This is a genomic window from Actinotalea lenta, assembly GCF_030586465.1.
Taxonomy (GTDB): domain Bacteria; phylum Actinomycetota; class Actinomycetes; order Actinomycetales; family Cellulomonadaceae; genus Actinotalea; species Actinotalea lenta.
The window spans coordinates 1,413,705-1,524,464 of sequence record NZ_JAUQYP010000001.1; the positions used below are offsets into that span (position 1 = coordinate 1,413,705).

Annotated in this window: 112 protein-coding genes and 1 pseudogene (2 of these 113 running past the window's edge); 73 read left to right on the top strand and 40 right to left on the bottom strand. The window is 73.4% G+C overall.

All coding sequences use genetic code 11. The features are described 5' to 3' along the window. Window positions 1-503: the 3' portion of a 4-hydroxy-3-methylbut-2-enyl diphosphate reductase gene (locus tag Q6348_RS06595; protein ID WP_304600502.1), read on the top strand. It extends 490 nt beyond the left edge of the window; 503 of the gene's 993 nt are visible here — the last part of the coding sequence; its start codon lies beyond the left edge, outside the window; it ends in the stop codon at window positions 501-503. A gap of 31 nt (window positions 504-534) precedes the next feature. Here the strand turns inward: Q6348_RS06595 and Q6348_RS06600 are convergent, their stop codons facing one another. Next, on the bottom strand, window positions 535-1,842 hold the full coding sequence (locus Q6348_RS06600) for a DNA recombination protein RmuC (protein ID WP_304600503.1): 1,308 nt from the start codon (window positions 1,840-1,842) through the stop codon (window positions 535-537). Window positions 1,843-1,961: 119 nt separating this feature from the next. Between Q6348_RS06600 and Q6348_RS06605 the strand changes: the two genes are divergently transcribed. The 3 genes from Q6348_RS06605 to ychF are packed head-to-tail and all read left to right on the top strand — an operon-like array spanning window position 1,962 to window position 5,511. Beyond that, window positions 1,962-2,816: an ABC transporter ATP-binding protein gene (locus tag Q6348_RS06605; RefSeq protein ID WP_304600504.1), complete on the top strand. Its 855-nt coding sequence runs from the start codon at window positions 1,962-1,964 to the stop codon at window positions 2,814-2,816. Further along, window positions 2,792-4,363 (top strand): hypothetical protein, encoded by a 1,572-nt coding sequence (locus tag Q6348_RS06610; RefSeq protein ID WP_304600505.1) that lies wholly within the window; start codon window positions 2,792-2,794, stop codon window positions 4,361-4,363. Before Q6348_RS06605 ends, Q6348_RS06610 begins: the two co-directional genes overlap by 25 nt. Before the next feature lie 53 nt (window positions 4,364-4,416). Beyond that, the gene (gene ychF / locus Q6348_RS06615) at window positions 4,417-5,511 is read left to right on the top strand and encodes a redox-regulated ATPase YchF (RefSeq protein WP_304600506.1); all 1,095 of its coding nucleotides are present in this window, start codon (window positions 4,417-4,419) and stop codon (window positions 5,509-5,511) included. A 15-nt stretch (window positions 5,512-5,526) separates the two neighbouring features. On the opposite strand, the gene Q6348_RS06620 is transcribed toward ychF, so the two are convergent. Beyond that, window positions 5,527-5,937, bottom strand: a complete 411-nt coding sequence (locus Q6348_RS06620) for a DUF7715 family protein (protein WP_304600507.1) — start codon at window positions 5,935-5,937, stop codon at window positions 5,527-5,529. A 481-nt stretch (window positions 5,938-6,418) separates the two neighbouring features. Between Q6348_RS06620 and Q6348_RS06625 the strand changes: the two genes are divergently transcribed. The 3 genes from Q6348_RS06625 to Q6348_RS06635 all read left to right on the top strand — a co-directional run bounded on the left by Q6348_RS06625 (window position 6,419) and on the right by Q6348_RS06635 (window position 11,015). Then, complete coding sequence (locus tag Q6348_RS06625) at window positions 6,419-8,212, top strand: ABC transporter family substrate-binding protein (protein ID WP_304600508.1); 1,794 nt, start codon at window positions 6,419-6,421, stop codon at window positions 8,210-8,212. 200 nt (window positions 8,213-8,412) lie between these two features. Beyond that, window positions 8,413-9,951, top strand: coding sequence for an ABC transporter permease (locus tag Q6348_RS06630; protein ID WP_304600509.1), 1,539 nt, complete (start codon window positions 8,413-8,415; stop codon window positions 9,949-9,951). Then, window positions 9,948-11,015 (top strand): ABC transporter permease, encoded by a 1,068-nt coding sequence (locus tag Q6348_RS06635; RefSeq protein WP_304600510.1) that lies wholly within the window; start codon window positions 9,948-9,950, stop codon window positions 11,013-11,015. The genes Q6348_RS06630 and Q6348_RS06635 overlap by 4 nt, the downstream gene beginning before the upstream one ends. A 2-nt stretch (window positions 11,016-11,017) precedes the next feature. On the opposite strand, the gene Q6348_RS06640 is transcribed toward Q6348_RS06635, so the two are convergent. Then, on the bottom strand, window positions 11,018-11,662 hold the full coding sequence (locus tag Q6348_RS06640) for a PH domain-containing protein (RefSeq protein WP_304600511.1): 645 nt from the start codon (window positions 11,660-11,662) through the stop codon (window positions 11,018-11,020). 26 nt (window positions 11,663-11,688) lie between these two features. Here Q6348_RS06640 and Q6348_RS06645 point away from each other — a divergent pair, with 26 nt between their 5' ends. The 5 genes from Q6348_RS06645 to Q6348_RS06665 all read left to right on the top strand — a co-directional run bounded on the left by Q6348_RS06645 (window position 11,689) and on the right by Q6348_RS06665 (window position 18,642). Further along, window positions 11,689-13,386 carry an ABC transporter ATP-binding protein gene (locus tag Q6348_RS06645; RefSeq protein WP_304600512.1) on the top strand — a complete coding sequence of 566 codons (1,698 nt, stop codon included), beginning with the start codon at window positions 11,689-11,691 and terminating at the stop codon, window positions 13,384-13,386. 154 nt (window positions 13,387-13,540) lie between these two features. Continuing rightward, window positions 13,541-15,451, top strand: a complete 1,911-nt coding sequence (typA, locus tag Q6348_RS06650) for a translational GTPase TypA (RefSeq protein ID WP_304600513.1) — start codon at window positions 13,541-13,543, stop codon at window positions 15,449-15,451. Further along, window positions 15,448-16,356, top strand: coding sequence for a PIG-L family deacetylase (locus tag Q6348_RS06655; protein ID WP_304600514.1), 909 nt, complete (start codon window positions 15,448-15,450; stop codon window positions 16,354-16,356). The genes typA and Q6348_RS06655 overlap by 4 nt, the downstream gene beginning before the upstream one ends. Window positions 16,357-16,361: 5 nt before the next feature. Next, window positions 16,362-16,736: a hypothetical protein gene (locus Q6348_RS06660; RefSeq protein WP_304600515.1), complete on the top strand. Its 375-nt coding sequence runs from the start codon at window positions 16,362-16,364 to the stop codon at window positions 16,734-16,736. A 58-nt stretch (window positions 16,737-16,794) separates the two neighbouring features. Next, window positions 16,795-18,642 carry a VanW family protein gene (locus tag Q6348_RS06665; protein ID WP_304600516.1) on the top strand — a complete coding sequence of 616 codons (1,848 nt, stop codon included), beginning with the start codon at window positions 16,795-16,797 and terminating at the stop codon, window positions 18,640-18,642. Window positions 18,643-18,648: 6 nt separating this feature from the next. Here the strand turns inward: Q6348_RS06665 and Q6348_RS06670 are convergent, their stop codons facing one another. Then, entirely contained in the window at window positions 18,649-18,885 is a 237-nt protein-coding gene (locus Q6348_RS06670) for a hypothetical protein (protein WP_304600517.1), read from the bottom strand. Between the two features lie 61 nt (window positions 18,886-18,946). Between Q6348_RS06670 and fdxA the strand changes: the two genes are divergently transcribed. The 3 genes from fdxA to Q6348_RS06685 all read left to right on the top strand — a co-directional run bounded on the left by fdxA (window position 18,947) and on the right by Q6348_RS06685 (window position 21,882). Continuing rightward, window positions 18,947-19,273: a ferredoxin gene (gene fdxA / locus Q6348_RS06675; protein ID WP_304600518.1), complete on the top strand. Its 327-nt coding sequence runs from the start codon at window positions 18,947-18,949 to the stop codon at window positions 19,271-19,273. A 9-nt stretch (window positions 19,274-19,282) separates the two neighbouring features. Further along, window positions 19,283-20,398: a succinyldiaminopimelate transaminase gene (gene dapC / locus Q6348_RS06680; protein ID WP_304600519.1), complete on the top strand. Its 1,116-nt coding sequence runs from the start codon at window positions 19,283-19,285 to the stop codon at window positions 20,396-20,398. A 188-nt stretch (window positions 20,399-20,586) separates the two neighbouring features. Continuing rightward, window positions 20,587-21,882 (top strand): citrate synthase, encoded by a 1,296-nt coding sequence (locus tag Q6348_RS06685; protein ID WP_304600520.1) that lies wholly within the window; start codon window positions 20,587-20,589, stop codon window positions 21,880-21,882. Between the two features lie 2 nt (window positions 21,883-21,884). Here the strand turns inward: Q6348_RS06685 and Q6348_RS06690 are convergent, their stop codons facing one another. After that, window positions 21,885-22,736: a hypothetical protein gene (locus tag Q6348_RS06690; protein ID WP_304600521.1), complete on the bottom strand. Its 852-nt coding sequence runs from the start codon at window positions 22,734-22,736 to the stop codon at window positions 21,885-21,887. A gap of 1 nt (window position 22,737) precedes the next feature. Then, window positions 22,738-23,658, bottom strand: a complete 921-nt coding sequence (gene dapD, locus Q6348_RS06695; protein ID WP_304600522.1) for a 2,3,4,5-tetrahydropyridine-2,6-dicarboxylate N-succinyltransferase — start codon at window positions 23,656-23,658, stop codon at window positions 22,738-22,740. Between the two features lie 70 nt (window positions 23,659-23,728). On the opposite strand from dapD, the gene dapE reads away from it, so the two are divergent. The 6 genes from dapE to Q6348_RS06725 all read left to right on the top strand — a co-directional run bounded on the left by dapE (window position 23,729) and on the right by Q6348_RS06725 (window position 29,676). Next, the gene (gene dapE / locus Q6348_RS06700; RefSeq protein ID WP_304600523.1) at window positions 23,729-24,811 is read left to right on the top strand and encodes a succinyl-diaminopimelate desuccinylase; all 1,083 of its coding nucleotides are present in this window, start codon (window positions 23,729-23,731) and stop codon (window positions 24,809-24,811) included. Window positions 24,812-24,875: 64 nt separating this feature from the next. Beyond that, window positions 24,876-25,661, top strand: coding sequence for an LOG family protein (locus tag Q6348_RS06705; RefSeq protein WP_304600524.1), 786 nt, complete (start codon window positions 24,876-24,878; stop codon window positions 25,659-25,661). A gap of 1 nt (window position 25,662) precedes the next feature. Beyond that, entirely contained in the window at window positions 25,663-26,595 is a 933-nt protein-coding gene (gene folP, locus Q6348_RS06710; RefSeq protein WP_304600525.1) for a dihydropteroate synthase, read from the top strand. Between the two features lie 83 nt (window positions 26,596-26,678). Continuing rightward, window positions 26,679-27,845 (top strand): hypothetical protein, encoded by a 1,167-nt coding sequence (locus Q6348_RS06715; RefSeq protein WP_304600526.1) that lies wholly within the window; start codon window positions 26,679-26,681, stop codon window positions 27,843-27,845. 118 nt (window positions 27,846-27,963) lie between these two features. Next, on the top strand, window positions 27,964-28,131 hold the full coding sequence (locus tag Q6348_RS06720; protein WP_304600527.1) for a DUF3117 domain-containing protein: 168 nt from the start codon (window positions 27,964-27,966) through the stop codon (window positions 28,129-28,131). A gap of 72 nt (window positions 28,132-28,203) precedes the next feature. After that, window positions 28,204-29,676: a leucyl aminopeptidase family protein gene (locus Q6348_RS06725; RefSeq protein ID WP_304600528.1), complete on the top strand. Its 1,473-nt coding sequence runs from the start codon at window positions 28,204-28,206 to the stop codon at window positions 29,674-29,676. A 7-nt stretch (window positions 29,677-29,683) separates the two neighbouring features. On the opposite strand, the gene Q6348_RS06730 is transcribed toward Q6348_RS06725, so the two are convergent. Next, on the bottom strand, window positions 29,684-30,256 hold the full coding sequence (locus Q6348_RS06730) for an O-methyltransferase (protein ID WP_304600529.1): 573 nt from the start codon (window positions 30,254-30,256) through the stop codon (window positions 29,684-29,686). Window positions 30,257-30,491: 235 nt separating this feature from the next. Here Q6348_RS06730 and sigE point away from each other — a divergent pair, with 235 nt between their 5' ends. From sigE to Q6348_RS06765, 7 genes are all read left to right on the top strand, one after another. Next, window positions 30,492-31,061 carry an RNA polymerase sigma factor SigE gene (gene sigE / locus Q6348_RS06735; RefSeq protein ID WP_304600530.1) on the top strand — a complete coding sequence of 190 codons (570 nt, stop codon included), beginning with the start codon at window positions 30,492-30,494 and terminating at the stop codon, window positions 31,059-31,061. Beyond that, window positions 31,058-31,954 (top strand): zf-HC2 domain-containing protein, encoded by an 897-nt coding sequence (locus Q6348_RS06740; RefSeq protein WP_304600531.1) that lies wholly within the window; start codon window positions 31,058-31,060, stop codon window positions 31,952-31,954. The genes sigE and Q6348_RS06740 overlap by 4 nt, the downstream gene beginning before the upstream one ends. 341 nt (window positions 31,955-32,295) lie before the next feature. Beyond that, window positions 32,296-33,357, top strand: a complete 1,062-nt coding sequence (locus Q6348_RS06745; protein ID WP_304600532.1) for a S1C family serine protease — start codon at window positions 32,296-32,298, stop codon at window positions 33,355-33,357. Between the two features lie 18 nt (window positions 33,358-33,375). Then, window positions 33,376-33,672: a twin-arginine translocase TatA/TatE family subunit gene (locus Q6348_RS06750; protein WP_304600533.1), complete on the top strand. Its 297-nt coding sequence runs from the start codon at window positions 33,376-33,378 to the stop codon at window positions 33,670-33,672. A 69-nt stretch (window positions 33,673-33,741) separates the two neighbouring features. After that, the gene (trpS, locus tag Q6348_RS06755; RefSeq protein WP_304600534.1) at window positions 33,742-34,764 is read left to right on the top strand and encodes a tryptophan--tRNA ligase; all 1,023 of its coding nucleotides are present in this window, start codon (window positions 33,742-33,744) and stop codon (window positions 34,762-34,764) included. Beyond that, a complete protein-coding gene (locus Q6348_RS06760) occupies window positions 34,761-35,291 on the top strand; it encodes a 2'-5' RNA ligase family protein (protein ID WP_304600535.1) in 531 nt (176 codons plus the stop codon). The genes trpS and Q6348_RS06760 overlap by 4 nt, the downstream gene beginning before the upstream one ends. Before the next feature lie 51 nt (window positions 35,292-35,342). Continuing rightward, window positions 35,343-36,326 carry a YihY/virulence factor BrkB family protein gene (locus Q6348_RS06765; protein WP_304600536.1) on the top strand — a complete coding sequence of 328 codons (984 nt, stop codon included), beginning with the start codon at window positions 35,343-35,345 and terminating at the stop codon, window positions 36,324-36,326. A gap of 40 nt (window positions 36,327-36,366) precedes the next feature. On the opposite strand, the gene Q6348_RS06770 is transcribed toward Q6348_RS06765, so the two are convergent. Genes Q6348_RS06770 through sdhC form a run of 4 tightly spaced genes read right to left on the bottom strand, consistent with a single transcriptional unit; the run spans window position 36,367 to window position 39,756 of the window. Further along, window positions 36,367-37,125 (bottom strand): succinate dehydrogenase iron-sulfur subunit, encoded by a 759-nt coding sequence (locus Q6348_RS06770; protein WP_304600537.1) that lies wholly within the window; start codon window positions 37,123-37,125, stop codon window positions 36,367-36,369. After that, window positions 37,125-38,906 (bottom strand): succinate dehydrogenase flavoprotein subunit, encoded by a 1,782-nt coding sequence (sdhA, locus tag Q6348_RS06775; RefSeq protein ID WP_304600538.1) that lies wholly within the window; start codon window positions 38,904-38,906, stop codon window positions 37,125-37,127. Before sdhA ends, Q6348_RS06770 begins: the two co-directional genes overlap by 1 nt. Before the next feature lie 20 nt (window positions 38,907-38,926). Further along, on the bottom strand, window positions 38,927-39,376 hold the full coding sequence (locus Q6348_RS06780) for a succinate dehydrogenase hydrophobic membrane anchor subunit (RefSeq protein ID WP_304600539.1): 450 nt from the start codon (window positions 39,374-39,376) through the stop codon (window positions 38,927-38,929). Then, window positions 39,376-39,756, bottom strand: a complete 381-nt coding sequence (sdhC, locus tag Q6348_RS06785; RefSeq protein ID WP_304600540.1) for a succinate dehydrogenase, cytochrome b556 subunit — start codon at window positions 39,754-39,756, stop codon at window positions 39,376-39,378. The genes Q6348_RS06780 and sdhC overlap by 1 nt, the downstream gene beginning before the upstream one ends. Window positions 39,757-39,953: 197 nt before the next feature. On the opposite strand from sdhC, the gene Q6348_RS06790 reads away from it, so the two are divergent. The 13 genes from Q6348_RS06790 to Q6348_RS06850 all read left to right on the top strand — a co-directional run bounded on the left by Q6348_RS06790 (window position 39,954) and on the right by Q6348_RS06850 (window position 53,527). Then, window positions 39,954-41,048, top strand: coding sequence for a mannose-1-phosphate guanylyltransferase (locus Q6348_RS06790; protein ID WP_304600541.1), 1,095 nt, complete (start codon window positions 39,954-39,956; stop codon window positions 41,046-41,048). A 60-nt stretch (window positions 41,049-41,108) separates the two neighbouring features. Continuing rightward, the gene (locus tag Q6348_RS06795; protein ID WP_434062060.1) at window positions 41,109-42,341 is read left to right on the top strand and encodes an amidohydrolase; all 1,233 of its coding nucleotides are present in this window, start codon (window positions 41,109-41,111) and stop codon (window positions 42,339-42,341) included. A gap of 160 nt (window positions 42,342-42,501) precedes the next feature. After that, window positions 42,502-43,617, top strand: a complete 1,116-nt coding sequence (locus tag Q6348_RS06800; protein WP_304600543.1) for a BMP family lipoprotein — start codon at window positions 42,502-42,504, stop codon at window positions 43,615-43,617. 113 nt (window positions 43,618-43,730) lie between these two features. Beyond that, on the top strand, window positions 43,731-45,248 hold the full coding sequence (locus Q6348_RS06805; protein WP_304600544.1) for an ABC transporter ATP-binding protein: 1,518 nt from the start codon (window positions 43,731-43,733) through the stop codon (window positions 45,246-45,248). Then, complete coding sequence (locus tag Q6348_RS06810) at window positions 45,245-46,501, top strand: ABC transporter permease (protein WP_304600545.1); 1,257 nt, start codon at window positions 45,245-45,247, stop codon at window positions 46,499-46,501. The genes Q6348_RS06805 and Q6348_RS06810 overlap by 4 nt, the downstream gene beginning before the upstream one ends. Then, a complete protein-coding gene (locus Q6348_RS06815; protein ID WP_304600546.1) occupies window positions 46,498-47,778 on the top strand; it encodes an ABC transporter permease in 1,281 nt (426 codons plus the stop codon). Before Q6348_RS06810 ends, Q6348_RS06815 begins: the two co-directional genes overlap by 4 nt. A gap of 35 nt (window positions 47,779-47,813) precedes the next feature. Continuing rightward, window positions 47,814-48,218 (top strand): cytidine deaminase, encoded by a 405-nt coding sequence (locus Q6348_RS06820; RefSeq protein ID WP_304600547.1) that lies wholly within the window; start codon window positions 47,814-47,816, stop codon window positions 48,216-48,218. 77 nt (window positions 48,219-48,295) lie between these two features. Further along, window positions 48,296-49,600 carry a thymidine phosphorylase gene (locus Q6348_RS06825; RefSeq protein ID WP_304600548.1) on the top strand — a complete coding sequence of 435 codons (1,305 nt, stop codon included), beginning with the start codon at window positions 48,296-48,298 and terminating at the stop codon, window positions 49,598-49,600. 1 nt (window position 49,601) lies between these two features. Further along, complete coding sequence (locus Q6348_RS06830) at window positions 49,602-50,525, top strand: hypothetical protein (RefSeq protein WP_304600549.1); 924 nt, start codon at window positions 49,602-49,604, stop codon at window positions 50,523-50,525. A 68-nt stretch (window positions 50,526-50,593) separates the two neighbouring features. Continuing rightward, a complete protein-coding gene (locus Q6348_RS06835) occupies window positions 50,594-50,806 on the top strand; it encodes a hypothetical protein (RefSeq protein ID WP_304600550.1) in 213 nt (70 codons plus the stop codon). Between the two features lie 37 nt (window positions 50,807-50,843). Continuing rightward, complete coding sequence (locus Q6348_RS06840; RefSeq protein WP_304600551.1) at window positions 50,844-51,962, top strand: adenosine deaminase; 1,119 nt, start codon at window positions 50,844-50,846, stop codon at window positions 51,960-51,962. Next, window positions 51,959-52,663 carry a deoxyribose-phosphate aldolase gene (gene deoC, locus Q6348_RS06845; RefSeq protein ID WP_304600552.1) on the top strand — a complete coding sequence of 235 codons (705 nt, stop codon included), beginning with the start codon at window positions 51,959-51,961 and terminating at the stop codon, window positions 52,661-52,663. The genes Q6348_RS06840 and deoC overlap by 4 nt, the downstream gene beginning before the upstream one ends. Window positions 52,664-52,753: 90 nt before the next feature. Beyond that, entirely contained in the window at window positions 52,754-53,527 is a 774-nt protein-coding gene (locus Q6348_RS06850) for a glycerophosphodiester phosphodiesterase family protein (RefSeq protein ID WP_304600553.1), read from the top strand. Between the two features lie 55 nt (window positions 53,528-53,582). Here Q6348_RS06850 and Q6348_RS06855 read toward each other — a convergent pair whose 3' ends face one another. Beyond that, complete coding sequence (locus Q6348_RS06855; protein WP_304600554.1) at window positions 53,583-55,325, bottom strand: phospho-sugar mutase; 1,743 nt, start codon at window positions 55,323-55,325, stop codon at window positions 53,583-53,585. Next, the gene (locus Q6348_RS06860; RefSeq protein ID WP_304600555.1) at window positions 55,325-56,161 is read right to left on the bottom strand and encodes a purine-nucleoside phosphorylase; all 837 of its coding nucleotides are present in this window, start codon (window positions 56,159-56,161) and stop codon (window positions 55,325-55,327) included. The genes Q6348_RS06855 and Q6348_RS06860 overlap by 1 nt, the downstream gene beginning before the upstream one ends. Window positions 56,162-56,274: 113 nt before the next feature. Here Q6348_RS06860 and Q6348_RS06865 point away from each other — a divergent pair, with 113 nt between their 5' ends. The 3 genes from Q6348_RS06865 (at window position 56,275) to Q6348_RS06875 (ending at window position 59,368) form a co-directional block, all read left to right on the top strand. Further along, a complete protein-coding gene (locus Q6348_RS06865; RefSeq protein ID WP_304600556.1) occupies window positions 56,275-57,318 on the top strand; it encodes an LLM class F420-dependent oxidoreductase in 1,044 nt (347 codons plus the stop codon). Window positions 57,319-57,508: 190 nt separating this feature from the next. After that, on the top strand, window positions 57,509-57,844 hold the full coding sequence (locus Q6348_RS06870) for a cupin domain-containing protein (protein WP_304600557.1): 336 nt from the start codon (window positions 57,509-57,511) through the stop codon (window positions 57,842-57,844). A gap of 54 nt (window positions 57,845-57,898) precedes the next feature. After that, complete coding sequence (locus Q6348_RS06875; protein WP_434061998.1) at window positions 57,899-59,368, top strand: NAD(P)H-quinone dehydrogenase; 1,470 nt, start codon at window positions 57,899-57,901, stop codon at window positions 59,366-59,368. Here the strand turns inward: Q6348_RS06875 and Q6348_RS06880 are convergent, their stop codons facing one another. The 7 genes and pseudogenes from Q6348_RS06880 to Q6348_RS06910 form a co-directional block, all read right to left on the bottom strand. Continuing rightward, window positions 59,369-59,770 (bottom strand): cupredoxin domain-containing protein, encoded by a 402-nt coding sequence (locus Q6348_RS06880; protein ID WP_350339647.1) that lies wholly within the window; start codon window positions 59,768-59,770, stop codon window positions 59,369-59,371. Window positions 59,771-59,835: 65 nt separating this feature from the next. Then, window positions 59,836-60,684: an iron uptake transporter permease EfeU gene (gene efeU, locus Q6348_RS06885; RefSeq protein WP_304600558.1), complete on the bottom strand. Its 849-nt coding sequence runs from the start codon at window positions 60,682-60,684 to the stop codon at window positions 59,836-59,838. Window positions 60,685-60,931: 247 nt separating this feature from the next. Continuing rightward, the gene (locus Q6348_RS06890) at window positions 60,932-61,294 is read right to left on the bottom strand and encodes a nitroreductase/quinone reductase family protein (RefSeq protein WP_304600559.1); all 363 of its coding nucleotides are present in this window, start codon (window positions 61,292-61,294) and stop codon (window positions 60,932-60,934) included. A 156-nt stretch (window positions 61,295-61,450) separates the two neighbouring features. Then, window positions 61,451-61,942: an NUDIX domain-containing protein gene (locus tag Q6348_RS06895; RefSeq protein WP_304600560.1), complete on the bottom strand. Its 492-nt coding sequence runs from the start codon at window positions 61,940-61,942 to the stop codon at window positions 61,451-61,453. Beyond that, window positions 61,942-63,741 carry an acetyl/propionyl/methylcrotonyl-CoA carboxylase subunit alpha gene (locus Q6348_RS06900; RefSeq protein ID WP_304600561.1) on the bottom strand — a complete coding sequence of 600 codons (1,800 nt, stop codon included), beginning with the start codon at window positions 63,739-63,741 and terminating at the stop codon, window positions 61,942-61,944. The genes Q6348_RS06895 and Q6348_RS06900 overlap by 1 nt, the downstream gene beginning before the upstream one ends. A gap of 154 nt (window positions 63,742-63,895) precedes the next feature. Beyond that, on the bottom strand, window positions 63,896-64,483 hold the full coding sequence (locus Q6348_RS06905; RefSeq protein WP_304601934.1) for a GNAT family N-acetyltransferase: 588 nt from the start codon (window positions 64,481-64,483) through the stop codon (window positions 63,896-63,898). Further along, window positions 64,469-65,122, bottom strand: a pseudogene (locus Q6348_RS06910) (Maf family protein); the annotation flags it as partial. The gene Q6348_RS06905 and the pseudogene Q6348_RS06910, both read right to left, overlap by 15 nt. A gap of 50 nt (window positions 65,123-65,172) precedes the next feature. Between Q6348_RS06910 and Q6348_RS06915 the strand changes: the two are divergent. Further along, entirely contained in the window at window positions 65,173-65,802 is a 630-nt protein-coding gene (locus Q6348_RS06915; RefSeq protein ID WP_304600562.1) for a maleylpyruvate isomerase N-terminal domain-containing protein, read from the top strand. Window positions 65,803-65,902: 100 nt separating this feature from the next. Here the strand turns inward: Q6348_RS06915 and Q6348_RS06920 are convergent, their stop codons facing one another. From Q6348_RS06920 to Q6348_RS06930, 3 genes are read right to left on the bottom strand one after another with little or no spacing between them, the layout of a single operon-like run. Then, window positions 65,903-67,615, bottom strand: coding sequence for a DUF885 domain-containing protein (locus Q6348_RS06920; protein WP_304600563.1), 1,713 nt, complete (start codon window positions 67,613-67,615; stop codon window positions 65,903-65,905). A gap of 59 nt (window positions 67,616-67,674) precedes the next feature. Next, the gene (locus Q6348_RS06925) at window positions 67,675-67,917 is read right to left on the bottom strand and encodes an acyl-CoA carboxylase epsilon subunit (protein ID WP_304600564.1); all 243 of its coding nucleotides are present in this window, start codon (window positions 67,915-67,917) and stop codon (window positions 67,675-67,677) included. Then, entirely contained in the window at window positions 67,914-69,521 is a 1,608-nt protein-coding gene (locus Q6348_RS06930) for an acyl-CoA carboxylase subunit beta (RefSeq protein ID WP_304600565.1), read from the bottom strand. The genes Q6348_RS06925 and Q6348_RS06930 overlap by 4 nt, the downstream gene beginning before the upstream one ends. A gap of 127 nt (window positions 69,522-69,648) precedes the next feature. Between Q6348_RS06930 and Q6348_RS06935 the strand changes: the two genes are divergently transcribed. Both Q6348_RS06935 and Q6348_RS06940 read left to right on the top strand, forming a co-directional pair. Next, a complete protein-coding gene (locus Q6348_RS06935; protein ID WP_304600566.1) occupies window positions 69,649-70,485 on the top strand; it encodes a biotin--[acetyl-CoA-carboxylase] ligase in 837 nt (278 codons plus the stop codon). Between the two features lie 9 nt (window positions 70,486-70,494). Beyond that, the gene (locus Q6348_RS06940) at window positions 70,495-71,508 is read left to right on the top strand and encodes an adenylate/guanylate cyclase domain-containing protein (RefSeq protein WP_304600568.1); all 1,014 of its coding nucleotides are present in this window, start codon (window positions 70,495-70,497) and stop codon (window positions 71,506-71,508) included. Window positions 71,509-71,536: 28 nt separating this feature from the next. Here Q6348_RS06940 and Q6348_RS06945 read toward each other — a convergent pair whose 3' ends face one another. Both Q6348_RS06945 and Q6348_RS06950 read right to left on the bottom strand, forming a co-directional pair. Continuing rightward, window positions 71,537-72,286 (bottom strand): SOS response-associated peptidase, encoded by a 750-nt coding sequence (locus Q6348_RS06945; protein ID WP_304600569.1) that lies wholly within the window; start codon window positions 72,284-72,286, stop codon window positions 71,537-71,539. Between the two features lie 21 nt (window positions 72,287-72,307). Then, on the bottom strand, window positions 72,308-73,957 hold the full coding sequence (locus Q6348_RS06950; protein ID WP_304600571.1) for an FAD-binding dehydrogenase: 1,650 nt from the start codon (window positions 73,955-73,957) through the stop codon (window positions 72,308-72,310). 79 nt (window positions 73,958-74,036) lie between these two features. On the opposite strand from Q6348_RS06950, the gene Q6348_RS06955 reads away from it, so the two are divergent. Next, entirely contained in the window at window positions 74,037-75,356 is a 1,320-nt protein-coding gene (locus Q6348_RS06955) for a multidrug effflux MFS transporter (protein WP_304600572.1), read from the top strand. A 12-nt stretch (window positions 75,357-75,368) separates the two neighbouring features. Here Q6348_RS06955 and Q6348_RS06960 read toward each other — a convergent pair whose 3' ends face one another. Together Q6348_RS06960 and Q6348_RS06965 are read right to left on the bottom strand one after the other, a co-directional pair. Further along, the gene (locus Q6348_RS06960) at window positions 75,369-76,196 is read right to left on the bottom strand and encodes a DUF72 domain-containing protein (protein ID WP_304600573.1); all 828 of its coding nucleotides are present in this window, start codon (window positions 76,194-76,196) and stop codon (window positions 75,369-75,371) included. Between the two features lie 61 nt (window positions 76,197-76,257). After that, on the bottom strand, window positions 76,258-76,848 hold the full coding sequence (locus Q6348_RS06965) for a DinB family protein (protein WP_304600574.1): 591 nt from the start codon (window positions 76,846-76,848) through the stop codon (window positions 76,258-76,260). A gap of 97 nt (window positions 76,849-76,945) precedes the next feature. Between Q6348_RS06965 and pgi the strand changes: the two genes are divergently transcribed. The 5 genes from pgi (at window position 76,946) to mtnN (ending at window position 80,929) form a co-directional block, all read left to right on the top strand. Next, the gene (pgi, locus tag Q6348_RS06970) at window positions 76,946-78,661 is read left to right on the top strand and encodes a glucose-6-phosphate isomerase (protein ID WP_304600575.1); all 1,716 of its coding nucleotides are present in this window, start codon (window positions 76,946-76,948) and stop codon (window positions 78,659-78,661) included. Between the two features lie 71 nt (window positions 78,662-78,732). Further along, on the top strand, window positions 78,733-79,134 hold the full coding sequence (locus Q6348_RS06975; RefSeq protein WP_304600576.1) for an RNA-binding S4 domain-containing protein: 402 nt from the start codon (window positions 78,733-78,735) through the stop codon (window positions 79,132-79,134). Between the two features lie 243 nt (window positions 79,135-79,377). Next, on the top strand, window positions 79,378-79,668 hold the full coding sequence (locus tag Q6348_RS06980) for an ArsR/SmtB family transcription factor (RefSeq protein WP_304600577.1): 291 nt from the start codon (window positions 79,378-79,380) through the stop codon (window positions 79,666-79,668). Window positions 79,669-79,763: 95 nt separating this feature from the next. After that, complete coding sequence (locus Q6348_RS06985; protein WP_304600578.1) at window positions 79,764-80,240, top strand: S-ribosylhomocysteine lyase; 477 nt, start codon at window positions 79,764-79,766, stop codon at window positions 80,238-80,240. Beyond that, the gene (gene mtnN, locus Q6348_RS06990) at window positions 80,237-80,929 is read left to right on the top strand and encodes a 5'-methylthioadenosine/S-adenosylhomocysteine nucleosidase (protein ID WP_304600579.1); all 693 of its coding nucleotides are present in this window, start codon (window positions 80,237-80,239) and stop codon (window positions 80,927-80,929) included. Before Q6348_RS06985 ends, mtnN begins: the two co-directional genes overlap by 4 nt. A gap of 29 nt (window positions 80,930-80,958) precedes the next feature. Here mtnN and Q6348_RS06995 read toward each other — a convergent pair whose 3' ends face one another. Then, the gene (locus Q6348_RS06995) at window positions 80,959-81,228 is read right to left on the bottom strand and encodes an acylphosphatase (protein ID WP_304600580.1); all 270 of its coding nucleotides are present in this window, start codon (window positions 81,226-81,228) and stop codon (window positions 80,959-80,961) included. A gap of 77 nt (window positions 81,229-81,305) precedes the next feature. Here Q6348_RS06995 and Q6348_RS07000 point away from each other — a divergent pair, with 77 nt between their 5' ends. Beyond that, window positions 81,306-81,518, top strand: coding sequence for a YgaP family membrane protein (locus tag Q6348_RS07000; protein ID WP_304600581.1), 213 nt, complete (start codon window positions 81,306-81,308; stop codon window positions 81,516-81,518). Between the two features lie 34 nt (window positions 81,519-81,552). Continuing rightward, entirely contained in the window at window positions 81,553-81,942 is a 390-nt protein-coding gene (locus Q6348_RS07005; RefSeq protein ID WP_304600582.1) for a TraR/DksA family transcriptional regulator, read from the top strand. Here Q6348_RS07005 and Q6348_RS07010 read toward each other — a convergent pair. From Q6348_RS07010 to Q6348_RS07040, 7 genes are all read right to left on the bottom strand, one after another. Further along, entirely contained in the window at window positions 81,932-82,816 is an 885-nt protein-coding gene (locus Q6348_RS07010; RefSeq protein ID WP_304600584.1) for an ABC transporter permease, read from the bottom strand. The two genes, Q6348_RS07005 and Q6348_RS07010, sit on opposite strands and share 11 nt — an antisense overlap. Beyond that, window positions 82,803-83,747 (bottom strand): ABC transporter ATP-binding protein, encoded by a 945-nt coding sequence (locus tag Q6348_RS07015; RefSeq protein WP_304600585.1) that lies wholly within the window; start codon window positions 83,745-83,747, stop codon window positions 82,803-82,805. Before Q6348_RS07015 ends, Q6348_RS07010 begins: the two co-directional genes overlap by 14 nt. Continuing rightward, window positions 83,744-84,817, bottom strand: a complete 1,074-nt coding sequence (locus Q6348_RS07020) for a LolA family protein (protein WP_304600586.1) — start codon at window positions 84,815-84,817, stop codon at window positions 83,744-83,746. The genes Q6348_RS07015 and Q6348_RS07020 overlap by 4 nt, the downstream gene beginning before the upstream one ends. A 63-nt stretch (window positions 84,818-84,880) precedes the next feature. Next, window positions 84,881-85,234 carry a NifB/NifX family molybdenum-iron cluster-binding protein gene (locus Q6348_RS07025; RefSeq protein WP_304600587.1) on the bottom strand — a complete coding sequence of 118 codons (354 nt, stop codon included), beginning with the start codon at window positions 85,232-85,234 and terminating at the stop codon, window positions 84,881-84,883. 91 nt (window positions 85,235-85,325) lie between these two features. After that, window positions 85,326-86,150: an ABC transporter permease gene (locus Q6348_RS07030; protein ID WP_304600588.1), complete on the bottom strand. Its 825-nt coding sequence runs from the start codon at window positions 86,148-86,150 to the stop codon at window positions 85,326-85,328. Beyond that, the gene (locus Q6348_RS07035) at window positions 86,147-86,998 is read right to left on the bottom strand and encodes an ABC transporter permease (RefSeq protein ID WP_304600589.1); all 852 of its coding nucleotides are present in this window, start codon (window positions 86,996-86,998) and stop codon (window positions 86,147-86,149) included. The genes Q6348_RS07030 and Q6348_RS07035 overlap by 4 nt, the downstream gene beginning before the upstream one ends. After that, complete coding sequence (locus Q6348_RS07040) at window positions 86,995-87,921, bottom strand: ABC transporter ATP-binding protein (RefSeq protein ID WP_304600590.1); 927 nt, start codon at window positions 87,919-87,921, stop codon at window positions 86,995-86,997. The genes Q6348_RS07035 and Q6348_RS07040 overlap by 4 nt, the downstream gene beginning before the upstream one ends. A 168-nt stretch (window positions 87,922-88,089) precedes the next feature. Between Q6348_RS07040 and Q6348_RS07045 the strand changes: the two genes are divergently transcribed. Further along, on the top strand, window positions 88,090-89,409 hold the full coding sequence (locus Q6348_RS07045; RefSeq protein WP_350339648.1) for a DUF4921 family protein: 1,320 nt from the start codon (window positions 88,090-88,092) through the stop codon (window positions 89,407-89,409). 154 nt (window positions 89,410-89,563) lie between these two features. Here the strand turns inward: Q6348_RS07045 and Q6348_RS07050 are convergent, their stop codons facing one another. Next, complete coding sequence (locus Q6348_RS07050; RefSeq protein WP_304600591.1) at window positions 89,564-90,436, bottom strand: LLM class F420-dependent oxidoreductase; 873 nt, start codon at window positions 90,434-90,436, stop codon at window positions 89,564-89,566. 167 nt (window positions 90,437-90,603) lie between these two features. On the opposite strand from Q6348_RS07050, the gene Q6348_RS07055 reads away from it, so the two are divergent. Then, window positions 90,604-90,984, top strand: a complete 381-nt coding sequence (locus Q6348_RS07055; RefSeq protein ID WP_304600592.1) for a VOC family protein — start codon at window positions 90,604-90,606, stop codon at window positions 90,982-90,984. Here Q6348_RS07055 and Q6348_RS07060 read toward each other — a convergent pair. Further along, a complete protein-coding gene (locus Q6348_RS07060) occupies window positions 90,945-91,853 on the bottom strand; it encodes a PP2C family protein-serine/threonine phosphatase (RefSeq protein ID WP_304600593.1) in 909 nt (302 codons plus the stop codon). The two genes, Q6348_RS07055 and Q6348_RS07060, sit on opposite strands and share 40 nt — an antisense overlap. A gap of 181 nt (window positions 91,854-92,034) precedes the next feature. Between Q6348_RS07060 and Q6348_RS07065 the strand changes: the two genes are divergently transcribed. Then, window positions 92,035-94,629 (top strand): sodium-translocating pyrophosphatase, encoded by a 2,595-nt coding sequence (locus Q6348_RS07065; protein ID WP_304600594.1) that lies wholly within the window; start codon window positions 92,035-92,037, stop codon window positions 94,627-94,629. 2 nt (window positions 94,630-94,631) lie between these two features. Next, window positions 94,632-95,681 (top strand): glycosyltransferase family 1 protein, encoded by a 1,050-nt coding sequence (locus tag Q6348_RS07070; RefSeq protein ID WP_304600595.1) that lies wholly within the window; start codon window positions 94,632-94,634, stop codon window positions 95,679-95,681. Window positions 95,682-95,724: 43 nt separating this feature from the next. Here the strand turns inward: Q6348_RS07070 and Q6348_RS07075 are convergent, their stop codons facing one another. Beyond that, on the bottom strand, window positions 95,725-96,657 hold the full coding sequence (locus tag Q6348_RS07075) for an aldo/keto reductase (RefSeq protein ID WP_304600596.1): 933 nt from the start codon (window positions 96,655-96,657) through the stop codon (window positions 95,725-95,727). 175 nt (window positions 96,658-96,832) lie between these two features. Here Q6348_RS07075 and Q6348_RS07080 point away from each other — a divergent pair, with 175 nt between their 5' ends. From Q6348_RS07080 to Q6348_RS07105, 6 genes are all read left to right on the top strand, one after another. Then, on the top strand, window positions 96,833-97,525 hold the full coding sequence (locus Q6348_RS07080; protein ID WP_304600597.1) for a head GIN domain-containing protein: 693 nt from the start codon (window positions 96,833-96,835) through the stop codon (window positions 97,523-97,525). 177 nt (window positions 97,526-97,702) lie between these two features. After that, the gene (locus Q6348_RS07085) at window positions 97,703-98,014 is read left to right on the top strand and encodes a hypothetical protein (RefSeq protein WP_304600598.1); all 312 of its coding nucleotides are present in this window, start codon (window positions 97,703-97,705) and stop codon (window positions 98,012-98,014) included. Continuing rightward, window positions 98,014-98,934 carry an FAD:protein FMN transferase gene (locus tag Q6348_RS07090; protein WP_304601936.1) on the top strand — a complete coding sequence of 307 codons (921 nt, stop codon included), beginning with the start codon at window positions 98,014-98,016 and terminating at the stop codon, window positions 98,932-98,934. The genes Q6348_RS07085 and Q6348_RS07090 overlap by 1 nt, the downstream gene beginning before the upstream one ends. Further along, complete coding sequence (locus tag Q6348_RS07095) at window positions 98,931-99,539, top strand: ferric reductase-like transmembrane domain-containing protein (RefSeq protein ID WP_304600599.1); 609 nt, start codon at window positions 98,931-98,933, stop codon at window positions 99,537-99,539. Before Q6348_RS07090 ends, Q6348_RS07095 begins: the two co-directional genes overlap by 4 nt. A 7-nt stretch (window positions 99,540-99,546) precedes the next feature. Next, a complete protein-coding gene (locus Q6348_RS07100) occupies window positions 99,547-100,788 on the top strand; it encodes an NADH-ubiquinone oxidoreductase-F iron-sulfur binding region domain-containing protein (protein ID WP_304600600.1) in 1,242 nt (413 codons plus the stop codon). Then, window positions 100,788-101,012, top strand: a complete 225-nt coding sequence (locus Q6348_RS07105; RefSeq protein WP_304600601.1) for a ferredoxin — start codon at window positions 100,788-100,790, stop codon at window positions 101,010-101,012. Before Q6348_RS07100 ends, Q6348_RS07105 begins: the two co-directional genes overlap by 1 nt. Before the next feature lie 11 nt (window positions 101,013-101,023). Here Q6348_RS07105 and Q6348_RS07110 read toward each other — a convergent pair whose 3' ends face one another. Both Q6348_RS07110 and Q6348_RS07115 read right to left on the bottom strand, forming a co-directional pair. Beyond that, window positions 101,024-103,075: an ArnT family glycosyltransferase gene (locus tag Q6348_RS07110; RefSeq protein WP_304600602.1), complete on the bottom strand. Its 2,052-nt coding sequence runs from the start codon at window positions 103,073-103,075 to the stop codon at window positions 101,024-101,026. Then, complete coding sequence (locus Q6348_RS07115; protein WP_304600603.1) at window positions 103,072-104,379, bottom strand: bifunctional glycosyltransferase family 2/GtrA family protein; 1,308 nt, start codon at window positions 104,377-104,379, stop codon at window positions 103,072-103,074. The genes Q6348_RS07110 and Q6348_RS07115 overlap by 4 nt, the downstream gene beginning before the upstream one ends. 173 nt (window positions 104,380-104,552) lie before the next feature. On the opposite strand from Q6348_RS07115, the gene Q6348_RS07120 reads away from it, so the two are divergent. The 8 genes in view from Q6348_RS07120 to Q6348_RS07155 are tightly spaced (each overlapping or abutting the next) and all read left to right on the top strand, a layout consistent with a single transcriptional unit that may run on beyond the window. Then, window positions 104,553-104,972, top strand: a complete 420-nt coding sequence (locus Q6348_RS07120; protein WP_304600604.1) for a hypothetical protein — start codon at window positions 104,553-104,555, stop codon at window positions 104,970-104,972. Next, the gene (locus Q6348_RS07125; RefSeq protein ID WP_304600605.1) at window positions 104,969-105,904 is read left to right on the top strand and encodes a hypothetical protein; all 936 of its coding nucleotides are present in this window, start codon (window positions 104,969-104,971) and stop codon (window positions 105,902-105,904) included. The genes Q6348_RS07120 and Q6348_RS07125 overlap by 4 nt, the downstream gene beginning before the upstream one ends. Continuing rightward, window positions 105,891-107,141 (top strand): V-type ATPase 116kDa subunit family protein, encoded by a 1,251-nt coding sequence (locus tag Q6348_RS07130; RefSeq protein ID WP_304600606.1) that lies wholly within the window; start codon window positions 105,891-105,893, stop codon window positions 107,139-107,141. Before Q6348_RS07125 ends, Q6348_RS07130 begins: the two co-directional genes overlap by 14 nt. Then, entirely contained in the window at window positions 107,138-107,566 is a 429-nt protein-coding gene (locus Q6348_RS07135) for an ATP synthase subunit C (protein ID WP_304600607.1), read from the top strand. Before Q6348_RS07130 ends, Q6348_RS07135 begins: the two co-directional genes overlap by 4 nt. Beyond that, window positions 107,566-107,793 (top strand): hypothetical protein, encoded by a 228-nt coding sequence (locus Q6348_RS07140; RefSeq protein WP_304600608.1) that lies wholly within the window; start codon window positions 107,566-107,568, stop codon window positions 107,791-107,793. Before Q6348_RS07135 ends, Q6348_RS07140 begins: the two co-directional genes overlap by 1 nt. After that, window positions 107,790-108,299, top strand: coding sequence for a hypothetical protein (locus tag Q6348_RS07145; protein ID WP_304600609.1), 510 nt, complete (start codon window positions 107,790-107,792; stop codon window positions 108,297-108,299). The genes Q6348_RS07140 and Q6348_RS07145 overlap by 4 nt, the downstream gene beginning before the upstream one ends. Next, entirely contained in the window at window positions 108,290-110,002 is a 1,713-nt protein-coding gene (locus Q6348_RS07150; protein ID WP_304600610.1) for a V-type ATP synthase subunit A, read from the top strand. The genes Q6348_RS07145 and Q6348_RS07150 overlap by 10 nt, the downstream gene beginning before the upstream one ends. Further along, window positions 109,999-110,760, top strand: the 5' portion of a protein-coding gene (locus Q6348_RS07155) for a V-type ATP synthase subunit B (protein ID WP_304600611.1). It continues 663 nt past the right edge of the window; 762 of the gene's 1,425 nt are visible here — the first part of the coding sequence; it begins with the start codon at window positions 109,999-110,001; its stop codon lies off the right edge, out of view. Before Q6348_RS07150 ends, Q6348_RS07155 begins: the two co-directional genes overlap by 4 nt.

Here is a 110,760-nt window from a genome sequence, read left to right on the forward strand (position 1 = left end):
GCCAGACGACCCTGTCGGTCGACGAGACGATGGAGACGGTCCGCAGGCTTCGCGAGAGGTTCCCGAACCTCCAGGATCCGCCCAGCGACGACATCTGCTACGCGACCCAGAACCGCCAGGTGGCCGTCAAGAAGATGGCGCCGGAGTGCGACGTGGTGGTGGTCGTGGGCTCGGCCAACTCGTCGAACTCCGTGCGGCTGGTCGAGGTCGCGCTGGACGCGGGGTCGCGGTCCGCCTACCGCATCGACACCGCGGCCGAGATCGACCCGGAGTGGCTCTCGGACGCCGCGACGGTCGGGGTCACCTCGGGCGCTTCGGTGCCGGAGATCCTGGTGCGCGACGTGGTCGCCCGGTTGGCGGAGCTGGGCTTCGGCGACGTCCAGGAGGTCCGGACGGCGACGGAGGACCTGATGTTCTCCCTGCCGCGTGAGCTGCGGGCGGACCTCAAGGCCGCGGGCAAGGACGACGCGCACGGGCGCCGCTCCCCGGCGTCGACGCACTGAGGCGTCGAGCCACCGCCCCTACCCGGACGGCTCACGCCCCGGCGGCCTCGTCCGCATCGGCCAGGAGCTCGGGTGCGCTCAGCGTCCCCACCCTCGTCTCCTGGTAGGGCGGGGCGTCGAGACCGGCGTCGACCACCCCGAGCGCCGAGAACCGTCGGGCGCTGACCAGCACTCGGGACTCGAGTGACGCGACGGTCTGGTTGTAGGCCGTGGCGGCGGCGTCCAGCGCCCGACCCAGCCGTGTCACGTGCCCGCCCAGCGTGCCGATGCGCCCGTGCAGCTCCTTGCCCAGGTCGAGCACGGTCTGCGCGTTAGCGGCCAGTGCGTCCTGGCGCCACGCGTAGCCGACCGTGCGCAGCAGGGCCAGGAGCGTGGACGGGGTCGCCACCACGACGTTGCGGTCGAACGCGTACTCGACCAGTCCCGGGTCCTGCTCCACGGCGGCCTGCCAGAACGACTCGGCCGGCACGAACATGACGACGAACTCGGGTGCGGCGCCGACCCCGTCCCAGTAGCGCTTGGCGGCGAGCGCATCGACGTGCGCGCGGACCTGACGGGCGTGGGCGGACATGCGCTCCGCCCGCGTCGCCTCGTCCGTGGCCTCGGCCGCCTCGAGGAAGCCCAGGAAGGCGACCTTGGCGTCGACCACCACGCGCTTGCCGCCCGCGAGGCGGACCACCAGGTCGGGCCGGAGCACACCGTCGTCGGTACGAACGCTGTCCTGCTCGACGAAGTCCACGTACGGCAGCATCCCGGCGACCTCGACGAGTCGTCGGAGCTGGAGCTCACCCCACCGGCCGCGCACGTGCGACGACCGCAGCGCCGTGACCAGCCGGGACGTCTCGCCGCGCAGCGCCTCCGACGACTCGCGCATCGCGCGGACCTGCTCCGCCAGCGCAGCGGCCCCTTGCGCCCGCGCGATCTCGGCCGAGCCCAGCTCGCGCTGCACCGCCTGCAACGTCGTGGCCAGTGGCTCGACGAGCGCGCGCACGGCCTCCTCGCGCTCGCGCAGGCCGGACTCGTGCACCTGTTGCGCGGCCGCCAGGCGCTGGTGCGCCAGCGCGAGGAACTGGTCGCTGCTCGCACTGAGCGCGTCCGCGGCCAGCGCCCGGAACTGCTCCGCCTGGCGCTCGCGGTCCTCGGACCGGTCCCGGGTCAGCTCCTGCTCGCGCGCCGCCCACGCCGCGCGCGCCGCCTCCTCGCGCGCGCAGGCTCGGGCCGCAGCGACCTCCGCCGCCCGGACGCGTCCGGCGGACCGGCCGGTGCCCACCGCCCAGCCCGCCAGCACGCCGACGAGGGCGCCGAGCGCCAGCCACCCGAGGATCTGCAGCACGTCCATGGCACCCACCGTGCCAGCCGGCACCGACACCCCGCGGTGCACCCCGGCGCGGCTGGCCGCGGTCGGACATGCGACCGAAGGCCGACGTCCGGGGCCCGGGAGGCTTCTACTGTGTCGGCGTGAACGTCCCCGAGCCTCCACCTCCGGCACGGCAGGAGCCGTACGGACAGGCGCCGGCACCGGCCCGGCAGACGCACGCGCCGCAGCCCGACGTCCCCGAGGCGCTCCGGCTCCGCGGGCTGTGGAAGTCCTTCGGCCCGAAGACCGCGGTCGCGGGGGTGGACCTCGACGTGCCGCGCGGGTCGTTCTACGGGCTGGTCGGGCCGAACGGCGCGGGGAAGACCACCACGCTGTCGATCTCCACCGGGCTCCTGGTGCCCGACGCCGGGCAGGTGCTGGTGCACGGCCGGGACCTGTGGGCGGCACCGCAGCAGGTCAAGGGGATGCTCGGCATCCTGCCGGACGGGCTGCGGCTGTTCGACCGGCTGACCGGCGCACAGCTCATCACCTATGCGGGCCTGCTGCAGGGTCTGGACCGTGAGACGGTCGTGTCCCGGACCGAGGACCTGCTGCGCGCCGTGGACCTGGTCGCGGACCGCGACACCCTGGTGGTGGACTACTCGGCCGGCATGTCGAAGAAGATCGCGCTGGCGTGCGCGCTCGTGCACGCGCCGTCGCTGCTGGTGCTGGACGAGCCGTTCGAGGCCGTGGACCCGATCTCCGCGGCGAACATCCGGGACCTGCTCGGGTCCTACGTCGCCTCGGGCGGGACGGTGATCGTCTCGAGCCACGTGATGGACCTGGTGCAGCGGATGTGCTCGCACGTGGCGGTGATCGCCGCAGGCCGGGTGCTCGCGGCCGGGACCGTCGAGGACGTCCGTGCAGGCGCGAGCCTCGAGGACCGCTTCGTGGAGCTGGTGGGCGGGCGCGTGGCGGGGGAGGGCCTGGCGTGGTTGAGCACCTCGTCCGACTGAAGCTCACCCTGCTGCGCAACGGCCTGCGGCGCAGTCCTTGGCAGATCGTCGGGATGGTCGTCGGCGCGCTCTACGGGGTGATGGCCCTGATCGGCGTCGGTGTGGGGATCGTCGCCCTGGCCCTGAGCACCGACGCGAGCCTGCGCCGCGCCGTGCTCGTGGTGGGCGGCTCGGCGGTGGTGCTCGGCTGGGCGGTTCTTCCGATGATCGCTTTCGGGGTGGACGCCACCCTCGACCCGGCCCGGTTCGTGACGTTCCCGGTGCCGACCCGTCGTCTGCTGGCCGGGCTCGGCCTCGCGGCACTGATCGGGGTCCCGGGGGTGGTCACCGTGCTCGGCGTGCTCGGCGCGAGCGTGGTGTGGTGGCGCGAGCCGGTCGTGGTGCCAGTCGCCATGCTGACCGGCCTCCTCGCGGTGGCTGTGGCCGTGGTGGCCTCGCGTGCCACCACGACGACCCTGGCGTCGGTGCTGAGCGGGCGACGCACCCGCGAGGCTTCCGCGTTCGCGTTCCTCGTCCTGCTGGCGGCCGCCTACCTGGGGTTCGGGAGGCTCACCACGGGTGGGCTGGGTCCAGGGACCGACCTGCGCGGCCTGCTGTCCGGCGTCGCCGACGTGCTCGGGTGGACCCCGGTCGGGGCGGCGTGGGCGGCTCCCGCCGACGCGGCCGCGGGCGCGTGGGGGACCGCCGTGCTGCGGACGCTCGTGCTGGTCGCCTCGCTGGCGGCCCTGCTGGTCTGGTGGGACCGCGCGATGGCCCGGGCCCTGGTCCGCCCCGCGAGCAAGGACGCCGCCGCGGGCGCGCATGGCCTCGGGATGTTCGCGCGTCTGCCCGCGACGCCGTTGGGTGCGGTGACGGCGCGGTGCCTGACGTACTGGCGCCGCGACCCGCGCTACATCCTGGCGGTCGCTGCCGTGCCGCTGGTGCCGATCGCGATGTACGCCTTCGGCTCGGGCTCGACGGCGCTGTGGTTCCTGCCGATGATGACCGGGATCCTCGGATGGTCCATCGCGGCCGACACCTCGAGCGACGGCACCGCGTTCTGGGCGCACGTCGCCGCCCCGCTGCGCGGCGTCGACGACCGGCTCGGCCGCGCCATCGCCGCCGGCCTCGTCCTGGTTCCGCTCGCCGCGCTGCTCGTCGTGGTCCTCGGCGTCCTCACCGGGCACGCCGACGACCTCCCGGCGCTGCTCGGGGTGGGCCTCGGCACGCTCGGGGTGTCGCTCGGGGTGGCCAGCGTGATGTCTGCGCTCGTCGTGATGCGCGTGCAGCAGTCGGGCGAGAACGTGTTCGGCACCCGTCAGGGCGGCTCGGTGGTCTCCGTGCTCTCCCAGCTGGTCGGCATGCTGGCCGTGCTCGGCCTGTCGTCCCCGGTCCTGGGGCTCTGCGTCCTTGCGGTGGTGCGGCACTCCGCGGTGCTCGGTTGGTCGGCCCTCGTGGTGGGCCTGGCGCTCGGGGCGACGGTGCTCACGGTCGGCGTGCGCTGGGGTGGTCGCCTGCTGGACCGGCGCGCCCCCGTGATCCTCCAGGAGATCGTCTCGATGGTCTGACGTCCGCCGCCTGGTCCGTCGGGCCGCCGGTGCCGCCCGTAGACTGCTCGCCCGTGGCTCTCACCATCGGCATCGTCGGACTGCCCAACGTCGGCAAGTCGACCCTCTTCAACGCGCTGACCCGCAACGACGTGCTCGCTGCGAACTACCCCTTCGCGACCATCGAGCCCAACGTCGGGGTCGTGCCGCTGCCGGACCCGCGTCTGGAGGTGCTGTCCGACCTGTTCGAGTCCGAGCGTGTGGTGCCCGCGACGGTCTCCTTCGTCGACATCGCCGGCATCGTCAAGGGCGCCAGCGAGGGCGAGGGGCTCGGGAACCAGTTCCTGGCCAACATCCGCGAGGCGGACGCGATCTGCCAGGTGGTGCGCGCCTTCGCCGACGACGACGTCGTGCACGTCACCGGCCGCGTCGACCCCGCCGACGACATCGAGACGGTCAACACCGAGCTGATCCTGGCCGACCTGCAGACCCTGGACAAGGCCGTGCCGCGCCTGGAGAAGGAGGTGCGGGGCAAGAAGACGGACCCCACCGTCCTGGCGGTCGCTCAGCTCGCCCAGGAGGTGCTCGGCGCGGGCGAGACGTTGTTCGCCGCACGGGACCGGCTGGACGCCGCGGGCGCCACCCCGAGGATCCTGCGCGAGCTCGGCCTGCTGACCACCAAGCCGTTCATCTACGTCTTCAACACCGATGACGCCGGTCTGGCCGACGGCGATCTCCAGGCCCGGCTGCGCGAGACCGTGGCGCCGGCCGACTGCGTGTTCCTGGACGCCAAGTTCGAGTCCGAGCTGGTGGAGCTCGACCCCGAGGACGCCACGGAGATGCTGGCCGACTCGGGCCAGACCGAGGCCGGCCTGGACCAGCTGGCCCGCGTGGGATTCCACACGCTGGGGCTGCAGACGTTCCTGACGGCCGGCCCGAAGGAGTCGCGGGCCTGGACCATCCGCCGCGGCTGGACCGCGCCGCAGGCGGCGGGCGTCATCCACACGGACTTCGAGAAGGGCTTCATCAAGGCCGAGGTGATCTCCTACGACGACCTGGTCGAGGCCGGCTCGGTCGCCGCGGCCCGCGCGGTGGGCAAGGCCCGGATCGAGGGCAAGGACTACGTCATGGCCGACGGCGACGTGGTCGAGTTCCGGTTCAACGTGTAGGGGCAGCCGGGACGCTCACCGCGCGCCCGCCTCCTGCCGCACGTACTGCGAGCCCAGGTGCGTGCCGATCACCGTCCCGGCGGGGAAGCGGTCCGCGACCACGAGCATCTCCATCACCGACAGCTGGACGAGCTCTGCGGCGTCCTGAGGGGGCAGGTCGTCCAGCCACCCGCCGCACGTGAGGCTGTCACGGAACGCCAGCACCAGGTCGTCGAGGCTCATCGCCGACTCGACGACCTCGGCCGTCGTCGTGGCGCGTGCGGAGTGCAGGCCCGCGAACGCTCGGCCGCAGCCGCAGGGCTGGCCCGTGCCGCGGAGGTCGGAGGCGCAGACCGCGCCGAACATCACGAGCTCTCCGGGTGTGGTCCAGGAGTAGTCGTCGGCCCGTGTGCCCTGGGTCGCCTCGGTCGCCGTCAGAACCTTCATGGGGTCACCTCCGGGTCGAACGCTAGTTCGATCCGCTGACACGCCGTGCGGGCCGACCTGCCGGGGCGCGTCGACGGTGAGGGTGCGACCAGCGCGCCCGCGGCGTCCACGGTCCCTCTCTGTCGCGGCCGCCGTGTCCAGATGAGGGCCGCTGTGCTCGTCGATCTCGAGGCCGAACCGCTCGCCGAACCGCCGCCCACCTGCGTAGACGTGGCATCGCCCGTGGCGTGCCCGGGTGTCCGACGCGCGCAGTCCGCGCGGGGCGGGACCCCGGGACCGTCTCGCATTTCGAGACGTACCAACCAGTATCAATCGGGTAACGATCCCTCCACCCGGGTGAGAGGCGTTCCGGGAGACGGTCGGCCGAGGCTACCGTGTCCCCACGCGACAGCGGTCGAGCTGCTGTGCACCCGGCTGGGTGGACGTGCGACACGGGGGCGGCCGCTCTCCCTTCACAGGAGGAACATTGAGGATCACACGCATGTCGGCAGTGGCTGCGCTGGTCGGTGCGAGCGCGCTCGCACTGGCTGCCTGCAGCAACTCGCCGGCGAACACGCCGTCGGACTCGGCGTCGGGCAGCAGCAGCAGCTCGAGCAGCGGCCCGACCGGAACCGTCACGGTTGCCGAGGTGAACACCTTCTTCTCGTTCAACCCGAACACGAGTAACGGCAACGTCGACATCAACTCGAAGATCTCGCTCGCCACCTCGTCGAACTTCTGGTACATCGACGACAAGCTCAAGGTCCAGAAGGACACGTCCTTCGGCACCTACACGGTGGACAGCGAGGACCCGCTGACGGTCACCTACACCATCAACGACGGTGTGGTCTGGTCGGACGGGAAGCCGGTGGACAACTCCGACCTGCTGCTCGCGTGGGCCGTCGAGTCGGGGTACTTCAACACGAAGGACCACTCCTTCGACTACGCCGGTGACACCGGGACCCTCGGCCTGACCTCCTTCCCGAAGCTGGGCGACGACGGTCGCTCGATCACGCTGACCTACTCCAAGCCCGCCGCGGACTGGGAGGTCTCCTACTCGCTCCAGGGCATGCCCCCGGCCCACGTGGTCGCCGAGAAGGCCGGCCTGGCCGACAGCGCCGCGCTGGTCGACCTCATGAAGGGCGAGCCCGCCGGCTCGGACAACAAGACCTCGGACCAGATGGCCAAGGTCATGGACTTCTGGAACACCGGCTTCGACTCCACGACCCTGCCGAGCGACCCGTCGCTCTACCTGTCGGACGGCCCCTTCATCGTGTCCGACGTGCAGGAGAACCAGTCGGTGACGATGACCGTCAACGACAAGTACGTCGGTGACCACCAGCCGAAGGTCTCCGAGATCATCATGCGGTCGATCGCGGACTCGACCTCGCAGGTGCAGGCTCTGCAGAACGGTGAGATCGACGTCGCGGCTCCGCAGTCCTCGGCCGACACCCTGCAGGCCCTCCAGGGGCTGACCGGCGTGAACGTCTACACCGGCTACCAGCTGGCGTACGACCACATCGACCTGACCTTCAACAACGGCGGCCCGTTCGACCCGGCCACCTACGGCGGCGACGCCAAGAAGGCGGCGCTCGTGCGTGAGGCGTTCCTCAAGACCGTCCCGCGCCAGGCGATCCTCCAGGCGGTCGTGATCCCGCAGAAGCCGGACGCCGAGATCCTCAACTCGCAGATCTTCGTCCCGGCGCAGGACGGTTACGCCGAGTCGGTCAAGAACAACGGCTCGGACGCCTTCCCGGGTGAGCCGGACATCGAGGGCGCCAAGAAGCTGCTCCAGGAGGCCGGTGTGACCTCGCCGACCGTCTCGATCCTGTACAAGCCGAGCAACCCGAACCGGGTCGACGACTTCACGCTGATCTCGCAGTCCGCCACCAAGGCCGGCTTCAAGATCAAGGACGACGGTGACGAGAAGTGGGGCTCGCGTCTCGGCGACGGCTCCTACGACTCGACCATCTTCGGGTGGATCAACTCCGGTGTCGGGGTCAGCGGCGTTCCGCAGATCTTCAGCACCGACGGCGGTGGCAACTTCAACGGCTACTCCAACTCGAAGGTCGACTCGCTGGCCTCGGAGCTCCTCGTCACGCTCGACCAGAGCAAGCAGGTCAGCCTCGAGCAGCAGATCGACGCGCTGGTGTGGGGCGACTACTACGGTCTGCCGCTCTACCAGTCGCCGGGTGTCGTGGCGGTCGCGGACCGCATGAAGGGTGTCGACACCTTCAACTCCAACCAGAACGGTGTCTGGTGGAACACGTGGGACTGGAGCGTCAGCAACGGCTGACAGTCCCCAGGTCTGACGCCTGAACCGCAGCACAGGGGCGCTGGGGCCACGCGATCGCGTGGCCCCAGCGCCCGTGCGTGCGGGCGATGTGGCCCGCCGCGCCGGTCTGTGCATCGGCGCTCGGGCGTGACCTAGACTCCTGGCACCCCTCGTCCGTGACCGGCTCGGACTCGCTTCCACCCGAAGGCCCTGCGTACGTCATGACTTCCTACCTGCTACGCCGGCTCCTGGCATCAGTGCTGATCCTGCTGGGCGCCTCGTTCATCGTGTACATCCTGATCGCCTACTCGGGCGACCCGCTGCAGGAGTACCGAGCCTCGAACCTGCCGAACCGTGCGCAGCTCATGGAGGCGCGGAGCAACCTGCTGAACCTCGACGTGCCGCCGGTGCTGCGCTACTTCCTCTGGCTCGGCGGCGCGGTCAAGTGCGTCGTGCCCTTCGCGCAGTGCGACCTCGGCTCGTCGATCCAGGGCCAACCGGTCACGGCGGCGCTCTCCTCTGCGATCCCCTCCACCCTGCAGCTCGTCACCGGCGCCGCGCTGCTGGCCATCACGATCGGCATCGCCGTCGGGATCGTGACCGCGTTGCGGCAGTACTCCGCCCTGGACTACTCGGTGACGTTCATCGCGTTCCTGTTCTTCTCGCTGCCGGTGTTCTGGGTCGCTGTGCTGCTCAAGGAGTTCGGCGCGATCGGGTTCAACGACTTCCTCGCGGACCCACGATTCACGACGCGCACGATCGTGCTGGTGTCCTTGATATCCGGGGTGGTGTGGACGGTCATCCTGTCCGGCTCCTGGGCGCGGCGCGCCATCACGTTCGCGGCGGCGGCGGTGGTGACCGGCGGGATCATGTACTACCTGTCGGCGAGCGACTGGTTCGCCTACCCCGGGATCGGTCCCGAGGTGCTCGTCGTGCTCGGCGCGGGCGTCGCGGTCGCCGTCACGGCGATCATCGCCGGGCTGCAGAACCGACGCGCGCTGTACGCGTCGCTCAGCATGGTCGTCGTCGGTGTCGTGATGATGACGGTCGCTGCTCCGTTGCTGAACTCCGTGAGCCTCGGCCTGCTGCTGCTGCTCGGCGTGCTGGCGGTCGGCGTCGGGTACCTGACCGGTCATCTCTTCGGGGGCTACGACCCCGCGCAGTCGCGCAAGGCTGCCGGGCTGACGTCGTTCATCGTGGCCGTGCTCGTCGCGCTGGACCGCGTGATGCAGGCCTGGCCGACGTACTACAACAACGGGCGGGTGCACGGTCGCCCCATCGCGACGATCGGTTCGGCGACCCCCAACCTCTCGGGTGACTTCTGGGTGCACGCGGCCGACAAGTACGGGCACCTGGTCCTGCCGACCTTCGCCCTGCTCCTCATCTCGCTGGCGTCCTACACGCGCTACTCACGCTCGTCGATGCTCGAGGTCATGGAGCAGGACTACGTCCGTACCGCGCGCGCCAAGGGCCTGTCCGAGCGCGTCGTGGTCGTGCGGCACGCGTTCCGCAACGCGCTCATCCCGCTGGCGACCGTGGTCGCCTTCGACATCGGGCAGCTCATCGGTGGTGCGGTGATCACCGAGAACGTGTTCTCCTTCAAGGGCATGGGCACGCTGTTCATCACCGGTATCAAGAACGTCGACCCCAACCCCGTGATGGGAGTGTTCGTGATCGTCGGCATCACCGCCGTGACGTTCAACCTGCTGGCCGATCTCGCCTACTCGGCTCTCGACCCGCGAGTGAGGGTGCGCGCATGAGCAGCTACATGGAGAACCCGTCCGACGTGCCACCGGACGCGGCCGGCCCGCTCCCCGACCAGACCCGTGGCCTGAGCCAGGGCCGCCTCGTCCTCAAGCGCTTCTTCGGCCACACGGCGGCCATCGTGAGCCTCGTGGTCCTGGTCCTGATCGTGCTCCTGGCCATCTCGTCGATCGGCCTCGGGCCGATCCCGGGCTGGTGGAAGTTCGGCTACACCGACATCCCCCCCATCACCAACGGGGGGCACCCGACGCTCCAGCTCTTCCCGTTCAGCCTCGGCGACCACCCGTTCGGTCAGGACCGGGTGGGACGGGACTCGTTCGCGATGACCATGCGGGGCACCCAGATCTCCCTGATCATCACGGTGCTCGTCGGCTCCACGGCCGCTCTCATCGGGATCCTCGTCGGCGCCCTGTCCGGCTACTTCCGCGGCGTGGTCGAGACCATCCTCATGCGGTTCACCGACATGATCATCATCATCCCGATCCTGATCTCCGCCTCGGTGATCGCCTACAAGGCGGGCAACATCGGCGGGTTCTGGCTCCTCGGCCTGTTCCTCGGGCTCGTCTCGTGGACCGGAATGGCCCGGCTCGTGCGGGGCGACTTCCTCACTTTGCGCGAGCGCGAGTTCGTCGACGCGGCGCGACTGGCGGGAGCCTCCGACCGACGGATCATCTTCAAGCACATCCTGCCCAACGCGATCGGCGTCATCACCGTGAACACCACGCTGCTGATGTCGACCGCGATCCTGCTCGAGACCGCGCTGAGCTACCTGGGCCTGGGCGTGCAGCCGCCGGACACCTCGCTCGGGCGGCTCATCAGCGACAACCAGGCGGCGTTCACCACGCGCCCGTGGCTGTTCTGGTGGCCCGGCGTGTTCATCGTCGCGATCTGCCTGTGCATCAACTTCGTCGGCGACGGTCTGCGCGACGCGTTCGACCCGCGGCAGAAGAAGTTCAGCGTGCGCCAGATGCGGCGCGCGAGCCGCTCCGAGCAGCGTGCGGCCCTCAAGGTGCAGGCGCCGTCCGCGGGCCCCACCGGCACGGTCGGCGGCGGCTCATGACCTCAGCTCAGCGCGACCAGGGCGACGCCCCCCACGGCCAGCAACGCGATGATGCCCACCGGGTACGGGCGCCACGTGCGCTGCACGGGGGTGCTGTCCGCCGCACCGAGCTCGAGGAGGCCTCGCTCGGCCAGCCTGGACCAGCGTGCGTGCACCTCGTGCGCCGCCGCGCCGGACGCGGTGCTGGCCAGCTCGCTGACCCGCACCGTGCCACCGGGCCCGCGGCGGCTGCTCGCGACCACGTCGATGTCGGAGCGCGCCGCGAAAGCCCCGGCGTGGCGTTCGGGACCGGGCGCCGCCCACACGGGCACCTTGACGTGCGGGGTGACCAGCGTCAGCGTGAAGCGGGTCTGCAGGGCGACCAGCGCCGGCCAGGGGACGTGGAAGCGCTGCGTCGGGTTCACCACGGTCAGCCCGTCGTCGTCGACCACCAGGCGAGGGGCTCGCATGACCAGGTCGACGGCGCCCGCGAGCGCCGCGGCGACCGGCAGGGCGCGCAGCGCGGCGACCACTCCGTACTGGGCGCCCTGCGCCAGGACCAGCCCCAGCAGCAGCACGATCGCCACGGTCGTCGCGGTACGGCCCAGCGGCGCGCGGAACTCCGCGCGGCTCGTGCGTGCGGCGTGCTCGCCGTCCAGACTGCTCACCTCGACATCATGACAGGAGTCGTTCGATGACCGTCCTGGAGGGGCGTGAGCCCGTTCTCGAGGTCTCCGGCCTCAGCGTCGACTTCGGCGTGGACCGCAAGTGGGTGCCGGCGGCGATCGACGTCGAGTACACGGTGCACCGCGGAGAGGTGCTCGCGATCGTCGGCGAGTCCGGCTCCGGCAAGTCGGTGAGCTCGATGGCGATCCTGGACCTGCTGCCCAAGAACGCTCGGATCGCGGGCTCGATCAAGCTTCGCGGCCAGGAGCTGCGCGGGTTGTCGCGCGCGAAGATGCGCGAGCTGCGCGGCAACGACATCGCGATGATCTTCCAGGAGCCGATGACGGCGCTGAACCCGGTCTACACGATCGGTTTCCAGATCATCGAGACGTTGCGGCTGCACAACACGATGTCGCCCGAGGAGGCACGCGAGCGCGCGCTCGAGCTGCTCTCCCTGGTGGAGCTGCCTGACCCGGTCAAGGCGTTCAACTCCTACCCGCACCAGCTCTCCGGCGGTCAGCGTCAGCGCGCGATGATCGCCCAGGCGCTGTCCTGCGACCCCGCGCTGCTGATCGCGGACGAGCCGACCACCGCCCTGGACGTCACCGTGCAGGCCGAGATCCTCGACCTGATGCGGAACCTGCGTGACAAGCTGGACTCCGCGGTGATCCTCATCACCCACGACATGGGCGTGGTCGCTGACCTGTCCGACCGGATCCTCGTGATGCGCCACGGCCGGATCGTGGAGCGCGGCACCGCCGAGCAGATCTTCCACGAGGCCCAGCACCCCTACACGCAGGAGCTGCTCGCGGCCGTCCCCGAGCTGGGCGCCCCGGAGCACGGCTCCGCGGCCGCGGTCGCGGCGGCGGCGGGTGCGGCGGCGGTGGCCGGTCGGACGGACCAGCCGATCCTCAGCCTTCAGGGTGTCTCGATCGAGTACCCCAAGCGCGGGCGCGTGCCGGCCTTCCGCGCCGTCGAGAAGGCCGACCTCGTGGTGCACCCGGGCGAGGTCGTCGGTCTCGTGGGTGAGTCCGGGTCCGGCAAGACGACCATCGGCCGGGCGGCCGTCGGTCTCCTGCCCGCCGTCGAGGGGACGCTGACGGTCGCGGGGATCGACATCAGCCACGCGAGCCGCAAGACGATCGCCCAGCTGCGTCGCAAGGTGGGCATGGTGTTCCAGGACCCGTCGTCGTCGCTGAACCCCCGGCTGCCGATCGGTGAGTCGATCGGTGAGCCGCTGTACCTGGCCGGCGCCGCCAAGGGTGCCGAGCTCCAGCGACGCATCGAGACCCTGCTGGACCAGGTCGAGCTTCCGCGCAGCTACCGCAACCGCTATCCGCACGAGCTCTCCGGCGGGCAGAAGCAGCGGGTGGGCATCGCGCGAGCCATCGCGCTGTCCCCGGACCTGCTGGTCGCGGACGAGCCGACCTCCGCGCTGGACGTCTCGGTGCAGGCCACGGTGCTCGACCTGCTCCAGGAGCTGCAGACCGAGCTGCAGTTCGCCTGCCTGTTCGTCACGCACGACCTCGCGGTGGTCGACCTGATGGCCGATCGGATCGTGGTGATGCAGAACGGGCGCATCGTCGAGCAGGGCACCCGGGACGAGATCCTGCGCAACCCGCGGGACCCCTACACCCAGCGCCTCATCGCCGCCGTCCCGGTGCCCAACCCGGCCAAGCAGCGCGAGCGCCGCGAGCTGCGGCGCCAGCTCCTGCACGAGGGCTGAGCGACCGCGGGCCGGCACCCGGCGCGACCCGGTCCCGCGGACCCCGATCGCGGGACCGGCGGGTCATCCGGGTAGGATGCCGTGTCCCACGCTGGCGGTGGAGCCGCGTGAAGCGGCACCCCGGCGGCCCCTTCCCACGAGATCGAGTCCTGGCATGCCTCTGCGCTCAGACCTGCGCAACGTGGCGATCGTCGCCCACGTCGACCACGGCAAGACCACCCTGGTGGACGCCATGCTGTGGCAGTCCCACGCCTTCAGGGAGCACGCCCACGTGGACGAGCGCGCCATGGACTCCGGGGACCTGGAGCGCGAGAAGGGGATCACGATCCTCGCCAAGAACACCGCTGTGCGGTACCGGGGGCCGGCGGCCGTCGCGGCCGGAGAGCCGGACGGGATCACGATCAACGTCATCGACACCCCGGGTCACGCGGACTTCGGGGGTGAGGTCGAGCGCGGTCTGTCGATGGTCGACGGCGTGGTGCTGCTGGTCGACGCGAGCGAGGGGCCACTCCCGCAGACACGGTTCGTGCTGCGCAAGGCCCTGGCCGCGCAGCTCCCCGTGGTGCTGGTGGTCAACAAGGTCGACCGGTCCGACGCCCGGATCGCCGAGGTGGTCCACGAGTCGACCGACCTGCTCCTCGGGCTCGCGTCGGACCTGCACGAGGACTTCCCGGACCTCGACCTGGACGCCGTGCTGGACGTCCCCGTGGTCTACGCCTCCGCCAAGGCCGGGCGGGCCTCCATGGAGCAGCCGCCGGACGGTGAGCTGCCGGACGCGCCCGACCTCGAGCAGCTGTTCGCGACGATCATCGAGCGCATCCCTGCGCCGACCTACGAGGACGGCGCGCCACTGCAGGCGCACGTGACCAACCTGGACGCGTCCCCGTTCCTGGGCCGCCTCGCCCTGCTGCGGGTGCACAACGGCACGCTGCGCAAGGGGCAGCAGGTGGCCTGGGCCCGTGCGGACGGCACCGTGCAGCCGGTGAAGATCACCGAGCTGCTCGAGACCCGCGCCCTCGAGCGAGTGCCCGTGGCGCAGGCCGGCCCTGGCGACATCGTCGCCGTCGCCGGCATCGCCGAGATCACCATCGGCGAGACGCTGACCGACCTCGACGACCCGCGCCCGCTGCCACGCATCACGGTGGACGAACCCGCCATCTCGATGACCGTCGGGATCAACACCTCGCCGTTGGCCGGCCGGGGTGGCAAGGGGCACAAGCTCACCGCCCGCCAGGTCAAGGATCGGCTGGACACCGAGCTCGTGGGCAACGTGTCGCTGCGGGTGCTGCCCACCGACCGCCCCGACGCCTGGGAGGTCCAGGGCCGCGGCGAGCTCGCCCTGGCGATCCTCGTCGAGCAGATGCGTCGGGAGGGCTTCGAGCTCACCGTCGGCAAGCCGCAGGTCGTGACTCGGACCATCGAGGGCAGGACGCACGAGCCGATGGAGCACCTCACGGTCGACGTGCCCGAGGAGCACCTGGGCACGGTGACCCAGCTGCTCGCGGCGCGGCGGGGCCGGATGGAGACCATGGCCAACCACGGCACGGGCTGGGTGCGCATGGAGTTCGTCGTGCCGGCACGCGGGCTGATCGGCTTCCGCACCCGGTTCCTCACCGAGACCCGCGGCACGGGCATCGCGTCGTCGATCGCGCACGGGTACGAGCCGTGGGCCGGGACGATCGAGTCGCGCACCACGGGCTCCCTGGTCGCCGACCGGGCCGGCAAGGTGACGCCGTACGCCATGATCAACCTGCAGGAGCGGGGGTCGTTCTTCGTCGAGCCCACCTCGGAGGTCTACGAGGGTCAGGTGGTCGGGGAGAACTCGCGCAACGAGGACATGGACGTCAACATCACCAAGGAGAAGAAGCTCACCAACATGCGCTCCTCCACGGCGGACACGTTCGAGAACCTCGTGCCGCCGCGTCGGCTCACGCTCGAGGAGTCGCTCGAGTTCGCCGCGGAGGACGAGTGCGTCGAGGTGACGCCGGAGATCGTGCGGATCCGCAAGGTGGTGCTCGACCAGGCCGAGCGCGCCAAGCTCGCGGCGCGGGCCAAGCGCGCGTGACCGACGGCGCCGGCCCGCCGGACGGGGGGCTGCTGGCCGTGCACGCCCACCCGGACGACGAGACCCTGTCGACCGGCGCTCTGCTCGCCACGTGGGCGCGGGCCGGCCGCGCGGTGACGGTCGTGACCTGCACCCGGGGCGAGCGGGGCGAGGTGATCGGGCGACGCCTGGCCCGCCTGTCCGGTGACCCCGACGCGCTCGCCGCGCACCGGGCGGGTGAGCTGGCCGGGGCCCTCGAAGCGCTCGGTGTCAGCGACCACGTCACGCTCGACGAGGTCGCAGGTGACGGCCCCTGGGTGGACTCCGGCATGGTCTGGGCCGACGTGGGGCGCGCGGCGATCCCGCAGGATGCGCCCCAGGCTGCGTTCGCGCGCGTGGATCTCGACCTGGCGGCGGACCGGCTGGCCCGACTGGTGTGCGACCGGCGTCCGTCCGTGGTGGTCACCTACGAGCCGGATGGCGGATACGGCCACCCCGACCACGTCCACGCGCACGCGGTGACGATGCGCGCGGTGCAGCTGGCCGCCGAGCGCGGGTGGCAGGTGCCGTGCGTGCTCTGGGCGGCCCTGGATGCCGACCAGCTGGTGTCCGGGCGCGAGTGGTGCGCGCGGACCGCGACGCCAGGGCTCGTCGCCGCCGTCGGACGACCGCTCCCGTCGGCGGCCGTTGCGCCCGCGGAGGTGGCGGTGCGGGTGGCGGTCGCCCCGGTCCTCGAACGGGTGCTCGGCGCCATGCGTGCGCACGCGACCCAGGTGCAGGCGGTCGAGGCGCTCGAGGGTGAGGGATGCCTGGGGTGCTACGCGCTGAGCGACGCCGTGGTCCAGCCCGTGCCGGCTCAGGAGTGCTACCGCGTGGGGTCGCAGAACGGTCCCGTGGGGTGGCCGGACGGAGTTCGCGTACGGTGACCGTCGTGGACACGCCCCCCGCCCGCGCCCTGGCCCGCTGGGCCGGGATGTTCCTCGTCGGTGTGCTCGTCGGGATCGTCGGGACCTCGGTGCACCGGCTGGCGAGACCGTGGGGCCTGCTCCTCGCGCTGGCCCTCGTCCTGCTGGGCGGGGTGGTCGGGCGCGCGTGGGCCGGCGCGGTCGCCGTGCTCGCCGTGGGCCTGGGCGTCGTCACGGCGACGGGCGTGCTGGGGGTGCAGGGCCCGGGCGGCGACGTGCTGATCGCCGCGGACGGCGTCGGCTACGTCTGGTACGCCGGTGCGCTGGTGGTCGCGGGGGCCTACCTGCTGCCGCGCTCGTGGTTCCGCGAGTCCCCTCCGTCTCGCAGCCCGCACACGTAGGATCGGGCCCCGGCGCCACAGCAGGGTGCCACGCCGGGCGGGGGAGAGACGACCAGGGATGAGCGACCGCGGGGATCGGGGGGCCGTCGAGCGGCGCGATGCGGGTGCGTCGCAGGACACGGAGGTCCCCGGGCCCCACGACGAGGCGCCCTCCGCGGACCCCGAACCCGGACCGCAGGTCCCCGCGGCCCCGGCGACACCCACGTCCGACCGCACGCGCCGACGCGGGCTGCGCGCCCTCGCGACCGCGGTCGCCGTCCTGGTGGTGCTCGCCGGGGCCTACGTCGGCGCGCTCTGGCTGCTCGCCGACCGGGTGCCGTCGGGCACCGTCGTGGCCGGCGTGGACATCGGCGGGATGTCCGCCGATGCCGCCGTCCGGGTGCTCCAGGACGGGTTGGCAGGCGCCACCACGCACCCCGTCCCGGTCTCCGCCGGTGACAAGCGGACGTCGCTGGATCCGGGCCAGGCGGGGCTGTCGCTGGACGCGCGCGCCACGGTGGACCAGGTGACCGGCTTCGGGCTCGACCCCGCGCGACTGTGGCGCCAGGTCTTCGGCGGGGGAGTGGTCACACCCGTCACCGTCGTGGACGACAACGCCCTGGACCAGGTGCTCGGGACGGTCGCGGCCGCCCTGGAGACCGCACCGGTCGACGGCACGGTGGTGTTCGTCGGTACGCAGATCCGGACCACCGCACCGTCGGACGGCACCAGGGTGGACGTCCCCGCCGCCCGCTCGCTCCTCGTCGACGGGTGGCTCACGGCGCCACGGCCGGTGGAGCTGCCCACCATCGTCGAGACGCCGACGATCGACCAGGCCGAGGTCGACCGGGCGGTCCGCGAGCTCGCCACGCCGGTCGAGTCGGCGCCCGTGACCGTCGACGTCGCCGGGCAGTCCGCCGAGCTACCCGTCTCCGTCCTGACGGACGCGGCGTCGTTCGAGCCCCGGGACGGAACGCTGACCCTGACGATGGACGGCGCCCTGCTCGCGGACGCCGTCCGGGCGCGCACCACGGACCTGCTGACCCCCGCGGCCGACGCCACCTTCGTGTTCAAGGACCACAGACCCGTCGTCGTCCCCGGGACGCCCGGCACGACGCTGGACCCCGACACGCTCGGAGCGGCGGTCGCTAAGGCCGCGACGAGCACGGGCCGGACCGCGTCCGTGACGCTGGTGCCGACCGAGCCCCAGGAGTCGACCGCCGCCCTGGACGCGCTCGGCATCACAGAGATCGTCTCGGAGTTCGTCACGCCGCTGACCAGCAACCACATCCGGACCATCAACATCGCCAACGGGGCCACGAAGATCAACGGCGTGCTGGTGCGGCCCGGCGAGACCTTCAGCCTGGGCGACACGATCAGCCCGATCGACGCCGCGCACGGCTACGTCCAGGCCGGGGCGATCGTCAACGGCGAGCACACCGAGGCGTGGGGCGGCGGCCTGTCGCAGCTGTCCACGACGACGTACAACGCCGCGTACTTCGCTGGCATGGACCTCGTGGAGCACACCCCGCACAGCGAGTACTTCCAGCGCTACCCCGAGGGGCGCGAAGCGACGATCTTCATCCCGACGCTCGACATGAAGTGGCGCAACAACACGCCTTACGGCGCGCTCATCCAGGCCTGGGTGGACCCCGCCGCCAACAACGTGCACGTGCGGATCTGGGGCACCAAGTACTGGACCGTGCAGTCCAGCACGAGCGGGCGGTGGAACGTGCACCGTCCGACCACCGTGTACTCCCAGTCGCCCACCTGCACCCCGCAGCGGGCCGGGAACCCGGGCTTCACGGTCAAGGTCACCCGGACCGTGCTGCTCGACGGCGAGGAGACGTCGCACCGGAGCTGGACCGTGACCTACCGCCCGCAGAACGAGGTGGTCTGCGGAGCGCCTCCCACGTCCGCCGGCTGACGACCCTCAGCCGGGGCGGCGCGGCCCGAGGCGTGGTGGGGGCACGACCTTGCCGATGGCGATCTGATCGGCCGGGACGTGCGCGTCGCCCCGGCGTCCGCGCACCAGCACGTGGTCGGCGTCGCGCTCCAGCAGGACGCCCACCACGTCGCTGTAGCCACCGTCGGCGAGCCGTCGTCGCACCATCACCTTGGCGCCCAGCGGCCAGTCCAGCCAGGGCGCCGCGTCGTCCGCACCGCTCACGTGGGGGATACTAGGCGGGCACGCCGACCGGCGTGGACCCGAGCGCTCGAAGGGATCGCCCGTGACGTACGTGATCGCTCAGCCCTGCGTCGACGTCAAGGACAAGGCCTGCATCGACGAATGCCCGGTGGACTGCATCTACGAGGGCAAGCGGTCGCTGTACATCCACCCGGACGAGTGCGTCGACTGCGGGGCCTGCGAGCCCGTCTGCCCGGTGGAGGCCATCTACTACGAGGACGACGTCCCCGAGCAGTGGCAGGAGTACTACACGGCGAACGTGGAGTTCTTCACGCCGCTCGGCTCGCCCGGCGGTGCCGCCAAGCTCGGCCAGATCGACCGTGACCACCCGTTGGTCGCTGCGCTCCCGCCGCAGAACGGCGCTCAGTGACGGACTGACGTGGGACTGCTGGTCGGCGACCTGCCCGACTTTCCCTGGGACACCCTTGCTGCGCAGGCGGCGCGCGCGCGTGCCCACCCCGAGGGTCTGGTCGACCTGTCCGTGGGGACACCCGTCGACCCCACACCGCCGCGCCTGACCGCCGCCCTGGCCGCGGCGGCGGACGCGCCCGGCTACCCGGCCACCCACGGCACGGCGGAGCTGCGGGCCGCGGTCGCCCGCTGGTTCGACCGGCGGCGCGGTGTTCCGGACGTCGAGCCGGAGGCCGTGCTGCCCACCGTGGGTTCCAAGGAGCTCGTCGCGCTCCTGCCGTCGCTGCTCGGCCTGGGGCCCGGTGACGTCGTGGTGCACCCGCGGGTCGCGTACCCGACCTACGACGTCGGCGCGCGCTTGGCCGGTGCCCGTCCGGTGCCCGCCGACGAGGTCGCCGACTGGCCGGACGGCACGCGGCTGGTGTGGCTGAACTCGCCGTCGAACCCGACCGGGACGGTGCTCGGTGTCGAGGCGCTGGCCGCGGTGGTGACCGCGGCGCGCGAGCGCGGGGCCGTGGTCGCCTCGGACGAGTGCTACGCGATGCTCCCGTGGACCGCGCCCTGGTCGTCGTCCGGGGTTCCGAGCATCCTGGACCCGCGGGTGGCGGGGGGCTCCCACGACGGCCTGCTCGCGCTGTACTCGCTGTCCAAGCAGTCCAACCTCGCCGGCTACCGTGCCGCGTTCGTCGCGGGCGATCCCGCGCTCGTCGGCGGCCTGCTCCAGGCCCGCAAGCACATCGGGATGATGGTCCCCGGACCCGTTCAGCAGGTGATGCTGGAGGCACTGGACGACGACGAGCACGTCGCGGTCCAGCGCGAGCGGTACGCCCGTCGTCGCGCCGCCCTGGTCGGCGCCTTCCGCCAGGCCGGCTACCGGGTGGAGCCGTCGCCCGCCGGCCTGTACCTGTGGGTCCGCGCGGACGGCCAGGACGGCTGGGCCACGGTCGCGGACCTCGCGGCCCAGGGGATCCTGGTCGCACCGGGGTCGTTCTACGGCGCGGCCGGCGCGCAGCACGTCCGGGCGGCGCTGACCGCGACGGACGAGGCGGTCGCCCGGGCGGTCGCACGGCTGTCCGGCGCCTGAGGGTGGGCGCCTGTCCACACCCGTGACCCGTGTCTGCTTTACTGGCGCTTGACCCCAACCGGGATGAGCCGAGGTGCAAGGGAGCCCGGGTGGCCTGTCCGGTCGTGGTCGCTCCAGGCCCGGACGGCGACCAGGCTGTACCGTCGCCTCGGCCCACGACGGGACTGACCAGTCCGCGAGGAGGACGCATGACCGAGACCACCACGGCGGCCCGACTGCAGCTCGACGACACCACGCTGGAGCTGCCGCGGGTCAACGCCTCGATGGGGAACGACGGCATCGTGGTCTCCTCGCTGCTGCGTGAGACCGGCACCGTCACGGTGGATCCCGGGTTCATGAACACCGCGTCGTGCGAGTCCACCATCACCTACATCGACGGCAACCAGGGTGTGCTGCTGTACCGGGGCTACCCGATCGACCAGCTCGCCGAGCACTCGTCGTTCCTCGAGGTGGCGTACCTCCTCACGCACGGGGAGCTGCCCCAGCACCAGCAGCTGGCGGGTTGGATCGAGCGGATCGAGCGCCACACCCACCTGCACGACAACTTCAAGGCCCTGATCGGCGCGTTCCCGACCAACGCGCACCCGATGGCCGTGCTGTCCTCCGCGGTGTCCGCCCTGCCCGGCTACTACCCGGAGAGCGTCGATCCGTTCGACCCGGCGACCGTCGAGCTCGCGACCGTCCTGCTGCTGGCCAAGGCTCCGACGATCGCCGCCTACGCGCACCGCCGCGCCCTGGGCCAGAACATGATCGGCCCCGAGCGGGGCCTGGGGTACATCGCGGACTTCCTGCGGATGTCGTTCCAGCCCACCGCCCAGCACTACGACGTCGACCCGGTGATGGCCAAGGCGCTTGACGTCCTGCTCCTGCTGCACGCGGACCACGAGCAGAACTGCTCGACGTCGACGGTGCGGATCGTCGGCTCGGCGCACGCCAACCTGTACGCGTCGGTGTCCGCGGGTATCAACGCGCTGTCCGGCCCGCTGCACGGCGGCGCCAACGAGGCCGTGCTGCGGATGCTCACCGAGATCCAGGCGGACGGCGGGGACGCGACCGCCTTCATGAACAAGGTGAAGAACAAGGAGGCCGGCGTCCGCCTGATGGGCTTCGGCCACCGGGTCTACAAGAACTACGACCCGCGCGCCGCGATCGTGAAGCAGCAGGCGGACCGGGTGCTGCGCGCTCTCGGCAAGCGCGACGAGATGCTCGACATCGCGTTGCGCCTCGAGGAGATCGCGCTCCACGACGACTACTTCATCGAGCGCAAGCTGTACCCGAACGTCGACTTCTACACCGGGCTGATCTACAAGGCGATGGGATTCCCGACCCGGATGTTCACCCCGCTGTTCGCCGTCGGCCGGATGCCGGGCTGGATCGCCCAGTGGCGCGAGATGATGCTGGACCCGGCGACCAAGATCGGCCGCCCCCGGCAGATCTACACGGGACCCACGACGCGGGACTACACGCCCGTCCACGAGCGCTGACCTCAGCCGGCCAGCACCAGCTCCACCCGCCCGGCGGCCACGGCGTGGGCCGCCGGGCTCCAGGAGCCGGCGGTCCGGGTCCACACCCGGTCCCCGACGCGCACCTCGGTGACGCGCAGCGCCTGGGCCGCCGCGACGGCCCACTGACCCACGGCCCACCCGAGCCGTGCGGGGTGCGCGGTGCCGTCGGGCAGCGCGGACGCGTCCAGAGCGACGAGCCCGTCCGCGGCGGTCGCAGGGACCCCCAGGTCCCGGTTCACACGCGCCAGCGCGGCGGCCGGGTCGGCCGGGGCGGGCGACGGCAGCGTGCACGTCACCGCGCCCGGTGTGTACCCCGTGAGCGCCGACGCCCAGGCGCGGGACCCGGCCTCGTGCTGCGCGTAGGCCTGCGGGAACGCCGAGCGCTGCACCGCCTGGGCGGCTTGCGTGATCGGCAGGTCGCGGTAGCCGGGAACCCGGACCAACGCGTCGTAGAACGCGTTGGTCGCGTGCACGGGGTCGAGAACCTGCTCGGGAGTGCCCCAGCCCTGGGACGGCCGCTGCTGGAAGAGCCCCAGGGAGTCCAGGTCGCCGTGGTCCAGGTTCCGCAGCCCGGACTCCTGCAGCGCCGTCGCGATCGCGATCGTCACGGCGCGGGCGGGCAGACCGCGGCGTAGCGCGGTCCCGGCGAGCAGGGCGGCGCTGTCGGCCTGCTCAGGAGTGAGAGACCAGGGGGTGCCGTCCAGGGCCGCGGCGCACCGCTGCACCTCAGGGGCCACGTCGTGGGCGCGGAGCCAGGTCACCACCCCGGTGGTCGCGGCGGCCAGGACGCCGAGCAGCACGGCCACCGCGGCCAGGTGACGCCGCCGCCTCACCTCAGGCGTGCAGCGCCGGGTTGAGCGCTATCCCGGCACCCGTGCGGGCGATCGCCTCGACCGTGCCTGTCAGTGAGTTGCGGCGGAACAGCAGCCCGTCCAGCCCGGCGAGCTCCCGTGCGGCGAGGACGTCCTCCCCGACGCGCACCTTCGTGCCCGCCGTCAGGTAGAGGCCCGCCTCGACGACGCAGTCGTCGCCCAGCGGGATCCCGAGGCCCGAGTTCGCGCCGAGCAGGCTGCGCCGCCCGATCGAGATCACGTGCGTCCCGCCGCCGGACAGCGTGCCCATGATCGACGCACCGCCGCCGACGTCGCTGCCCTCACCGACGACGACGCCCTGCGAGATCCGGCCCTCGACCATCGAGGCGCCCAGGGTGCCGGCGTTGAAGTTGACGAACCCCTCGTGCATCACGGTCGTCCCGGGTGCCAGGTGGGCGCCGAGGCGCACGCGGTCCGCGTCGGCGATCCGGACCCCGGACGGCACGACGTAGTCCACCATCCGGGGGAACTTGTCCACCCCGTGCACGGTCGGCATCCGGCCGGTGGCGACGCGCAGCCGCAGCCGGGTCTCCTCGAAGCCGTCGACGGGGCACGGCCCGGCGTCGGTCCACACCACGATGGGCAGCACGCCGAAGATCCCGTCGACGCTCAGGCCGTGCGGCGCGACCAGCCGGTGGGAGAGCAGGTGCAGGCGGAGGTAGGCGTCCGCCGTGCCGGTGGGGGCCGCGTCGAGGTCGACCTCCGTGGTCACCACCTCGGTGCGGACCCCGCGGACGGGGTCCTCGCCCGCGGCGTCGCGCAGCGCGGAGGGCGGCGCGGCGCCGGCCGGAGCGGCGCCGAGGGCGGGCGTCGGATACCAGACGTCGAGGACGGTGTCGCCGGTCACCGTGGCGAGTCCGTGGCCCCAGGCCGTGCGAGTCATGGGGAGAGCCTAACCAGAGCGGTCCGCAGGACCCGTCGTCGTCCGCGCGGGTGTCGCTAGGGTCGGTCCCGTGGCTCTCGACCTGTCCGCAGACCTGGTGACCCTCACGCGCGCCCTGTGCGACGTGCCGTCCGTGAGCGGTGCGGAGCGGCAGATCGCCGACCTCGTGCACGGCGCGCTGTCCGGTCTCGGGTATCTCGAGGTGCTGCGGGACGGCGACGCGGTGGTGGCGCGCACCCACCTGGCGCGCGGTCGCCGCGTGGTGCTCGCCGGGCACCTGGACACCGTGCCCGTCGCCGCGAACCTGCCCAGCGAGCTGCGCGACTCTGCCGACGGGCCCGTGGTGTGGGGGCGCGGCACGGTCGACATGAAGGGCGGTGTCGCAGTCCTCCTCGCGCTCGCGGCGGCCGTGCCCGAGCCGTCCGCGGACCTGACCTACGTCTTCTACGACGCCGAGGAGGTCGAGGCGGATCGCAACGGGCTCGGGCGTCTGGTGGCGCGGCACCCGGACTGGGTCGCCGGCGACATGGCGGTGCTCGGCGAGCCGACCGCCGGGGCCCTCGAGGGCGGCTGCAACGGGACGCTCCGGGTCGAGGTGGTCGTGCCGGGCAGGGCGGCCCACTCCGCGCGGTCGTGGCTGGGCGTCAACGCCGTGCACGGGGCCGCCGAGGTGCTGCACCGGCTCGTGGAGTACCGCCCGCGCGAGGTCGACGTCGACGGGCTCGTCTACCGCGAGGGTCTCAACGCGGTGGGGATCCGGGGCGGTGTCGCCGGCAACGTCATCCCCGACGAGTGCGTCGTGACCGTGAACTACCGGTTCGCGCCGTCGCGGAGCGAGCACGAGGCCTTCGAGCACGTCAGCGCCCTGTTCGACGGGTACGAGGTGCGCCTGACCGACTCGGCGCCGGGCGCGCGGCCAGGTCTGGACCGGCCGGAGGCGGCGGGGCTGGCCGCCGTCGTGGCCGGGCTCACCGGACGGCCCCCGCGCGCGAAGCAGGGCTGGACGGACGTCGCGCGGTTCGCGGGCCTGGGGGTGCCCGCGGTCAACTTCGGTCCCGGTGACCCGTCGCTGGCACACGCCGACGACGAGCACACCCCGGTCGCCGACCTGACGGTCTGCTTCGAGGCCCTGCGCGCCTGGCTCACCGCGTGACGTCCACGTGGATGGTCCCGGTTCCGCGCGCCCCTGGGCCCGCGTTGCTCCTAGGCTTGCGGCCATGAGCGACGTGCCCGACGGCTACCGCAAGGGTCCCGTCCTGCTGCGCCGGGGGCAGGTGCCCTCCACGACCACCGACCAGCGCCTGCTGGCCCGCGGCGGGGCCGCGGACTGGGTGCACTCCGACCCGTGGCGCGTGATGCGGATCCAGAGCGAGTTCGTCGAGGGCTTCGGTGCGCTCGCCGAGATCGGGCCCGCGGTGAGCGTGTTCGGCTCGGCCCGCACCGGCCGCGACGAGCCGGCCTACGCGATGGCCCGGGAGGTGGGCCGACTCCTGGTCGAGTCCGGGTACGCGGTGATGACGGGTGGCGGCCCTGGTGTCATGGAGGCCGCGAACCGCGGCGCGAGCGACGCCGGTGGCCTCTCGGTGGGTCTGGGCATCGAGCTCCCGCACGAGCAGGGCATGAACGCCTGGGTCGACCTCGGCATCCACTTCCGGTACTTCTTCGCGCGCAAGACGATGTTCGTCAAGTACGCCCAGGGGTTCATCGTGCTGCCGGGCGGGTTCGGCACGTTCGACGAGCTGTTCGAGTCGATCACGCTGGTGCAGACCCAGAAGGTCACCGAGTTCCCCATCGTGCTCGTCGGGTCGGGGTACTGGGGCGGCCTGCTCGAGTGGCTCTCGGGTCCGGTGCTGGACGCGGGGACGATCTCGGAGGCGGACCTCGAGCTGGTGAAGGTGGTCGACGACCCCGTCGAGGCCGTGCGGCTGGTGCGCGAGCGGGACGCCGAGCTCCGCGCCGAGGAGGCCGAGGCGCGCCGGGCCGGCCCGGTCGACCCGTACTGAGGTGGGTACGTCCGAGGGGGCCGGGCCGCAGCTCGCGGGGGTGCCGCGGCGCGGGGCGCCCTTGTGGCTGCGAGGGCGCGAGCTGAGCCCCGGCCGGGCGGCCGTCATGGCTGTCGTCAACCGCACGCCCGACTCGTTCTTCCCTGCCGCGCGCGCCCAGGACACCGATGCGGCGCTCGCCCAGGTGGCCGAGGCGGTGCAGGACGGGGCCGACCTGGTCGACATCGGCGGGATTCGCGCCGGGCGCGGGCCGCGGGTTGGGCCCGCCGAGGAGATCGACCGGGTCGTCCCGGTGGTCCAGCGGGTGCGCGCGGAGTTCCCCGACCTGCCCGTCAGCGTGGACACCTGGCGGTCCGAGGTGGCCGAAGCCGTGGCCGCGGCGGGCGCGGACCTGATCAACGACACGTGGGCCGGTCACGACCCTGGCGTGGTGGGCGTCGCGGGGCGGCGCGGCCTGGGTGTGGTCTGCTCGCACACCGGGGGCGCCGTGCCGCGCACCGACCCGCTGCGCCCGCAGTACCGCGGCGTGGGCCTGGACGGCGTGCTGCAGGACGTGCTGGGCACGGTGTCCCGAGCGGCGGCCGACGCGGTCGCCGCCGGCGTCGACCGACGCTCCGTGCTGGTCGACGCGACCCTGGACTTCGGCAAGACCACATGGCACTCGCTGCACCTGCTGCGACGGACGCCCGCCCTGGTCGACCTCGGATACCCCGTGCTGGTCGCGCTCTCGCGCAAGGACCTGGTGGGGGAGTCGCTGGACCTGCCGGTCGACGAGCGGCTCGAGGGCAGCCTCGCTGCGACGGCCGTGGCCGTCTGGCTCGGCGCCTCGGCGGTGCGCGCGCACGACGTGCGAGCCACCCGCCGCGCCGTGGAGATGACGGCCGTGATCCGGGGCGACCTCCCTCCGGCGCGCGCGGTGCGGGGGCTGGCGTGACGACGGCCGACGGCCCGGTGGTGCGAGATCCGCGGCCCGGGCCCGTGGCCCGGGTCCGGAGCGCGGTCCGGAGCCGTTGGTGGGTGCAGACGCTGGCGGTGGCGCTCGGGGCCCGGCTGCTCAGCGCCGTGGTGTTCGTGGTGGTGGCCGGAACCCAGGCGGAGAACCTCTGGACCCCGGCGCACCCGTCCTACCTCGACTACACGGGCACCATGTGGGACGCGACGTGGTACCGGCAGATCGCCGAGCACGGGTACCCGGCGACGCTGCCGGTCGGGCTCGACGGCCGGGTCCTGCAGAACCGATGGGCCTTCTTCCCCTTGTTCCCCTCGCTCGTCCGGGCGGTGATGACCGTCACCGGCGGGACGTGGGTGGTCGTCGCCCCGCTGGTGGCCCTGGCGCTCGGTCTGGCGGCGATGCTCGTGGTGCACGCCGTGGTGGCGGACGCGGTGCAGGCGGTGGACGTGCCGGACCGGGTGCGGCGCTGGACGCCGCTGCTGACCGTCGCCCTGCTGAGCACGTCCGCCTCGGCGCCGGTGCTCCAGGTCGCCTACACCGAGTCGACGGCGCTGCTCGGCGTGGCCACGGCGCTGCTCGCGCTCCGGCGCCGCCGCTACGGGGTCGCGGCGATCGTGATCGTCGCAGTGGGGCTCACCCGGGCCGTCGCCCTGCCGCTCGCCGTGGTGGTGCTCGCGCACGGCTGGTCGCGGATGCGGTCGACGACCCCCTTCGGTCGGCGCGGCCAGGCGGCGGTGGCGGGCCTCGCGTTGCTGGCCGTCGCGTCGGGTTTCGCCTGGCCGACGATCACCGCGCAGGTGACGGGCGTGCCCGGGGCCTACGAGCTGACCCAGGGCGCGTGGCGGGCGCGCGGCGCCGTGGTGCCACTGCTCCCGTGGCTCGACATCGGCCGGTGGCTCCTGGGCGGGTGGGCGGTACCGGTGCTGGCTGGGCTCGCGGCGCTCACCGTCGTCGGGCTGTCCAGCCGCTGGTTGCGCAGGCTCGGCGCCGAGCTGCACGCGTGGGTCGTCGGCTACGTGCTCTACCTCGTGGCGGTCCTCGAGCCGGGCACCAGCCTGGTCCGGTTCGCGATCCTTGCCTTCCCGGCCTGGGCCGCGATCTCCGCCCGGGTGCTCGCCTCCCGACGACCGCGCCGGTGGACCGTGCTCCTGGTGGTCCTGGGCGTGGTCGGCCAGGTGGCATGGGTGGGCCTGCTGTGGCGCCTGGTGCCGCCCTCGGGGTGGCCACCATGACCATCACCGAGCCCGGGTGGCCTAGACTTGGCCCCGGACATCCACCGAGCGGGTCGGTGACAGATGCGCGCGCCCGCGCCAGATCCGTGCACGGTGGGCCGGACGATGAGGAGGATCCATGGCCGCGATGAAGCCCCGTACGGGCGACGGGCCGCTCGAGGTCACGAAGGAGGGACGCGGCATCGTCATGCGCGTGCCCCTCGAGGGCGGCGGTCGTCTCGTCGTCGAGCTGACCCCCGACGAGGCGAGCGAGCTCGGAGCGGCCCTGACCTCCGTCGCCGGCTGACAGGTGCCGACCAGGCGTCGCGCCCCGGCGCTCGTCCCGCCGCTCCCGGCCGTGCAGGTGGCCCGGGGCACGGTGGCTGACGCGTTGCCGGACGGAGCCGAGGCGTTGCTGCTCCCGGTGACTGCCGGCAGCGACGGTGTCGAGCCGCGCGAGGGCGCGGTCGAGGCCGCCGTGCGCTACCGCATCGACCTGGGCGACCTGGCCGAGCGCTCCGGGGCGACCGGGGCGGCCGGTGACGTCGCGGCGATCGTGCTTCCGCGCGGCCACGGCGACGTCGCTCTCCCGTGGACCGACCTCCCGCACCGGCTGGGCCTGGTCGGTGTCGGCGACGGCACCGCGACCTCGCTGCGCCGGGCAGGAGCCGCCGTCGCACGCGCCACGCGCGGCTGGGGCACGGTCGTCACATCGGTCGCGTCCGGCTCCGCCCCCGAGGTCCAGCAGGCGTTCGCCGAGGGCTACCTGCTCGGTGCCTACCGGCACCCGTCCCGCGCGGCGCGCCCGTCCCCGGGGCCCGCGGAGTCGCTGGTGCTGCTCGGGGGGGACGCCGACGCGGTCCGCCGGGCCGAGGTGGTCGCCCGCGCGGCGTGGACGGCGCGTGTGCTCGCGGTGACGCCGTCGAACACCAAGACCCCGGCCTGGCTGGCCGACCGTGCCACCGAGCTGGCCGAAGCCGCCGGCCTGGAGGTCGAGGTGCTCGACGAGCGGGCACTGGCGGCCCAGGGGTTCGGGGGTCTGCTCGCGGTGGGCGGGGGCTCCGCGACTCCGCCGCGGCTGGTGCGCGTGACCTACCGACCCGCATCGTCCGGGCGTCCGGCGCACGTGGTACTCGTCGGCAAGGGCATCACGTACGACACGGGCGGTCTCTCGCTCAAGCAGCGGCAGGCCATGGTCCCCATGAAGACGGACATGACCGGGGCTGCCGTCGCGCTCGCGACAGTGCTGGGCGCCGCCGAGGCCGGGGTGAGCCACGAGGTGACGGCGCTGCTCGCACTGGCCGAGAACGCCGTGGGCGGCGCGTCCTATCGCCCGGGTGACGTGCTCACCGTGCGGGGCGGCACGACGGTGGAGGTCTCCAACACCGACGCCGAGGGACGTCTGGTGCTCGCCGACGCGCTCGTGCACGCCGACCTGACGCTGGACCCCGACGTGCTGGTCGACGTCGCGACGCTCACCGGGGCCGCCACCACGGCCCTGGGGCGCACGCACGCCGCCCTGTTCTCTCCCGACGACGACCTGGCCGACGGGCTCGCCGCCGCCGGCGAGCGGGCCGGCGAGCGGCTGTGGCGGATGCCGCTCGTCGCGGACTACCGTCCGGCCATCGACTCGGCCATCGCCGACGTCCACCACGTGGCCGGCGCCGGCTTCACCGGCGCGGGTGCGATCACCGCGGCGCTGTTCCTGCAGGGCTTCGTCGGGCACCGCCGCTGGGCGCACCTCGACGTGGCGGGCCCAGCCCGTGCCTCGGCGGCGGCCCACGAGGTCCCGGAGGGTGCGACCGGCTTCGGCACGCGTGCCCTGCTGGCCTGGTTGTCGGGCGAGGTCTGAGGGTCCCTCAGCGCTTCGCGGCGACGAGCAGGCCGTCCCCGCTGGGCGTGATGGCGGCGACCAGGCGCTCGTCGTCGCGCACCGACCTGCCCAGCTCCCGCATCGCGGTGGTCAGCTCGTCCCGCCGGGCCGGGTCGGGCACGCGGTCACCGGCCAGGGCGTGCGGCACCAGCACCAACCCCCCGGGGCGCAGCAGCCGAACGGCCTGCTCGACGTGCTCGGCGGCCTGCAGCGGGTCGGCATCGACGAGGACCATGTCGTAGGCCCCGTCGGCGAGTCGCGGAAGCACGTCCCTGGCCCGCCCGGTGATGGTCCGGGTGCGGATCGCACGGACCTGCTCCTCGGCGAATGCGACCTTCGCGGCGCGCTGGTGCTCGGCCTCGGAGTCGATCGTGGTCAGCACGCCGTCCGCGGCCATGCCGCGCAGCAGCCAGAGGCCGGACACCCCCGCCCCGGTGCCCACCTCGGCGACGGCCGTGGCGCGCAGGCCGGCGGCGAGGACCTGGAGCAACGCCCCTGTGCCCGGAGAGACGGCGCCGCACCCGAGCTCCGAGGCGCGCTCGGTGGCGCGCAGCAGCACGTCGTCTGCGGCGCGGAAGTCCTCGCTGTGAGCCCAGCTCGCGGCCTTGTCGCTGATGGTGTCCTCCCCGGGGTCGACTCGATGCTAGACCGGGCCGGCGGGCGCACCCCGACGGCGCACCGCATAGGCTGGAGGCAGGTCCCGGTGAAGGTGCGCGACGGGAACAACCACCGCTCGCCGCGCGTTCCCGCTGTACCGCCTGCACCGGGCGGTGGACGTGCTTCGGGAGGTCGGGTTGGAGCCTCAGGTCCCATGGAGCGCGCCTTCGTGGGAGCAGATCGTCGCGGAGCACTCCGCGCGGGTGTACCGCCTGGCCTACCGCCTGACCGGGAACCGGCACGACGCCGAGGACCTCACGCAGGAGACCTTCGTACGGGTGTTCCGGTCGTTGTCCGGCTACAGCCCCGGTTCGTTCGAGGGCTGGCTGCACCGCATCACGACGAACCTCTTCCTGGACCAGGCGCGTCGCCGCACGCGGATCCGGATGGACCCGCTGGGTGAGGACGCCGACCGGGTCCCCGGGCGTGCCGACCTCGGAACTCCTGAGCGTGGCTTCGAGCACGGCAACCTCGACCACGACGTGCAACGTGCCCTCGACGAGCTCTCACCCGAGTTCCGCGCCGCCGTGGTGCTCTGCGACATCGAAGGCCTGTCCTACGAGGAGATCGCAGTCACGCTCGGCGTGAAGCTCGGCACCGTACGGTCGCGCATCCACCGCGCGCGAGCCCAGCTGCGCGAGGCACTGGCCCACCGCGCCCCCCGCGGCCCCGCGCACGAGGCCTTGGACGCCGAGGCGCGCCGATGAGCCATCTGGGCAGTCTGGTCAGCGCGCTGGCCGACGGACAGCTGCGGCCGGAGGAGGCCGAGCGCGCGCTGGCCCACGTCGCCGTCTGCACCGAGTGCGCCGACGAGCTCGCCGCCGCCCGGGCCGCGCGTGCCGCGCTCGCCTCAGCAGGTGACCTCGCGCCCGACGCGGACCTCACCGCCCGGCTCCTCGCGCTCGCGGACAGCCCGCCGGCCGAGCCGCCGTCCGCCCGCTCGCCGCGCCCCCCACGACCGGGGCCCGGGACCGGCTCGCTGCCCATCCCCGGCACGGGCTCGCGCGCCGGCGCCTTGTCCGGCGGTGTCGCGCAGCGGCGGTCGCGTGTGCCGATGGTGGCGGCGGTGCTCTCCGGGGTGCTTCTCTTCGCGCTCTTCGCGCTGGGCAACGAGCCGGACATCACCTTCGCGCCCCGTCCCGCGGACGCGCTGTCGACCCTGCACGACGCGGCCGTGGCGGCCGACGGTGGTCGGGATGGCCTGGCCGCCCTCGACTCCTGGTTCGCGGCCCACCCCTGGGCGGTTCAGGCCCGCGTGCCGGACGGGTACCGCCTCGCGGCGGCGCGCACGACGAGCCACCGGGTCGAGCTCGATCTCGAGGGACCGGACGGCATGGTCGTGGTGACCCAGACCCGTGGCAGGCTCACCGGCGGCGGGGTGGCCGTCGAGGTGGGCGGGCACCGCGTGCTCCAGATGGGTGATGGCCCGGCACTCCTGGCCTGGCAGTCCGGTGACGCGGTCGTCTCGGTGGTTGCCGAGGGGCCGCCCTGGGCGGCGACACCGGTGGTCGCCGCCTATCCTGTCGAGTCGTACGACGGCGGGGCCCCGGCGCGGGTGACCCGCGGGTGGCAGATCCTGACGGCGTGGAGCGGCTCGTGAGCGATGACGGCAACGCGGAACGGCCCGCGCCGCAGGACCCGGCGCCGGAGCGGCCGGCATGGCCCTCCGACCCGTACGCGCGGCCGGCGCAAGGCCCGGCGGCGCCTGCGGCGCCCGGAGCCCACCCGGACCCGCGTCAGTCGTCAGGTGTCCCCTCCGGCGCCACGCAGCGGCAGCCTTGGGTCGCGGGTCATGTTCCGCCGGCCGTCCCGATGGACCCGCCCCGACCGCAGCCGTGGGGGCCGCCCGGCGATCGTCCTCCGGTCGCCGGACCGGTGTGGGCCGCGGACTCCTGGGGCAGGCCGCCCGCGCGACGCCGGTCCGCGAGCGCGTGGTGGGTGGTGCCCGCCCTCCTCGTCGCGCTCATCGCCGGGGCGGCAGGCGGGTTCCTGGGGACCCGGCTGACCGACCGGCCGCAGGCCCAGCTCCCGCCCGCCGCGACGGTACGCCCCGACGGGGGCGACCTGACCGGCGTCTCGGCGATCGCCGCCGAGGTCCTGCCCAGCGTGGTGCTCATCGAGGTGCGCGGCTCGACCGGGGAGGGCACGGGCTCCGGCTTCGTCCTCCAGTCCGACGGGTACCTGCTGACCAACGCCCACGTTGCCACGGCGGACGTCGGTTCCGGCCGCGCCATCACCGTGGTGTTCTCCGACGGCAGCCAGACGGACGCCGACCTGGTCGGCTACACGACCGACTACGACCTGGCAGTGCTCAAGGTCGACCGGACCGGGCTGACGCCGCTGACGCTGGGCGACTCCGACCAGGTCGTGGTGGGCGACCCGGTGGTCGCGATCGGCGCACCCCTGGGGCTGCAGGGCACCGTGACGACCGGGATCGTCAGCGCGAAGAACCGTCCGGTCACCGCGGGAGACGCCAACTCGCCCGCGTTCATCAATGCGATCCAGACCGACGCGGCGATCAACCCCGGCAACTCCGGTGGCCCGTTGGTCAACGCGGCCGGCGAGGTCATCGGCATCAACTCGGCCATCGCCCAGCCGCCCGGCACGAGCGTCGGGGGCCAGGCAGGGAGCATCGGCCTGGGCTTCGCGATCCCGGCCAACCAGGCCCGGCACACGGCCGAGCAGCTCATCGAGACGGGTTCGGCCACCTACCCGGTCATCGGTGTGCTCATCGACACCACCTATACCGGTGAGGGGGTGCAGGTCGCCGACCGGGCGGTCGACGGCCAGCCCGCGGTCACCCCGGGCGGCCCGGCCGACCGTGCCGGTCTCCAGCCGGGCGACGTCATCCTCGCGATCGACGGGCGCCCCGTCACGCAGGCCGACGAGCTGATCGTGGCGATCCGCGCCAAGCAACCGGGGGACACCGTTGTCCTGCGGGTGCGCAGCGGAGGTGCCGAGAACGACGTCCGGGTGGTGCTCGCCGAGAATGCTTCCGGCTGAGGGACGTACCCTGACCCGGTGATCAACCCCAGCGAGCTGCTCGTGCTGCTCGTGCTGGCCGCTGTCGTGGTCGGCCCGGAGCGGCTGCCGCGGTACGCGGCGCAGCTCGGCAGGCTGGTGCGCGACGTACGGGCGTACCTGGCCACCGCCCGGGAGCGGGTGGTCGAGGAGACCGGGCTGGACTGGGAGGAGCTCGACCCGAGGCGCTACGACCCGCGCCGGATCGTGCGCGAAGCCCTCGAGGACGAGCCTGCCCGCAAGCCGCACTCCGTGCCCTTGGTCGGTCCCGCCCCGTTCGACGACGAGGCGACCTGACGGCCGCGCGCAGGACGAAGGGGCCCAGTCGGTTCGGCTGCACCGTGGCGACCTGCCAGAATGCTGCCCATGTCTGACGCGCCCCGACCACGGATCTTCTCCGGGATGCAGCCCACGGCCGACTCGCTCCACCTGGGCAACTACCTCGGGGCGCTGGTGAACTGGGTGGCGCTCCAGGACAGCCACGAGGCCATCTACTCGGTGGTCGACCTGCACGCGTTGACGGTGAACCCTGACCCCGGGGTGCTCCTCGAGCGGACCCGGCGGACCGCCGCTCAGTACCTCGCGGCCGGTATCGACCCGCAGCGCTCGATCCTGTTCGTCCAGTCCCACGTGGCCGAGCACGCCGAGCTGGCCTGGGTGCTGTCCTGCTACACGGGATTCGGTGAGGCCTCCCGGATGACGCAGTTCAAGGACAAGGCCGCTCGGCAGGGGACCGAGGGGGCGAACGTGGGCTTGTTCACGTACCCCGTCCTCATGGCCTCCGACATCCTGCTCTACGACGCCGCGCTGGTGCCTGTCGGCGAGGACCAGCGTCAGCACCTGGAGATCACCCGGGACCTGGCACAGCGGTTCAACGCGCGGCACGGGGACACGTTCGTCGTCCCCGAGCCCCACATCGTGCGGGCCACTGCGAAGATCTACGACCTGGGCGATCCCACGGCCAAGATGGGCAAGTCGACCTCGACCGCCACCGGACTGGTCGACCTGCTGGCCGACCCCGCCGTGATCGCCAAGCGCATCCGCTCCGCGGTCACGGACGCCGAGCGGGAGATCCGGTTCGACCCGGAGGCCAAGCCGGGTGTGTCCAACCTCCTGACCATCCACTCCGCCCTGTCCGGACGCAGCATCGACCAGCTGGTCGAGGACTTCACCGGGCGCGGCTACGGGGATCTGAAGAAGGAGCTGGCCGAGGTCGTCCTGGACTTCGTGACCCCATTCCAGGCGACCGTGCGGGGCTACCTCGACGACCCGGCCGAGCTGGACCGGGTGCTGGCCGTCGGGGCCGAACGGGCCCGAGCGATCGCGGCGCCGACGCTCGCCACCGTCTACGAGCGGATCGGTCTGCTGCCTCGCAGGGCCGGGGCATGAACCCCCGGGACGTCGATCACCGGGTGCTCGGCGTCGCGCTGACCGTGCCCGAGCCGTGGGCGACCGACCTCAGCGCGGCACGCGCCGCGGCAGGTGACCCGGAGGCGGCGGCGATCCCGCCGCACGTCACCTTGCTGGCGCCGGTGGACCTCGACGGGGCCCGGCTGGACGACGTGGACGCGCACCTGGAGCGGGTGGCCGCGTCCCACCGCGGCTTCCGGCTGCACCTGCGGGGCACGGCCACGTTCCGGCCGGTCTCGCCGGTGGTGTTCGTGCAGGTGGTCGAGGGGATCGCGGACTGCGAGCGACTCGCTGCCGACGTCCGCAGCGGCCCGTTGGACCTGCCGGCGCGCTTCCCGTACCACCCGCACGTCACGATCGCGCACGCGGTCGACGATGAGAGCCTGGACCACGCCTTCGCCGCGATGGCCGGCTACGAGGCGACGTTCCCGGTGCGTGCCTTCGACGGGTACGTGCAGGACGACGACGGGGTCTGGCACCTCCGCCGCAGCTATCCGTTGGGCTGACGCTGGTCGCACCGCGGGCCGCGTCGCGCGCGACGCCCTAGGGTCGAGGGGGTGACCGAGAGCCGTCGTGATGACACCCGTGCCCCGGACGGCGCCGGGCAGGCGCACCTCGCTGCCGCCGGTGCCACGGGGGAACCGTCCGTGGAGCACCAGCGCGGCCTGGTCGCGCGCGCCAAGGCGCTGCTGGATCGTGTGCAGCGCACCCGGCCGCTGCGGGCGAACTCGCGGTTCGGCCGCAGCGGAGGCGGCGTGCTCACGGGCGGGATCGCGTACTCGGCGCTGTTCAGCGTCGCCGCTGGGCTGACGCTCGGGTGGACCGTGTTCATGGCGGTGCTCGGCGGCAACCACCAGCTGCGTCAGCAGGTGCTCGACGCCATCGACGCGTCGCTGCCGGGGCTGGTCAAGACAGGCAGCGGCTCGGGTGTCTTCTCGCCCTCCGACCTCCAGCTCACCCCGACCCTGACCGTCACCGGTGTGGTGGCGATCGTGGTGCTCATCGTCAGCGCGATGTCCGCGATGGCGGCGCTGCGCACCGGGGTGCGCGCGATGTTCGGCGAGCCCCCGACGGCTGGCAACCCGTTCCTGGCCCAGGCCAGGGCACTGGCAGGGTTCGTCGGGATGGCGCTGGCGATCTTGTTGTCCGCCGTGCTGAGCATCGCCACGACGTCCGCGGCGGACTGGCTGCTGGGACTGGTCGGCTGGACGGGGGCCGGAGCCGCCTTCGTGGTGCGCGTGCTGGGCCTCGCGGTGTCGTTCGTCGTGGACATGGCCACGTTCGTGCTGGTGGTCGAGGTCCTGGCGAACCAGCGACCGGCGTGGCGTGATCTGCTGGGCGGCGCGGCGATCGCCGCGTTCGGGATCGGGGTCGTGCGTTACCTAGGTACGTCCGTGGTGGCCGGGGCGGCCTCCAAGAACCCCCTGCTCGCGTCGGTCGCGGTGGTCGCGACCCTGCTCGTGTGGATCAACCTGATCGCACGCATCGTGCTGCTCTCGGCCGCCTGGGTCGCCAACCCGCCCCACCCCGACGACGCGTGACCCCAGCACACCTGGCCCCGCGCACGTGCGTGAGCGGGGGCTAGATGGCGCGGGTGATCATGGCCCGCTTGACCTCGGCGATCGCCTTCGTGACCTCGATGCCGCGCGGGCAGGCGTCGGTGCAGTTGAACGTCGTGCGGCAGCGCCACACGCCCTCGGAGTCGTTGAGGACCTCGAGCCGCTGGGTCGCCCCCTCGTCGCGGCTGTCGAAGATGAACCGGTGCGCGTTGACGATCGCCGCGGGCCCGAAGTACTGCCCGTCGGTCCAGAACACCGGGCAGGACGTGGTGCACGCGGCGCACAGGATGCACTTGGTGGTGTCGTCGAACCGTGCCCGCTGCTCGGGCGACTGCAGTCGCTCGCGGGACGGGGTGTTGCCGGACGTGATGAGGAACGGCATCACCTCGCGGAAGGACGCGAAGAACGGGTCCATGTCCACCACGAGGTCCTTGACCACGGTGAGGCCCTTGATCGGCTCGATGACGATCGGCTTGTGCGGTGCGAGGTCCTTGAGCAGCGTCTTGCAGGCCAGCCGGTTGACGCCGTTGATCCGCATCGCGTCGGACCCGCACACGCCGTGCGCGCACGACCGGCGGAAGGTCAGCGAGCCGTCCAGCTCCCACTTGACCTTGTGCATCGCGTCCAGGACCCGGTCGGTGCCGTGCGCGGTCACGGTGAACTCCTGCCAGTACGGCACGGGTGCCTTGGCGTCCGGGTCGAAGCGGCGGATACGCAGCGTGACGTCGAAGGTCGGCACCTCGGCGGCCGAGGTGTCGGGGGAGGTGGCGGTCGCGGTCATCAGTACTTGCGCTCCATCGGCTGGTAGCGGGTGACGGTGACGGGCTTCTTGTCGAGCGTGATCTCGGTGTCCCCGTCGGCGGCGGGCCGGGCGTAGGCCATCGTGTGGTACATGAACCCGTCGTCGTCCCGCTTGGGGAAGTCCTCCCGGAAGTGGCCGCCGCGCGACTCCTTGCGGGCCAGCGCCCCGACGACGACGACGCGTGCCAGGTCGAGGAGGAAGCCCAGCTCCACCGCCTCGAGCAGGTCGGTGTTGAACGTCGAGCCCTTGTCCTGGACGCCGATCGACCGGTAGCGGCGCCGCAGGTCGTCGACCGTCTCGAGCGCCAGGGTCAAGGACTCCTCGGTGCGGAACACCTGCGCGTGGGCGTCCATGGTCTCCTGGAGCGTCTGGCGGAGCTCGGCGACCTTCTCCCCGTCCGGGGCGTTGCGGATCCGGTCCAGCTCGGCCACGACCCGGGTGGCGGGGCCCTCAGGGAGCTCGAGGGCCTCGTGCTCGGCTGCGTAGGCTGCGGCGGAGATCCCGGCGCGCTTGCCGAACACGTTGATGTCCAGCAGGGAGTTGGTCCCCAGCCGGTTCGAGCCGTGCACCGACACGCACGCCACCTCGCCTGCGGCGAACAGGCCGCCGACCACGTCGGTGTTGGAACGCAGCACCTCGGCCTGGATGGTGGTGGGCACGCCGCCCATCGCGTAGTGCGCGGTCGGGTACACCGGGATCGGGTCCGTGAACGGCTCGATGCCCAGGTAGGTCCGTGCGAACTCGGTGATGTCCGGCAGCTTGGCCTCGATGTGCGCCGGCTCGAGGTGGGTGAGGTCGAGCAGCACGTAGTCCTTGCGCGGGCCGCAGCCCCGGCCCTCGCGCACCTCGTTGGCCATCGAGCGGGCCACGATGTCACGCGGCGCCAGGTCCTTGATGGTCGGGGCGTACCGCTCCATGAAGCGCTCGCCCTCGGAGTTGCGCAGGATCGCGCCCTCTCCGCGCGCGGCCTCGGACAGCAGGATCCCCAGGCCCGCCAGGCCGGTCGGGTGGAACTGGAAGAACTCCATGTCCTCCAGTGGGAGCCCGGCGCGCAGGGCCAGCGCCATGCCGTCCCCGGTCAGGGTGTGCGCGTTGGAGGTGGTCTTGAAGACCTTGCCCGCACCGCCGGTGGCCAGCACCACGGAGGTCGCTCGGAACAGGTGGATCTCGCCGGTCGCGAGCTCGTAGGCCACCACCCCGGCCACCCGGACAGGGGCGCCGGCTGCGGGCTGCTCCGCCGCGGTGAGGTCGCTGTCCAGCAGGATGTCCAGGACGTAGAACTCGTTGTAGAACTCGACCTCGTTCTTCACGCACTGCTGGTAGAGCGTCTGCAGGATCATGTGCCCGGTACGGTCCGCCGCGTAGCAGGCGCGGCGCACGGCGGCCTCGCCGTGGTTGCGGGTGTGGCCGCCGAACCGACGCTGGTCGATGCGCCCCTCGGGCGTGCGGTTGAACGGCAGCCCCATCTTCTCCAGGTCGAGCACGGCGTCGATGGCCTCCTTGGCCATCACCTCGGCGGCGTCCTGGTCCACCAGGTAGTCGCCTCCCTTGACCGTGTCGAAGGTGTGCCACTCCCAGTTGTCCTCCTCGACGTTGGCCAGCGCGGCACACATGCCGCCCTGGGCCGCGCCGGTGTGCGACCGGGTGGGGTACAGCTTGGACAGGACCGCCGTGCGGGCTCGCGCGGAGGACTCCAGGGCGGCACGCATGCCGGCACCGCCGGCGCCGACGATGACGACGTCGTAGTTGTGGGTCTGCATCACTCGTCCTTGGTCGCGGGTCAGCCCGCGGTGCAGAAGCTGGGCAGGAGGTCGGCGGGCGCGCCGGGCGGGCACGGGCTGAAGGTGAAGATCACCAGCGTGCCGAGCACCACGACCACCGCGAAGGCGACGGCCAGCAGGCCCATCAGGGTCAGCCGGGTCCCGGTGCGGGTCGCGTAGTCGTTGATGATCGTACGCAGGCCGTTGGCGCCGTGGATCATGGCCAGCCACAGGATGAGCAGGTCCCAGACCTGCCAGACCGGCTTGGCCCACTTGCCCGCCACGAACCCGAAGTCGATCGCGCTGACACCGCCGCCGGAGACCAGGTTGGTGAACAGGTGCACGAAGATCAGGATCAGCAGCAGCGCGCCGGACGCCCGCATGAAGACCCATGAGTAGAGCTCGGTGTTGGGGCGTCGCGCGCGGCGCGGGCTGCGCGGCGCGGCGAGGGTCGGGGTGCTGGCGGCCATCACTCACCTCCGAAGACGTTGCCGAGGTGCACCGGCAGGAAGCCGGCCATGAGGATGACGAACAGCGCCACGACGATCCAGGTCATCTGCCGCTGGTAGCGGGTGCCCCTGGACCAGAAGTCCACCAGCATCACCCGCACGCCGTTCAGCGCGTGGTACACCACCGCTGCCACCAGGCCGGCCTCGCCGAGGCCCATGATCGGGTTCTTGTACGTGCCGATCACGGCGTTGTACGCCTCGGGCGACACCCGGACCAACGACGTGTCGAGCACGTGGACGAGCAGGAAGAAGAAGATGAGGAAGCCGGTCACCCGATGGGCGACCCACGACCACATCCCCTCTCGGCCGCGGTAGAGCGTTCCGGCCGGCGCCTCGGGCACAGGGGACCTCCTGTCGACGGACGGCCCCGTCGTCGGGGCCCGGCATGCGGCGGGAAGCCGCACGCGCCACTCTAGTGGTCCCTGGATCGTTGGTCCCACGAGGCACGAGCGGAAGGGCCCGATCGGCCCACACCCATGGTGCGGCGACGCGACCGCCATGCGTGGGATCGCGCGCCACCACCTGGCAGGATCGCCCCATGAGCGACGTTCTGCCCGGTTTCCGCGCCGTCGTGCCGGCAGGGGGTGCGGGCACCCGGCTGTGGCCGCTGTCCCGCGCCGGCTCGCCGAAGTTCCTGCACGACCTCACCGGCACCGGTCGCAGCCTGCTGCAGGACACGGTCGACCGGCTCACGCCGCTGACCGGCCCGCAGGGCGTGCTGGTGGTGACCGGCGCGGCGCACGAGGCCGCCGTCCGGGTCCAGCTGCCGGCGCTGGGGGCCGGCGCCGTGCTCGCCGAGCCGTCGCCGCGCGACTCGATGGCTGCGATCGGGCTCGCCGCCGCGGTGCTCGCCGAGCGCGAGGGCGACGTCGTGCTCGGGTCGTTCGCGGCCGACCACGCCATCAGCGGGGAGGGCTTCGCGCGTGCCGTGTCCCAGGGGGTGCAGGCCGCCGAGGCCGGGTTCGTGACCACCGTCGGGATCGCCGCGACCGCGCCGTCGACGGCGTTCGGCTACATCGAGGCGGGCGAACCCCTCGCGGACGTCCCCGGGGCCTACCACGTCGCCGGGTTCACCGAGAAGCCCGACGCCGAGACCGCGGCGGCCTGGCTGGCGACCGGGCGCTACCGCTGGAACGCCGGGATGTTCCTGGCCCGCGTCGAGGTGCTGCTCGGGCACCTGGCGCGGCTGCTCCCGGCGCTGCACGACGGCCTGCGCGAGATCGCGGCGGCCTGGGACACGCCGCGGCGCGGCGCGGTGCTCGAGGCGGTGTGGCCGGGTCTGCAACGGATCGCCATCGACCACGCGATCGCCGAGCCCGTCGCGGCGGCCGGCGGCGTCGCCGTGGTCCCGGGCGACTTCTCGTGGGACGACGTCGGCGATGTCGCTGCGCTGCGGGACCTGCTGCCCGGCGACCCGCACGTGCTGGGCGACGTCGACCAGGTGCTCGCCGTGGACGCCCCTGGCGCCCTCGTGGCCCCTGGTGCCCAGCGCCTGGTCGCCGTGCTCGGCGTGCCGGACGTGGTCGTGCTCGACACCCCGGACGCCCTGCTGGTCACCACGCGCGACCGCGCGCAGCAGGTCAAGGCGCTGGTCGACGCCCTGCGTGCACGGGGCCGCACCGACCTGCTCTGAGCGGTTCCCGCGCCGACGGCGAGGGCCCGCACCGGGCGGTTGCGGGGGCACCCCCCTAGGATCCGGGGCGTGCTGCCCACCATCGCTGCCGAACGGATCGTCGCCCGCGTCGAGGCCTACCGGGCCGAGCTCGTCGAGCTGCGGCGCGACCTGCACGCCCACCCGGAGATCGGGCACTCCGAGCGGCGCAGCACGGCGGTGGTCGCCGAGCGGTTGAGGGCCGCCGGCCTCGAGCCGCAGCTCCTGCCCGGCACCGGCCTGGTGTGCGACCTGGGCCCGACCGACGGCCCGCGGGTCATGCTGCGCGCGGACCTGGATGCCCTGCCGGTGCCGGACACCTGCTCGCACCCGTGGCGCTCCACCGTCGCCGGGTTGGCGCACGCCTGCGGGCACGACGTGCACACGGCTGTCGTGCTGGGTGCCGGGCTCGTGCTCGCCGAGCTCGCCGACGAGGGGCTTCTCGACGTCGGCGTCCGGCTGCTCTTCCAGGCGGCCGAGGAGGTCCAGCCCGGTGGCGCGCTGGACGCCATCGCCGCCGGGGCCATGGACGGGGTGGCACGCGTGTTCGGCGTGCACTGCGACCCCAAGCTCGACGTGGGCCTGGTGGGGACCCGGATCGGCCCGATCACCTCCGCGTCCGACCCGGTGACCGTGACCATCACGTCGGCCGGCGGCCACACCAGTCGGCCGCACCTGACCGGCGACGTGGTGTTCGCGCTCGGCCAGGTGATCACCCAGGTGCCCGCGGTGCTCGGTCGCCGGCTCGACCCGCGGTCGGGCGTGAACCTGACGTGGGGGCTCGTGCACGCCGGTACCGTGCACAACGCGATCCCCGCCGCCGGACAGGTCAAGGGCAGCCTGCGCTGCCTGGACGCCGCGGCGTGGACGGACGCGGCGGCGGTGCTGAGGGAGGCCGTCGAGCACGTCACCGCGCCGTACCGGGTCTCGGTGGAGGTCCAGCACGAGCGCGGCGTGCCTCCCGTCGACAACGATGAGACGGCGACCCGGATGCTGGACACGGCGGCGCGGGACGTGCTGGGACCGGATGCGGTGGTCCTGACCGAGCAGTCCCTGGGTGGGGAGGACTTCGGGTGGCTGCTGACCCGGGTGCCCGGCGCGATGGCCCGGCTGGGCACCAGAACCCCAGGTGGGCGCACGTTCGACCTGCACCAGGGCGACCTGGACGCCGACGAGCGGGCGATCTCCGTGGGGGCGCGGCTGCTGGTCCGCACGGCCCTGATGTCGACCGGAGACGTCCACCCGGGTGCCGCCCCGAACATTCCGGTTGCGTAACGACCGAGTCGTGGTATCAGAGGGCTCCCCGAAGTGGTCCTCTGCGCGATTAGTCTGCGCTGTACAGCAGCCGAGCCGATCGGCGGCCACCCCCCGGCCCGAACCAGGGCACGAGGCACCGACGCCCGGCCGGCACAGTGCACGACACTCAGGAGATCATGTGAAGACTGCGATGCGGGGCGTGGCCCTGGCTGCCGCGACCGCCCTTGCCCTGGCCGCTTGCGCGTCGGCGCCGGAGGAGTCCCCGAGCAGCTCGTCGACGGACAGCGCGGGTGCCAGCGAGACCTCGACCGCGAAGGCGACCGACTACACCGCCTGCATCGTCTCCGACGCCGGCGGCTTCGACGACAAGAGCTTCAACCAGCTGTCCTACGAGGGCACCAAGAAGGCCGCCCAGGAGCTGGGTGCGACCTTCAAGGAGGCGCAGTCCGACTCGGAGACCGACTTCCAGCCCAACCTCGAGGCCATGGTCAGCGTCGGCTGCGACACGATCGTGTCGGTGGGCTTCGCCCTGTCGGCCGCGACCGTCGAGTCGGCCCTGGCGAACCCGGACCTGCAGTACGTGCTGGTCGACGACGCCGCGGACAACGACTTCAACGGTGAGAAGGACGCACCGAACATCAAGCCGCTGCTGTACGACACGGCGCAGGCCGCCTTCCTCGCCGGCTACCTCTCGGCCGGCTACTCCAAGGCCGGCAAGGTCGGCACCTTCGGTGGACAGCCCTACCCGACCGTCACCATCTTCATGGACGGCTTCAAGCAGGGCGTCGACTACTACAACAAGGTCAAGGGCACCGACGTCAAGGTCGTCGGCTGGGACGGCAAGGACGGCTCGTTCACCGGTGGCTTCGAGGCGAACGACACCGCCAAGGCGACCGCGAACAACATCATCGGCCAGGGCGTCGACGTCCTGCTCCCGGTGGGTGGTCCGATCTACCAGTCCGCGCGGGACGCCATCGCCGACTCCGGCAAGGACATCGCGCTGATCGGCGTGGACGCCGACGTGTACAACACCGACCCGTCCGTGCAGAGCCTGCTGCTCACCTCGATCATGAAGAACATGGACGTGTCCTGCTACGACACGATCATGGCCGCGGGGCAGGGCAACTTCGACCCGACCGCGTACGTGGGCACCCTGTCCAACGACGGCGTGGGCATCGCCCCGCTGCACGACTACAAGGACAAGGTCGACCCGGCCCTCATGGACGAGGTCAACAAGCTCAAGCAGGACATCATCGACGGCACGGTGAAGGTCACCTCGTACCTGAACCAGTGACGGCACCGATGACCGCGTGACACGACACGCCCCGGAAGGGCCAGGCGGCCCTTCCGGGGCGTGTCGTACGCGTAGAGTTCCTTGGCCCCCCACCAGTCGATGAGGATCGCGGGATGAAGCTCGAGCTGCGCGGTATCACCAAACGCTTCGGCGCCCTGGTCGCGAACGACCACATCAACCTGACCGTCGAGCCCGGTGAGATCCACTGCCTGCTCGGTGAGAACGGCGCCGGCAAGTCCACCCTGATGAACGTGCTCTACGGCCTGTACACGGCCGACGAGGGAGAGGTGCTCCTCGACGGCGAGGTCCAGCACTTCCGGGGCCCCGGCGACGCCATGGCTGCGGGGATCGGCATGGTGCACCAGCACTTCATGCTCATCCCGGTGTTCACCGTCGCCGAGAACGTCATGCTCGGCAACGAGACCACGCTCTCCGGCGGACGGCTGGACATCCAGGCGGCTCGGGAGAAGGTCCGCGCGATCGCAGACCGGTTCGGCTTCCACGTGGACCCCGACGCTCTCATCGAGGACCTCCCGGTGGGCGTCCAGCAGCGCGTGGAGATCATCAAGGCGCTGTCTCGGGACGCCAAGGTGCTGATCTTCGACGAGCCGACCGCGGTGCTCACGCCGCAGGAGACCGACGAGTTCATGGGCATCATGCGCCAGCTGCGCGACGAGGGTGCCGCGATCGTGTTCATCACCCACAAGCTGCGCGAGGTCCGCGAGGTCGCCGACCGGATCACCGTGGTGCGCCGCGGCGCCGTGGTGGGCGAGGCGACTGCCGACCAGCCCGACTCGGAGCTCGCGGCGATGATGGTGGGACGGGCCGTGGAGCTCACGGTCCACAAGGACGAGCCGCGCTACGCCGAGACGAGTCTCGAGGTCAGTGGCCTGGAGGTCACCAACGCGCAGGGCGCCGTCGTGGTCGACGACGTCAGCTTCACGGTGCGCGGCGGGGAGATCCTCGTGATCGCCGGCGTGCAGGGCAACGGGCAGACCGAGCTCACCGAGGCTCTCGTGGGCCTCGAGCACGCCTCGGCGGGCAGCGTGCGGCTCGCGGGCAAGGAGCTGGTGGGTCGCAGCGTCAACCAGGTGCTGGACGCCGGCGTCGGCTTCATCCCGGAGGACCGGAGCACCGACGGCCTGGTGGGCGAGTTCACGGTGGCCGAGAACCTCATGCTGGACCGCCGTCAGGGTCCGCCCTTCGTCCGGGCCGGCATGCTCCAGCTCGGTGCGCGCGACGACTTCGCCCGCAACGCCGTCGAGGAGTTCGACATCCGGACCCAGGGCATCACCGAGCCCGTCGCACGGTTGTCCGGCGGCAACCAGCAGAAGGTCGTGGTCGCGCGGGAGCTGTCCCGCGAGCTGCGTCTGCTGGTGGCCGCGCAGCCGACCCGTGGGGTCGACGTCGGCTCCATCGAGTTCATCCACAAGCGCATCGTCGCGACGCGGGACGCGGGCGTCCCGGTGGTCGTGATCTCCACCGAGCTCGACGAGGCGGTCGCGCTCGGCGACCGGATCCTTGTCATGTACCGCGGTCGGGTGGTGGGCATCGTGCCGGCCGACACCCCGCGCGACGTGCTCGGCCTGATGATGGCCGGCATCGCACCGGAAGGGAGCGCCGCCGCGTGAGCGACACGCAGACCTCAGCCGAGCACCGCCGGGTGGCGGACGACTCGGACCGCTGGCGGGAGGCGCTGCACCGGATCGTCTCCGGCAGCTGGGCCGTCTCGCTCGGCGCGATCGTGCTTGCCGTCCTCGGCGGCTCGATCATGATCATCGTGACCGATCCCGGCGTGCAGCAGGCCTCGGCGTACTTCTTCAGCCGGCCGAGCGACACGTTCGCGGCGATCGGCAGCTCCGTGGGAGGCGCGTACTACGCCCTGTTCCGCGGCGCGGTGTGGGACTTCGGCGCGGACAGCTTCGCGGGTGCGATCCGGCCGCTGACCCAGAGCCTCACGATGGCGACGCCCCTGATCATGGCCGGTCTGGGCGTGGCCGTCGGCTTCCGGGCCGGGCTCTTCAACATCGGTGGCCGCGGCCAGATGCTGGTCGCCGCCGCGGCGGGCGGCTGGATCGGGTTCGCGGTCGACATGCCGTGGCCGCTGCACATGCTGGTCGCGGTCCTGGCCGGGATGGTCGCGGGTGCGGTCTGGGCCGGCATCGCCGGGGTGCTCAAGGCGTACACCGGCGCCCACGAGGTGATCACCACCATCATGCTCAACTACGTCGGCTTCTACCTGGTGAGCTACCTGCTGGCCACGCCGGGCCTGCTGCAGGCGCCGGGCTCGTCGAACCCGAAGACCCCGCACATGCTCACGTCGGCGATCATGCCGGACCTCCTCGGCCGGCGGTACAACCTGCACCTCGGCTTCATCTTCGCCCTGCTCGCCGTCGCGTACGTCTGGTGGCTGCTCAACCGGTCCTCCACCGGGTTCGCCTTCCGGGCGGTCGGGGAGAACCCCGCCGCGGCCAAGGTCGCCGGCATCGACGTCCCCCGCACCACGGTCTCGGTGATGCTGGTCGCTGGCGCGCTGGTAGGCCTGGCCGGCGTCACCCAGGTGCTCGGCACCGTGACCACCGGGTTCAGCTACGACATCGACGCCGGGATCGGCTTCGACGCGATCACGGTCGCCCTGCTCGGCGGGTCACGCCCGATCGGCGTGATGTTCGCGGCGATCCTGTTCGGGGCGTTCAAGGCCGGCGGTTCGGTCATGCAGGCGGCCGAGGGCGTGCCGATCGAGATCGTCCAGGTGGTCCAGGCACTCATCGTGCTCTTCATCGCCGCGCCCCCGCTGGTGCGCGCGGTGTTCCGGCTGCCCCAGCCGGGCAAGAGGCCCAAGCGCGGCAAGCGGGCCGCCCGGCGCCAGGAGGTGGCCGCGTGACCGCCGCGACCGAGACCGAGGCCGTCGAGCCCCGCCACGTCACCGTCGTCTCCCGGAAGGCGCCGGTCGCGTTCGGCGTCATCACCCTGCTGTACGGCCTGCTGCTGGCGCTCGCGTCGCGCGAGGGCCTGACCCACTTCCGATTCGCCACCGACGGCGACTTCGTGCACCTGCCGAGCGTGGCACTGCCGGCCATGACCACCGCGTGGGTGTGCGGGCTGATCGCCCTGGTCCTCACCGGTCTCGCCTTCGCACTCACGCAGGCCGCCCGCAAGGTGCCGATCTGGGTGTCCGTCCTGTTCGCGGTGGCGGTGCTGTTCGGCTTCCTCGCCTGGGGCGGTGCCGGCAGCGACGCGGACTTCCCCATCGCCCGGCTGCTGGCCAGCTCGGTGCTGCTGGCGGTGCCGCTGGTCTTCGGCGCCCTCGGTGGCGTGCTCGGGGAGCGTGCCGGGGTCGTGAACATCGCGATCGAGGCCCAGCTCCTCGCCGGCGCCTTCACCGCGGCCATCGTGGGGTCCCTCACCGACAGCCCGTGGGCCGGCCTGGTCGCGGCGATCGCCGCCGGGATGCTCGTCGCCCTGGTCCTGGGGGTCTTCGCGATCACCTACCGGGTCGAGCAGATCATCGTCGGCGTGGTGCTCAACGTGCTCGTGATCGGCCTGACGAGCTTCTTCTACTCGCAGGTGCTGGTGCCCGACGCGCAGCGGCTGAACTCCACCACCCGGTTCGGCTCCTGGGCGATCCCGGGGCTGTCCGGGATCCCCGTGATCGGGCCGGCCCTGTTCCGGCAGTCCGTGATCGTCTACCTCATGTACATCGCCGTCCCCGCGGTGTGGTTCGCGATGTTCCGCACCCGCTGGGGTCTGCGGCTCCGGGCCGTGGGCGAGCACCCCCAGGCGGCGGACACCGTGGGCATCAAGGTCGAGGGCATGCGGTACGCCGGCATCCTCGTCGCGGGTGGCGTGGTCGGCATCGGCGGCGCGTTCTACACCGTGGTGTCGGTGTCGTCGTTCGGCAAGGAGATGACCGCAGGAGCCGGCTTCATCGCGCTCGCCGCGGTGATCTTCGGCAAGTGGGATCCGGTCCGGGCGGCCATGGCGGCCCTGCTCTTCGGCGCCGCGTCGAGCCTGCAGGGTGCGCTGAGCATCGTTCGCGCACCCGTGCCGAGCCAGTTCATGCTGATGCTGCCCTACGTCGTGACGATCCTCGCGGTCGCCGGGTTCGTCGGACGCTCGAGGCCGCCGGCTGCCGACGGCACCCCGTACGTCAAGGAGTGAGCACGAGCGGCTGCTCGGGCATGAAGGAGGAACGCGTGGAGGCTCACGACATCGACTGGGACGCCCTGAGGCGCGCCGCGATCGAGATCACCGAGCGCGCGTACGTGCCGTACTCGCACTTCCCGGTCGGGGCTGCGGCGCTCGTCGACGACGGCCGTGTCATCGTCGGGTGCAACGTGGAGAACGCGTCGTACGGGGTGACGCTGTGTGCCGAGTGCGCGCTGGTCTCGGCGCTGCACGTCTCGGGGGGCGGTCGGCTCGTGGCGTTCGTGTGCGTCGACGGCCACGGTGACGCCCTCATGCCGTGCGGACGCTGCCGTCAGCTGCTGTGGGAGCACGGCGGCGGGGAGCTCCAGGTCGCCACGGTGTCCGGCATCCGGCCGATGACCGAGGTGCTCCCGGACGCGTTCGGTCCGCGGGACCTCGTCGAGAGAGGATGAGCACGGGGCCGTCCACCGGCGGCCCCAGGACGGGTCGGCCGCGCACCGGCGGTCCCCCTTTGACGGACGGAGGGCCGATGAGCGACGCCGAGGCGTTCGACGCGGTCGACGTGATCCGCACCAAGCGGGACGGCGGCCGACTGAGCGACGGACAGATCGACTGGGTGATCGACGCCTACACGCGTGGCGTGGTCGCCGAGGAGCAGATGTCCGCGCTCGCGATGGCCATCCTGCTCAACGGCATGGAGCGGGCGGAGATCGCCCGCTGGACCGCCGCGATGATCGCGTCGGGCGAGCGGATGGACTTCTCCGGGCTGTCCCGCCCCACGGTGGACAAGCACTCGACGGGCGGGGTCGGCGACAAGATCACCCTGCCTCTCGCGCCACTGGTCGCGGCGTGCGGCCTGGCCGTGCCCCAGCTGTCCGGCCGGGGACTGGGCCACACGGGCGGGACGCTGGACAAGCTCGAGGCCATCCCGGGGTGGCGCGCGGCCCTGTCCAACGACGAGATGCTGCGCCAGCTCGACGAGGTCGGAGCCGTGGTGTGCCAGGCCGGCTCCGGGCTGGCGCCCGCGGACCGCAAGCTCTACGCGCTGCGCGACGTGACCGGCACCGTCGAGGCGATCCCCCTGATCGCGAGCTCGATCATGTCCAAGAAGATCGCCGAGGGGACCGGCGCCCTGGTGCTGGACGTCAAGGTCGGTAGCGGAGCGTTCATGAAGGACGCCGAGCGGGCGGGGGAGCTCGCCCGCACGATGGTCGAGCTGGGCACCGATGCGGGAGTGCGCACCCGAGCGCTGCTCACGGACATGTCGACACCCCTCGGGCTGACGGCCGGCAACGCGCTCGAGGTGCGCGAGGCCGTCGAGGTGCTGGCCGGGGGCGGCCCCGCGGACGTGGTCGAGCTCACCGTGGCCCTCGCCCGGGAGATGCTCGAGGCCGCCGGGGTGTCCGGGACCGCCGGGGTCGACCCCGCGGACGTGCTCGCGTCGGGCGCGGCCATGGACTCGTGGCGCGCGATGATCGCCGCGCAGGGCGGCGACCCGGACGCGCCGCTCCCGGTGGCCCGCCACACCGAGCAGGTGCTCGCGCCGGCCGACGGCGTGCTCGTGGAGCTGGACGCGCTCGCGGTGGGGGTCGCTGCGTGGCGGCTCGGTGCCGGGCGTGCGCGCAAGGAGGACCCGGTGCAGGCTGGGGCAGGTGTCCAGATACATGCCAAGCCCGGGGCCGTGGTGCGCGCGGGGGAGCCGCTCATGACCTTGCACACCGACACCCCGGAGCGCTTCGAGCGCGCACGCGAGGCGCTCGGCGACGCCGTGGTCGTCGCCCCGGAGGGTTCCCGGCCGCCGGAGCGCGCCCTGATCCTGGACCGGGTGACCTGAGATGCCGGGGCAGCTGACCACGGCACTGCGCCGGGCCCGGCTGCCGCTGGGTCGCGGCCCGGTCCTCGTGCCGGAGGGTGCGGACCCCGCTGTCGAGCGTGCGGCGCGGGTGCGCGAGCGGCTGCCGCAGGACGAGAAGTCCGCCTTCGACGGCTGGTCCGCCGGTCGCCCGGAGGCGGCACCGGTCCTGACCCGGGCGTTGGCGGCCACGGGTCGCCTGGCTCCGGTCGGTGAGCTGGCCTCCGCGTGGGACGGCTGGGACGTGGCGACCCGGCAGGCCGTGGTGGACCCGGCACGGCAGCTGGCCTCCGCCATGCGCCAGGTCGACGCGACCGCGTGCGGGTCGGCCGTGCTGGCGATGCTGGCCGCCGCGGGTGACCCGACCCTCGCGGCCTGGCTGACTGTCGGCTGGGTGGGCTCAGCGCGCCCCGCCGAGCTCTCGAACGCCGACGACCGCAGCCTCGAGGCGCTCTCGCGTCGCGAGCCCAGCGAACGGGCCCAGGTGCTGCAGCGCGTGATCAAGCGACGGAGCGTCGCCCACGGGCTAGGGCTGCTGGGGTGGCCGGGCGCGTGGGGCACGCCGCCGTGGGGCGCGGCGCGGGTCGCCCGCTACCCCGGCGTGCGGTGGACGCACCGGGTCGTCGACGACACTGACGCGGAGCAGCTGCGCGACCTGTGGTCGCTCGTGGCCGGCTGGGTCCAGGTCGGGGTGCCGATCCCGCTGTACGCGGGCGGCGACAGCTCCGGAGGCTGGGCCGAGGCGGTGCCCCGGCACGTGGTGCTCGCCGTGGGCGGCACGGACCGCGGGCTGGAGGTGTTCGAGCCGTCCACCGGACGCCTGCTCGAGCTCGCGCGCGACGGGGAAGGCCGCAGGGAAGCGCTCGGCGGTTGGGGCCACCTGGACTGGGTGCTGCTGCCCCACTGACGCCGACCGGGCCTCTGGCGAGCCGCCCGCCGGCGCGTCACGATGGTGCTGTCAACGAGGGAGGAACCATGAGCACGGTCCCCGGAGAGAGCACCTGGGTCGACGCCGGTCTGATCCCCCCGGATCCCGATGAGGCCCGCGAGGCGACCGACGACGTGCGCGCCGCCGACCACGTCGCCGTGTCCCGCCCCGACCTGTCCGACCAGGCCGCCGAGCCGGACGTGGTGGAGCAGGCCCTCGAGGTCGATGACGCCGACGAGGACGACTACCCCGAGGGCTGACCGGTCGGTCACCGGGCGGTCGCACTAGGCTCAGGGGGTGACCGACGCAGCCCTGACCCGCGACGACGTCGCGGCCCTTCCGAAGGTGCTGCTGCACGATCACCTCGACGGCGGTGTGCGCCCGCAGACCGTGCTCGAGCTCGCCGGCGAGGTCGGCCACCCGGTGCCGGCCGACGAGCCGACCGCGCTGGCCCGGTGGTTCCTGACCGCGGCGTCGTCGGGCTCCTTGGAGGACTACCTCACGACCTTCGAGCACACCCTGGCCGTGATGCAGCGCGCCGACCACCTGAGGCGCATCGCTGCGGAGGCCGTGGTGGACCTCGCGCAGGACGGCGTGGTGCACGCCGAGCTCCGCTACGCCCCCGAGCTGCACCAGCGTGAGGGACTCACCGGTGACGACGTCGTCGGTGCGGTGGCGGACGGCATCGCGGACGGGATCGCCCGGGCGGCCGAGGCCGGTCGGCGGATCCGGGTCGTGCAGATCCTGACGATCATGCGCCAGGCGGACCACGGTCGGGCGACTGCTGAGCTCGCGCTGCGCTGGCGGCACGCCGGCGTCGGCGGGGTGGACCTGGCCGGCCCGGAGGACGGGTACGGGCCCGCGCGGCACCAGTACGCCCTGCGTCGCCTGCGTCAGGCGAGCATGCCGGTGACGATCCACGCGGGGGAGGGGGCGGGCGTGGTGTCGATCGCCGAGGCGCTGCACCTGGGCGGCGCGGTCCGTATCGGGCACGGCGCGCGCCTCATCGAGGACATCACGCTGGGTCGGGCCACCGAGGACGACCCTTGGGGCCTGGACGGCGCGTCGCTGGGGGAGCTGGCCCACTGGGTCCGCGACCAGCAGGTCCCCCTCGAGGTGTGCCCCACGTCCAACCTGCACACCCATCTCGCCCCCAGCCTGGCGGCGCACCCGGTGACCGCCTTGCAGCGGCTCGGGTTCGCCGTGACCATCTCCACCGACAACCGGCTGATGTCCCAGACCTCGCCGACCACCGAGCTGTGGCGGCTGGTCGAGATCGGCTGGACCCTTGAGGACCTGCGCGACGTCACCCTGACCGCCGCGTGGAGCACCTTCGTGCACGCCGACGAACGGGAGGCGCTCGTCGAGGACGTGCTGCTCCCCGCCTTCACCCCGAAAGGACGCCACCGAGCATGACCACCACCGACCCCGCCGCCGTGGCACGGATCGTCGACCACACCCTGCTCAAGCCCGAGGCCACTCCCGCGGACGTCGCGGCGCTGGTCGCCGAGGCCCGGCAGCTCGGGGTGTACTCGGTGTGCGTGTCGCCGTCGATGCTGCCGATCGACCCGGAGACGCTCGGCGACGTCAAGGTCGCCACCGTGTGCGGCTTCCCGTCCGGCAAGCACCACAGCACGATCAAGGCCATGGAGGCGGCCCGCGCGGTCGCCGACGGTGCGCACGAGGTCGACATGGTGATCGACGTGGGCGCCGCGGTCGACGGGCGGTTCGAGGACGTGCAGGCCGACATCGCCGAGGTCCGTGCGGCCGTGCAGCGGCCGACCGTGCTCAAGGTGATCATCGAGTCCGCGGCCCTGACCGACGAGCAGATCGTGGGCTGCTGCCGCGCGGCCGAGGCGGCCGGCGCGGACTTCGTCAAGACCTCGACGGGCTTCCACCCGACCGGTGGTGCTTCGGTGCACGCCGTGGAGCTGATGGCGCAGACGGTCGGCGGTCGGCTCGGGGTCAAGGCGTCCGGTGGCATCCGCACCGGCGCCGCGGCCCGCGCCATGATCGCCGCGGGCGCGACCCGCCTGGGGCTGTCGGGCACCGCGGCGGTCCTGGGCTCGCTGGACAGCGGGACAGGTCCGGAGGACGCTGGGGAGTCAGGCTACTGAGGCGTCCAGGGGCGTCGCACGATCCCGCCGCACCATCGCTGAGCCGTCGGTGCGGGAACGGACCCGCGTGCAGGGGCTGAGTGGATCGAGGTGAGAGCGACGGCGGGCTACCTGGACCATGACGGGCCGATCGCGTTCGCGCACCGGGGCTTCTCCCTGGAGGGCCTGGAGAACTCGATGGTCGCCTTCCAGGCGGCCGTCGACCTGGGCTACGCCTACGTCGAGACGGACGTGCACGCCACGGCCGACGGGGTCGCGATCGCGTTCCACGACGCGTCGCTGGACAGAGTGACCGACCGCACCGGCCGGATCGCGGGTCTGTCCTGGTCGCAGGTGCGCCAGGCGCGCATCGGCGGTCGCGAGCCGGTGCCGACGTTGGCGGAGGTGCTGCACGCCTGGCCGGACCTGCGGGTGAACATCGACGTGAAGTCCGCGGGCGCGATCGCCCCGACCGTCGCGGTGATCGAACGGGAGTCCGCGCACGACCGGGTGCTCGTGGGCTCGTTCTCCGAGGGGCGGCGTCGCGCCACGCTGGAGCAGCTGTCGCGGCCGGTGGCGACGTCGGCGTCCACGGCGGGCGCCACGCGGTTCCTGCTCGGCGCGCGGACGCGCTGGGACGGCCTGGTCGCCCGCGTGGCCGGGGCGGTGGACTGCCTGCAGGTGCCTGAGCGGGCCGGTCGTACCACGGTGGTCGATGCGCGCACCCTGGAGGTGGCGCACGCGCACGGCCTCAAGGTGCACGTCTGGACCGTCAACGACCCGGCCGACATGCGGCGCCTGCTGGACCTCGGGGTCGACGGCCTGGTGACCGACCGCGCGGACCTTCTCCAGGAGGTCCTCCGCCCCCCACCCCAGACTTCGTGATCAAGGAATCCGTGCTCGCGTACCGGGCACAGATTCCTTGATCACGAGGCGAAGGTCAGAGGCCGAGGGCCTGCGTGAGGTCCTGGCGGACGGCGTCGAGGCGGGTGCGGGCGGCGCGGCGGGCCGCCCCGAGGGCCTCGTCGTCGGCGTGCTCGTCGACGTCCATGACCACCTCGAGGTAGCACTTCACCTTGGGCTCGGTGCCGCTGGGCCGGATCACCACCCGGGTGCCGTCCTCGGCGAGCAGCCGGAGTCCGTCGGTCGGCGGGATCGGGTCCTCGGGGTCGGGGTGGGCCAGGTCGACGACCTCGCTCACCGGGGATCCCGCCAGCGTGGCCGGCGGCGCCTGGCGCACCCGGTCCATCGTCGCGGGGATCTGGGCCAGGTCGCTGAACCGCGCAGCCAGCTGGTCGGAGACGTGCAGTCCGTGGCGACGCGCCAGGTCGTCCAGCAGATCGACCAGCCCGCGTCCGTCGGCCTTGGTCCGGGCCGCGAGCTGGGCGAGGAGCAGGGCGGCGGACAGGCCGTCCTTGTCCCGCACGTGTGCCGGGTCGCAGCAGTACCCGAGCGCCTCCTCGTAGCCGAACACCAGGCGGTCGGTCCGCGAGATCCACTTGAACCCGGTCAGCGTCTGCGCGTGGGCCAGGCCGTGCGCGGCGGCGATCCGGCCCAGCAGGCGTGACGACACGATCGAGCACGCCAGTACGCCGTCGCCCCCCGCGTGCAGACCGGCCGCTTGCTCACCGAGCAGCGCGCCCACCTCGTCGCCGTGCAACATCCGCCACTCCCCGGTGTGCGGGTCCACGGTCGCGGCCGCGCACCGGTCGGCGTCCGGGTCGTTGGCGATCACGAGGTCGGCCTGGACCCGCCGCGCCAGGTCGAGCGCCAGGTCGATCGCGCCGGGCTCCTCGGGGTTCGGGAACGCCACCGTCGGGAAGTCCGGGTCGGGCTCGGCCTGCTCGGGCACCACGTGCAGGTCGGTGAAGCCGGCGTCGCGCAGCACCTGCTCGACGAGCGCACCACCCACGCCGTGCAGCGGGGTCAGCACGACCCGCAGGTCGCGCGGGCCCTCGTCACGGAGCGTCGCGACCGCGTCGAGGTAGTCGCTGACGATCTCCTCGCCGAGGACGGTCCAGCCGTGCTCGGCTCGCGCCACGTGCGCGACGGCGTCGACGGCTGCGATCCGGTCGGCGATCGCTCGGTCGTAGGGGGGCACGATCTGGGCGCCGCGCCCCGCATCCGTGACGACCCGGCCGCCCAGGTACACCTTGTAGCCGTTGTCCTGGGGCGGGTTGTGGCTCGCGGTCACGGTGACCCCGGCGTCGGCGCCCAGGTGCTGCACCGCGAAGGCCAGCACCGGGGTGGGCAGCGGTCGGGGCAGGAGCAGCGCCTCCCCACCGGCCGCCGTCACGACCGCCGCGGTGTCCCGGGCGAACACGTCGGAGTTGTACCGCGCGTCGTAGCCGATCACGACGCGCGGCCGGTGCTCGCCCAGCTCGGCCAGCGCTTCGGTCAGGAAGTGCGTCAGGCCCGCAGCCGCGCGGATCACCACGGCGCGGTTCATCCGGTTCGGGCCGCCGCCCAGCGCCCCGCGCAAGCCTGCGGTGCCGAACTCCAGCGTGCCCGCGAACCGGTCGGCGAGGTCGGCCCGGGCGTCGGCATCGCCCGATGCGGCTCGATCGGCCAGCTCGCGCAGCTGCGCGGCGGTGACCGGGTCCGGGTCGTCCTCGATCCAGGCGTGCACCTCGGCGAGGAGCTCGTCCGGCAGGTCCGGCGCCTCGGCGCTGTGGCGTCCCATCAGATCCTCCCCACGATCTCGGCCAGCAGGGCGCTGATCCGCGGTGCGGCGGTCCGGCCCGCCTCGATGACCTCCTCGTGGGAGAGCGGTTCCGGGCTGATCCCGGCTGCCGCGTTGGTCACCAGCGAGACGCCCAGCACGTCCAGGCCGACGTGCCGGGCGGCGATCGCCTCGAGCGTCGTGGACATCCCCACGAGGTCGGCCCCCAGCACGCCGGCCATCCGGACCTCGGCGGGGGTCTCGTACTGCGGCCCGCGGAACTGGGCGTAGACGCCCTCCGGCAGGGTCGGGTCGACGGTGTGCGCGAGGTCCCGCAGTCGCTGCGAGTACAGGTCCGTCATGTCGACGAAGGTCGCGCCCTCGAGCGGCGACGTCGCGGTGAGGTTGAGGTGGTCCTGGATCAGCACGGCGGTCCCGGGTGCCCAGTCCGGGTTCAGACCCCCGCACCCGTTGGTCAGCACCAGGGTCCTGGCACCCGTCGCCGCCGCGGTGCGCACCCCGTGCACGACGCGCCGCACGCCCTTGCCCTCGTACAGATGGGTGCGGGAGCCGAGCACGAGAGCGTGCCGGTCCGAACCCGCCAGCCGGATCGACCTGGTGGTGGCGCCGTGCCCGGCGACGGCCGGTGCGCTGAACCCCGGGATCTCGTGCGAGGGGATCTCGGCGACCACCTCGCCGATCCGGTCGGCCGCCTCGCCCCAGCCGGAACCGAGCACGAGCGCCAGGTCGTGGTGCTCGACGCCGGTGCGCTCGGCGATCACGCGGGCGGCCCGTGCCGCCACGTCGAAGGGATCGGTGCCCGGGTCGTCCAGCGAAGGCACAGCAACGTCATCCATGCTCGGCAGGTTATCCGTCTTCGGGCCTGTCGGCTGCCACGATGCCGCACGGGTCTGCGGCGCACGGGGCGCCGGCGGCGTCCCGTGGCGCGCCGCCGGGCTAGGTTGGTCGGGTGCGCCTGGGACTGGCGATCGACTACGCCGACGACTTCGCGGCCGCGGTGCAGCTCGCGCGCGGCGCCGACCGCCTCGGTCTGGACCTGGTGTCCGTCGCGGAGGCGTACTCGTTCGACGCGGTCAGCCGGCTCGGCTACCTCGCCGCGGTGACGGAGCGCGTCGGTCTCGCGGCAACCGTGCTGGGTGCCTACACACGCTCCCCCGCGACGCTCGCGATGACCGCGGCCGGCCTGGACGACGTGTCCGGTGGCCGGTTCGAGCTGGGCCTGGGTGCGTCCGGGCCGCAGGTGGTCGAGGGGTTCCACGGCGTGCCGTTCGCCGCTCCGCTCACCCGGTTGCGCGAGATCGTCGAGGTCTGCCGCATGGTCTGGCGCCGGGAGCCGGCCCGGCTGGAGGGTCGCACGGTGCGGCTCCCGTTGCCCCCTGAGGCCGGCGGGACCGGCCTGGGCAAGCCGCTCGCGCTGGTCAACCACCCGGTGCGGCCCCGGATCCCGATCGCGATCGCCGCCCTGACCCCGCGCAGCGTCGCCCAGACCGCGGAGATCGCCGACGGGTGGCTTCCCGCGTTCTTCCACCCCGAGCACGCGAGTGCCATGTGGGCGGACGCGCTGGCGACGGGTGCCGCGCGCCGCGACCCGGGTCTCGGGCCGCTGGACGTGCACGTCCAGGTCCCGCTGCGGATCGGCTCCGGGGCTGCCGAGCGGGCGGCGCTCGCCGCTCACCGGGCACGCCTGGCGCTGTACGTGGGCGGGATGGGCGCGCGGGGCAGGAACTTCTACGCCGACGTGGTGGCAGGGTTCGGCTTCACCGACGCGGCGGCCGAGGTCCAGGAGCGCTTCCTCGCCGGGGACCGCGCCGGCGCCGCCGCGGCACTGCCGGAGGACCTGGTGCGAGGCACGTCCCTGATCGGCGACCGTGCGCAGGTCCGTGACCGGTGGGCCGCCTTCGCCGACGCGGGTGTCACCACGGTCAGCGTGTCACCGGGTGGCACAGCCGACGCTCTCGACCAGCTGGCGACCCTCCGGGAGCTCACGGCCTGAGGCGGGCGGTGCCGGCGCGGAACGCGGCGGGAGGCGCAGATCGCGGCGGGAGGCGCAGATCGCGGCGTCCCCAACGCCGCGATCCGAGCCCAGCGCCGCGATCTCGCCGACGAGCCCGCTCGCGCATCGGCGTGCGGGGCGCGCGCCCGGGCGTGAGGATGGCTGCCGAACCGACGCCCCCGGAGGAGTCATGGCACATCTGCCCAGCTTGGTCGAGGCCCACCTCGCCGCCGCGCAGCAGGACGCGCACGGTCGCTCCGCCGAGCTCGTCGTGCACGACGGCGTGCTCCGCCAGACGGTCCTGGCGCTGCGGTCGGGCACCGAGCTCGCCGAGCACAACTCGCCGCACGCCGCGAGCATCCAGGTGCTGGCCGGCCGCGTCCGGGTCACCGGGATGAGCCCAGAAGAGCTGGGCGTCGGGGAGGCGATCGCACTGACCCACGACCGGCACTCGGTCCGGGCGCTCGACGACGCGGTGTTCCTGCTCACCACGGTGACCAGCCAGCCGGGGGACCTGCGGGACTGACGGGACCGCTCGTCGCGGGCCCGGCCGCTGCGTGGCACGCCCGTCGGCGGCAGAATGCCTGAGGTGACCTCCACCACACCCGGCGTGTCCGAGCCGCAGCCGTCGACCACCCCGCCACCCGGGCGCGCGGCGCACCGGGTGGTGATCCTGGGCGGCGGTCCCGGTGGGTACGAGGCGGCCCTCGCGGCCCGGTTGCGCGGTGCGGACGTGACGCTGGTCGAGCGCCAGGGTCTGGGCGGGGCGGCGGTGCTCACCGATGTCGTGCCGTCGAAGACGCTGATCGCGACCGCTGAGTGGATGACGATCGCGGAGCGTGCCTCAGACCTGGGCATCCGTGCCTCCGACGACGCGTCGTCGCGACCGCGCTACCACGTGGACCTCGCCCGGGTGAACGAGCGCGTCGTGGGGCTGGCCCGCGCGCAGTCCGCGGACATCCGCGACCGGCTGGATCGCGAGGGCGTGCGCGTGGTCGAGGGGACCGGCCGTCTGGACGGCCCGTACCGCGTCGTCGCCGACGGCCACGCCTTCGACGCCGACAGCCTGCTGGTCTCGGTCGGCGCCACCCCTCGTGTGCTGCCCACCGCAGAGCCCGACGGCGAGCGGATCTTCCTGTGGACGCAGCTGTACCGGCTCACCGAGCTGCCCGAACGGCTGATCGTGGTCGGCTCCGGCGTGACCGGCGCCGAGTTCGCCGGTGCCTACAACGCACTCGGCTCCGACGTGGTCCTCGTCTCCTCCCGCGACCGGGTGCTGCCCGGTGAGGACGCGGACGCGGCGCGAGTGCTCGAGGGGGTGTTCCGGGACCGGGGGATGACGGTGCTGTCCCGCTCCCGCGCGGCGTCCGCGCGCGTCGCCGGCGACGGCGTCGAGGTGACCCTGTCCGACGGCCGCGTGGTCGAGGGCTCGCACGTGCTCATCGCGGTGGGCTCGGTGCCGTCGACACGCGGCATCGGGCTCGAGGAGGCCGGCGTCCGGCTGACCGGCTCCGGGCACGTGGAGGTGGACCGGGTGTCGCGGACGAGCGTCCGTGGGGTGTACGCCGCGGGCGACTGCACCGGCGTGCTGCCGCTCGCCTCGGTGGCCGCGATGCAGGGCAGGATCGCCATGTCGCACGCGCTCGGGGACGCGGTGCAGCCGTTCGACCGCGGCTCGGTCGCCGCGAACATCTTCACGGCGCCGGAGATCGCCACCGTCGGGCTGTCCGAGCAGGCGCTGACCGAGCAGGGTGCCCGGTACGTCGTCAGCCACCTGCCGTTGGACCGCAACCCGCGCGCCAAGATGCTCGGTATCCGGGACGGCTTCGTGAAGCTGTTCGCCCGGGAGGCCACCGGGATCGTCGTCGGGGGTGTGGTGGTCGCCCCGCGCGCCGGCGAGCTGATCTTCCCGGTCTCGATCGCGGTCGCACAGCGGCTGACCGCCGACGAGGTGTCCCAGGCGCTGTCGGTGTACCCGTCGCTCACCGGGACGCTCTCCGAGACCGCCCGGCTGGTGGGCGGTCAGCGGCTGGGCGGCGCCTGGGGCTGACTACGAGGCTGCGGTCGGGCCGGCCGCAGTCCCCGAGCCCGTGACCGTGAAGTCCGCCCGGATGCCGTCGCCGCTCATCCCGGGCTTGCACGCGGTGACGTAGTCACCGGGGTCGACCTGCACCACCAGGGTGCGGGTCAGGCCGGGGCCGATGTTCTCCGCCTCGCCGATCACCTTGTGACCGTCGGCGCCCAGCAGGTAGAACTCGGTGGCCTGGTCACCGGCGTTGGTGATCGAGAACGTCAGCGTGCCCGACGGTGCGCTCGTGGCCGAGAGCGTGCACGCGTCGGCCGAGGAGGTCACGCTGATCGACCCGTCGTCGGGAGTGTTGGCGACGCAGCCGGCGAGGAGCAGGGAAGCGGCGGCGAGGGCGGGAAGGGCACGCAGGTGGCGTGTCCGCATGGGGGTCCTCCGGGTGTGCTGGGCCGCACCACGGCGCCGGACCGGCCGTGGGTCAGCGGGTGTGGTCAGGCGGCGACGTGCTCGGTCTGCGGGCGGGTCGGCGCTGGCGCCTGACGCGGCCAGAGCCGACGGACCAGCAGCCACGTCATGGGCAGCACGTAGGCGAGCCAGGCGATGGCCTGCAGCCAGGTGGTCTCCGCGGTGAAGTTCAGCGTGCCGCGCAGCAGCGCGCCGTACCAGGAGTCCGGCGGGATCGCGGCGGAGACGTCGAACGCGAGCGAGCCGATGCCCGGCAGCACGCCGGCCTCCTGCAGGTCGTGCACGCCGTAGGCGAGCACGCCGCCGGCAACCACGACCAGCCCGAGCCCGGTCCAGGCGAAGAACTTCGCGAGGTTCAGCTTGAGCGCCCCGCGGTACAGCGCCCAGCCCAGGGCCACCGCGGTGGCCAGGCCGAGTGCGGCGCCGAGCAGCGGGTCCGTGCCCGAGCCGGTGGACTGGGCGGCGGCCCACAGGAACAGCGCGGTCTCCAGGCCCTCCCGGCCGACGGCGAGGAGCGTCACGAGCACGACGGCCGCGCCGCCCGCGGCGAGCGCTCCGTCGAGCCGACCCTGCAGCTCGGACTTGAGGAACCGCGCGGTGCGGGACATCCAGATGATCATCCAGGTGACCAGGCCCACGGCCAGGATCGACAGCGTGCCGCCGAGGGCCTCCTGCGCCTGGAAGGACAGTCCCCGAGGCCCGAACGTCAGTGCGGCGCCCGCGGCGAGCGAGACCCCGACGGCGATCGCGAGGCCGGTCCAGACCTGGCGCAGCGCGGAGCGACGCCCGGTGCGCACCAGGTAGGCCACGAGGATCGTGACGACGAGCGCCGCCTCGAGCCCCTCGCGCAGCCCGATGAGGTAGTTCGCCAGCATGGTTCTCCCTGGATGGCGCCGGTAGGGGTGCTTAGGTGTGCCTTACCTAATAACGCAAGACTAGCCTTGCGAATATCGGAGCTGTCAAACCGGATACGCCGGCTTCCCGCCGTGCGCACCTCAGCCGACGATCGCGGCCGACGACGCGACCCTCATCGCGTCGGGCCGGACCAGGAGTACGTCCTGGTGCGTGCTCCCGACGACGTGTGCGGCTGAGCCGCCCGTCGGCGTCGGGGCGGAGGTCGGCTCAGCGGGTCGGCGTGAGGGCGACCATGGGGGAGTCCGCCACCCAGTCCTCGACGGAGAACGGCTGCTCGGCATACCAGGGTTGAAGCCGCCACGCCTCCTCGACGACCCTGCGCCGCCGGCCGGGCGCGACGACCTCGGCGGCGGTCACGGCGAGCTCGTCGCCACGTTCGGCGAGCTGCAGGACCGCGTCGGGCCGCTCACGCAGGTTGGCCAGCCAGTCCCGGGTGCCGGGCGTGCCGGTCAGCACGACCTCCTCGTCGACGACGACGTACCAGAGCTCGACCCGCTGCGGCTCGCCGCTGCGCCGTCCGACGGTGACCAGGTGACAGGTCCCGGTGGGCGGGATCGCGTCGGTGCGCATCCTCGCAGCGTAGATGAGGGGCACGCGAGCGGTGCGGACCTGTCGGTCGTGGAGCTCCCGTGACCGGCACGCGACGCTCCGCGAGACCCGGCCGACGACGCGTGTGCGGCGTTGGTCGCCGGCGCGCTCGCCGCCCTGGGCCTGCTGGGCGCGGCGTCAGTGCCGTTCAGCTGCGCCGCGCAGCCGGGGCCAGGCGTCGGCGAACGCGGAGTGCAGCGGCAGGTCCTGCACGGCGTCGGTGGCCACCCAGGCGATCGCCTCGCTCTCCGGGTCCGTCGGCCGTGGGTCCTGCGGCCCGGTGGCCCGCGCGATCACGGTGGTGTACGCCCAGTCGACGTGGTCCAGGACGTGCGTCGAGGCCACCTCGAGGTGCTCGGGGTCGATGCCGGCCTCCTCGGTGGCCTCGCGGATCGCACCCGCGACCGGATCCTCGCCCGGCGCCAGCGCACCACCCGGGATGCCCCACGTCCCGCCCTGGTCGCTCCACGACACGCGGTGCTGCAGGACCACCTCGTGCCCGGCGTCCGAGCGCCGCACCAGCAGCAGCCCGGCCGCCCCGTGCAGGCCCCAGTGCCGGGTCCCGCAGCGGCACTCCAGCCAGGCGTCGCCCGGCTGGCGGTGCAGGCGGCCGGGCGGGCCCTGCGGCATCAGTCGACGATCTCGCAGATCGGCGTGCCCGCGCTGACCGAGCCACCGATCTGCGCGGCGAGCGACGTGACCGTGCCTGCGCGGTGGGCGACCAGCGGCTGCTCCATCTTCATCGCCTCGAGCACCACCACCAGGTCACCCTCGTCGACCTGAGCGCCCTCGGACACCGCGACCTTGACGATGGTCCCCTGCATGGGCGACGCGAGCGTGGAGCCGCTCGCGGCCGTGCGCGCCGGTGCGCGCCGCGCGCGGGGGGGTCGGCCACCGGACCGCCCGCCGGCGCGGGTACGCCCCGGCACCAGCCCCAGACCGGCCGGCAGGACCACCTCGATGCGCTTTCCGCCGACCTCGACGACGACGCGCTCGGTGCTGGGCTGGTCCTCCTCCGCGTCGGCCTCCGCGACGGGTGCGGCGCCTTCCGGCCGCAGCGTCGGGAGACGCTCGGCGAACGCGGTCTCGATCCACCGGGTGTGCACGGAGAACGGTGTCGTCGGGTCCTCGGGCACGAAGGCCGGCTCCTCGAGCACGGCGCGGTGGAAGGTCACCACCGTCGGAATGCCCTCGATCTCGAGCTCGGCCAGCGCTCGACGGGCACGTTCGACCGCCTGGGTCCGGTCCGCACCCGTGATGATCAGCTTGGCGATCATGGAGTCGAACGCGCCGGAGACCGTGTCGCCCTCGAGCACGCCGCCGTCCCACCGCACACCGGGGCCGGACGGGACGCGCAGCCGGGTGATCCTGCCGGGCATCGGCAGGAAGCCCGCCGCGGGGTCCTCGCCGTTGATCCGGAACTCGAGGCTGTGCCCGCGGGCCGCGACCTCGGTGTAGCCGAGGGGTTCACCGGCGGCGACCCGCAGCTGCTCGCGGACCAGGTCGATCCCCGTGACCTCCTCGGTGACCGGGTGCTCGACCTGCAGTCGCGTGTTGACCTCCAGGAAGGACACCGTGCCGTCGGCACCGACCAGGAACTCGCACGTGCCGGCTCCGACGTACCCGGCCTCGCGCAGGATCGCCTTGGACGCAGTGTGCAGCGTGGCGACCTGCTCGTCGGTGAGGAACGGGGCCGGCGCCTCCTCCACCAGCTTCTGGTGTCGCCGCTGCAGCGAGCAGTCGCGGGTCGAGACCACGACGACGGTGCCGTGCTCGTCCGCGATGCACTGCGTCTCCACGTGCCGCGGCGCGTCCAGGTAGCGCTCGACGAAGCACTCGCCTCGCCCGAACGCCGCGGTCGCCTCGCGTACGGCCGACTCGTACAGCTCGGCGATCTCCCCCGGCTCGCGGGCCACCTTCAGCCCGCGCCCGCCGCCACCGAAGGCCGCCTTGATCGCGATCGGCAGCCCGTGCTCGGCGGCGAACGCCTCGACCTCCGCCGCGCCGGACACCGGGTCCGCGGTGCCCGCCACGAGCGGCGCGCCGGCACGTTGCGCGATGTGTCGCGCGCTGACCTTGTCGCCGAGCGCCTCGATCGCCGACGGCGGGGGGCCGATCCAGGTCAGCCCGGCGTCGATCACGCGCGCTGCGAACTCCGCGTTCTCCGACAGGAAGCCGTAGCCGGGGTGCACGGCGTCGGCGCCGGAGCGGCGCGCGACGTCCAGCAGCTTGTCGACGTCCAGGTAGGTCTCCGCGGCGCGCACACCGCCCAGCGCGTACGCCTCGTCGGCGAGCGTCGCGTGCAGCGCCTCGCGGTCCGGGTCGGCGTAGACGGCCACCGACGCGAGGCGTGCATCGGCGCACGCCCTGACGATGCGAACGGCGATCTCGCCGCGGTTGGCGATGAGCACCTTGCGGATCTCGGGCACGGCTCACCGTAACGCTCCGGTCTCGGGCCGCTCGATCGGTGCCGTCCTGCGGCGCCAAGACTGTGGGCTTCGACAAGGCTGCGCCGAGCCGGTTTGTTGCCATCCGACCAGGAACCCCACCGCCGCGATGTGCACGGCAGCAGGTCGGCGCGCCTCAGGCGCGCCACTCCGAGGCCAGCAGCGCGTAGCTGTAGCAGTCGATCCACTCGCCGTGCCGGAACGCCGCGGACCACAGCTCCGCCTCGCGGCGCATCCCGACCCGCTCGAGCAGTCGGATCGCCGCGATGTCGTCGGTGTCGCAGCGTGCCTCGACCCGGTGCGCGCCGGCCGCGAAGAGCCTCCTGAGGACCGTGGTCAGCGCCTCCGTGGCCAACCCCGCCTGCTGCCACGGTCGTGCGATGGTGACCTCGACGCGCGCCTGCCGACCCTCGTCGTCCCCGCGTACGCCGATGTCGCCCACGTGCTCGCCGTGCGCCTCGATCGCCAGATGGACCCACCGCCCGGGGACCAGGGGGTCCAGCCCCGCCGTGGTCGCGACGAACGCCCGGGCCTGGTCGAGCGTGTACGGCGGGTCCCACCGCTGGTGCCGTGCGACCTCGGGGTCCGAGCGATAGTCCGCCAACGACCGGGCGTGCTCGGCGCCCATCGAGCGCAGGACGAGCCGCGACCCGTACCACTGCACACCCGTGGATCGCTCGTCGTCCCCGTCCGGCGCCGTGCCGGTGGCCCACAGCGTCGTCACGGGAACGCCGATGCTGGCCAGCAGGTCGCGCAGCAACGGCAGGCTCAGACCCACCACGGTGTGGTGGTCGCCCTCGAGCCTCGCGACGAACGGGCCGCCGAGGCCGTCGATCGTGAAGGCCCCCGCGACGGCCAGCGGCTCACCGGTCGCGACGTAGGCGTCGATCTCGTCGTCGGTGAGGTCCGCGAAGTGCACCGCCGTGGAGGCCGTGGCACCGGTGGCGCCGGTAGCCCCGTCGCGGGTGTCGACCAGCCAGTGGCCGGTGTGCAGGACCCCGGACCTGCCGCGCATCCGCCGCCACCTCGCCGCCGCGTCCGCTGCGTCGGAGGGCTTGCCCAGTGCCCGGCCGTCCAGCTCGAGCAGCGAGTCGCAGCCGAGCACCAGGAGGTCTTCCGGGAGCGGGTTGCCGTGCGCGTCAGGGGCGTCGGAGCCGAGCGACGCCACGACCGCGTCGGCCTTCGCGCGCGCCAGGGCGAGCACCGCGTCGGCGGGGTGCAGGCGGCCCTCGGTCGCGGCCTCCGCCTCGGCCAGGACGGCGTCCTCGTCCACCCCGGAGACCCGCACGAGCGGCTCGATCCCCGCCGAGCGCAGCGTGGACAGCCGGGCGGGGGACGCCGAGGCCAGCAGCAGGGTCGTCATCGCCCAAGCGTAGGCGTGCGCACGCCGCTGGTGCCCGCTACCGTCCGGTCATGACGACTCCCGAGGCGGAGCTGTTCTGCACGGCGGCGGTCGCGTTCGCCGCGACCGTCGCGCGGGTGCCGGCGGATGCGTGGCAGCGGCCCGGTCTCGGCGAGTGGGACGTGCGGGAGCTCGTCGCGCACACGGGTCGTGCCGTCCTCACCGTGGAGACGTACCTCATGCCGGAGCCGGGGCCGGTCGCGCTCACCGACCCGGTGGACTACCTGCGCACGCTGACCGGTGCGGCGGATCCCGATCAGCGTGCGGCGGCCGACGCGGCCGTGGCCGAGCGGGGCCGCCAGGCGGCCGCCGTGCTGGGTGACCAGCCGGCGGTGACGGTCGCCGGTCAGGTCTCCCGGGTGTGCGCGCTGGTGCGGGGAGCCCCCGAAGGCTCGACCGTGCGGACCCCCGCCGGGATCATGCCGCTGACCGCGTACCTGCCCACCCGGGTGTTCGAGCTCGCCGTGCACACCCTGGACCTGTGCCGGGCGGTAGGTCTGCAGCCGCCCGCTGACCTCGCGTCCGCCGTGGCGGCGTCGACGGAGCTCGCGGGCCGGCTGGCCGCCCGGCGCTGGGACGCCGCCGAGCTGCTCCTGCTGCTCACCGGCCGCGACGTCACCCCGCGCCCCAGGGTGCTGTGACCCCGGCGAGTGGTGTGCGCCCAGCCGAGCGGTGCACCTCCAGGCACACCTCTCGACCGGGAGCACACCGCTCACCGTCGGGGGACGGGGTCGCCGGCCCTCAGGTCAGGGCTTCGCGCAGCGTGTCCAGGCCGACCGAACCCAGCGAGAGCGCCCGGGCGTGGAAGGCCTTGAGGTCCAGCTCCTCGCCGCGGGCCCGGGCCCCCTCCTGCGCCTCGTCGCGGGCGGCCTCCCACAGCCGCTGGCCGATCTTGTACGACGGCGCCTGGCCGCCCCAACCCAGGTAGCGCATCCACTCGAAGCGCACGAAGCCCTCCGGCATGTTGACGTTGGCCTGCAGGAACGCCAGCGCCTTGGCTGCGTCCCACGTCCCGCCACCCCACTTGTCCGGGCACGGCAGACCCAGGTGGACGCCGATGTCGAACACCACGCGTGCTGCGCGCATCCGCTGACCGTCGAGCATGCCCAGCCGGTCGCCCGGGTCGTCGAGGAACCCGAGCTGGGCCATGAGCCGCTCGGCGTACAGCGCCCAGCCCTCGCCGTGGCCGCTGACCCAGCACGCCAGCCGGCGCCACGAGTTCAGCGTGGCGCGCTCGTACACCGCCTCGGCGACCTGGAGGTGATGCCCGGGCACCCCCTCGTGGTAGACCGTGGTCTTCTCCCGCCACGTGGTGAACGAGGAGTCCTCGCCCGGCGGCACGGACCACCACATGCGGCCCGGACGTGAGAAGTCGTCCGACGGGCCCGTGTAGTAGATGGCGCCCGTGCTGGTCGGGGCGATCCGGCACTCCAGCGTGTGCAGCGGTCCGGGGATGTCGAAGTGCACGCCGTCGAGCGCGTCGATGGCCGCGTCCGCGGTGCGCTGCATCCACGCCTGCAGCTCGGCCGTGCTGCCCAACCGACGCTCGGGGTCCGCGTCGAGCACCTCGATCGCCTGTGCGATCGTGGCACCCTCGCCGGCGATCTGCGCCGCGACGGCCTCCTGCTCGGCGATGATCCGGTCGAGCTCGGCCAGCCCCCATGCGTAGGTCTCCTCCAGGTCCACGGCGGCGCCGAGGAAGTAGCGCGACCAGAGCTGGTAGCGCTCCCGCCCGAAGGCGTCCTCGGACGGGGCCAGCGGCGCGAGCTCGTCACGCAGGAACGCGGCGATGTCGCCGTAGGCGGATCGGGCGGCAGCCGCCCCCAGCTCCAGGCGGGAGCCGAGCGCAGCGGCGTCGTCCGCCGCGGCCAGAGCCTTCTCCACCGACTCGCCACGCACGAATCCCGTGAAGAAGGAGTCCGACCCGGCGAGCTCCTCCGCCTGGCGGACGCACTCGTCGACCTGGCGCCGTGCTGCCACGCGGCCCCGCGAGGCAGCGAGTCGCAGCGAGTCGATCACCCCGGCGGCCGCGGTGGGCAGCGCCTCGAGGCGTGCGGCGATGTTCGCCCACGCCTCCGGCGTGTCGGTGGGCATCAGGTCGAAGACGTCGCGCAGCTCCTGCACCGGTGAGGCGATGTTGTTGAGCATCCCGAGCATCTCGTCGGCGGCGTGCAGCTCCAGCTCGAGGCCGATCCGCTCGCGCATCGCGGACAACGTGACCCGGTCGACGTCATCCACCGGCTCGGCGCCGTCGAGCTCGGCCAGCACCGCGCGCGCGGCCTCGGCCACCGCGGCGTGGCCGGCGGGCGAGAAGTCGGTCATGAGGTGGTCGTAGCCGGGCAGGCCCATCGCGGTGGCGGCGATCGGGTTGAGACGGGCGGAGGTCTGGACGTAGGCGTCGGCGATCGCGTCGATCGCGGTGGGGGTCCGGGTCGGACGTGGGGTGTCGGTCATGCCCCCGACCCTAGGACCACGGCCGGGCCGCGACGGCCAGAGGCCGTACGACGGGGTCGTCAGCGCAGGGAGTAGCGCCAGGCGTCGGGGTCGCGGGGGACCAGAGCGACGTGCGGGTGGGGCGTGCGGTGCCGGGTGGCCGCTGCGCGCCAGCGGCGGCGGGCCGCGGTGGCGGACTCGTCGAGGTCGGCGACGGCTGCCGCGGCGGCGTTCGCGGAGGCACCGGCCGCCAGACCGGCGACCAGGGCCGCGAGCTCGACGTCGTCGGGCTCGCCGCGCAGCACGCGCACGTCGGGGGTCACAGCGGGATGTTCCCGTGCTTCTTGGCCGGCAGCGCCGCACGCTTGCTGCGCAGCGTCCGCAGCGCGCGGACCACCTGAGGGCGTGTCCGGGACGGCGCGATCACCGCGTCGACGTCGCCGCGCTCCGCCGCGACGTAGGGGTTCACCAGCGCGTCGGTGTAGTCCGCGACGAGGCGGGACCGCTCCGCCTCCACGTCGCCCCCCGACTCGGCGACCTTCTTGAGCGTGCCGCGCTGCAGGATGTTCACGGCACCGGCCGCACCCATCACCGCGATCTGGGCGGTGGGCCAGGCCAGGTTCACGTCCGCGCCCAGCTGCTTGGACCCCATGACGATGTACGCCCCGCCGTACGCCTTGCGCGTGATGACCGTGACCAATGGCACCGTCGCCTCGGCGTACGCGAAGATCAGCTTCGCGCCGCGCCGGATGATGCCGTTCCACTCCTGCTCCGTGCCCGGCAGGAACCCCGGCACGTCGACGAACGTCAGCACCGGGATGCCGAACGCGTCACAGGTCCGCACGAACCGCGCCGCCTTCTCGCTCGCCGCGATGTCCAGGGTGCCCGCCATGTGCAGCGGCTGGTTCGCGACCACCCCGACCGCCTGGCCCTCGACGTGCCCGAAGCCGATCAGGATGTTCGGCGCGTACAGCGGCTGCACCTCGAGCAGCTCGCCGTGGTCCAGCACGTGCTCCACAACGGTGCGCATGTCGTACGGCTGGTTGTCGAAGTCCGGGACCAGGGTGTCCAGCTCGAGGTCCGCCTCGGAGATGTCCAGCGCCTCGGGCCGCTCGACGTCCTCCGGCCACACCGGCGGGTCGGAGAGGTTGTTGCTGGGCAGGTAGCCCAGCAGCGCGCGCACGTAGTCGATCGCGTCGTCCTCGTCCGCGCCCAGGTAGTGCGCCACGCCGGACCGCGAGTTGTGCGTCTGCCCGCCACCGAGCTCCTCGAAGCCCACGTCCTCGCCCGTCACGGCGCGGATCACGTCCGGGCCCGTGATGAACATGTTCGAGGTGCCGTCGGCCATCACGACGAAGTCGGTCAGCGCGGGGGAGTAGACGGCGCCACCCGCGCTCGGGCCCAGGATCAGCGAGATCTGCGGGATGACGCCCGAGGCGGCCACGTTGCGACGGAAGATCTCGGCGAACTGGGTCAGGGCAGCGACCCCCTCCTGGATGCGCGCACCGCCGCCGTCCAGGATCCCGACCAGCGGCATGCCGGTGCGCAGCGCCAGGTCCATCACCTTGGCGATCTTCTGCCCGTGCATCTCGCCCAGCGAGCCGCCGAACACGCTGAAGTCCTGGCTGTAGACGGCGACCGGGCGGCCGTCGACGGTGCCGTGCCCGGTGATGACGCCGTCCCCCGGGACGCGCCGCGCGTCCAGGCCGAAGTTCGTCGAGCGGTGCGCGACCATCGCGTCCAGCTCGGTGAAGCTGTCCTCGTCCAGGAGCGCGGCGATGCGCTCGCGGGCGGTCTTCTTGCCGCGGGCGTGCTGCTTGGCGGCGGCGGTCTCCTCGGCGCCGGCCAGCTCGGCGTTGCGCTGCTCGAGGTCGGCGAGGCGCCCAGCGGTGGTGGGTGTCTCCACGGCGGTCTGCGGGTCGGTCACCTGCAGCAGGGTAGTTGTCGGAACCCGACATGCTCAGTGTGAGACTCGACCGTGTCGCCCGGTCCGCGTGTGTGGGACCGCACAATCCCCGATGCCGCAGGGCTGTGACGCCCGCTACCGTGGCCGGGTGGATCACCTCGACGCCGCCGCGCTGCGCGCGGCGTTGGCCGGCGTGCCGCTGGGCCGCGTCGAGCTGGTCGACGAGGTCGGATCGACGTCGACGGCGCTGATCGACGCCGCGGCGGCCGACCCCGGTGCGTGGCCCGACCGGTCCGTGCTCGTCGCCGAGCACCAGCAGGCCGGCCGGGGCCGGGCAGGCCGCACCTGGACGACACCGCGCGGCGTCGCGCTGACCGCATCGGTGCTGCTGCGGCCCGAGGTGGACCCCGCCCGCTGGGGCTGGGTGCCGCTGCTCGCCGGGCTCGCAGTGGCCCGCGCCGTGCGGGGCCTGGGCGCGCCGGCCGTGCTCAAGTGGCCCAACGACGTCCTGCTACCCGCGGACCCGCCCGAACCGGGCTGGGGGCGGTACCGCAAGCTCGCCGGGGTCCTCGCCGAGCTGCGGTCCGGGCCTGAGGGGCCGTCCGTCGTCGTGGGGGTGGGCGTCAACGTCGCACAGCGCTGGGACCAGCTGCCGGTGCCGTCGGCGACCTCGCTCGCGCTCGCAGGCGTCGAGGTCTCGCGCCAGGACCTGCTGGTCGCCCTGCTGGCCCGCTGGGTCGAGCTCGACGCGGCGTGGCGCTCGTCCGGCGGCGACGGCGCGATGCTGGCCGATGCGTGGCTCGCCCTGTCGGTCACGATCGGGCAGCACGTCGTCGTGGACCTTCCGGGCGGAGGCCGGGTCGAGGGTGCGGCGGTCGGGCTCGACACGGGTGGTGCGCTGCTCGTCCGGGGCACCGACGGAACCACGGCCGTGCACGCCGGCGACGTCCGGGTGCGTGTGTCCGGGGCGGGATCCGGCGACTAGCCTGACTGGATGGCAGAGGCTGCCGGCCGGCCGCCGGAAGACCTGGACCAGGCTCTCGCGCACCTGCAGGACGTGCTGCTCGGGGGCCCACGGGACCTGACCCTCGACGACGTCGCGCGGCGGGTCGGTGCGGGACCCGACGAGGTGGCCGCGTTCTGGACCGCCCTCGGTCTGTCGGTCCCGGCCTCCGGCGAAGCCGGCTTCACCGCGACCGACGCCGACGTGGTGGCGGCCTTCCTGGGTGCCGGTCACGAGTACGGGCTCTCCGCCACGACGGGCACGTCCCTGGTGCGCGCCATCGGGCACTCCACCGAACGGCTGGTCGGCTGGCAGACGGAGGCGCTCGTCGACCACCTCGCGGCGAAGTACGCCCTGAGCGACCCCGACGCGAGGGCCCTGCTGGTCGCCAGGCTCCCGCTGGTGGAGGGTCTGCTGCGCCGTGGGCTGGAGCACGCGTGGTGCCGCCACCTCGCTGCCGCGGCGACTCGCGCGGTCGCGGCCGCTCGCGGTCGGGACGGCGTCGACCCCGATCAGCTGCCTCTGGCGCGCGCCGTCGGCCTGGCCGACGTGGTGGGCTTCACCACCCGCACCGCCGACCTGGGGGCGGCTGCCCTGGCCGACTACATCCAGGAGTTCGAGGCGCAGGCCCGGGACGTGGTGACCGAGCACGGCGGACGGGTGGTCAAGACCGTCGGGGACGCCCTGCTGTTCGTCGCCGACGACGCCGCCGCCGGCGCGCGCGTGGCGTTGGGGCTCGTCCGTTCGCTCGGCCCGGACAGTGACGCCCCGCTGCGGGTCGGGCTGGTGTGGGGTCGGGTGCTGTCCCGGTTCGGCGACATCTTCGGCCCGTCCGTCGCGTTGGCCGCCCGGCTGTGCGACGAGGCCGGTCCCGGCCGCGTCCTCGTCGACGAGGCGACCGCGGCCTGCCTGCCCGGGTTCCTGCTGGACCCTCTCGAGGTGCGCGACGTCGCGGGCATCGGCCCGCTGCGGCCGTCGCTGCTCATCGCCGAGCGCATCCGGTGACCCGCCGCTCCGAGGCGGTGCGCTCCGGTCAGGCCGGCTCGATCAGCTCGGGTCCGTCGTTGCGGACCGAGCTGACGGCCGTCGAGACGGTGACGGCGGTCAGTCCGCGAGGCGGAGCCCCGAGGAGGGCCGCCGCCTCGCGCGCCTCCACCGACGGGTCGAGCCAGGTCGCCCAGTCGCCCGGGTCGACCAGGACGGGTTGGCGGTCGTGCAGCGGCCCGATCACCGGGTCGTCCGCCGGGGCGCCACCCGTGACGATGGTCATCGAGACCAGCCAGCGCAGCGGGTCGTCGTCGGAGCATCCCGGGTCCCGCCAGAACTCGTACAGCCCGGCGAACGCGAGGAGGCCGCCGTCGGTGCGGTGGATCCAGTGCGGCGTCTTGCGGGCGCGGCGCGGCGAGCCCTCCGGCGGGTCGGTCCACTCGTACCAGCCCTCGGCGGGCACCAGGCAGCGACGGGATGCCAGGGCCTTGCGGAACGCGGGCTTCTCGCCGACGGTCTCCATGCGCGCGTTGATCAGGCGAGACCCGATCGAGGGGTCCTTGGCCCAGCCGGGCACCAGGCCCCAGCGGGCCAGGCGCAGCGAGCGCACCGGCTCGCCGCGGGTGCCGTCGGCGAGCTTCTCGGGCCGCTCGACGACGATGCGTACCGGATCGGTCGGGGCGAGGTTCCACGACGGGGGCAGGCCCGCGGCGTCGTCGGCCACGTCCTCGGGGTCGACCCCGAAGGCGTCGGCGAGGTCCTGGGTCGCCCGGAACGAGGCGTAGCGGCCGCACATGGGTCCAGGATGCCGCTCGGGTCAGACAACGGCAGTGGCCGCGGCGCGGCCGGCGACCCGGCCCGAGAACAGGCAGCCGCCCAGGAACGTCCCCTCCAGCGCGTTGTAGCCCATCATCCCGCCCCCGCCGAACCCGGCGACCTCGCCCGCCGCGAACAACCCCGGGGTGACGGCGGCCGCGTCGCCTGTCAGGCACCTACCGTCCAGGTCCGTGACCAGCCCGCCGAGCGTCTTGCGGGACAGCACGCGCAGCCGCACCGCGATCAGCGGCCCGGCCTTCGGGTCGAGCAGCCGGTGCGGCGGCGCGACGCGCAGCAGTCGGTCCCCGCGGTAGCGCCGCGCCCCGCGGATCGCGGTGACCTGCGCGTCCTTGCCGAACGGGTGGGCGATCTCGCGGTCCCGGGCCTCGACGACCTCGCGGATCGCGGCCGGGTCCAGCGGCACCCCGCCCAGCTCGGACATGCCCGCCACCAGCTCCTCGAGCGTGTCCGCCACCAGGAAGTCCTCGCCGTGGTCGCAGAACGCCTGGACCGGCCCGGGAGGTCCCGGTCGCAGCCGTCCGGCCAGCAGGCGCAGGTCGCGCCCGGTCAGGTCCGGGTTCTGCTCGGAGCCGGACAGCGCGAACTCCTTCTCGATCACCCGCGAGCTCAGGACGAACCACGAGTGGTCGTATCCCGTCGTGCGCAGGTGCCGCAGCGTGCCGAGCGTGTCGAAGCCCGGGTAGCACGGCGCCGGGAGCCGGTGGCCGGCGGCGTCCAGCCATAGCGACGACGGGCCGGGCAGGATCCGGATGCCGTGCCCCGGCCAGATCGGGTCCCAGTTGCGCACGCCCTCGGTGTAGTGCCACATCCGGTCCCGGCCGATGACCACGGCGCCGGCCCGTTCGGTGATCGCGAGCATCCGGCCGTCCACGTGCGCCGGCACGCCGGTCACCATGTCCAGGGGTGGGCTGCCGAGCCGCGCCGGCCACGCGGCGCGCACCAGGTCCAGGTTCCCGCCGATGCCGCCGCTGGTTACCACGACGGCCTGGCCGCGCGCCTCGAACTCGCCGACGACGTCGCGGTTGCTGGGCCGGCCGCGCTCGGCGTCGCTCGGCGCGAGCACGGCCCCGCGCACCCCGGTCACCACGCCGTCGGTGACGACCACCTCGTCCACCCGGTGGCGGAAGGCGACCCGGATCCGTCCCGCGGCCACGTGCTCGCGGACCCGGCGCTCGAACGGCTCGACCACGCCCGGCCCGGTGCCCCACGTCAGGTGGAAGCGCGGCACGGAGTTGCCGTGGCCGGTGGCGCGCCCGTCGCCGCGCTCCGCCCAGCCGACCACGGGGAAGATCCGGTGCCCCATCGCGCGCAGCCACGCGCGCTGCTCGCCGGCGGCATGCTCGACGTAGGCGCGGGCGAACCGGCGCGGCCAGGCGTCCTCCGGGCGGTCGAACTGTGCCGAGCCCAGCCAGTCGGACCACGCGAGGTCGAACGAGTCGTGCACGCCCATCCGGCGCTGCTCGGGCGTGTCGACCAGGAACAGGCCGCCCAGGCTCCAGAAGGCCTGGCCGCCCAGCGACTGCTCGGGCTCCTGGTCCAGCAGCAGGACGGTGCGTCCGGCGTCCGCGACTTCGGCGGCCGCGACCAGCCCGGCGAGCCCTGCGCCCACGACCACGACGTCGGCGTCCATGGCCGTCGATGGTACGGGCCCCGTCCCGCGACCTGGCGGAGCCTCGTGGATCGAATCGATTCGTCCTATCCTGGTGGCCGTGACCCGCCGCCCCGTCCCGACGACTGCTGCGTCCGGTTCGCGGCTGCCCGCGTCGTTCGTGATGCTGATCGGCTCGTTCACGCTGCTTCCGGCGATGTCGACCGACATGTACCTGCCCTCGCTGCCGCAGGTCGCCACGGACCTGGGCACCACCGCCGCCGGCGCTCAGTTCACCATCACCGGCATGGTCCTGGGCGGCGCTGCGGGACAGCTGATCGTGGGTCCGCTGTCCGACCGGGTCGGACGTCGCAAGCCCGCGCTCGTCGCGGTCAGCGGGCACGTCCTGATCTCCCTGCTCTGCGCGATCGCACCGTCCATCGGGGTCCTGGCCGGCCTGCGCCTGCTGCAGGGCTTCTTCGCGGCGAGCGGCATCGTCACGGCGATCGCCGTGGTGCGGGACCGCTACACCGGGTCCGAGGTGGCCCGCCTGATGTCCCGGCTGATGCTCGTCATCGCAGCCGCGCCGATGCTCGCCCCCTCGATCGGCACGGTGGTCGCAGGGCAGTGGGGCTGGCGGGCGGTGTTCCTCGTCCTGGCCGGGGTGGGCGGCGCACTCCTGGTGTTCGCGCTGCTGCGGCTCCCCGAGTCGCTCCCGCCCGAGCGCCGCCAACGGCACGGCGTCGGTGCGCTCGCGCGCGGGTACCTGGACCTGCTGCGTGACAAGCGGTTCCGTGCCCTCGCGGTGCTGCCGGGCATGGCCCAGGCGGTGGTGATCAGCTACGTCGCCGGGTCGCCGTTCGTGCTGCGCGAGCAGTTCGGGCTCTCCGGCGGTCAGTTCTCCCTGGTGTTCGCCCTCGGCGGCGCGTCCCTGGTCGCCGGGTCCCAGCTCAACGCCGGGCTGGTCCGCAGGATCAGCCCCAGCCGCCTGCTGCGCGTGGGGGCCCCGGCGATGGCCGGCTCCTCGGCGGTTCTCGTGGTCATGGTCGTCGGCGGTGTCGGCGGTGTGCTGGGGCTGCTCGTGCCGCTGTGGTGCGCGCTGTTCGCCCTCGGGTTCGTCACCTCGAACGCGTCCGCCCTCGCGCTCTCCCGGCACGGCGAGCGCGCCGGGACCGCAGCGGCGACCATCGGGGCCCTCCAGTCCGGGGTGGCGGGCTCGGTCAGCCCGCTCGTCGGGCTGCTCGGCGGTGACGCGGTCGCGATGACGTCGGTGATCCTGGGCACGGCCGTGGTCGCACTGCTCGTCCTGGGACTGGCCACACCGATCTACCGCCGCCAGGGCTGGGTCGCCCTGGACGCGCCGGGCAGCGACCCGAGCCCCGATCTCGAGGGCGCCGGCCTGGTGACCTCCGCCGAGTCCGGAGCGACGGCCACCGCCTGACCGTGGCGCGCGTCACCCGGCGTCGGGCCCCACGCCGAGCCGCGCTGCCAGCCGCTGCGCGTCGAACGGCGCGTGCACCTTGGCGTCGTTGTCGAAGTACACCAGCACGTCCGCGGCGCTCGACCAGGTCCGGACGCGGTCGGCCCACCGGTCCAGCGCGGCGTCGTCGTAGCCGCTGGTGTACAGCTCGGTGTCGCCGTGCAGTCGGACGTACACCAGGTCCGTCGTGACGGCGTCCAGGGCGGGGAACCGGCCGGCGCTGTCGGCGACCACCAGCGCGACACCGTGGCGTCGGAGCAGGTCGGCGAAGCGCGGGTCGCTGAACGAGGGGTGTCGAGCCTCCACGGCGTGCCGCAGCGGCCGTTCGGGCAGGTCGGTCGTGGTCAGGGCCCGGTCGGCGATCCGCGGGTCGTGGCCGCGCGAGCGTTCGGCGGCGTCGCCGTGGGTGCGGGGCAGGAGCCGCAGGAAGGCGTCCAGGACGTCGGGTTCGAACGGCATCGTCGGCGGCAGCTGCCAGAGCACCGGGCCCAGGCGCCGGCCGAGGGCCAGCACCCCGGACGCCCAGAACGTGGCGAGCGGCTGCTCCACGCCGCGCAGGCGAAGCATGTGGGTCAGGTATCGCCCACCCTTGACGGCGAAGCAGAAGTCGACGGGCACCTCCGCCGCCCACCGGCGGTAGCTGTCCGGACGCTGCAACGAGTAGAACGACCCGTTGATCTCGATCGTCGTCAGCCGGCTGGCCGCGTACTCGAGCTCGCGTCGTTGCGGCAGCCCCGGCGGGTAGAACGTTCCGCGCCACCGGGGATACCGCCACCCCGAGATGCCGGTGCGGACCTCCATGCAGGCACGCTAGGGCCGCCGCGACCGCGTTGCGACCTGCCGGCGAGGACGGGCCCCCGCCTCACGCCGGCGGCACGCCCGCGGCCTGGCGTGCCGCCGCCTCGACCCTCGCGTGGTGGGCCGCCCAACCCGCAGCGTCCCGCTCGGGCAGGTTGGGGCTGTCCGGCAGGTAGCCGATCGCGCCGTCCAGCTGTTCGCGGAGGATGTCGGCCTGACCGGCGTGCCGTGCGACGTCCACCGTCAGGTGAACCGTGACCTCGAGCAGCGTGGGGTGGCGCCGGTCCTCCGACCACCACGGCACGTGTCCGACGGTGTCCAGCGGCAGGGCCGCCAGGGTCGCGTCGGCGTGGGTGGCCGACCGTGCGTAGACGTCGAGCACGTCGGCCCGCGACTCGCCGGCCGGCACCCACAGGTCGGCGTCCGGGTCGTCGGGCTCGAGGTCCCACGGGCCAGCGATCCCCGGCGGACGGCCGAAGCAGTCCCCGAGGTACCCGAGCTGGATGTACGCCACGTGCTTGACCAGGCCCAGCAGCGAGGTCCCGCTGGGCACCAGCGGTCGCCGCGCGTCGTACTCGGACAGGCCATCCAGCTTGGCCAGCAGTGCGCGCCGCTGCCCGGCCAGGCGGTCGGCCAGCATGGTCGAGGTCTCCATGCCGGACAGTCTGTCGCCCGGGTCGGACATCGGCACCGTGGCGCGGTGGTCCCACCCGCGCGGGACTACGGTGGAGCCGACCGATCAGGAGGAGCCCGTGAGCCGCACGCCCGTCGACCCGACGACCACCCCAGCCTGGCAGGCGCTGACCGCGCACCACGAGGCCATGACCCCCGACCTGCGGGAGTGGTTCGCGGCGGACCCGCAGCGTGCGCAGCGGTTCACCCGGACCGTCGGCGACCTGCACGTGGACCTGTCCAAGAACCTCATCTCGGACGAGACGCTGGGGCTGCTGCTGGAGCTCGCCGAGCAGGTCGGCCTCGCCGAGCGGATCGAGGCGATGCTCTCCGGCGAGCACATCAACGTCACCGAGGACCGCGCCGTGCTGCACACCGCGCTGCGCCGCCCCGCCGGTGCCACCCCGCCGCTCGTCGTGGACGGTCAGGACGTCGACACGGACGTGCAGGGGGTGCTCGACAAGGTGTACGCGTTCGCGGAGCAGGTCCGCTCGGGCGCGTGGACCGGCGTGACCGGCAAGCCCGTCGCCACCGTGGTCAACATCGGCATCGGTGGGTCGGACCTCGGCCCTGTGATGGCGTACGAGGCGCTCAAGCCGTTCGTCCAGGAGGGCCTGGAGGTCCGGTTCGTCTCCAACATCGACCCGACGGACATCGCTGAGACAGTCGCCGACCTCGACCCGGCCACGACGCTGTTCATCGTCGCGTCCAAGACCTTCACCACGCTGGAGACGCTGACCAACGCGCGGCTCGCCCGCGCATGGCTGTGGCGCCGACTGGCCGAGGCCGGTGCGATCGAGGACACCGACGAGGCCCGTGCCGAGGCCGTCGCGAAGCACTTCGTCGCGGTGTCCACGGCGCTGGACAAGGTCGCCGCCTTCGGGATCGACCCGTCCAACGCCTTCGGGTTCTGGGACTGGGTCGGCGGCCGGTACTCGATGGACTCGGCGATCGGCACGTCGCTCGCGATCGCGATCGGCCCGGACGCCTTCGGCCAGCTGTTGGCCGGGTTCCACGCGGTCGACGAGCACCTGCGCCACGTGCCGTTCGCCCGGAACGTGCCCGTGCTGATGGGCCTGCTCAACGTCTGGTACGTGAACTTCTGGGGAGCGCACACGCACGCCGTGCTGCCCTACGACCAGCACCTGCACCGCTTCCCGGCGTACCTGCAGCAGCTGACCATGGAGTCCAACGGCAAGTCGGTCCGGTGGGACGGCAGTCCCGCGACCACGCAGACCGGCGAGGTCTTCTGGGGTGAGCCGGGCACCAACGGGCAGCACGCCTTCTACCAGCTCATCCACCAGGGCACGCGGATGATCCCGGCGGACTTCATCGCGATGGCGCACCCGGCGCACCCGCTGGTCGACGTCGACGCACCCGGCCGGCCCGACGTGCACGAGCTGTTCCTGTCCAACTTCTTCGCGCAGACCAAGGCGCTCGCGTTCGGCAAGACGGCCGACGAGGTCCGTGCCGAAGGCACCGCGGCGGCGATCGTCCCCGCGCGGGTGTTCTCCGGGAACCGGCCGACGACGTCGATCATGGCGCCGGCGCTCACGCCGTCGGTGCTGGGTCAGCTGGTGGCGCTGTACGAGCACATCACGTTCGTGCAGGGCATCGTGTGGGGGATCGACTCGTTCGACCAGTGGGGCGTCGAGCTGGGCAAGAAGCTCGCGCTCGAGATCGCCCCCGCGGTCGCGGGCGACCGGGACGCGCTCACCGCGCAGGACCCGTCGACCCGGGGGCTCATCGACTTCTACCTGACCCACCGGCGGGCCTCCCCGGACGCGGACGACTGACGGGCCCCGGCGGGGGTCCGCGTCGTCGTCGCGCGCCCCGGCGGTGCGCGACCGCGGCCTAGGGTGGCCGGGTGAGCCAAGCGCAGGAGAGCCCGGCCAAGGTGCGGGTCGACGCGTGGATCTGGTCGGTCCGGCTGACCCCCACCCGTACGGCAGCGGCCACCGCGTGCCGGGCCGGCCACGTGCGCGTCAACGGTGACCGCGCGAAGCCGGCGACGCTCGTCGCGCCGGGCGACGAGGTGCGCGTCCTGCTGGTGCGACGTGGCGGCGAGAGCCTCGAGCGGATCGTGCGGGTGCGTCGGCTGCTGACCAAGCGGGTGTCCGCGGCGGTCGCCGCCGAGGCGCTCGAGGACCACACGCCGCCGCCTGCCCCGCGCGAGGAACGGCCGGCCGCGGTCGCAGTCCGGGAGCGCGGTTCCGGTCGTCCCACGAAACGCGAGCGCCGCGCGATCGACCGCCTCCGGGGCCGCTGACAGACGCCGCTGCTTCGTCAGGAGCGATCCTGCGGGCGTGGCGCTCGCCTTGGGGACGCTCACGATGCGCCCTGAGGACGACCGCGGTCCGCATGCGCGGCGGGCGTCGAGAAGAAGTCCGCGACGATCGGGCCAGCCCTGGTGTCGCGCCGCCGCCCGGATGATGGCGGATTGCCCGCCCCTGGACCCCTGCATCAGTGACGCTGTGCAACCATGACGTTGTGCAAGGGATACATTGAATACGTGCCAGACGAGCTGACTCCGGTGCTGCAGGCCCTCGCCGACCCCACCCGACGCGCGATCCTCGAGCGCCTCAGGGAGTGCGACCTCACCGTCGGGGAGATCGCCGAGCCGTTCGCGATGACCTTCCAGGCGGTCTCGCGGCACCTCGGTGTGCTGCAGCGCGCCGGCCTCGTCGTGCGGGGCCGCGAGGCCCAGTGGCGCACGGCGGGGCTCGACCCACGACCGCTGCGCCGCGTGGCGGAGTGGACGGCACAGTTCGACCGCTTCCTCGCCCCCGCGCCCGATCGCTGACCCAGGAAGGCGCGGCCTCGGCCCGTGCGGACGAGCGCCGCCCGCGGACGCAGCACAATGGGGGGGTCCGCAGTCGCACCCTGGAGGAGTCACCCATGGAATCCGCCGACCGTCCGCGCATGAACGTCGAGTCGTTCAACCTCGACCACCGCGCGGTCGCCGCTCCGTACCTGCGAGTCGCGGACCGCAAGGTGCTGCCGGGCGGCGACGTGCTCACCAAGGTCGACGTCCGGTTCTGCCAGCCGAACGTCGAGCACCTCGAGATGCCCGTGGTGCACTCGCTGGAGCACCTGGTGGCCGAGCACGCGCGCAACCACACCGACGCCGTCGTCGACTTCTCGCCGATGGGCTGCCAGACCGGCTTCTACCTCCTGCTCGCCGGCGACTGGGAGATCCCCGCCGTCGCCGACCTGATGGCCGCCACGCTGACGGACGTCCTGGACGCCGACGAGGTCCCGGCCGCCAACGAGGTGCAGTGCGGCTGGGGCGCGAACCACACCCTCCCGGGCGCGCAGGACGCCGCGCGGCGGTTCCTGGGCCGTCGGGAGGATTGGCTCCAGGTGATGGCGTGACGGACCTGCTCGTCGCGGTCGCGATGCAGCCGGAGGCCGAGCCGTTCCTCGGCGCTGCCGACGCTGTGGGCGCGCCGAGGGCCCTCGGCCACGCCGAGCAGACCGATCTGACGTTCGGCGGCCGGACCGTGCGCCTGCTGCGAACCGGCATCGGTGGCGTGAACGCGACCGCCGCCGTCGCCGTGGCTCTGCACGAGCTGGGGCCCGTGCCGGTGGTCAGCGCGGGGAGCGCCGGCGGCCTGGGCCTCGGTGTCCGGGTAGGGGACGTCGTCGTGGGGGAGCGGTACCTGTTCGCGGGTGCCGATGCCACGGCGTTCGGGTACCAGCGCGGACAGATCCCTGGGATGCCGGTCGACTACGCCGGGGACCCAGCGATGCTCGCGGCCGCACGCGGCGCCGGGCTGGCCGACGGCGCGGTGCTGGTGGGCACGATGCTGTCCGGCGACGCGTTCGTCGACGCGCGCACGGTGGAGGCCGTCCGCACGGACTTCCCCGATGCGCTGAGCACGGACATGGAGACCACCGCGATCGCCCAGACCTGCTACCTGGCCGGTGTGCCGTTCCTCGGTGTGCGCGGCATCTCCGACCTGTGCGGGCCCGCAGCGGGCGACGACTTCCGCACGCACGTGGACGACGCCGCGGACCGGTCGCTGGCCGTGGTCCTCGCCCTGCTCGACGCGGTCGGGTAGCGCGCGCGGCCCGCGGCGGCGCGGTGTGATCAGGGCTCGATGTCGAACTCGACCGCTCCGGTCGGCTGGGCGTCGTCGACCTCGACGTGCGTGACCCTCGCGAGCCGGGGGCCCCCGTGGGCCCACGTGACCAGAGCGTCGACCGCCTCCTGATCGCCCTCGACGTGCGCCTCGACCGTGCCGTCGGAGCGGTTGCGTACCCAGCCGCGAGCGCCAGCGCGGCGGGCCTCGCTCGCCATGGACCAGCGGAAGCCCACGCCCTGGACCATGCCGTGCACCACCACGTGCCGAGCGATCATCGTCCCAGTCTGCCCCGCCGGGAATGCGTGGGCACCTCCACGTGCTATACCCCATGGGGTATCAACGAGGAGGAGACATGGCTCGCAACGAAGGAACCGTGGACCGCGTCGTGCGGGTGGGCGTAGGCGTGGCGGCGCTGGTCGGCGCCTTCGCCGTCGGCATCTCCACCGGTGGCGGGATCGCGCTCGCGGTGGTCGCGGCGCTAGGCCTGGTCACGGGCGCCACCGGGTTCTGCCCGCTGTACCGGGTGCTCGGGATGAGTACGCGTCCGGCGCGCACGGACGTCTGATCGGCACGTCGAGAACCTTCGGCAGGACGGGCTGATGCCCGGCCGCCCACCCGGGGACCCCGCTGCGGCGCTGCGTGACGCGCGTGCCGGCGCGCTGCGGCGACTCGGCGGCCTCACGGGGCATGTCGACGACCTCGTCGCGGCGTCGGCGGGCTCGAACGCCGACGACGAGCACGACCCGGAGGGCGCCACGATCGCCTTCGAGCGGTCCCAGCTCGGCGCCCTCGTGCGCCGGGAGCGAGCGCAGCTGGCCGAGATCGACGCCGCGGAGGCGCGCCTGACCGCGGGTCGCTACGGGTGGTGCGAGGTGTGCGGCCGTCCCATCGCCCGGGAGCGCCTGGACGTGCGGCCGACCGCCCGCACGTGCGTCGCGTGTGCCGGGCACGCCTCCCGGGGAGCCGTGGCGGGCCGGCTCAGGCGCTGACGTCGGCGGTGCTGAAGCGGGCCCACGCAGCTGCCGTGAAGATCGCGACGTAGGCCAGCGCCGAGGCGGCGCCCGGCCCCAGGGCGCCGACGTCGAGCGGGTCGCGCAGCACCTCTGCGTAGTCCAGCCAGAAGTGCGTGGGCAGGTACGGATGGATCGCGGCGACCTGGGAGAGCTGGTCCAGGATCTGGCTGACCACGGTGAGCGCCAGGAGCGTGATGCCGGCGCCGATCGGCTGCTCGGTGAGCGTCGAGATGAACAGGCCGACGGCGCCCAGCCCCGTCAGGCACAGCGTCAGGTACCCGCACACGAGCGCGAGCCGCCCCAGCCCGGCGGCGAACCCCAGCGATGTCCCGGACAGCGTCGTGAACGTCCCACCGCCGAACAGCGCCAGCCCTGCCGCGGCGCCGACCACCGCGATCAGGACGGTGGCGGCCAGCGTGAAAAGCGTGATGCCGCCCAGCTTGACCAGGACGAGACGCGCGCGGTCGACGGGGGTGACGAGCAGATAGCGCAGCGTGCCCAGGTTCGCCTCACCGGCCACCGCATCCCCGGCGATCGCCGAGACGGCGATGGGCAGGAAGAACGGCAGCTCGACCGTCAGCGCCGCCAGCGCGACGAACAGCCCGTTGTGGGTGATCTCGGCGAACACGAAGGTGTCCCCGCCACCGGACCCGGAGACCTTGACGACGACCGCGATGAGCAGCGGGACGCTCGCGAGCACCAGCCCACCGGCCCAGTTGCGTCGCCGCCCGAAGATCAGCCACAGCTCGGAGCGGAAGAATCGCCCGAAGGCGCCGGGTGCCCGGCCCGGTTCGGGCAGGGCGGCCGCCTCGTCCGGTCCGGGCGCCAGCGCCACGTCAGCCGTTGACATCGAAGCCCTCCCCGGTCAACGACACGAAGAGGTCCTCCAGACCTGCGCCGGACACCCGGAACTCCGTGACCGGGACGTCGGCGTGCACCAGTGCGGCCACCACGTCCTGCGGCGCGTGGTCGCCGAGCTCGGCCGTCGCGCCGGGCGGGTGGACCACCACGTCGGCCAGGCCGAGCCGGTCGAGCACCGCCGCGGCGACGGCGGGCCGCGGCGTCCCGACCACCGCGCGCGACGCCCCGCGGGCGTGCAGCCCGGCGAGGGTGTCCTGGGCGACCAGCCGACCGCGGTGCATGACGCCGACGTGCGTGCAGACCTGCTCGACCTCCGAGAGCAGGTGGCTGGACAGCACGACGGTGGTCCCGGCGCCGGCCAGCTCGACCAGCAGCCCGCGGACCTCCCGGGTGCCCTGCGGGTCCAGGCCGTTGGTGGGCTCGTCCAGCACGAGCAGCTCTCGCGGGCGCAGCAGGGCCGCCGCGATGCCCAGCCGCTGGCGCATGCCCAGCGAGTAGTGCCGGTAGCGCTTGCCCGCCGCGGCGGCCAGCCCGACCCGATCGAGGGCCCCGCGCACCCGGTCCTCGGCCGCCGACGCTCGTGCGGTCCGGTCGGCGGCGTCCAGCCGCATGAGGTTGTGCCACCCCGACAGGTACGGGTGGAACGCGGGTCCCTCGACGAGCGCACCCACCCGCGGCAGCGCCAGCGCGGCGCCCTGCGGCATCGGCTGCCCGAGCAACGAGGCCGTGCCGGCGGTGGGCCGCAGGAGGCCCAGCAGCATCCGGATCGTGGTGGTCTTGCCCGAGCCGTTGGGGCCCAGGAACCCGTACACCGCGCCGTGCGGCACCCGCAGGTCGATCCCGTCGACGGCGAGCTGGCCGGACCGGAAGCGCTTCGTCAGCCCCTCGGTGGCGACCGCAAGGCCGGTGGCCACCGTCACCCGGCCGCAGCCTCGAGCGTGGCGACGTCCACGGCTCCCACGAGCACGCGCCCGTCATCGGTCAGGAGGGCGGACAGCAGGTTCGAGGAGAGCACGCGTCCGGAGCCCCACGGCCCCGACGTCCGTGGCAGCGTGTCGACCCAGGAGGCCAGCCCGGTGAGGTCGCCGGACGGCGCCGATGCCGCCGACGGCAGCCCGGAGAGCACGAGCACCGAGACCCAGCCCTGCCCGACGGCCCTCACCGTCGGCGCGCCGGGCCGGTCGGACTGCGCGCCGGGCTGGTCGGGCGTCGTGACCGTCGCGCCGGCCGGTGGTGTGAACCGGAACATCGCAGGGTCCGGCGCGGTGAAGCTGACGTCGGTGAAGCCCGCTGTGAGGGCCGCCTTCCCGGTTCGGGTCGAGGTGATCGTCACGCGGGTGGGCACGCGCTCGGCCGCGTCGATGGCGATCGTCACGGAGCCGATCAGCGTCCCGGCGTCCCGGGGGGTCAGGACGAGCTGGTAGGCGGGGCGACCGGCCACCGTCGTGTCGGGCCCGCTGGTCACGGCGGTGCTCGGGTCGAGGGCAGCCAGGATCGCTGCGCTGAGCCGGGCCGGCGCGAGGTCCGCCAGCGCCGCGCGCGGGTCCGAGCCCGCGCCGTGCGTCACCGGGTCCCCGGCCGGGCGAGTGAGGTGGGTGACGCTGCGGTCCGCCGCGGACCAGACCCAGACCTGGTCGCCGTCGGTCACGACATCGGTCTCCCCGAGCGTGCCCTGCACCGCGACCCGCGCACCGGCCGGCGACGCCCACACGCGCATCGTGGTGGTGCCCGACAACGCCGAGAGCAGGTCGGTGCGATGGGCCGCCGGTCCGCCGGCGACGTCGGGCAGCGAGGGCAGGCCCAGGTCGGCCTGGACCTGCACCGTGCCCTGCACGGCCGTGGCGGTGGCGCCCTGGACGTCCGTGAGGAGCTGCTGGGGTGTGCGCTCGGGCAGCGCCGTCCCGGCCGACGCCGGGGACACCAGGGTCGCCCCGACCACGGCCGCCGCGATCCCGACGGGCACCAACCAGCGCACGGCTCTGCGGACCATGCCCCTATGGTCGCCCCGCGGGCGCCACCCCGTCGACTCCGGTGAGTGCGGGTCCGGTGAAGGTCAGGCGGTGGCCGTGGCCTTGGCTGCCACCGCGAGCGCGGCGGCCTCGGCGTCGCCGCTGGCCCCGAGATCCACGACGAGACCCATCTTGGTCAGCATGGTGACCATCGGCGGGCCCATGTGCGAGGCGGCGACGCCGCGCGCGTGCCGGTCGAGCAGGAAGCGCGCGATCCGGGCGTGGTGCGAGCCGTGCGGTCCCTCGTCGTGCAGCACGTCCCAGCCGACGGCGTCCTCGGTCCAGGCGACGATCGCGCCGTCGCGCACGGTCACCGTGGCCACCGTGGTGGCCTTGCCCCAGCTGTGGTCCACCTGGCGCCCGGCATCCACCGGGACGCACACCACGACCTCGCTCATCAGCTCCTCCTCGCCATCCGGCCGGTTCTCCGGCGCAACCCAGACAGCCTGCCACGGCGGGACCGGCGCCGCGCCGCCCCGCGCCACGGCCTCAGTCGAGGAACAGCGAGCGCAGCCGTCGTGTGGTGACCACGACGCCGACCGCCGCCATCGCGAGGTAGTAGGCCACGTGTCCCGCTGTCCCGCCGGTCAGCTCGCCCGTGGTCAGCCCGCGGATCAGCTCCACGGCGTGCCACAGCGGGAGTGCCTGGATGAGCCACTGGATCGGCTCGGGGTACACCGTGAGCGGGAAGAACGTCGCGGAGAACAGGAACATCGGCAGCAGGACGAACTGGATCCAGTCCATCTGCTGGAAGGTCGACATGTAGCTGGTGATCGCCATGCCCAGGCTGGCGAACCCGAATGCGATGAGCAGCACCGCAGGCAGCGTGAGGACCGCGGTCCAGGACAGGTTCAGCCCCATCACCTGCATCACCGTGAGGAAGCCCGTCGCGTAGACGACCCCGCGCAGCAGCGCGTACCCGATCTCCCCGAGCGCGACGTCCAGCGGCCCGAGCGACGTGGCCATCATCGCCTGGTACAGCTTGCCGAAGTGCATCTTGAAGAAGACGTTCCAGGTCGAGTCGTACACCGCCCCGTTCATCGCGGAGACCGCCAGCAGGGCGGGTGCGATGTAGGCCGCGTAGGCGATCGCCCGGCCCGACGGGAGCGTCACGTCGCCGATGTAGGTCCCCAGGCCCACGCCCATCGCCAACAGGAAGAACACCGGCTCGAAGAACCCCGAGACGACTACGACCCAGGTGCTGGACCGGGCCGCGAGCAGCCCGCGGCCGAGCACGGCGCGGGCGTTGCCGCGGTACAGCGCGCGCACACCACCGGCGCCGGTGACGGCTGCGGTCAAGGTCGGGGCGCTCATCCGTGCATCCGTCCCACGAACACCCGCCGGGCCAGCACCCAGCCGCCCGCTGCGAGCGCCACCAGGACCCCGAGATGCACCGCGACGGTGGCCCCGCTCATCGGCTGCGCGTAGGAGACCGCGCGGCCCAGCTCGCTCGCGTGCCACAGCGGGGAGACCCACCCGATCCAGTGCAGCCAGGTGGGCAACGTCGCCAGGGGGTAGAACGTGCCCGAGAACAGGAACATCGGCGTGAACACGAAGCGTTGCACGGCGGCGAACTGCCCGGCGTCGTCACGCAGGCCGGCGGAGTACGCCAGCAGCGGCAGGCCGAACGCCATGCCGCCGAGCAGGCCGAGCAGCGGCAGCACGGCGACCGACCACAGGTGACCGACCGCGCCGAACGCGGCGATGAGCGCGGTGTAGGCCACGGCGACGAAGGCCATCCGCACCGCGACGGCGAGCACCAGACCGGTGGCCACCTGGCCGGGTGCGAGCGGTGAGGCGTTCATGCCCCAGAACACCCGCCGCCACTTGAACCCCGACATCACCGTGTAGGTGAACTCCTCGGTGGTCACCGAGATCGTCGCGGTGACCAGCAGGGCGGGGGCGACGAAGGTCACGTACGGCACCGGCCCGTCCGGCCCGAAGCCGACCGGGGCGTCCAGGAAGCTCGCCAGCCCCAGCCCGAGCCCGAGCAGGTAGAGCAGCGGCTGCCCGAGACCGCCGATCACGATCGTCCAGCCGTAGGCGCGCATCGCCCGGAGCTGGTGCTCAGCGACGTAGAGCGCGCCGAACCGCCGGGGGCGGACCGCGCCCGCCAGCGCCGCGAGGGTCGCGTCGTCCCTCGTCGTCTGCTCGACGCTCATTCGATCAGGCTCCGTCCGGTGAGTCGGAGGAAGACGTCCTCCAGGCTGGAGCGTCGCACCAGGCTCGTGGTCGGGTGCAGGCCCAGCCGGCTGACCTGCTCCACGACGGCCTCGCCGTCGGCCGCGTAGACCAGCACGCGATCCGGCAGCGTCTCGATGCGGTCGCCGAGCCCGGCGATGCGCTCGGCCGCGGCCTGGTTGCGCTGCGAGCCGAACCGGAGCTCGACGACCTCGCGCGACGAGTGCTCCCGGATGAGCTGGGCCGGGCTGCCCTCGGCCATGATCCGGCCCTGGTCGACGACCACGAGCCGGTCGCACAGCTGCTCCGCCTCGTCCATGTAGTGCGTGGTGAGCACCAGGGTGGTGCCGCGCTCCTTGAGGCGGAACAGTCGGTCCCACAGCACGTGCCGCGCCTGGGGGTCCAGCCCTGTGGTCGGTTCGTCGAGCATGAGCACCCGCGGCTCGTTGACCAGGGCGCGGGCGATGGTCAGCCGGCGCTTCATCCCGCCGGACAGGTCGTCGACCTTGGACCGCGCCTTGTCCTCGAGCTGGGCGAAGGCGAGCAGCTCGTCCGCCCGCCGTGCGCACACCGCCCGCGGGATGCCGAAGTAGCGCCCGTAGACGATGAGGTTGTCCCGCACGCGCAGCTCGGTGTCGAGGTTGTCCTCCTGGGGCACCACGCCCAGCTGGGACCGGATCTCCGGTCCGTGCGTGTCGGGGTCCAGCCCGAGGACCTGCAGGTCGCCGCCGGTGCGCGTGGAGACGGCGCCGATCATCCGCATGGTGGTCGACTTCCCCGCACCGTTCGGCCCGAGCAGGCCGAAGGACTCCCCGGGTGCGACCTCGAGGTCGATCCCCGCGACGGCGACGAGGTCGCCGTAGTGCTTGGTCAGGCCGGTCGCGGTGATGACGGGTGCGGGCACGAGCCGGAACGTTACCGCCCGGTACCGACACCCGGCACCGGCTTTCCGGCCCCGCCGTGGGGCTCCCGTCGGGGGAGCCCGGGCGGGTGATCCTCCGGGTCCGGCGCGGCTTGGCTAGGGTGTCGCCGTGCTCCTCGCCAGCCCCTGTCCCCCGTCGGAGCCCCGCCCGTGATCGGTCAGCCGGCCAGCGGGGAACCGCTCGTGCGCCTCCCGGACGGGACCGTCAAGCAGGTGTCCCCGCTCACCGGCACTGTCGTGTGGACGGTTCCCGGCCGCGGCCGGCGAGCCCACGCGGTTCCCGACCAGCAGCGGGTCGCGGTCGACGCTGCCGAGCACGACCGGCTCTGCGAGTTCTGCTCGGCCCGGTACCTGGACACCCCGCCGGAGAAGTCCCGTCTCGTGCTCACCTCGGACGGGCCGCAGGTCCTCGAGCACCTGCCGGCCCCCAGGCTCGGCGAGAGCGTGGCCGAGCTGCGTCGGGTGCCGAACCTGTACGAGATCTTGTCGGTGGAGTACTGGCGGGCCAACCACGGCTACCAGCCCTCACCCGAGCTGCTCGGGCGCGCCACGGCGTACACCGCGGACCCGCTGGGCCGCTCCCACGTGCTGGACATGCTCGGTCGTCGTGCCGCGGCGACCGGTCTGTCCGGGGTGTGGGCGACCGAGCCGGAGGTAGAGCGACTCGCGCAGGCGGTGGACCTGTTCGCGGGGTCGCACGACGTCGTGGTCGCCCGCCGGCACCTGGTGGACGGCGCCCGGTACGCCGACGAGCTCGCGGGGGCCGGCACGCTGACCCCGGACGAGCACGAGCGCTATCTCGCGTTCACGGTCGACGCGATGCAGGGGCTGTACAGGGCGCAGCCGTTCGCGCGGTACGTCGCGGTGTTCCAGAACTGGCTCCGGGCGGCGGGAGCGTCCTTCGACCACCTGCACAAGCAGCTGGTCGCGATCGACGAGTTCGGGCCGCAGACCGAGCGTGAGCTGGCCCGGCTCGCCGCCGAGCCCGACGTCTACACCACGGCGATCCTGGACCACGCCGCCGCGCATCGTCTGGTCGTCGCGGAGAACGAGTACGCGATCGCGGTCGCCGGGGTGGGACACCGCTACCCGGCGCTCGAGGTGTACTCGCGCAGCACGCACCACCTGCCGTGGGAGCACACCGCGGCGGAGGTCCGCGGGTTCTCCGACCTGCTGCACGGGCTGCACGCGGCGACCGGTGTGGACGTGCCGACCAACGAGGAGTGGCACTACCGGCCGCCCAGCGCCGCCGAGCCGATGCCGTGGCACGTGGTGCTCAAGCTGCGGGTCTCCACCCTCGCGGGCTTCGAGGGTGGAACGAAGATCAACGTGAACACGATCGACCCGTACACCCTGCGCGACCGGACCGTCGCGGCGCTGCGGATCCTGCGTGAGCAGGGCAGGGTCGCCGCCCCGGCGATCGGCGACGAGTGCTCGCACGACCTGGGCGTGCTGCACTACACCGACTGACCCGTCGCGCCCGCTCGGTGAGCTCGGCAGGGGCCCGGCGCCCCACGCGGCGAGCATGCGCTCAGGCGCCGATCCGTGCGGGGCCGTCCACGCTGCGGACGCCCGTCCGGGCCCCCGACGTGCGTCGCCGCGCCGGGTGCCGGCCGCACGACTCTCAGAGCTCGGCGAGCCGCGGCACGAGCGGCGCCACCCGCTCGCGAACCCATGCGGCCGAGGGCTCCTGCGGCGGTCGCACGATGACGGTGTCCACGCCCAGGTCCGCGTAGGGGCGGATGTTCTCGACGAAGCCGTCCACATCCCCGCGGTCGAGCTCGGGGAAGCCGGCCAGCGCCGTGACCCTGATCTCCGAGGGATCGCGGCCGACGTCCTCGCAGTGCCGCCGCAGCACGTCGAGCTTGTGGCGCATCGCGTCGGGCTCGGAGACGAACAGGTTGCAGGCGTCGGCGTACCGGGCGACCAGCCGCAGGGTCTTGCGCTCCCCGGAGCCGCCGACCATCACCGTGGGGTGGTGCAGCGGCAGCGGGCGGCAGACCGTCTCGGCCAGGGTGTAGTGCGTGCCGTGGTACGGGCCCTCGTCCGCGGGGTCGAACATCTGGGCGCAGATCTGCAGCGTCTCCTCGAGCCGCTCGAACCGCTCCTTGAGGGGTGGGAACGGCACGCCCATCGCGGCGTGCTCGCGGTCGTACCAGGCCGCACCCAGTCCCAGGGCGGCCCGGCCGCCGGACAGCACGTCGAGCGAGGCCACGATCTTGGCGAGCAGGCCCGGGTGGCGGTACGTCACCCCGGTGACCAGGACGCCGAGCTCCGCGCTGCTGGTGTGCGCGGCGAGGTAGCCGAGCGTGGTGTACGCCTCGAGCATCGGGTCCGTGTGGGGGAAGCCCGCGCGCTCCATCTGGAAGTAGTGGTCCATGACCGAGACCCAGGCGATGCCGGCGTCCTCGACCGCCTCGCCCGTGCGGGCAAGCTCGTCCCGGAGCTCGTGCGGCGCCACGCCGTCGAACCTCATCAGGTGGACTCCGACCTTCATCACCGGCTCCTTCGCGAGACGCTGTGCGGCCGTCCCGCCCCGGGCGGCCCTCGTCACTGTGGCACCGGCACCGCGCCCCCGCGACCGGTGTGCCGGCGACCAGGGCGCGCCCACCGCTGGTCACGGCTGCCCCGGCGGTGGTCTGATGGAGCGGGAAGGAGCCGATCATGCCTCGCCTCGGACTCAGTGCGACCGTGCTCGACGCGCGCGACCCGATCGCGCTCGCCGGCTTCTACCAGGCCCTGCTCGGTTGGGAGACGGCCGCCCAGGATCCGACGTGGTGCACGTTGCGCGCCCCCGGCGGCGGAGCCGGCCTCTCGTTCCAGCTGGAGCCTGTGCACGAGGCGCCCACCTGGCCGGCCCGCGAGGGCGCAGGGCAGATGCAGATGCACCTGGACATCGGCGTCGACGACCTCGACGCGGCGGCCGAGCTGGCGATCTCGCTCGGCGCGCGCGAGGCGTCGTGGCAGCCCCAGCCGGAGGTGCGGGTCATGCTCGACCCGGAAGGTCATCCGTTCTGCCTGTTCCCGTTCGAGCCGGCGTCCTGAGGGCCGACGGCGAGCAGCGGGGCGGGCGCTTCCAGGTTCGGCTCGCCGTCGTGGCGCAGGATCGACCCCCCCAGCAGAAGCTCGGGCACCTCGGGCACCTCGGGTCCACCGGTCTCGCGGAGGGCGCTCCCGGGGTGGTCGAGGTCGACGACGTCGCAGACCACCACGGTGACGTTGTCGTGGGCGTCGGCGGCCAGGGCCGCGGCCAGGAGGCGCTCGGTCGCCTCCTGCGGCCCTGCGGCCGAGATGAGGATGCGCAGCACGCCGGGCTCCTCGACGTAGTCGGTCAGGCCGTCGCTGCACAGCAGCCAGCGGTCGCCCGCGCGCGCCTCGTGGTGCTGCAGGCCGACGTGCTCGGCGTCCTGCCGCGTCCCGGACAGCACCCTGGTCAACAGGTTGCCCTGCGGGTGCTGCCACGCGGCGGCGGGGTCCAGCACGCCGGTGTCGACCAGGAGTTGGACGTAGGAGTCGTCATGTGTGACCCGGCTGCCGATGCCGCCCCGCACCATGTAGCCCCGCGAGTCCCCGATGTGCGCGACCCGCAGCCCGTGCGGCCCGGCGAAGATCCCGGTGAACGTGGTGGCCAGGCCGGTCAGTCGCGGTTCGGCGGCGGACTGCTCGGCCAGCGCGGCGTTGGCCCGTTCCAGGATGGCGGCGAGCTCCGGATCGGGGACCTGCGCCACGGTGCGTCCCCGCAGGCTCTGGACGACGGTCCCGCCGACCACCCGGGAGGCGACGTCGCCTCCGGCGTGGCCGCCGACGCCGTCCGCGACCAGCGCATACCCCGTGCTTGCCACCGCAGCGTCCTGGTTGGAGCTGCGGTGGGGTCCGGTGATCGACAGCAGGGCGCTGCGCAGGGTCGGTCGCATGCGGCTGACAGTCTTCCAGGAACGACCCCGGGCAGGAACGACCGTCCGTTCCATGGGGTCGCACGTTCGTGCATTTGTCAGGACAAGCGGCGCTCCTGATTGAGCCCAAGGTCACCCCCGGCCGCCCCCGGGTGCGCCTAGCGTGCGAGGTGACACAGTTGTCGAGCTCCTGGGGTGGATCGTGACCCGCGCGCTGAACCCGGAGGACGCCGCTCGTGGCGTTCCGACCGATCGTCCCGTCGTCTCCACCCGCCGCCGGTGGCTGCCCGCTGTGCTCGGCCTCGGAGCAGCCCTGACCCTTGCGGGCTGCGGCTCCTCGACCGCCGAGTCCGGCGAGGTCCACGGGGGCGAGGCGAGCCTCCGGCTCCCCGACCTGTCGACCGTCACGATCATGGGCGGCATGTCCGGGACGACCCTCCTGCTCATCGGCCTCGGCGTGACCGTGCTCGGGCTGGGCTTCGGGGTGGTCGTGTTCAACCAGATGCGCACGCTCCCCGTGCACCGCTCGATGCGTGAGGTGAGCGAGCTCATCTATGCCACGTCGAAGGCGTACCTCATCCAGCAGGGCAAGTTCCTCATGCTGCTGTGGGCGTTCATCGCCACGGTGATCATCGTCTACTACGGGTTCCTCGTGGGCTTCGCCTGGGGCCGGGTCGCCACCGTCATCGCGTTCAGCCTGATCGGCATGGCCGGCTCGTACTCGGTGGCCTGGTTCGGCATCCGGGTGAACACGTTCGCCAACTCGCGGACCTCGTTCGCAGCCCTCGGTGGCAAGCCGCTACCGGTGCACCGGATCCCCATGAAGGCCGGCATGAGCGTCGGCATGGTGCTCATCAGCCTCGAGCTGTTCATGATGTTGATCATCCTGCTGTTCCTGCCCCGCGACCTGGCCGGGGCCTGTTTCATCGGGTTCGCGATCGGCGAGTCGCTGGGCGCCGCGGCGCTGCGGATCGCCGGCGGCATCTTCACCAAGATCGCCGACATCGGGTCCGACCTGATGAAGATCGCCTTCAAGATCAAGGAGGACGACGCGCGCAACCCCGGCGTCATCGCGGACTGCACCGGCGACAACGCAGGCGACTCGGTGGGTCCGAGCGCGGACGGCTTCGAGACCTACGGCGTGACCGGCGTCGCGCTCATCACGTTCGTCCTGCTGGCGGTCGGTGACCCGGCCACCCAGGCGAGCCTGCTGGTGTGGATCTTCGCGGTGCGCGCGGTGATGCTGGTCGCCTCGGTGCTGGCCTACCTCGTGAACGACGCATGGGTCCGGACCCGCTACGCGACGGCGGTGAAGCTGAACTTCGAGCACCCGCTGTCCTCGCTGGTGTGGCTGACGTCGGTGATCAGCATCCTGGCGACCTACGCGACCACCTACTGGGTGATCGGGGACATGAGCGACGGCCTGTGGTGGAAGGTCTCCACGATCATCTCCTGCGGCACGCTGGCCGGCGCGCTCATCCCGGAGCTCGTCAAGGTCTTCACCTCGACCACCAGCCGTCACGTGCGCGAGGTCGTCAAGAGCTCGCGCGAGGGCGGCCCGTCGCTGAACATCCTGTCCGGCCTGGTCGCGGGGAACTTCTCCGGCTACTGGCTCGGGATCACGATCGTCGGTCTGATGGGCGGCGCCTTCCTGATCTCCAACCTCGGGCTCGACGCGTTCATGGTGGCTCCCGCGGTGTTCGCCTTCGGCCTGGTCGCCTTCGGCTTCCTCGGCATGGGGCCGGTGACCATCGCGGTCGACTCCTACGGTCCGGTCACGGACAACGCGCAGAGCGTCTACGAGCTGTCCCTCATCGAAGAGATCCCGAACGTCGACGACGAGATCAAGAAGGAGCACGGCTTCGCGGTCCAGTGGGACTCGGCCAAGCGGATGCTCGAGGAGAACGACGGCGCTGGGAACACCTTCAAGGCCACGGCCAAACCGGTGCTGATCGGCACCGCGGTCGTGGGCGCCACCACGATGATCTTCTCGATCATCATGAGCCTGACCGACAGCCTGCAGGACGCGGCAGCCAAGGAGAGCCTGTCCCTGCTGCACCCGCCGTTCCTGCTCGGCATCATCGCCGGCGGGGCGATGATCTACTGGTTCACCGGCGCCTCGATGCAGGCGGTGACCACCGGCTCCTACCGGGCGGTGGAGTTCATCAAGAACACCATCAAGCTGGACGGGGTGACCAGGGCATCCACGGAGGACTCCACGCGCGTCGTGCAGATCTGCACCCAGTACGCCCAGCAGGGCATGCTCAACATGTTCCTGGCGGTCTTCTTCGCCACGCTGGCCTTCGCGTTCGTCGAGCCGTTCTTCTTCATCGGGTACCTGGTCTCGATCGCCGTGTTCGGTCTCTACCAGGCGATCTTCATGGCCAACGCGGGGGGCGCGTGGGACAACGCGAAGAAGATCGTCGAGGTGGACCTGCACGCCAAGGGCACCGCCCTGCACGACGCGACCGTCATCGGCGACACCGTCGGCGACCCGTACAAGGACACCTCGTCGGTCGCGCTCAACCCCGTGATCAAGTTCACGACGCTGTTCGGCCTGCTCGCCGTCGAGCTCGCCGTGAGCCTGACGTCCGAGGGCAACCACGTTCTGGTGTACCTGCTCGCCGGGTTGTTCTTCCTGATCTCGGCGTACTTCGTGTACCGCTCGTTCTACGGGATGCGCATCAAGACCCAGATGGCCGGTGACGACGAGCTCCTCGAGCCCGAGGCCCCGGACGGTGTCACGGGCGCCCAGGCGCAGCGCAGCGACCTCGTCGGACAGGGAGCGGGTGACTGATCATGGCTGTGGCCGTCAAGTACGCAGGGTCGTTCGTCGAGGACGGGCACGTCGGCGGGCACGACGCCGGCGCGACCCTGGTGCGTCGCCTCATGCGGGTGTTCCCGGAGGCGAAGCTGGTCGGGGGCCGGGCCCGGCACGCCGAGGGCTTCGACGTCGTGCCGCTGGAGTACCTCGATCCGAGCGACACCGTCGTCATCAACATGGACGTCGTCGACTCGATGGCCGTGTGGCGCACGCTCGCCGTCGGAGGGGGCGAGCCCCGGGTGATGAACTTCGTGTGGTGGAACACCTCGCAGTTCACCCACCCGGTGCAACGTGCGTCGCTCGCCCTGTCCTGCGCGCTGTTCCCGACCTTCGCCAACTCCCAGCGCACGGCCACCGAGGTCCGCGAGATCGTCGCGCAGCTCACCGTGCCCCAGCTGGCGGAGAAGTCCCGGATCGCCTGGGCGAACCTCGGCATCAGGCTCGAGCACGTGCAGCCGCGCGAGGAGCCGACCGTGCCGATCGTGCTGTACCCGGCGATCTACCTCTCCGACCGCAAGCAGCCGCAGGTCTTCCTGGACGTGGTCGAACGCGTGCACAGGCGCACCCCGATCAACGTCGAGGCGCGTCTGCACGAGTCGCACCTGATCAGCGAGAAGGCCATGCGGCTGTCGCGCAAGGACTGGGCGTGGGTCGGGCCGCTCACCGCGACCCGCGAGGACTACTACCACCACCTGGCGCGCACGACGGCGTTCCTGGCGACTGCGGTCGAGGAGTCCTACGGGTTGGAGTACGTCGAGGCCATGGTGGCGGGTGCGGTCGGGGTGTTCCCGGACCGGCCGTGGGCCCGCGCGCTGCTGCCGGAGGGCTACCCGTTTCTCTACACCGACGTGGCCCACGCCGAGGAGCTGCTCTTCCGCGCTGTGACGGACACCGCGGCGTGCCGGGCGGAGCTGAACACGCTCGTCGGGGGCGACTTCGTCGCGTGGCTGCGCACGCGGCACGACGACTCACGGTTCGAGCAGCAGATCGCCGACGCCGTCCACGGGTGGTTCGGCGAAGGCTGACCGGCGGGCGGCGCGGCCCGGCGAGAAGCCGGGCCGCGCCGTCTCATACCGATGCCGCGGTGAGCAGGTCGACGTCGGACTCCGGCAGGGTCAGCGTCATGGAACGCAGCAGCGGCTCGAGCTGGTCCGCCGTGCGGGCGCTCGCGATCGGCGCGGCCACCGTGGGGCGCGACCGGAGCCACGCAAGCGCGACGGTGGCGACGGGCACGTCGTGCCGGCCGGCCACCTGGTCCAGGGCCACGAGGACCCGCTTCCCCCGTTCGTCCAGGTAATCCTGCGCCTGGCGGGCCCGCGGGCTGTCCACCGCCGGCGCGCCGTCACGGTACTTCCCGGTGAGGAACCCCTTGGCGAGCGAGAAGTACGGCAGCACCCCCAGCCGGTACCGCTCCGCGCGGTCCCGCAGACCGTTCTCGAAGGCGCGTTCCACAAGGTTGTAGTGCGGCTGCAGGGCGACCGGTCGGTGCAGGCCGTCGGCCTCGGCGGCAGCCATCCAGGCGTCGATGCGCTCCGGGGAGTAGTTCGAGACGCCGATCCAGCGCACCAGGCCCTCGTCGACCAGCCGGGAGAACGCCCCGGCGGTCTCCTCGATCGGGGTGTCCTGGTCGTCGAAGTGCGCCCAGTACAGGTCGATGCGGTCGGTGCCGAGCCGCTCGAGCGACGCCTGTGCAGCGGCGCGGACGTTCGCGGCGGACAGCCCGCGGAACTGGGGGTGCTGGCTCACCTTGGTGGCCACGACGACCCGGTCGCGGTTGCCGCGGTCCGCCATCCACCGGCCGATCACGGACTCGCTCTCGCCGCCCTCGTGGCCGGGCACCCAGGCGCTGTAGGCGTCTGCGGTGTCCACCATGGTCCCGCCGGCCCCGGCGAAGGCGTCCAGGACGGCGAAGGACTCCGCCTCGTCGGCCGTCCAGCCGAACACGTTGCCGCCCAGCGCCAGGGGCGCGACCTCCAGGTCCGAGCTACCGATCTGCACCATCGCTCCTCTCCGGCCCCGCGCGCGCGGGTGCCCTCACGCCCCAACCGGCGCGACCCCGGCAGCATTCCGTGGCGGCGGGCGACCGTCGGGGACGAACCAGGGTCCGGTCAGGGGGTTTCCCGATGGTGGGGCACGCCGCCGCGCTGGCAGCGTGGGGGACGACGAAGGAGGAACGATGCGCGGTGCGCTCGTAGCGGTGGCGGCAGCGGTGACGGCCCTCGGCCTGACCGGGTGCGCCGTCGTGGCCGGTCCCCAGGAGAGCGAGGACCGGGCGGTCGGGGACGTCGCCGCCGTCGCGCTGGCGACCAGCGGCGACCTCGTGGTGGTGCGCGGGGACCTGCCGGCGCTGACCGTGACTGCCGCACGCCCCGCGTTGGAGCGTCTCACCAGCGACGTCGCCGGGGGGCGGCTCACGCTGGGCAGCACGGGGACCTTCATGACGGGCCGGATCGGCTACCTCCTGGAGACCTCCCACCTCGACCGCGTGACCGTCCAGGGCTCGGGGGACGTGACCGGCAGCGATGTCACCGGAGACGTGCTCGAGGTGGTCGTGCAGGGTTCCGGCGACGTGTCGTTCGACCGGGTGGACGCGCGGCGTGTCACGGTGACCGTGCAGGGTTCCGGGGACGTGACGCTCGGCGGTCGGTCCGACGAGCTCGTGGTGCACGTCGCCGGCTCGGGCACCGTGCACGCTTTCGAGCTCACGGTCGACTCCGCGGACGTGGACATCGCCGGCTCGGGAGACGTGCAGGCCAGCCCGTCGGGAACGCTGCGTGCCCGGATCGTGGGCAGCGGTGACGTGCTCTACCGCGGCGACCCCCAGGTGACGTCCCAGGTGCTCGGCTCCGGGGACCTGATCCGCGACTAGCAGCGCGCCGGATCGAGCCCCGCGACGACCAACACCCTCCGGGTGTGGCTGGGGGAGAGGGCAGGGGAGCGCGGCGGAGGGCGCGGCTCATCCCCAGCCGATCCCCGGTCGGCTCCCACCGCGGGTCCAGGAACGCGCGCCATCGTGGGTCTCGGGACCCAGGAGGGATGGCACGCGATGAGCGAGACGTGGAACCCGGTACCCACCACTCCCCGCGCTCGGGCCGAGGGGATGAGACGGCTCACCCGGCTCACGGCGGGGCTGTCCATCGGCGCCGTGGCCGCCACCGGCGTGATCGCCGCCGCAGTGGGCGTCGGGCAGCTCGAGTCGTCCGGCGTCCAGGTGCTCCCCGGCGTGCTGACCGGCGACGACGGGGCGACGGGCGGCGGCGGAGCCCTCACGACGGTGCCCGGTCGGCAGTCCGGCCCCTCGGGACTGATCCGGATCGCACCCCAGGGCGTGCCGCACGCCACCACCGGCGGCTCGTGATGGTCGCGGCCGACGACTGGCGCGCCCTGGGCACCTGGGTGCGGCTCGCCGTCACGGACGACGCGGCGCTGCCGCGCGCCAGGCAGATGCTGATCGACGACCTGGGTGCTCTCGACCTGGCCTGCAGCAGGTTCCGTGACGACTCCGAAGTGGTCGCCCTCGAGCACGCCCGGGGGCGGGCGACCCGGATCAGCCCGGTGCTGGCCGATGCGCTTGCGGTTGCGCTCGCCGCGGCGCGCCTGACCGGCGGCGACGTGGACCCCACCGTCGGGCGGGTGATGGTCGACCTCGGCTACGACCGCGACCTGGAGGCCCTCGTCGAGCTGGCGGGCCCCCCGAGGGTGCGGCCCGCGCCCGGCTGGCAGCGGGTACGGCTGGACCTCGAGCGCAACGAGGTGACCGTCCCGCCGGGGGTGCTGCTCGACCTCGGTGCGACCGCCAAGGCCAGAGCCGCGGACCTCGCGGCGCGCAGGATCGCCGACGCGCTGGGCACCGGGGTCCTGGTCGCGCTCGGTGGCGACGTGCGGGTCGCCGGTCCGGCGCCGGCCGAGGGCTGGCGCGTCCGGGTCCAGGACCACGCCGGTCCGCCGGCTCAGGAGCCCGACGGTCCGACCCTGAGCCTCGACCACGGCGGCCTGGCGACCTCGAGCACGTCGTCGCGTCGGTGGGTGCGTTCGGGGACCCAGCTGCACCACATCGTCGACCCGCGGGTCGGCTTCCCGGCCTGGACGCCGTGGCGCACCGTCACGGTCGCTGCGGCGAGCGCCGCCCTGGCCAACGCCGCGAGCACCGCGGCCGTGATCCGCGCCGAACGGGCGCCGGCGTGGCTCGCGGAGCTCGGGCTCCCCGCTCGGCTGGTCACCCGGGACGGTGCTGTGACGACCGTGGCCGGTTGGCCCGTGCAGGGGGTGGCCGCGTGAACCCGCTGTGGATCGCCAGCCGTGCCACCGGCCTGGTGGCGTTCGTGCTGCTCACGTTGGTGGTCGTCCTCGGCATCGCGGTCCGCCGGACCGCCGGCAGCTCGCGGACCCCGCGGTTCGTGTGGGTCGGGCTGCACCGCAACACGACCCTGCTGGCGACCGTCCTGGTGGTCCTGCACGTGTTCAGCGTCGTGGTGGACAGCTACGTGGACGTGCGCTGGACCGACGTCGTCGTGCCCTTCCTCGGGCACTACAAGCTGTTCTGGCTCGGGCTGGGGACGGTGTCGCTGGACCTCATGGCCGTCCTGACGATCTCCAGCCTGCTGCGGCACCGGATCCCGGCGCGGCTGTGGCGCGCGCTGCACTGGACGGCCTACCTGTTCTGGCCGGTGGCCGCGGTGCACGCCATCGGGATCGGCACGGACATGCGCGGCAGCCCCGGGCTCGCCCTGATCGCGGCGTGCAGCCTGGCGGTGGCGGGTGCCGGCCTGTGGCGGATGTCCGCCGGGCGGGCGCGTCCCGCACCGATCCGCGCTGCCCAGCACCTCGACGAGCTCCGTGCCCGGGGGGCCTCGGCCGCCCGCGTGCGGGCCACCACCCGGTGAGGCGGCGATGACGTCCACGACCTCGCGCCACTGGGCGCAGACCGTCCCCGGCTCGACGGCCCTGCCCCGGGTGCTGGCCGGCGACGGCCGCCGGGACCTGCCCGGGCACCTGGCCCGGCACGGGCAGCTCCCGGACGTGTCCGGGTCGGCGCTGCTGGACGCCGTGGAGGCCGCCGGCCTGTCGGGGCGTGGAGGGGCCGGGTTCCCGACCGCGCGCAAGTGGCGGGCGGTCGCCTCGGGCGCCGGTCCGGCCGTCGTGGTCGGCAATGCCGCCGAGGGGGAGCCGGCCAGCTCCAAGGACCACGTCCTGCTCACCACCAACCCGCACCTGGTGCTCGACGGCGTGCAGGTCGCGGCGCGCGCCGTGGGCGCGACCCGGGTCGTGCTGTACGCCGAGCCGGACGCGGAGACGTGGGCGGTGCTCGGCGAGGCGCTGCGTGAGCGGGAGGACGACCGGGTCGAGCTGATCGCCGCGCGCCACGCGTTCATCGCGGGCGAGGAGAGCGCCGTCGTCGACGCCGTCTCCGGCGGGCCCGGCCTGCCGCGCGCCAAGCCGCCCCGGGTGTTCGAGCGCGGCGTCGACGGTCGGCCGACGCTGGTGCAGAACGTCGAGACCCTCGCGCACGCGGCGCTGGTGGCGCACTACGGGCCCGGCTGGTTCCGGGCGCTGGGCACCGACGACGAGCCCGGCACGATGCTCCTCACGCTGCACGGCGGCCGGGGACGGACGGTCGCGGAGGCCGAGATCGGCACGCCGCTGGTCGACCTCGTCGACCTCGCCGGGGCCCAGGCGGTGCTGATCGGCGGGTACCACGGCACGTGGGTACCGGCCGATGCGGCGCGGTCCGCGCGGCTGTCCCGCGCGTCGCTCGGCGCCGTCGGGGCGACGCCAGGGGCCGGTGTGGTGGTCCCGCTGCCGCGAGGCTCGTGCGGCGTGGTCGAGACCGCGCGGGTGCTGGTGTACCTGGCGGCCCAGTCCGCCGGACAGTGCGGTCCGTGCCTGAACGGGCTGCCCCGGATCGCGCTGGTCGCGGAGGCGCTGGCCGAGGGCCGAGCGACCCCGCGCGACCTGGCGGACCTGCGGCGCTGGGCCGGCCTGGTGCAACGCCGAGGCGCGTGCGCCCACCCGGACGGCACGGTTCGACTGCTGACCAGCGCACTGGAGGTGTTCGAGCCCGAGGTCCAGCGGCACCTGGCGGGCCGGTGCTCGGCACGAGACCACCGGCCGATCCTCGACGGGAGGTCGTGATGGGCCCCGAGCCGACTGTCGAGCTGCTGATCGACCGCACGCGCTGCGTGGGGCACGGGTCGTGTGCCGAGCTCCTGCCCGAGCTGCTCACGCTCGACGAGTGGGGCTACCCGTCCAACCCGGCCGGCCCGGTGCCGGCCCCTCTGCAGCGCTTCGCGCGCCGCGCGGTGGGCACCTGCCCCGTGCTTGCGCTCCGGCTGGCCGAGCAGCCCGCCCGCCGCTGACTCCCGGCCCCTCAGACGGGGCTCGTCAGGTCGTACATCGTGACGCCGTCGACCGTCCGGGACGCGAAGGTGGAGGTCACCCAGCTCTCGATGGCCGCAGCCTGGTCGGAGCCGCCGCGCTGGGGTCCGAGACCTCCGCCGGCGATGAACCAGTGGATCTTCCTGGACGAGACCAGCGCCTGGAACTCCTCGAGGGTCGGGGACGGGTCGGAGCCGTTGAAGCCCCCGATCGGCATCACCGAGTCCTGCGTCGCGAGCTGGTAGCCCGCCGCCGACTGCGAGCCGACCGCCGCGGCGACCCAGGTGTAGTCCCGCGCGTCCTGCTCGAGCAGCGCCGTGACCTCGCTGCTCGGTTCGGAGGCGTTGAGCAGGCCGCCCGCGCCGCCGCGCGCGAACCCACCGAAGCTCGGGAAGGTGCTCGTGGTGTTGCCCGGGCCGGCGGGCAGCCCCGGGAAGCCGGTGCCCGTCGCACCGCCCGGGCGTCCGGCACGGGGCCGGTTCCCCTGCGCGCCCGGGGGGCCGCCCGCGCGGGCGCCTGCCGCCCGCGGGCCGAAGCCACCGAAGCCGCCGATGACGGCCGGGCCGGCCGTGGGCAGCGACCCGGTGTGCGCGGTGGACACCGTCTGCAGCGAGTACGCCGTCGGTCCGGCCAGCATGGCCGCGACGGACACGACTGCCGCGAGGGGTGCGAGCCGCCGGAACCGCTCGACCGTGGCGAGCGCGACCGCGCCCGCGCCGAGCGCCCCGAGGGCCAGCACGACGGGCCGCAGCCAGGGCAGCCAGCCCGGGCTCCGGTCGAGCAGCACCACCGCCCAGATCGCGCTGCCCAGCACCGTCGTGGCCAGCGCGCCGGACACCCATGGGGTGCGCCTCCGCGCCCACGACGCCTCACCCCCGACCGCCACCAGCACGGCGACGGCGGGAGCCAGCGCGACCGCGTAGTAGGCGTGGAAGATCCCCGCCATCAGGCTGAACGTCAGGCCGGTGACCATCAGCCAGCCGCCCCACACCAGGAGCTCGGCGCGGTGGCCGTCCGTGCGCGGAGCGTGGCGGACCAGCCACAGCGCGACCAGACCCAGGACCAGCGCCGCCGGCATCAGCCAGGCGATCTGGCCACCGATCTCGCTGCCGAACAGCCGGCCGAGCCCGGTCGAGCCCCACCGCCCGCCGCCCACCGAACCGGTCTCGTCGCCCGTGATGCGGCCCAGCCCGTTGTAGCCGAAGGTCAGCTCGAGGAAGGAGTTGGTCTGCGAGCCGCCGATCCACGGTCGGTCCGCGGCCGGCACCAGCTCGACGAGCGCGACCCACCAACCGCCCGTGAGCACCATCGCCACGACGGCGAGCACGCCGTCCCGCAGGCGCCTGGCGAGCCCCACCGGGGCGGCCAGCAGGTACGCCAGCGCGAAGCCGGGCAGCACCAGGAAGGCCTGGAGCTGCTTGGTGAGGAAGGCCGCTCCGACCAGCGCCCCGGCGGCGAGCATCCAGCGTGTCCTGCCGTCCTCGACGGCGCGGAGCACCGCGAGGGCCGCTGCCGTCAGCAGCAGCACGAGCAGCGCGTCAGGGTTGTTGAAGCGGAACATCAGCGCGGCGACGGGGGTCAGTGCCATGACGGACCCGGCGAGCAGCGCCGTGCCGGCGGCGTGCCGGCGACGCACGCCGGCGTACAGCGCACCGACGGTCGCCACCCCCATGAGGGCCTGAGGGACCAGGATCGACCACGAGGACAGCCCGAAGGCGCGCACCGACAGCGCCATCACCCAGATGGACATCGGCGGCTTGTCCACGGTGATCGAGGCCGCCGCGTCGGAGGCGGCGTAGAGGAACGCTGACCAGCTCGTCGAGCCTGCCTGGGCGGCCGCCGAGTAGAAGGCGTTCGCCCAACCGGACTCGGCGAGGTTCCACAGGTACAGGGCCGCGGTGCCCAGCAGCAGGGCCGCGAGGGCGGGCAGCTCCCACCGCGGTCGGGTCCGGCCGGTCGGGATGCCGGCGTCCGCGGTTCCGTGCGTCGGCGGGACCTCCTCGACGGAGTCAAGGACGCAGGAGGCGGCCTCGGGGCTGGTCATCGTGGGGCTCCGATCCAGGTCGGGGTCGGGTGGGGCGCTGCCGGGTCGGGCGCTGCCGGGTCGGGAGCCGCCCGGTCGTCGGTCCGCCCTGGCGTGCGCGCACCGCCCGTACGGAACACCCAGTGCCGCAGGAGCGTGAAGCGCAGCACCGTGGCCGTGAGGTTGGCCAGCGCCAGGACGGCGAGCTCGGTGACCCGGGAGGCCTGCGTCGTCGTGTCCAGCACGGCCAACGACCCTGCCGTGAGCACCCATCCCAGCACGAAGACGGCCAGACCCTGGACGTGGTGCCGCCAGGCGTCCCGCCTGCCGCGCACGCCGAAGGTGATGCGGCGGTTCGTCGCGGTGTTCGCCACCGCGGTGACCAAGAGCGCCACCAGGTTGGCGCCTTGCGGGCCCAGCGGCGACGCGAGCAGCAGGTAGAGCAGGCTGAAGGCGGCGGTGGACGCCACACCCACGGTGGCGAACCGGATCAGCTGTCCGGTCAGACCGCGCCCGTCGCGCTCGGCCCGCAGGTGCTCGGCGACCTCGCTCAGCGGCAGGCGGCCGGTGAGCAGGTCCCGGCCCACCCGCGCGATGCCTCGCAGGTCGGCCAGCGCGGTGGCGACGACGTCCACCCGGCTGTCGGGGTCGTCCACCCAGTCCACGGGCACCTCGTGGATGCGCAGTCCGGCGCGCTCGGCCAGCACCAGCAGCTCGGTGTCGAAGAACCACCCGGTGTCGTGCACGAGCGGCAGCAGCTCGCGTGCGACGTCGGCGCGGATCGCCTTGAACCCGCACTGCGCGTCGGAGACCCGCAGCGCCAACGTGCCGCGCAGCAGCAGGTTGTACCCGCGTGAGATCACCTCGCGCTTGGGCCCCCGCACGACCCGCGACCCGCGCGCCAGCCGGGTACCGACCGCCAGGTGGGAGTGGCCCGAGACGAGTGGCGCGACCAGCGGGAGCAGGGCCGACAGGTCGGTGGACAGGTCGACGTCCATGTAGACCAGCACGGCCGCGTCCGACTCGAGCCACGCGGCCCGCAGCGCGCGGCCCCGGCCCTTGGCCTCCAGGTGCCGGGCGGCGACACCCGGGAGGTCGCGGGCCAGCCGGGCGGCGAGCCGGTCGGTGCCGTCCGTCGAGGCGTTGTCGACCACGGTGACCCGGGCCGGGTAGGGCACGTCCTCGTCGAGGAAGCGCCGCACCCGGCGCACCGACGCCTCGAGCGTGGCGGCTTCGTTGTGGACCGGGATCACCACGTCGAGCACCGGGGCCCGCGGTGGTCCCTCCGGGGCCGGGGCGAGAGCGGACGCGGGGGTCAGGGTCATGGCGACACCGTGGCCCGCGTCGGTGCGTGCAGGCTGAGGCGAGCCTGTGCGCACCCTGTGAGCCTCCGCGCGGGGTGCACGCCCGGAGCTGCCGGGCGCCTCGCCGACGCAGGGTCCCAAACAGCCCCGCGCGCGCGGCCCGCTGCCCTAGGCTCGAGGTGCGGAGGCGTCGTATGGCGTGGCAGAGCATCCTCGACCGGTTCCGCCCTGTGGGTGCACCGGGTCCCGCCGGGCCTGCCGGTGTGCCCAGCCAGGACGCGACGGGCCCGGCGGCTGAGCTCGCGGCGGTCTTCGAGGCGCTGCGCCCCGACGTCGAGCAGGCCTCGCGCACCGTGGCCGAGGCCCGCGTGCGGGCCCAGCGGCTGGTCGCCGATGCGCGCGACGGGGCCGCGGCCGAGCTGGCCGCGGCGCGCTCTCGGGCTCCCGCCGTCCGTGAGGAGGCCCGGCTGGCCGCGGAGCAGCAGGCGGCGTCGGAGGCCGAGGCCCTGACGGCCCGCGCCGACGCGGAGGTGGCCGTGCTCGCCGAGCGTGGCCGGGCGCGGCTGCCCGGCATGGTCGACGACGTGCTGAGCAGGCTCGTGGAGCAGCCATGACGAGCGCCGACTGGGTCGCGGCGAGCACGCGTGCGCGGGCCATGGCTCGCGGACGGGTCGGGGCCGGGGCGTGCCGAACGGCGGCAGCGACGGGGGAGTGGAGCGCCGCGCTGCGCGTCCTCGCGCCGACGGCCGCGGGCCCACGGCTCGCGAGATGCCGCACGCTGGCCGAGGCGGACCTGGCCGGGCGGGCCGCTCTCGTGTGGTCCGTCCGGGTGCTCGCCGGCTGGATCCCGGCACGCGGCACCGGTGTGGTCCGGGCGCTGGCCGCCGGGGCCGAGGTCGCGAACCTCACCGCGATGGCCGCGCGCCTCGCGGGCGGCCAGGCGCACGTCGCCGTACAGGACGGTGACGTGCCGCTCGACCTCGGGGCGCTCGCCACCGCCTGGCCCCGGTTGAGCGGCGCGACGTCCGTCGCTCAGCTGCGCGAGGCGCTGCGACGCTCCCCCTGGGGCGACCCGGGCTCGCCGGAGGAGCTGCCCGACGTGCTCACCGCGGTGTGGCTGCGGCGGCTGGTCGCGGAGGTGCCGGCCACGCGGGCGTGGGCACGGTGCGCGGCCGCGCTCCTCGTGGCGCGCCGGAGCCTGCTCGATCAGCCGCCGGTCCCTCGGCTGGTCGCCGTGCTGGGCCCGGTGCTGGGCCGCTCCTGGTCGGCCGCGCACACGCCGGACGCCCTGCGCTCGGCGCTGTCGCCGGCCGTCGCCCGGTGCCTGGAGGGCGTGACCGCGGCGGACGACCTGTGGCGTGCCGAGGCGCGGCTGCGAGGGCAGGTGCAGGCCGACGGCTTCGGGCTGCTGCGCCGCGGGGTGCCCGGTCCCGACGTGGTCGTGGGCGCCGTCGCGGTGCTCGCGGTGGACTCCTGGCGCGTGACGGCCGCGCTCGCGGCCGCAGCGGCGGGCGGGGCGAGCGAGGTGCTCGATGTCGTGGCGTGAGGCGATGAGCCCGGTGCGGATGCAGCGCGTCGCGCTGGTCGCACCGTCCGAGCGGTGCCGCGACATGCTGGTCGCCGTGGCCCGCTCCGGCGTGGTGGAGCTCGACCTGCCCGGTGCGCGGGCCGAGGGTGGCCACGAGGTGGACAGGGCGGTGGGCGCGGCCGTCGTCCGCGACGGGGTGGCTGCGCACGTCGGCTGGGTCCCGTCCCGCGAGCTGCCCGGGCTGGCCGGTGCGTTGGCCGGCTGCGACGCGTCGGTCGTGCCGCTGCCGCACCCGGCGGGTGTCGAGCCGCCCACACTCTTGACCGGGCGGGCCTCGCGCACGCTGGTGGACACCTACGCCACCGTTCCGTACCGCGACGTCGACCCGGCACGGCTTGCCGGTCCGGCCTACGTCGTGATGTTCGGGATGATGTTCGGCGACGTGGGCCACGGTGCCGTCCTCGTCGTCCTGGGGCTGCTGCTGCGCGCCAAGGTGGTCGCCCGGCTGGCGCCCCTGGCCCGGGCCTGGGCCTTCGTGGCGGGTGCAGGGGTGGCGGCGATGGTCTTCGGCGCGTTGTACGGCGAGGCGTTCGGGCCCACGGGCCTCATACCGGTGCTCTGGCTGGACCCGTTGACCGAACCCATCCCGCTGCTCGGGGCCGCGATCGGCCTGGGTGCGGCGCTGCTCGCCGTCTCCTACGTGCTGGGCACGGTGAACCGGGTCCGGGAGGGCGGCTGGGGCTATGCGCTGTACGCCCGCACGGGTCTGGCCGGCACAGCGCTCTTCGCCGCGGTCGGGCTGCTCGCGGCCGGTCTGCTGACGGGGCACGGCTGGTGGGTCGCGGCCGCGGCCGCGCTCGGTGCGGCGGCCCTCGTGCTCGTCACGATCGGGCTGGTCGCCGAGGCCGGCGGCGGTGTGTCCGGCGGGGTGCAGGCCGGCGTCGAGCTGGTCGACACCGTGGTCCGGCTCGGGTCGAACATCGTGTCCTTCGCCAGGCTGGCGGCCTTCGGCCTGACGCACGCCGCACTGCTCACGCTGGTCTGGGAGGGCACCCAGGGGTTGTGGGGGCCGGGCTGGCGGGCCGTGGCGGCCGTGGCCCTGCTCGTCGTCGGCAACGTGGTGACCTTCGGCCTCGAGGCCCTCGTCGCCGGCATCCAGGCGCTGCGCCTGGAGTACTACGAGCTGTTCTCGCGCGTCTTCACCGGGGAGGGGCGGCCGTTCCGTCCCTGGAACCCAGAAGGGAGCTCGACATGACGTGGCTGCTCGCCGTTCCGCTCCTCGCCGTGGTCGCCGTGGCGGTCGTGGCCCTGCTGCGCCGCCGTACCAGCGGGGGGGTGCGGCTGCTGGTCGCGGTCGACGCGGCGGTCCTGGTCGGCGCGCTGGTCCTGATCGCGGTGGCGCTCGGCGCGGGCCCTGCGCAGGCCGGGTCCGTGGCCGCCGCGACCGAGACCACGACGGGTGGTGGGATCGGCGGTCCCGCGCTGATCGCGGCGGCGATCGCGGTCGCCGGCTCCTCGATCGGCGCGGCGTTCGCGGTCGCCTACACCGGTTCGGCGGCGCTCGCGGCGATGAGCGAGCGGCCGGAGATCTTCGGCCGGGCGATGGTCGTGGTCGGGCTGGCCGAGGGGATCGCGATCTACGGTCTCGTGATCGCGATGATCATGATCGGTAGGGCCTGATGGACTCCGGGGCGAGCACGGGCGGCGTCGTTGCCCTGGGGGAGCGGGACCTGGTCGCGCCGTACGCGCTCGCGGGGGCGCGGGTGTGGGCGGCCGACACCCCGCAGCAGGTGCGCGCCGCCTGGCAGGAGCTGACCGACGACGTGCTGGTGGTCCTGCTCACCCCCGCGGCCGCCGCGGTGCTGGCCGCCGCGGCAGGCGGCCCGATGACGGCGGTGCTCCCGTGACCGCCTGGCCGGACGAGCTCGCCCCGGTGCGCCGGGCCATGGCCCGCGCGGCACAGCTGGAGGCCGACGAGCTGCTCGACGACGCCGCACGTGAGTCCGAGTCGATCGCGGCCCGGGCGGCGGCGGATGCCGAGGCGTTGCTCGAGGCCGCGCGCGAGGACGGCGCCGCCGCGGGGCGCGCCGCGGCCGCCCTGACCGCTGCGCGGGCGCGACGGGCCGCGCACCGCCGCGTCCTCGCCGAGCGCGAGCGCCTGCGCGACGAGCTCGTGCGGCGTTCGGTCGAGGCGGTGGCGCAGTGGGAGGGCGACGCCCGCCTCGAGGCGTTCGTCCGGCGCCTCACACAGCGGTGCCACGAGCTGATGGGGCCTGGCGCCGACGTCAGCGCGGCGCCGGGTGGTGGCGTCGTCGCCGTGCACGGCACCCGGCGCCTGGACCTGAGCCTTCCGGTGCTCGCGGCGCGGACCGCGACCGCCCTCCTGGACGAGGCGGCCGACCCGTGGAGCTGACCGGTGGGCGGGTCCGCCGGGTCAACGGGCCGCTCGTCGAGGTCGAGAACCTCGGCGACGTGGCGATGTCCGAGGTCGTCAGGCTCGGCCCGGAGCGGATCGCCGCGGAGGTGGTCGGTCTCGCGGGGGCGCGCGCGACGTTGCAGGCGTACGAGTACACCGGCGGGTTGCGTCCGGGCGACCGCGCAGAGGCCACGGGGGATCGGCTCGCCGGGTTGTTCGGGCCCGGGCTGCTCGGCCAGGCGTTCGACGGCCTGCTGCGGCCGCTGTCCGGCGCACCGGTCTGGCTCACGCCGCACCGCGAGGTGGACGCCGCGGCCCGGGCGTGGCACTTCGAGCCGGCCGTGGCCCTCGGGGACCAGGTCGAGCCTGGAGACCTGCTGGGCACCGTCCCGCAGACCGGACCGGTCGAGCACCGCCTGGTCGCCCCGGTTCGCGGCCCGGTGACCTGGCTCGCCGACGGATCGCTCGGCGCGACGGACCCCGCCGTGCGGGTGGGCGACATCCCGGTGCCGCTGGCGCATCGGTGGCCCATCCGGGTGCCGCGGCGGTTCCGGGAACGGCTGTCCGACGTCGTCCCGCTGCACACCGGGCAGCGCGTGCTCGACCTGCTGTACCCGATCGCCCGGGGGACCGCCGCCGCCGTCCCCGGCGGCTTCGGGACCGGCAAGACGCTGCTCCTGCAGCAGATCGCCAAGTGGAGCGAGGCCGACGTGGTGGTCTACGTCGGCTGCGGGGAGCGCGGCAACGAGATGGCCGAGGTGCTCGACGAGCTCGCTCAGGTCCCCGACGAGCGCACCGGTGGTCGGCTGGTGGACCGCACGGTCATCATCGCGAACACCTCGAACATGCCGATGATGGCGCGCGAGGCGAGCATCCACAGCGGCATCGCGGTCGCCGAGTACTTCCGCGACATGGGTTACGACGCGGTGGTCATCGCCGACTCGACCTCGCGCTGGGCCGAGGCGCTGCGGGAGTTCGCCAACCGGACCGGTGACCTCCCCGCGGAGGAGGGCTACCCCGCCACCCTCGCCTCCCAGCTCGCGGCGTTCTACGAGCGCGCGGGGCGCGTGGTCACCCTCGGCGGACGCACGGCGTCGACCACGGTGATCGGGGCGGTCTCGCCCCCCGGCGGCGACATGACCGAACCGGTGACCACCGCGACCCAGCGGTTCATCCGCTCGCTGTGGCTGCTGGACCGCGAGCTTGCCTACGCCCGGCACTACCCCGCGGTGACCTGGGCGGGGTCGTTCGCGCGGGACGCCGACGCGGTCGGGCTGTGGCACGCGGCCCGGGGCGACCCGGGGTGGCGGGCGCGCCGCGCGACCGCCACGGCGCTGCTCGCCGAGGCGGACCGCCTCGCCTCGCTGGCCGAGGTGATCGGCACCGCGTCCCTGCCGGCCCACGAGCGCGTCGTGCTGCTGGCCGGCCAGCTGCTGCGCGACGCCGTGCTGCAGCAGAACGCCCTGGTCGCCAACGACGCGTCCTGCTCGGTCGCCAAGGGTGCCGCGTTGCTGACCACCGTGCTGGACGTCGTGGAGACCTGCCAGCGGCTGGTCGCGCGGGGCGTCGCGGCGACCACGGTCGAGGAGGCCGACCTCGCCGACCTCGTCCGGGTCCGCGAGGAGGTCGGGCCGGACGACGCCGACGGCGTGCTGCGTCGGCGCGAGGAGGTCCTGGCGAGGCTGGAGGCCCTGACATGACCGCCGAGCGGGTCCCGGACCCCGGCGTCGCGCCGGGGGCGGTGGACCTGGGCGCCGAGATCGCCTTCTCCGACGTGCGCGAGCTGCGCGGACCCCTGCTCGTGGTCGGCGACGTGACGGGGGTCGGCTGGGACGAGTTCGCCACCGTCGACGTCGACGGCGGGGTATCTCGGCACGGGCTGGTGCTCGAGGTGGACGACGACCTCGCGGTGCTCCAGGTGCTCGAAGGCACCGCCGGGCTGGTCCCGGGCGGCGTGTGGGTGCGGTTCGCGGGCCGTCCTCTGCAGGTGCGGGTGAGCACCGACTGGTACGGCCGGGTGTGCAACGGCCGCGGCGAGCCGTTGGACGGCGGCCCGCCCGTCGGTGGCTCCCCGCGGCCCGTGGCCGGCTGGCCGCTCAACCCGACCCGGCGGGAGCCGCCGCGCGAGGCGGTGCTCACCGGTGTGTCCGTGCTGGACACGCTGACCACTCTGGTCCGCGGACAGAAGCTGCCGATCTTCTCGGTGCCCGGGCTGCCACACCTGACGCTGGCCACCCAGATCGCGGCGCGCGCCACCACGGCGGGCGAGGGCTTCCGCGTGGTCTTCGCCGGCATGGGTCTCACGCACGCCGACATCGCCTACGTCCGCGACCGGCTCGAGGAACGCTCCGCCGCGGGCGAGCTGGTGCTGCTGCTCAACGCGGCCGACGACCCGGTGATCGAGCGCGTGCTGACCCCGCGCATCGCGCTGACCGTCGCCGAGCACCTGGCGTTCGAG

What these genes read in the sequence shown, in the direction of transcription:
- Q6348_RS06600 (WP_304600503.1), bottom strand. Translation starts at nt 1,842, where the DNA reads ATGGACGTGCTGCAGATCCTCGGGTGGCTGGCGCTCGGCGCCCTCGTC.
- Q6348_RS06620 (WP_304600507.1), bottom strand. Translation starts at nt 5,937, where the DNA reads ATGAAGGTTCTGACGGCGACCGAGGCGACCCAGGGCACACGGGCCGAC.
- Q6348_RS06625 (WP_304600508.1), top strand. Translation starts at nt 6,419, where the DNA reads ATGTCGGCAGTGGCTGCGCTGGTCGGTGCGAGCGCGCTCGCACTGGCT.
- Q6348_RS06630 (WP_304600509.1), top strand. Translation starts at nt 8,413, where the DNA reads ATGACTTCCTACCTGCTACGCCGGCTCCTGGCATCAGTGCTGATCCTG.
- Q6348_RS06635 (WP_304600510.1), top strand. Translation starts at nt 9,948, where the DNA reads ATGAGCAGCTACATGGAGAACCCGTCCGACGTGCCACCGGACGCGGCC.
- Q6348_RS06645 (WP_304600512.1), top strand. Translation starts at nt 11,689, where the DNA reads ATGACCGTCCTGGAGGGGCGTGAGCCCGTTCTCGAGGTCTCCGGCCTC.
- typA (WP_304600513.1), top strand. Translation starts at nt 13,541, where the DNA reads ATGCCTCTGCGCTCAGACCTGCGCAACGTGGCGATCGTCGCCCACGTC.
- Q6348_RS06665 (WP_304600516.1), top strand. Translation starts at nt 16,795, where the DNA reads ATGAGCGACCGCGGGGATCGGGGGGCCGTCGAGCGGCGCGATGCGGGT.
- Q6348_RS06685 (WP_304600520.1), top strand. Translation starts at nt 20,587, where the DNA reads ATGACCGAGACCACCACGGCGGCCCGACTGCAGCTCGACGACACCACG.
- dapD (WP_304600522.1), bottom strand. Translation starts at nt 23,658, where the DNA reads ATGACTCGCACGGCCTGGGGCCACGGACTCGCCACGGTGACCGGCGAC.
- Q6348_RS06705 (WP_304600524.1), top strand. Translation starts at nt 24,876, where the DNA reads ATGAGCGACGTGCCCGACGGCTACCGCAAGGGTCCCGTCCTGCTGCGC.
- Q6348_RS06720 (WP_304600527.1), top strand. Translation starts at nt 27,964, where the DNA reads ATGGCCGCGATGAAGCCCCGTACGGGCGACGGGCCGCTCGAGGTCACG.
- Q6348_RS06740 (WP_304600531.1), top strand. Translation starts at nt 31,058, where the DNA reads ATGAGCCATCTGGGCAGTCTGGTCAGCGCGCTGGCCGACGGACAGCTG.
- trpS (WP_304600534.1), top strand. Translation starts at nt 33,742, where the DNA reads ATGTCTGACGCGCCCCGACCACGGATCTTCTCCGGGATGCAGCCCACG.
- Q6348_RS06760 (WP_304600535.1), top strand. Translation starts at nt 34,761, where the DNA reads ATGAACCCCCGGGACGTCGATCACCGGGTGCTCGGCGTCGCGCTGACC.
- Q6348_RS06770 (WP_304600537.1), bottom strand. Translation starts at nt 37,125, where the DNA reads ATGACCGCGACCGCCACCTCCCCCGACACCTCGGCCGCCGAGGTGCCG.
- sdhA (WP_304600538.1), bottom strand. Translation starts at nt 38,906, where the DNA reads ATGCAGACCCACAACTACGACGTCGTCATCGTCGGCGCCGGCGGTGCC.
- Q6348_RS06780 (WP_304600539.1), bottom strand. Translation starts at nt 39,376, where the DNA reads ATGGCCGCCAGCACCCCGACCCTCGCCGCGCCGCGCAGCCCGCGCCGC.
- Q6348_RS06790 (WP_304600541.1), top strand. Translation starts at nt 39,954, where the DNA reads ATGAGCGACGTTCTGCCCGGTTTCCGCGCCGTCGTGCCGGCAGGGGGT.
- Q6348_RS06805 (WP_304600544.1), top strand. Translation starts at nt 43,731, where the DNA reads ATGAAGCTCGAGCTGCGCGGTATCACCAAACGCTTCGGCGCCCTGGTC.
- Q6348_RS06825 (WP_304600548.1), top strand. Translation starts at nt 48,296, where the DNA reads ATGAGCGACGCCGAGGCGTTCGACGCGGTCGACGTGATCCGCACCAAG.
- Q6348_RS06830 (WP_304600549.1), top strand. Translation starts at nt 49,602, where the DNA reads ATGCCGGGGCAGCTGACCACGGCACTGCGCCGGGCCCGGCTGCCGCTG.
- Q6348_RS06835 (WP_304600550.1), top strand. Translation starts at nt 50,594, where the DNA reads ATGAGCACGGTCCCCGGAGAGAGCACCTGGGTCGACGCCGGTCTGATC.
- deoC (WP_304600552.1), top strand. Translation starts at nt 51,959, where the DNA reads ATGACCACCACCGACCCCGCCGCCGTGGCACGGATCGTCGACCACACC.
- Q6348_RS06855 (WP_304600554.1), bottom strand. Translation starts at nt 55,325, where the DNA reads ATGGGACGCCACAGCGCCGAGGCGCCGGACCTGCCGGACGAGCTCCTC.
- Q6348_RS06860 (WP_304600555.1), bottom strand. Translation starts at nt 56,161, where the DNA reads ATGGATGACGTTGCTGTGCCTTCGCTGGACGACCCGGGCACCGATCCC.
- Q6348_RS06870 (WP_304600557.1), top strand. Translation starts at nt 57,509, where the DNA reads ATGGCACATCTGCCCAGCTTGGTCGAGGCCCACCTCGCCGCCGCGCAG.
- Q6348_RS06875 (WP_434061998.1), top strand. Translation starts at nt 57,899, where the DNA reads ATGCCTGAGGTGACCTCCACCACACCCGGCGTGTCCGAGCCGCAGCCG.
- Q6348_RS06880 (WP_350339647.1), bottom strand. Translation starts at nt 59,770, where the DNA reads ATGCGGACACGCCACCTGCGTGCCCTTCCCGCCCTCGCCGCCGCTTCC.
- efeU (WP_304600558.1), bottom strand. Translation starts at nt 60,684, where the DNA reads ATGCTGGCGAACTACCTCATCGGGCTGCGCGAGGGGCTCGAGGCGGCG.
- Q6348_RS06890 (WP_304600559.1), bottom strand. Translation starts at nt 61,294, where the DNA reads ATGCGCACCGACGCGATCCCGCCCACCGGGACCTGTCACCTGGTCACC.
- Q6348_RS06895 (WP_304600560.1), bottom strand. Translation starts at nt 61,942, where the DNA reads ATGCCGCAGGGCCCGCCCGGCCGCCTGCACCGCCAGCCGGGCGACGCC.
- Q6348_RS06915 (WP_304600562.1), top strand. Translation starts at nt 65,173, where the DNA reads ATGACGACTCCCGAGGCGGAGCTGTTCTGCACGGCGGCGGTCGCGTTC.
- Q6348_RS06920 (WP_304600563.1), bottom strand. Translation starts at nt 67,615, where the DNA reads ATGACCGACACCCCACGTCCGACCCGGACCCCCACCGCGATCGACGCG.
- Q6348_RS06940 (WP_304600568.1), top strand. Translation starts at nt 70,495, where the DNA reads ATGGCAGAGGCTGCCGGCCGGCCGCCGGAAGACCTGGACCAGGCTCTC.
- Q6348_RS06945 (WP_304600569.1), bottom strand. Translation starts at nt 72,286, where the DNA reads ATGTGCGGCCGCTACGCCTCGTTCCGGGCGACCCAGGACCTCGCCGAC.
- Q6348_RS06950 (WP_304600571.1), bottom strand. Translation starts at nt 73,957, where the DNA reads ATGGACGCCGACGTCGTGGTCGTGGGCGCAGGGCTCGCCGGGCTGGTC.
- Q6348_RS06960 (WP_304600573.1), bottom strand. Translation starts at nt 76,196, where the DNA reads ATGGAGGTCCGCACCGGCATCTCGGGGTGGCGGTATCCCCGGTGGCGC.
- Q6348_RS06965 (WP_304600574.1), bottom strand. Translation starts at nt 76,848, where the DNA reads ATGGAGACCTCGACCATGCTGGCCGACCGCCTGGCCGGGCAGCGGCGC.
- Q6348_RS06985 (WP_304600578.1), top strand. Translation starts at nt 79,764, where the DNA reads ATGGAATCCGCCGACCGTCCGCGCATGAACGTCGAGTCGTTCAACCTC.
- Q6348_RS06995 (WP_304600580.1), bottom strand. Translation starts at nt 81,228, where the DNA reads ATGATCGCTCGGCACGTGGTGGTGCACGGCATGGTCCAGGGCGTGGGC.
- Q6348_RS07000 (WP_304600581.1), top strand. Translation starts at nt 81,306, where the DNA reads ATGGCTCGCAACGAAGGAACCGTGGACCGCGTCGTGCGGGTGGGCGTA.
- Q6348_RS07005 (WP_304600582.1), top strand. Translation starts at nt 81,553, where the DNA reads ATGCCCGGCCGCCCACCCGGGGACCCCGCTGCGGCGCTGCGTGACGCG.
- Q6348_RS07010 (WP_304600584.1), bottom strand. Translation starts at nt 82,816, where the DNA reads ATGTCAACGGCTGACGTGGCGCTGGCGCCCGGACCGGACGAGGCGGCC.
- Q6348_RS07020 (WP_304600586.1), bottom strand. Translation starts at nt 84,817, where the DNA reads ATGGTCCGCAGAGCCGTGCGCTGGTTGGTGCCCGTCGGGATCGCGGCG.
- Q6348_RS07025 (WP_304600587.1), bottom strand. Translation starts at nt 85,234, where the DNA reads ATGAGCGAGGTCGTGGTGTGCGTCCCGGTGGATGCCGGGCGCCAGGTG.
- Q6348_RS07030 (WP_304600588.1), bottom strand. Translation starts at nt 86,150, where the DNA reads ATGAGCGCCCCGACCTTGACCGCAGCCGTCACCGGCGCCGGTGGTGTG.
- Q6348_RS07035 (WP_304600589.1), bottom strand. Translation starts at nt 86,998, where the DNA reads ATGAGCGTCGAGCAGACGACGAGGGACGACGCGACCCTCGCGGCGCTG.
- Q6348_RS07050 (WP_304600591.1), bottom strand. Translation starts at nt 90,436, where the DNA reads ATGAAGGTCGGAGTCCACCTGATGAGGTTCGACGGCGTGGCGCCGCAC.
- Q6348_RS07055 (WP_304600592.1), top strand. Translation starts at nt 90,604, where the DNA reads ATGCCTCGCCTCGGACTCAGTGCGACCGTGCTCGACGCGCGCGACCCG.
- Q6348_RS07060 (WP_304600593.1), bottom strand. Translation starts at nt 91,853, where the DNA reads ATGCGACCGACCCTGCGCAGCGCCCTGCTGTCGATCACCGGACCCCAC.
- Q6348_RS07070 (WP_304600595.1), top strand. Translation starts at nt 94,632, where the DNA reads ATGGCTGTGGCCGTCAAGTACGCAGGGTCGTTCGTCGAGGACGGGCAC.
- Q6348_RS07075 (WP_304600596.1), bottom strand. Translation starts at nt 96,657, where the DNA reads ATGGTGCAGATCGGTAGCTCGGACCTGGAGGTCGCGCCCCTGGCGCTG.
- Q6348_RS07080 (WP_304600597.1), top strand. Translation starts at nt 96,833, where the DNA reads ATGCGCGGTGCGCTCGTAGCGGTGGCGGCAGCGGTGACGGCCCTCGGC.
- Q6348_RS07085 (WP_304600598.1), top strand. Translation starts at nt 97,703, where the DNA reads ATGAGCGAGACGTGGAACCCGGTACCCACCACTCCCCGCGCTCGGGCC.
- Q6348_RS07090 (WP_304601936.1), top strand. Translation starts at nt 98,014, where the DNA reads ATGGTCGCGGCCGACGACTGGCGCGCCCTGGGCACCTGGGTGCGGCTC.
- Q6348_RS07100 (WP_304600600.1), top strand. Translation starts at nt 99,547, where the DNA reads ATGACGTCCACGACCTCGCGCCACTGGGCGCAGACCGTCCCCGGCTCG.
- Q6348_RS07105 (WP_304600601.1), top strand. Translation starts at nt 100,788, where the DNA reads ATGGGCCCCGAGCCGACTGTCGAGCTGCTGATCGACCGCACGCGCTGC.
- Q6348_RS07110 (WP_304600602.1), bottom strand. Translation starts at nt 103,075, where the DNA reads ATGACCAGCCCCGAGGCCGCCTCCTGCGTCCTTGACTCCGTCGAGGAG.
- Q6348_RS07115 (WP_304600603.1), bottom strand. Translation starts at nt 104,379, where the DNA reads ATGACCCTGACCCCCGCGTCCGCTCTCGCCCCGGCCCCGGAGGGACCA.
- Q6348_RS07120 (WP_304600604.1), top strand. Translation starts at nt 104,553, where the DNA reads ATGGCGTGGCAGAGCATCCTCGACCGGTTCCGCCCTGTGGGTGCACCG.
- Q6348_RS07125 (WP_304600605.1), top strand. Translation starts at nt 104,969, where the DNA reads ATGACGAGCGCCGACTGGGTCGCGGCGAGCACGCGTGCGCGGGCCATG.
- Q6348_RS07130 (WP_304600606.1), top strand. Translation starts at nt 105,891, where the DNA reads ATGTCGTGGCGTGAGGCGATGAGCCCGGTGCGGATGCAGCGCGTCGCG.
- Q6348_RS07135 (WP_304600607.1), top strand. Translation starts at nt 107,138, where the DNA reads ATGACGTGGCTGCTCGCCGTTCCGCTCCTCGCCGTGGTCGCCGTGGCG.
- Q6348_RS07140 (WP_304600608.1), top strand. Translation starts at nt 107,566, where the DNA reads ATGGACTCCGGGGCGAGCACGGGCGGCGTCGTTGCCCTGGGGGAGCGG.